Annotated in this window: 111 protein-coding genes and 2 tRNA genes (2 of these 113 cut by a window edge); 63 read left to right on the forward strand and 50 right to left on the reverse strand. The window is 63.9% G+C overall.

Annotated elements, in window-relative coordinates:
• The 3 genes from trmH to LY254_RS05310 form a co-directional block, all read left to right on the forward strand.
• Window positions 1–592 carry the 3' portion of a tRNA (guanosine(18)-2'-O)-methyltransferase TrmH gene (gene trmH, locus LY254_RS05300; RefSeq protein ID WP_247479404.1) on the forward strand. 104 nt of this gene lie to the left of the window's left edge, so only the last 592 of its 696 coding nucleotides appear in the window; the start codon falls outside the window, past its left edge; its stop codon occupies window positions 590–592.
• A gap of 64 nt (window positions 593–656) precedes the next feature.
• Complete coding sequence (locus LY254_RS05305; RefSeq protein ID WP_247479405.1) at window positions 657–896, forward strand: CopG family transcriptional regulator; 240 nt, start codon at window positions 657–659, stop codon at window positions 894–896.
• Window positions 896–1,330, forward strand: coding sequence for a TA system VapC family ribonuclease toxin (locus tag LY254_RS05310; RefSeq protein WP_247479406.1), 435 nt, complete (start codon window positions 896–898; stop codon window positions 1,328–1,330). Before LY254_RS05305 ends, LY254_RS05310 begins: the two co-directional genes overlap by 1 nt.
• A gap of 2 nt (window positions 1,331–1,332) precedes the next feature.
• Here LY254_RS05310 and LY254_RS05315 read toward each other — a convergent pair whose 3' ends face one another.
• Entirely contained in the window at window positions 1,333–2,202 is an 870-nt protein-coding gene (locus LY254_RS05315) for an ABC transporter permease (protein ID WP_247479407.1), read from the reverse strand.
• A gap of 147 nt (window positions 2,203–2,349) precedes the next feature.
• On the opposite strand from LY254_RS05315, the gene LY254_RS13030 reads away from it, so the two are divergent.
• The 6 genes from LY254_RS13030 (at window position 2,350) to LY254_RS05345 (ending at window position 9,627) form a co-directional block, all read left to right on the forward strand.
• On the forward strand, window positions 2,350–2,763 hold the full coding sequence (locus LY254_RS13030) for a type IV pilin protein (protein ID WP_305852550.1): 414 nt from the start codon (window positions 2,350–2,352) through the stop codon (window positions 2,761–2,763).
• Between the two features lie 117 nt (window positions 2,764–2,880).
• A complete protein-coding gene (locus tag LY254_RS05325; protein ID WP_247479408.1) occupies window positions 2,881–3,222 on the forward strand; it encodes a type IV pilin protein in 342 nt (113 codons plus the stop codon).
• A 67-nt stretch (window positions 3,223–3,289) separates the two neighbouring features.
• The gene (locus tag LY254_RS05330; RefSeq protein WP_247479410.1) at window positions 3,290–4,747 is read left to right on the forward strand and encodes a hypothetical protein; all 1,458 of its coding nucleotides are present in this window, start codon (window positions 3,290–3,292) and stop codon (window positions 4,745–4,747) included.
• Between the two features lie 25 nt (window positions 4,748–4,772).
• A complete protein-coding gene (locus LY254_RS05335; RefSeq protein ID WP_247479413.1) occupies window positions 4,773–5,492 on the forward strand; it encodes a peptidylprolyl isomerase in 720 nt (239 codons plus the stop codon).
• Window positions 5,493–5,512: 20 nt separating this feature from the next.
• Window positions 5,513–8,467 carry a peptidase domain-containing ABC transporter gene (locus LY254_RS05340; RefSeq protein WP_247479416.1) on the forward strand — a complete coding sequence of 985 codons (2,955 nt, stop codon included), beginning with the start codon at window positions 5,513–5,515 and terminating at the stop codon, window positions 8,465–8,467.
• The gene (locus LY254_RS05345) at window positions 8,464–9,627 is read left to right on the forward strand and encodes an HlyD family secretion protein (protein ID WP_247479419.1); all 1,164 of its coding nucleotides are present in this window, start codon (window positions 8,464–8,466) and stop codon (window positions 9,625–9,627) included. Before LY254_RS05340 ends, LY254_RS05345 begins: the two co-directional genes overlap by 4 nt.
• 3 nt (window positions 9,628–9,630) lie before the next feature.
• On the opposite strand, the gene LY254_RS05350 is transcribed toward LY254_RS05345, so the two are convergent.
• Entirely contained in the window at window positions 9,631–10,197 is a 567-nt protein-coding gene (locus tag LY254_RS05350) for a LuxR C-terminal-related transcriptional regulator (protein WP_247479421.1), read from the reverse strand.
• A 763-nt stretch (window positions 10,198–10,960) separates the two neighbouring features.
• Between LY254_RS05350 and LY254_RS05355 the strand changes: the two genes are divergently transcribed.
• The 5 genes from LY254_RS05355 to LY254_RS05380 all read left to right on the forward strand — a co-directional run bounded on the left by LY254_RS05355 (window position 10,961) and on the right by LY254_RS05380 (window position 27,646).
• Window positions 10,961–15,571: a hypothetical protein gene (locus LY254_RS05355; RefSeq protein ID WP_247479423.1), complete on the forward strand. Its 4,611-nt coding sequence runs from the start codon at window positions 10,961–10,963 to the stop codon at window positions 15,569–15,571.
• Window positions 15,572–15,985: 414 nt separating this feature from the next.
• Window positions 15,986–25,258: a cadherin-like domain-containing protein gene (locus LY254_RS05360; RefSeq protein ID WP_247479426.1), complete on the forward strand. Its 9,273-nt coding sequence runs from the start codon at window positions 15,986–15,988 to the stop codon at window positions 25,256–25,258.
• A gap of 206 nt (window positions 25,259–25,464) precedes the next feature.
• Window positions 25,465–25,911, forward strand: a complete 447-nt coding sequence (locus tag LY254_RS05365) for a hypothetical protein (protein WP_247479428.1) — start codon at window positions 25,465–25,467, stop codon at window positions 25,909–25,911.
• Window positions 25,908–26,423, forward strand: coding sequence for a Tfp pilus assembly protein FimT/FimU (locus LY254_RS05375; RefSeq protein ID WP_305852551.1), 516 nt, complete (start codon window positions 25,908–25,910; stop codon window positions 26,421–26,423). The genes LY254_RS05365 and LY254_RS05375 overlap by 4 nt, the downstream gene beginning before the upstream one ends.
• Entirely contained in the window at window positions 26,399–27,646 is a 1,248-nt protein-coding gene (locus tag LY254_RS05380; RefSeq protein ID WP_247479431.1) for a hypothetical protein, read from the forward strand. Before LY254_RS05375 ends, LY254_RS05380 begins: the two co-directional genes overlap by 25 nt.
• Window positions 27,647–27,649: 3 nt before the next feature.
• Here LY254_RS05380 and LY254_RS05385 read toward each other — a convergent pair whose 3' ends face one another.
• The 6 genes from LY254_RS05385 to lepA are packed head-to-tail and all read right to left on the reverse strand — an operon-like array spanning window position 27,650 to window position 31,829.
• Window positions 27,650–28,132, reverse strand: coding sequence for a prepilin-type cleavage/methylation domain-containing protein (locus tag LY254_RS05385; RefSeq protein WP_247479433.1), 483 nt, complete (start codon window positions 28,130–28,132; stop codon window positions 27,650–27,652).
• Window positions 28,133–28,166: 34 nt separating this feature from the next.
• Window positions 28,167–28,613: a GspH/FimT family pseudopilin gene (locus LY254_RS05390; RefSeq protein ID WP_247479435.1), complete on the reverse strand. Its 447-nt coding sequence runs from the start codon at window positions 28,611–28,613 to the stop codon at window positions 28,167–28,169.
• Complete coding sequence (locus LY254_RS05395; RefSeq protein WP_247479438.1) at window positions 28,613–29,002, reverse strand: hypothetical protein; 390 nt, start codon at window positions 29,000–29,002, stop codon at window positions 28,613–28,615. The genes LY254_RS05390 and LY254_RS05395 overlap by 1 nt, the downstream gene beginning before the upstream one ends.
• Window positions 29,003–29,398: a hypothetical protein gene (locus LY254_RS05400; protein ID WP_247479440.1), complete on the reverse strand. Its 396-nt coding sequence runs from the start codon at window positions 29,396–29,398 to the stop codon at window positions 29,003–29,005.
• A gap of 38 nt (window positions 29,399–29,436) precedes the next feature.
• Entirely contained in the window at window positions 29,437–30,021 is a 585-nt protein-coding gene (locus LY254_RS05405; protein WP_247479443.1) for an alpha/beta hydrolase, read from the reverse strand.
• Window positions 30,021–31,829 carry a translation elongation factor 4 gene (gene lepA / locus LY254_RS05410; protein ID WP_247479445.1) on the reverse strand — a complete coding sequence of 603 codons (1,809 nt, stop codon included), beginning with the start codon at window positions 31,827–31,829 and terminating at the stop codon, window positions 30,021–30,023. The genes LY254_RS05405 and lepA overlap by 1 nt, the downstream gene beginning before the upstream one ends.
• Before the next feature lie 87 nt (window positions 31,830–31,916).
• On the opposite strand from lepA, the gene LY254_RS05415 reads away from it, so the two are divergent.
• Window positions 31,917–32,195 carry a NifU family protein gene (locus LY254_RS05415; protein ID WP_010312903.1) on the forward strand — a complete coding sequence of 93 codons (279 nt, stop codon included), beginning with the start codon at window positions 31,917–31,919 and terminating at the stop codon, window positions 32,193–32,195.
• Window positions 32,196–32,238: 43 nt separating this feature from the next.
• Window positions 32,239–33,519 carry a serine--tRNA ligase gene (gene serS, locus LY254_RS05420; protein WP_247479447.1) on the forward strand — a complete coding sequence of 427 codons (1,281 nt, stop codon included), beginning with the start codon at window positions 32,239–32,241 and terminating at the stop codon, window positions 33,517–33,519.
• On the opposite strand, the gene mqo is transcribed toward serS, so the two are convergent.
• The gene (mqo, locus tag LY254_RS05425) at window positions 33,516–34,955 is read right to left on the reverse strand and encodes a malate dehydrogenase (quinone) (RefSeq protein WP_247479448.1); all 1,440 of its coding nucleotides are present in this window, start codon (window positions 34,953–34,955) and stop codon (window positions 33,516–33,518) included. The two genes, serS and mqo, sit on opposite strands and share 4 nt — an antisense overlap.
• Before the next feature lie 86 nt (window positions 34,956–35,041).
• On the opposite strand from mqo, the gene rseP reads away from it, so the two are divergent.
• The 3 genes from rseP (at window position 35,042) to LY254_RS05440 (ending at window position 38,766) form a co-directional block, all read left to right on the forward strand.
• Window positions 35,042–36,130 (forward strand): RIP metalloprotease RseP, encoded by a 1,089-nt coding sequence (rseP, locus tag LY254_RS05430; RefSeq protein ID WP_247479450.1) that lies wholly within the window; start codon window positions 35,042–35,044, stop codon window positions 36,128–36,130.
• A gap of 41 nt (window positions 36,131–36,171) precedes the next feature.
• Window positions 36,172–36,474: a 30S ribosomal protein S14 gene (gene rpsN, locus LY254_RS05435; protein WP_010312910.1), complete on the forward strand. Its 303-nt coding sequence runs from the start codon at window positions 36,172–36,174 to the stop codon at window positions 36,472–36,474.
• 159 nt (window positions 36,475–36,633) lie between these two features.
• Entirely contained in the window at window positions 36,634–38,766 is a 2,133-nt protein-coding gene (locus tag LY254_RS05440) for a polyribonucleotide nucleotidyltransferase (protein ID WP_247479452.1), read from the forward strand.
• Between the two features lie 37 nt (window positions 38,767–38,803).
• Here the strand turns inward: LY254_RS05440 and LY254_RS05445 are convergent, their stop codons facing one another.
• Window positions 38,804–39,724, reverse strand: coding sequence for a 3'(2'),5'-bisphosphate nucleotidase CysQ (locus tag LY254_RS05445; RefSeq protein WP_247479768.1), 921 nt, complete (start codon window positions 39,722–39,724; stop codon window positions 38,804–38,806).
• Window positions 39,725–39,746: 22 nt separating this feature from the next.
• Here LY254_RS05445 and rsmI point away from each other — a divergent pair, with 22 nt between their 5' ends.
• Together rsmI and LY254_RS05455 are read left to right on the forward strand one after the other, a co-directional pair.
• Window positions 39,747–40,604 carry a 16S rRNA (cytidine(1402)-2'-O)-methyltransferase gene (rsmI, locus tag LY254_RS05450; RefSeq protein WP_247479454.1) on the forward strand — a complete coding sequence of 286 codons (858 nt, stop codon included), beginning with the start codon at window positions 39,747–39,749 and terminating at the stop codon, window positions 40,602–40,604.
• Window positions 40,604–40,846: a hypothetical protein gene (locus LY254_RS05455; RefSeq protein ID WP_010312917.1), complete on the forward strand. Its 243-nt coding sequence runs from the start codon at window positions 40,604–40,606 to the stop codon at window positions 40,844–40,846. Before rsmI ends, LY254_RS05455 begins: the two co-directional genes overlap by 1 nt.
• On the opposite strand, the gene LY254_RS05460 is transcribed toward LY254_RS05455, so the two are convergent.
• Window positions 40,825–41,544, reverse strand: coding sequence for a hypothetical protein (locus LY254_RS05460; protein WP_247479769.1), 720 nt, complete (start codon window positions 41,542–41,544; stop codon window positions 40,825–40,827). The genes LY254_RS05455 and LY254_RS05460 overlap by 22 nt on opposite strands.
• Window positions 41,545–41,612: 68 nt before the next feature.
• Between LY254_RS05460 and LY254_RS05465 the strand changes: the two genes are divergently transcribed.
• Window positions 41,613–41,686: transfer RNA gene (locus LY254_RS05465), tRNA-Arg, on the forward strand.
• 1 nt (window position 41,687) lies between these two features.
• Here LY254_RS05465 and LY254_RS05470 read toward each other — a convergent pair.
• The 3 genes from LY254_RS05470 to LY254_RS05480 are packed head-to-tail and all read right to left on the reverse strand — an operon-like array spanning window position 41,688 to window position 43,291.
• A complete protein-coding gene (locus LY254_RS05470) occupies window positions 41,688–41,954 on the reverse strand; it encodes a hypothetical protein (protein ID WP_010312920.1) in 267 nt (88 codons plus the stop codon).
• A 42-nt stretch (window positions 41,955–41,996) separates the two neighbouring features.
• Window positions 41,997–42,236, reverse strand: coding sequence for a hypothetical protein (locus LY254_RS05475; protein ID WP_247479456.1), 240 nt, complete (start codon window positions 42,234–42,236; stop codon window positions 41,997–41,999).
• A 44-nt stretch (window positions 42,237–42,280) separates the two neighbouring features.
• Window positions 42,281–43,291 carry a DnaJ C-terminal domain-containing protein gene (locus LY254_RS05480; protein ID WP_029625987.1) on the reverse strand — a complete coding sequence of 337 codons (1,011 nt, stop codon included), beginning with the start codon at window positions 43,289–43,291 and terminating at the stop codon, window positions 42,281–42,283.
• 147 nt (window positions 43,292–43,438) lie between these two features.
• On the opposite strand from LY254_RS05480, the gene LY254_RS05485 reads away from it, so the two are divergent.
• Window positions 43,439–43,876, forward strand: coding sequence for a hypothetical protein (locus LY254_RS05485; RefSeq protein WP_247479458.1), 438 nt, complete (start codon window positions 43,439–43,441; stop codon window positions 43,874–43,876).
• On the opposite strand, the gene LY254_RS05490 is transcribed toward LY254_RS05485, so the two are convergent.
• Window positions 43,846–44,100, reverse strand: coding sequence for a Nif11-like leader peptide family RiPP precursor (locus LY254_RS05490; RefSeq protein WP_247479459.1), 255 nt, complete (start codon window positions 44,098–44,100; stop codon window positions 43,846–43,848). The genes LY254_RS05485 and LY254_RS05490 overlap by 31 nt on opposite strands.
• A 63-nt stretch (window positions 44,101–44,163) precedes the next feature.
• Here LY254_RS05490 and LY254_RS05495 point away from each other — a divergent pair, with 63 nt between their 5' ends.
• Window positions 44,164–44,364: a hypothetical protein gene (locus tag LY254_RS05495; protein WP_247479461.1), complete on the forward strand. Its 201-nt coding sequence runs from the start codon at window positions 44,164–44,166 to the stop codon at window positions 44,362–44,364.
• 145 nt (window positions 44,365–44,509) lie between these two features.
• Window positions 44,510–45,163 (forward strand): hypothetical protein, encoded by a 654-nt coding sequence (locus tag LY254_RS05500; RefSeq protein WP_247479464.1) that lies wholly within the window; start codon window positions 44,510–44,512, stop codon window positions 45,161–45,163.
• Window positions 45,164–45,239: 76 nt separating this feature from the next.
• Here LY254_RS05500 and LY254_RS05505 read toward each other — a convergent pair whose 3' ends face one another.
• Together LY254_RS05505 and LY254_RS05510 are read right to left on the reverse strand one after the other, a co-directional pair.
• On the reverse strand, window positions 45,240–45,830 hold the full coding sequence (locus LY254_RS05505; RefSeq protein WP_247479466.1) for a DUF3747 domain-containing protein: 591 nt from the start codon (window positions 45,828–45,830) through the stop codon (window positions 45,240–45,242).
• Between the two features lie 433 nt (window positions 45,831–46,263).
• Window positions 46,264–46,704 (reverse strand): VOC family protein, encoded by a 441-nt coding sequence (locus LY254_RS05510; protein ID WP_247479469.1) that lies wholly within the window; start codon window positions 46,702–46,704, stop codon window positions 46,264–46,266.
• 315 nt (window positions 46,705–47,019) lie between these two features.
• Here LY254_RS05510 and LY254_RS05515 point away from each other — a divergent pair, with 315 nt between their 5' ends.
• The 4 genes from LY254_RS05515 (at window position 47,020) to LY254_RS05535 (ending at window position 50,441) form a co-directional block, all read left to right on the forward strand.
• The gene (locus LY254_RS05515) at window positions 47,020–47,190 is read left to right on the forward strand and encodes a hypothetical protein (protein WP_247479471.1); all 171 of its coding nucleotides are present in this window, start codon (window positions 47,020–47,022) and stop codon (window positions 47,188–47,190) included.
• A 39-nt stretch (window positions 47,191–47,229) separates the two neighbouring features.
• Complete coding sequence (locus tag LY254_RS05520) at window positions 47,230–47,433, forward strand: hypothetical protein (protein ID WP_010312939.1); 204 nt, start codon at window positions 47,230–47,232, stop codon at window positions 47,431–47,433.
• 470 nt (window positions 47,434–47,903) lie between these two features.
• On the forward strand, window positions 47,904–49,082 hold the full coding sequence (locus tag LY254_RS05530) for a class I SAM-dependent RNA methyltransferase (protein ID WP_247479473.1): 1,179 nt from the start codon (window positions 47,904–47,906) through the stop codon (window positions 49,080–49,082).
• A 21-nt stretch (window positions 49,083–49,103) separates the two neighbouring features.
• On the forward strand, window positions 49,104–50,441 hold the full coding sequence (locus LY254_RS05535) for a cation:proton antiporter (RefSeq protein WP_247479475.1): 1,338 nt from the start codon (window positions 49,104–49,106) through the stop codon (window positions 50,439–50,441).
• Here LY254_RS05535 and LY254_RS05540 read toward each other — a convergent pair.
• Complete coding sequence (locus tag LY254_RS05540) at window positions 50,407–50,817, reverse strand: phage holin family protein (protein WP_247479477.1); 411 nt, start codon at window positions 50,815–50,817, stop codon at window positions 50,407–50,409. The two genes, LY254_RS05535 and LY254_RS05540, sit on opposite strands and share 35 nt — an antisense overlap.
• Window positions 50,814–51,314 carry a hypothetical protein gene (locus LY254_RS05545; protein WP_247479478.1) on the reverse strand — a complete coding sequence of 167 codons (501 nt, stop codon included), beginning with the start codon at window positions 51,312–51,314 and terminating at the stop codon, window positions 50,814–50,816. The genes LY254_RS05540 and LY254_RS05545 overlap by 4 nt, the downstream gene beginning before the upstream one ends.
• Before the next feature lie 91 nt (window positions 51,315–51,405).
• Here LY254_RS05545 and smc point away from each other — a divergent pair, with 91 nt between their 5' ends.
• Both smc and LY254_RS05555 read left to right on the forward strand, forming a co-directional pair.
• Window positions 51,406–55,011, forward strand: a complete 3,606-nt coding sequence (gene smc, locus LY254_RS05550) for a chromosome segregation protein SMC (RefSeq protein WP_247479480.1) — start codon at window positions 51,406–51,408, stop codon at window positions 55,009–55,011.
• 35 nt (window positions 55,012–55,046) lie between these two features.
• A complete protein-coding gene (locus LY254_RS05555) occupies window positions 55,047–55,973 on the forward strand; it encodes a PRC-barrel domain-containing protein (RefSeq protein ID WP_247479483.1) in 927 nt (308 codons plus the stop codon).
• A 9-nt stretch (window positions 55,974–55,982) separates the two neighbouring features.
• Here LY254_RS05555 and msrB read toward each other — a convergent pair whose 3' ends face one another.
• The 3 genes from msrB to LY254_RS05570 all read right to left on the reverse strand — a co-directional run bounded on the left by msrB (window position 55,983) and on the right by LY254_RS05570 (window position 57,798).
• On the reverse strand, window positions 55,983–56,384 hold the full coding sequence (gene msrB / locus LY254_RS05560) for a peptide-methionine (R)-S-oxide reductase MsrB (RefSeq protein ID WP_247479485.1): 402 nt from the start codon (window positions 56,382–56,384) through the stop codon (window positions 55,983–55,985).
• 29 nt (window positions 56,385–56,413) lie between these two features.
• Window positions 56,414–57,697, reverse strand: coding sequence for a glycosyl transferase (locus tag LY254_RS05565; protein WP_247479487.1), 1,284 nt, complete (start codon window positions 57,695–57,697; stop codon window positions 56,414–56,416).
• Window positions 57,698–57,716: 19 nt separating this feature from the next.
• Window positions 57,717–57,798: transfer RNA gene (locus LY254_RS05570), tRNA-Leu, on the reverse strand.
• A 212-nt stretch (window positions 57,799–58,010) separates the two neighbouring features.
• Between LY254_RS05570 and accC the strand changes: the two genes are divergently transcribed.
• On the forward strand, window positions 58,011–59,363 hold the full coding sequence (gene accC, locus LY254_RS05575) for an acetyl-CoA carboxylase biotin carboxylase subunit (RefSeq protein WP_010312998.1): 1,353 nt from the start codon (window positions 58,011–58,013) through the stop codon (window positions 59,361–59,363).
• Here accC and LY254_RS05580 read toward each other — a convergent pair.
• Entirely contained in the window at window positions 59,360–59,644 is a 285-nt protein-coding gene (locus LY254_RS05580) for a YggT family protein (RefSeq protein WP_050778398.1), read from the reverse strand. The two genes, accC and LY254_RS05580, sit on opposite strands and share 4 nt — an antisense overlap.
• 137 nt (window positions 59,645–59,781) lie before the next feature.
• On the opposite strand from LY254_RS05580, the gene psbX reads away from it, so the two are divergent.
• The 4 genes from psbX to LY254_RS05600 all read left to right on the forward strand — a co-directional run bounded on the left by psbX (window position 59,782) and on the right by LY254_RS05600 (window position 61,889).
• On the forward strand, window positions 59,782–59,904 hold the full coding sequence (gene psbX / locus LY254_RS05585; protein ID WP_010313012.1) for a photosystem II reaction center X protein: 123 nt from the start codon (window positions 59,782–59,784) through the stop codon (window positions 59,902–59,904).
• A 76-nt stretch (window positions 59,905–59,980) separates the two neighbouring features.
• Window positions 59,981–60,862 (forward strand): Ycf66 family protein, encoded by an 882-nt coding sequence (locus LY254_RS05590; protein ID WP_247479489.1) that lies wholly within the window; start codon window positions 59,981–59,983, stop codon window positions 60,860–60,862.
• A gap of 5 nt (window positions 60,863–60,867) precedes the next feature.
• A complete protein-coding gene (locus LY254_RS05595; RefSeq protein WP_247479491.1) occupies window positions 60,868–61,410 on the forward strand; it encodes a Tol biopolymer transporter periplasmic protein in 543 nt (180 codons plus the stop codon).
• The gene (locus LY254_RS05600) at window positions 61,407–61,889 is read left to right on the forward strand and encodes a hypothetical protein (RefSeq protein WP_247479492.1); all 483 of its coding nucleotides are present in this window, start codon (window positions 61,407–61,409) and stop codon (window positions 61,887–61,889) included. Before LY254_RS05595 ends, LY254_RS05600 begins: the two co-directional genes overlap by 4 nt.
• A gap of 7 nt (window positions 61,890–61,896) precedes the next feature.
• Here the strand turns inward: LY254_RS05600 and LY254_RS05605 are convergent, their stop codons facing one another.
• The 3 genes from LY254_RS05605 to LY254_RS05615 are packed head-to-tail and all read right to left on the reverse strand — an operon-like array spanning window position 61,897 to window position 64,479.
• Complete coding sequence (locus tag LY254_RS05605) at window positions 61,897–62,079, reverse strand: chlorophyll a/b-binding protein (protein ID WP_371820521.1); 183 nt, start codon at window positions 62,077–62,079, stop codon at window positions 61,897–61,899.
• Between the two features lie 7 nt (window positions 62,080–62,086).
• A complete protein-coding gene (locus LY254_RS05610) occupies window positions 62,087–64,078 on the reverse strand; it encodes an ABC transporter ATP-binding protein/permease (RefSeq protein ID WP_247479496.1) in 1,992 nt (663 codons plus the stop codon).
• Between the two features lie 38 nt (window positions 64,079–64,116).
• Window positions 64,117–64,479 carry a histidine triad nucleotide-binding protein gene (locus LY254_RS05615; protein ID WP_247479498.1) on the reverse strand — a complete coding sequence of 121 codons (363 nt, stop codon included), beginning with the start codon at window positions 64,477–64,479 and terminating at the stop codon, window positions 64,117–64,119.
• A gap of 50 nt (window positions 64,480–64,529) precedes the next feature.
• Between LY254_RS05615 and LY254_RS05620 the strand changes: the two genes are divergently transcribed.
• Window positions 64,530–66,059 carry a YifB family Mg chelatase-like AAA ATPase gene (locus LY254_RS05620; protein ID WP_247479500.1) on the forward strand — a complete coding sequence of 510 codons (1,530 nt, stop codon included), beginning with the start codon at window positions 64,530–64,532 and terminating at the stop codon, window positions 66,057–66,059.
• Here LY254_RS05620 and LY254_RS05625 read toward each other — a convergent pair.
• The 5 genes from LY254_RS05625 to def form a co-directional block, all read right to left on the reverse strand.
• Window positions 66,056–66,199 carry a hypothetical protein gene (locus tag LY254_RS05625; protein ID WP_010313022.1) on the reverse strand — a complete coding sequence of 48 codons (144 nt, stop codon included), beginning with the start codon at window positions 66,197–66,199 and terminating at the stop codon, window positions 66,056–66,058. The two genes, LY254_RS05620 and LY254_RS05625, sit on opposite strands and share 4 nt — an antisense overlap.
• Window positions 66,200–66,302: 103 nt before the next feature.
• On the reverse strand, window positions 66,303–66,473 hold the full coding sequence (gene rpsU, locus LY254_RS05630; RefSeq protein WP_010304532.1) for a 30S ribosomal protein S21: 171 nt from the start codon (window positions 66,471–66,473) through the stop codon (window positions 66,303–66,305).
• A 48-nt stretch (window positions 66,474–66,521) separates the two neighbouring features.
• Entirely contained in the window at window positions 66,522–67,088 is a 567-nt protein-coding gene (locus LY254_RS05635; RefSeq protein ID WP_247479502.1) for a DUF3747 domain-containing protein, read from the reverse strand.
• 110 nt (window positions 67,089–67,198) lie between these two features.
• Entirely contained in the window at window positions 67,199–67,396 is a 198-nt protein-coding gene (locus LY254_RS05640) for a hypothetical protein (RefSeq protein WP_010313026.1), read from the reverse strand.
• A gap of 9 nt (window positions 67,397–67,405) precedes the next feature.
• Window positions 67,406–68,008: a peptide deformylase gene (gene def, locus LY254_RS05645; RefSeq protein WP_010313028.1), complete on the reverse strand. Its 603-nt coding sequence runs from the start codon at window positions 68,006–68,008 to the stop codon at window positions 67,406–67,408.
• A 59-nt stretch (window positions 68,009–68,067) separates the two neighbouring features.
• On the opposite strand from def, the gene LY254_RS05650 reads away from it, so the two are divergent.
• A complete protein-coding gene (locus LY254_RS05650; protein WP_247479504.1) occupies window positions 68,068–69,972 on the forward strand; it encodes a prolyl oligopeptidase family serine peptidase in 1,905 nt (634 codons plus the stop codon).
• Window positions 69,972–71,357 carry a sodium:solute symporter gene (locus LY254_RS05655; protein WP_247479506.1) on the forward strand — a complete coding sequence of 462 codons (1,386 nt, stop codon included), beginning with the start codon at window positions 69,972–69,974 and terminating at the stop codon, window positions 71,355–71,357. Before LY254_RS05650 ends, LY254_RS05655 begins: the two co-directional genes overlap by 1 nt.
• Here LY254_RS05655 and LY254_RS05660 read toward each other — a convergent pair.
• Genes LY254_RS05660 through LY254_RS05670 form a run of 3 tightly spaced genes read right to left on the reverse strand, consistent with a single transcriptional unit; the run spans window position 71,327 to window position 73,672 of the window.
• Entirely contained in the window at window positions 71,327–72,004 is a 678-nt protein-coding gene (locus LY254_RS05660; protein WP_247479508.1) for a class II aldolase/adducin family protein, read from the reverse strand. The genes LY254_RS05655 and LY254_RS05660 overlap by 31 nt on opposite strands.
• Window positions 71,997–73,085, reverse strand: a complete 1,089-nt coding sequence (mtnA, locus tag LY254_RS05665; RefSeq protein ID WP_247479510.1) for an S-methyl-5-thioribose-1-phosphate isomerase — start codon at window positions 73,083–73,085, stop codon at window positions 71,997–71,999. The genes LY254_RS05660 and mtnA overlap by 8 nt, the downstream gene beginning before the upstream one ends.
• A 41-nt stretch (window positions 73,086–73,126) precedes the next feature.
• On the reverse strand, window positions 73,127–73,672 hold the full coding sequence (locus LY254_RS05670; RefSeq protein ID WP_247479512.1) for a DUF1543 domain-containing protein: 546 nt from the start codon (window positions 73,670–73,672) through the stop codon (window positions 73,127–73,129).
• Here LY254_RS05670 and LY254_RS05675 point away from each other — a divergent pair.
• Entirely contained in the window at window positions 73,671–74,363 is a 693-nt protein-coding gene (locus LY254_RS05675) for a trans-aconitate 2-methyltransferase (protein ID WP_247479514.1), read from the forward strand. The two genes, LY254_RS05670 and LY254_RS05675, sit on opposite strands and share 2 nt — an antisense overlap.
• Here the strand turns inward: LY254_RS05675 and LY254_RS05680 are convergent.
• The 5 genes from LY254_RS05680 to LY254_RS05700 are packed head-to-tail and all read right to left on the reverse strand — an operon-like array spanning window position 74,360 to window position 79,534.
• The gene (locus LY254_RS05680) at window positions 74,360–75,637 is read right to left on the reverse strand and encodes a SufS family cysteine desulfurase (RefSeq protein WP_247479516.1); all 1,278 of its coding nucleotides are present in this window, start codon (window positions 75,635–75,637) and stop codon (window positions 74,360–74,362) included. The two genes, LY254_RS05675 and LY254_RS05680, sit on opposite strands and share 4 nt — an antisense overlap.
• Window positions 75,634–76,872 (reverse strand): Fe-S cluster assembly protein SufD, encoded by a 1,239-nt coding sequence (gene sufD, locus LY254_RS05685; RefSeq protein WP_247479518.1) that lies wholly within the window; start codon window positions 76,870–76,872, stop codon window positions 75,634–75,636. The genes LY254_RS05680 and sufD overlap by 4 nt, the downstream gene beginning before the upstream one ends.
• On the reverse strand, window positions 76,872–77,669 hold the full coding sequence (gene sufC / locus LY254_RS05690; RefSeq protein ID WP_029625992.1) for a Fe-S cluster assembly ATPase SufC: 798 nt from the start codon (window positions 77,667–77,669) through the stop codon (window positions 76,872–76,874). Before sufC ends, sufD begins: the two co-directional genes overlap by 1 nt.
• 59 nt (window positions 77,670–77,728) lie before the next feature.
• Window positions 77,729–79,171 (reverse strand): Fe-S cluster assembly protein SufB, encoded by a 1,443-nt coding sequence (gene sufB, locus LY254_RS05695; RefSeq protein WP_010313045.1) that lies wholly within the window; start codon window positions 79,169–79,171, stop codon window positions 77,729–77,731.
• Window positions 79,172–79,180: 9 nt separating this feature from the next.
• Entirely contained in the window at window positions 79,181–79,534 is a 354-nt protein-coding gene (locus tag LY254_RS05700) for a ferredoxin-thioredoxin reductase catalytic domain-containing protein (protein ID WP_010313046.1), read from the reverse strand.
• Between the two features lie 243 nt (window positions 79,535–79,777).
• Between LY254_RS05700 and sufR the strand changes: the two genes are divergently transcribed.
• Both sufR and LY254_RS05710 read left to right on the forward strand, forming a co-directional pair.
• Window positions 79,778–80,413: an iron-sulfur cluster biosynthesis transcriptional regulator SufR gene (sufR, locus tag LY254_RS05705; RefSeq protein WP_247479519.1), complete on the forward strand. Its 636-nt coding sequence runs from the start codon at window positions 79,778–79,780 to the stop codon at window positions 80,411–80,413.
• Window positions 80,407–80,757, forward strand: a complete 351-nt coding sequence (locus LY254_RS05710) for a hypothetical protein (RefSeq protein WP_247479521.1) — start codon at window positions 80,407–80,409, stop codon at window positions 80,755–80,757. Before sufR ends, LY254_RS05710 begins: the two co-directional genes overlap by 7 nt.
• Here LY254_RS05710 and LY254_RS05715 read toward each other — a convergent pair.
• Window positions 80,738–81,607 carry a DMT family transporter gene (locus tag LY254_RS05715; RefSeq protein WP_247479523.1) on the reverse strand — a complete coding sequence of 290 codons (870 nt, stop codon included), beginning with the start codon at window positions 81,605–81,607 and terminating at the stop codon, window positions 80,738–80,740. The genes LY254_RS05710 and LY254_RS05715 overlap by 20 nt on opposite strands.
• A 53-nt stretch (window positions 81,608–81,660) precedes the next feature.
• Between LY254_RS05715 and LY254_RS05720 the strand changes: the two genes are divergently transcribed.
• The 5 genes from LY254_RS05720 to LY254_RS05740 all read left to right on the forward strand — a co-directional run bounded on the left by LY254_RS05720 (window position 81,661) and on the right by LY254_RS05740 (window position 85,997).
• Window positions 81,661–82,275: a phycobiliprotein lyase gene (locus tag LY254_RS05720; RefSeq protein ID WP_247479525.1), complete on the forward strand. Its 615-nt coding sequence runs from the start codon at window positions 81,661–81,663 to the stop codon at window positions 82,273–82,275.
• A 105-nt stretch (window positions 82,276–82,380) separates the two neighbouring features.
• Window positions 82,381–83,139, forward strand: coding sequence for a phycobilisome rod-core linker polypeptide (locus tag LY254_RS05725; protein ID WP_247479526.1), 759 nt, complete (start codon window positions 82,381–82,383; stop codon window positions 83,137–83,139).
• 153 nt (window positions 83,140–83,292) lie between these two features.
• Window positions 83,293–84,357: a DUF4912 domain-containing protein gene (locus tag LY254_RS05730; protein WP_247479528.1), complete on the forward strand. Its 1,065-nt coding sequence runs from the start codon at window positions 83,293–83,295 to the stop codon at window positions 84,355–84,357.
• 13 nt (window positions 84,358–84,370) lie between these two features.
• Entirely contained in the window at window positions 84,371–84,544 is a 174-nt protein-coding gene (locus LY254_RS05735) for a hypothetical protein (RefSeq protein WP_247479531.1), read from the forward strand.
• 43 nt (window positions 84,545–84,587) lie between these two features.
• Window positions 84,588–85,997, forward strand: coding sequence for a phosphatidylserine/phosphatidylglycerophosphate/cardiolipin synthase family protein (locus LY254_RS05740; protein WP_247479533.1), 1,410 nt, complete (start codon window positions 84,588–84,590; stop codon window positions 85,995–85,997).
• On the opposite strand, the gene LY254_RS05745 is transcribed toward LY254_RS05740, so the two are convergent.
• The 3 genes from LY254_RS05745 to LY254_RS05755 form a co-directional block, all read right to left on the reverse strand.
• On the reverse strand, window positions 85,994–86,809 hold the full coding sequence (locus LY254_RS05745) for a LysR substrate-binding domain-containing protein (protein ID WP_247479536.1): 816 nt from the start codon (window positions 86,807–86,809) through the stop codon (window positions 85,994–85,996). The two genes, LY254_RS05740 and LY254_RS05745, sit on opposite strands and share 4 nt — an antisense overlap.
• A 70-nt stretch (window positions 86,810–86,879) precedes the next feature.
• Window positions 86,880–87,749, reverse strand: a complete 870-nt coding sequence (locus LY254_RS05750) for a hypothetical protein (protein WP_247479538.1) — start codon at window positions 87,747–87,749, stop codon at window positions 86,880–86,882.
• 126 nt (window positions 87,750–87,875) lie between these two features.
• Window positions 87,876–88,049: a hypothetical protein gene (locus LY254_RS05755; protein ID WP_247479540.1), complete on the reverse strand. Its 174-nt coding sequence runs from the start codon at window positions 88,047–88,049 to the stop codon at window positions 87,876–87,878.
• 398 nt (window positions 88,050–88,447) lie between these two features.
• On the opposite strand from LY254_RS05755, the gene LY254_RS12970 reads away from it, so the two are divergent.
• The 3 genes from LY254_RS12970 (at window position 88,448) to LY254_RS05765 (ending at window position 90,753) form a co-directional block, all read left to right on the forward strand.
• Window positions 88,448–88,573 carry a hypothetical protein gene (locus LY254_RS12970; RefSeq protein WP_256463396.1) on the forward strand — a complete coding sequence of 42 codons (126 nt, stop codon included), beginning with the start codon at window positions 88,448–88,450 and terminating at the stop codon, window positions 88,571–88,573.
• 45 nt (window positions 88,574–88,618) lie between these two features.
• A complete protein-coding gene (locus LY254_RS05760; RefSeq protein WP_247479543.1) occupies window positions 88,619–89,047 on the forward strand; it encodes a hypothetical protein in 429 nt (142 codons plus the stop codon).
• 65 nt (window positions 89,048–89,112) lie between these two features.
• Window positions 89,113–90,753, forward strand: coding sequence for an alpha-D-glucose phosphate-specific phosphoglucomutase (locus LY254_RS05765; protein WP_247479544.1), 1,641 nt, complete (start codon window positions 89,113–89,115; stop codon window positions 90,751–90,753).
• A 6-nt stretch (window positions 90,754–90,759) separates the two neighbouring features.
• Here LY254_RS05765 and LY254_RS05770 read toward each other — a convergent pair whose 3' ends face one another.
• Window positions 90,760–94,023, reverse strand: a complete 3,264-nt coding sequence (locus LY254_RS05770) for an efflux RND transporter permease subunit (protein ID WP_247479546.1) — start codon at window positions 94,021–94,023, stop codon at window positions 90,760–90,762.
• Window positions 94,024–94,035: 12 nt separating this feature from the next.
• Window positions 94,036–95,160: an efflux RND transporter periplasmic adaptor subunit gene (locus LY254_RS05775; RefSeq protein WP_247479548.1), complete on the reverse strand. Its 1,125-nt coding sequence runs from the start codon at window positions 95,158–95,160 to the stop codon at window positions 94,036–94,038.
• An 86-nt stretch (window positions 95,161–95,246) separates the two neighbouring features.
• Between LY254_RS05775 and LY254_RS05780 the strand changes: the two genes are divergently transcribed.
• Complete coding sequence (locus LY254_RS05780; RefSeq protein ID WP_247479550.1) at window positions 95,247–97,430, forward strand: AAA family ATPase; 2,184 nt, start codon at window positions 95,247–95,249, stop codon at window positions 97,428–97,430.
• Window positions 97,431–97,489: 59 nt separating this feature from the next.
• On the opposite strand, the gene LY254_RS05785 is transcribed toward LY254_RS05780, so the two are convergent.
• Together LY254_RS05785 and LY254_RS05790 are read right to left on the reverse strand one after the other, a co-directional pair.
• Window positions 97,490–98,170, reverse strand: a complete 681-nt coding sequence (locus LY254_RS05785) for an alpha/beta hydrolase (protein ID WP_247479551.1) — start codon at window positions 98,168–98,170, stop codon at window positions 97,490–97,492.
• 99 nt (window positions 98,171–98,269) lie between these two features.
• Complete coding sequence (locus LY254_RS05790; RefSeq protein WP_247479553.1) at window positions 98,270–98,812, reverse strand: 4'-phosphopantetheinyl transferase superfamily protein; 543 nt, start codon at window positions 98,810–98,812, stop codon at window positions 98,270–98,272.
• Between the two features lie 130 nt (window positions 98,813–98,942).
• On the opposite strand from LY254_RS05790, the gene bcp reads away from it, so the two are divergent.
• Window positions 98,943–99,410, forward strand: coding sequence for a thioredoxin-dependent thiol peroxidase (bcp, locus tag LY254_RS05795; RefSeq protein ID WP_247479554.1), 468 nt, complete (start codon window positions 98,943–98,945; stop codon window positions 99,408–99,410).
• On the opposite strand, the gene LY254_RS05800 is transcribed toward bcp, so the two are convergent.
• On the reverse strand, window positions 99,403–100,059 hold the full coding sequence (locus LY254_RS05800; protein WP_247479556.1) for a type III pantothenate kinase: 657 nt from the start codon (window positions 100,057–100,059) through the stop codon (window positions 99,403–99,405). The genes bcp and LY254_RS05800 overlap by 8 nt on opposite strands.
• Entirely contained in the window at window positions 100,060–100,797 is a 738-nt protein-coding gene (locus LY254_RS05805) for a phosphoadenylyl-sulfate reductase (protein WP_247479558.1), read from the reverse strand. It abuts the gene before it with no gap.
• Window positions 100,798–100,864: 67 nt separating this feature from the next.
• Here LY254_RS05805 and LY254_RS05810 point away from each other — a divergent pair, with 67 nt between their 5' ends.
• The 8 genes from LY254_RS05810 to LY254_RS05845 all read left to right on the forward strand — a co-directional run bounded on the left by LY254_RS05810 (window position 100,865) and on the right by LY254_RS05845 (window position 108,816).
• Window positions 100,865–102,049 carry an NAD(P)/FAD-dependent oxidoreductase gene (locus LY254_RS05810; protein ID WP_247479560.1) on the forward strand — a complete coding sequence of 395 codons (1,185 nt, stop codon included), beginning with the start codon at window positions 100,865–100,867 and terminating at the stop codon, window positions 102,047–102,049.
• Entirely contained in the window at window positions 102,046–102,699 is a 654-nt protein-coding gene (locus tag LY254_RS05815) for an HAD-IA family hydrolase (protein WP_247479562.1), read from the forward strand. Before LY254_RS05810 ends, LY254_RS05815 begins: the two co-directional genes overlap by 4 nt.
• Before the next feature lie 14 nt (window positions 102,700–102,713).
• The gene (hflX, locus tag LY254_RS05820) at window positions 102,714–104,312 is read left to right on the forward strand and encodes a GTPase HflX (RefSeq protein ID WP_247479563.1); all 1,599 of its coding nucleotides are present in this window, start codon (window positions 102,714–102,716) and stop codon (window positions 104,310–104,312) included.
• Between the two features lie 58 nt (window positions 104,313–104,370).
• Window positions 104,371–105,006 carry a peroxiredoxin gene (locus LY254_RS05825; protein ID WP_010313112.1) on the forward strand — a complete coding sequence of 212 codons (636 nt, stop codon included), beginning with the start codon at window positions 104,371–104,373 and terminating at the stop codon, window positions 105,004–105,006.
• 69 nt (window positions 105,007–105,075) lie between these two features.
• Window positions 105,076–106,218 carry an anhydro-N-acetylmuramic acid kinase gene (locus tag LY254_RS05830; protein WP_247479565.1) on the forward strand — a complete coding sequence of 381 codons (1,143 nt, stop codon included), beginning with the start codon at window positions 105,076–105,078 and terminating at the stop codon, window positions 106,216–106,218.
• 74 nt (window positions 106,219–106,292) lie between these two features.
• On the forward strand, window positions 106,293–106,526 hold the full coding sequence (locus tag LY254_RS05835; protein WP_029625999.1) for a hypothetical protein: 234 nt from the start codon (window positions 106,293–106,295) through the stop codon (window positions 106,524–106,526).
• A 241-nt stretch (window positions 106,527–106,767) separates the two neighbouring features.
• Window positions 106,768–108,492: an ABC-F family ATP-binding cassette domain-containing protein gene (locus tag LY254_RS05840; RefSeq protein WP_247479567.1), complete on the forward strand. Its 1,725-nt coding sequence runs from the start codon at window positions 106,768–106,770 to the stop codon at window positions 108,490–108,492.
• 144 nt (window positions 108,493–108,636) lie between these two features.
• Complete coding sequence (locus LY254_RS05845) at window positions 108,637–108,816, forward strand: hypothetical protein (RefSeq protein ID WP_010313131.1); 180 nt, start codon at window positions 108,637–108,639, stop codon at window positions 108,814–108,816.
• A 4-nt stretch (window positions 108,817–108,820) separates the two neighbouring features.
• Here LY254_RS05845 and LY254_RS05850 read toward each other — a convergent pair whose 3' ends face one another.
• Window positions 108,821–109,939: a trypsin-like peptidase domain-containing protein gene (locus LY254_RS05850; RefSeq protein ID WP_247479569.1), complete on the reverse strand. Its 1,119-nt coding sequence runs from the start codon at window positions 109,937–109,939 to the stop codon at window positions 108,821–108,823.
• Window positions 109,940–110,042: 103 nt separating this feature from the next.
• Here LY254_RS05850 and LY254_RS05855 point away from each other — a divergent pair, with 103 nt between their 5' ends.
• From LY254_RS05855 to hrpB, 3 genes are all read left to right on the forward strand, one after another.
• Window positions 110,043–110,309 carry a DUF2973 domain-containing protein gene (locus tag LY254_RS05855; protein ID WP_029626000.1) on the forward strand — a complete coding sequence of 89 codons (267 nt, stop codon included), beginning with the start codon at window positions 110,043–110,045 and terminating at the stop codon, window positions 110,307–110,309.
• Between the two features lie 89 nt (window positions 110,310–110,398).
• On the forward strand, window positions 110,399–110,782 hold the full coding sequence (locus tag LY254_RS05860) for a hypothetical protein (protein WP_010313138.1): 384 nt from the start codon (window positions 110,399–110,401) through the stop codon (window positions 110,780–110,782).
• A 17-nt stretch (window positions 110,783–110,799) separates the two neighbouring features.
• A protein-coding gene (hrpB, locus tag LY254_RS05865; RefSeq protein WP_247479570.1) for an ATP-dependent helicase HrpB crosses the window boundary here: on the forward strand, window positions 110,800–112,517 show its 5' portion. Its footprint extends 805 nt past the window's final position; 1,718 of the gene's 2,523 nt are visible here — the first part of the coding sequence; it begins with the start codon at window positions 110,800–110,802; its stop codon lies off the right edge, out of view.

The raw sequence follows: 112,517 nt of genomic DNA on the forward strand, positions 1-112,517 counted from the left end.
CTCTGCGATCCTGCGCACCTGCGACGCCGTCGGCGCCCTGGAGGCCCATGTCGTCAGCCTGCCCGGACGGCCCCGCACCTTCAACAACACCGCCAAGGGCAGCCAGAAGTGGGTGCCGCTGCATCCGCACCCCAGCATCGAGGGCTGCCTGCAGGGGCTCAAGGACAAGGGTTTTCGGATCTACGGGACCCACCTGAGCGTCGATGCGGTGGATTACCGCGACTGCGATTTCACCGGCCCCAGCTGTTTTCTGATGGGGGCCGAGAAGTGGGGCATGAGCGAGGAGGCCCTGGCGCTGGTGGATCAGCCGCTCTTCATTCCCATGACCGGAATGGTCCAGAGCCTGAACGTCAGTGTCGCTGCGGCCACCCTCCTCTTTGAAGCGCTGCGCCAGCGGCAGCGGGCCGGCAAGGTTCCAAGCAATGGTGAGGGAATTCCCGGGGGCGAGAGCGAGTACCGCCGGATCCTGTTCGAGTGGGCCTACCCCCAGGTGGCCGACTGGTGCCGCCGCGAAGGGCGCCCCTATCCAGCCCTCACGGACGAGGGCGAGATCGCCGAGGACCTCCCCCGCACCCTGAAGCTGCGCTACTGAGCCAGCGGCGGGAACGCTCAGCGAAGTTCGCCATACAGTTGTGATGCTTGATGCAAAGCATCAGATGCGCACGACCCTGTCGCTCGATGACGACGTCCTCGCTGCCGCCAAGGTCCTGGCGCGGCAGCGCAAACAACCCATTGGCAGCGTCATCAGCGAACTGGCTCGCCAGGGATTGGCGCAAGCCAACCGGCAGAACCCAGAGCCCGCCCACATCAAGCGCAATGGGCTGATGCTGATTCCACGCCGCCTGGATGGATCACCGGTGGACCTTGAGCTGGTGAACAACCTGCGGGAGGACTGATGCGACACACCACAGCCCTCCTCGACGTCAATGTCTTAATCGCGCTACTGGATCCGCACCACGTTCACCACGAGCTCTGTCATGGCTGGTTCGCGGACCGTGGTGCCGCCCCATGGGCCAGCTGCGCGATGACGCAAAACGCTGTCCTGCGCATCCTTGGCAATCCGCGCTACCCCAACTCCCCCGGGCCGCCGCCAACCATTGCGCCGCACCTCGACAGCTTGGTGGAACACCCAGGGCATGAGTTCTGGGACAGCAATCCCAGCCTGCTGAGCCAAGGGTTCATCGCCCGTTCCGCCCTGATCGATTACGCCCAGATCACAGATCTCTATCTGCTGGCACTGGCCAGACACCACGGTGGAACGCTGGCGACCTTGGACCAGCGCATCAAGGTGGACGGCAGCCAAGAGGCACTGGAGCTCATCCGCCCGTAGCCCTACTGCTCAGAGCGCAGGTTGTTGGCGCTGCCGCTGAGCCAACTCTCCAGACCCTCCCCTAGGAAAGAGAGGCCGAGGACCAGGACGAACATCGCGACACCGGGGTAGAGGGCCGTCCACCAGACGCCAGTGGGCAGGGCGTTGAGGGCCTGCTGTAGATCACTGCCCCATTCCGGCACGGTCTCGGGGAGTCCCAGTCCTAGAAAGCCCAGGCCGCCCAGCACCAGCACGGCATCGGCCGCATTCAGGGTCAGCAGGACCGGGACGGAGGTGATGACGTTGCGGAAAAGATAGCGGCGCAAGATCCACCAGGGACTCGCTCCGAGGGAGCGGGCGGCCTCGACGTAGAGCTCGGCCTTGACCTGGGCGGTCTGGTTGCGCACCACCCGGTAGTACTGGGGGATGTAGACGACGCAGAGAGCCGCAGCGGCATTGGGCAGGCCCTTGCCCAGCAGGAAGGCCAGCACCACCGACAGCAAAAGGACCGGCAGCGTGTAGAGCGTGTCCATCAGCAGCACCAGGACCCGATCCAGCCAGCCGCCGAGGTAACCGCTGACCATCCCCAGGGGGACGCCGATCACCAGCGCCGAGACCAGAGCCACCACCACCACCTGCAGAGCCACGCCGCTGCCGGCCAGGGTGCGGCTACAGACATCGCGACCCAGGCGATCGGTGCCGCACCAGTGCTGCCAGGAGGGCGGGGCATAGATCGGGTTCTCCAGGCCGCCATTGACCTCCGGCAACACCCCCAGGTGAATCAGCACTGGGGTCAGCAGCGCCATCAGGACATAGACCAGGACAATCGCCACCCCCCAGCGGGCCATCCGCGCGGCGAGGCTCTGCGGGCGCCAGGCCAAAAGGGAGTGCATCAAGCGGGCTGAATCCTGAAGCCAGCCTGAAGGATCACCCGGGGCAGGGCTGTCAAGCAACAAAAACGGGAATACGTTGATATGAGACAACGTGCGAGGAGTCGTCCTCGTTGAGCTATGTCAAGTCTGACCAAGCGCCGGCTTCTGATGCTGGTGGCCAACAAACCCCGGCAACACTCCCTCCTTCAAAAGGGCTTCACCTTGGTGGAGCTGATGATCGTGGTTGTGATCGTTGGCATCTTGAGTGCGATCGCACTGCCAAACTTCCTAAACCAGCAGAACAAAGCGAAGGCAGCCTGCGCCAAAACCCAAGTCTCTGGATTTGCCAAAGAGCAACAAGTCCACTTCGCCGAGAAGAGCACTTTTGCCGAAAGCTTCCAAGCACTGGGGTATGCCAACGACTTTACTCCGTCTGACTGCAGTGGGAACTACACAATCAAGCTAGACAACACGAAGATCCAAGCAGATCCAAAAGACACAAACAATGGCTTGTGCGTGACCGCAACACTTGAAAATGGCTCATATCTCATGGGAGAGACCAAAGGAGCTTGCCCGCAATAAGCCAATAAGCAGCAATCAGCCCTATAAATTCGGGAGGGGCTAAATATGGTGCAACCAAGCACGCGAAGCCTCCAGACCTCTTCAACCTGCGAAGGAGGCTTCACCATGGTGGAGCTGATGATCACGATCGTGATCACCGGCATCTTGAGCGCAATAGCCCTTCCAGTGTTTCTCAATCAGCGGCATAAAGCGAGGGCGGCCTGTGCCCAGACCCAGGTCTCCGGAATAGCCAGAGAGCAGCAGATATTTCACATCCAGCACAATAAGTTCGCCTCGACCTTCCAGGAGCTCGGCACTGAAGCCCCAAATGAGTGCGGCGGCTACAGCAAAGTTCTACTCGGAACTGGCACCGTGAATGCCTTCCCCAAGGACCTTGCCAACGGCTACTGCGTGTGGGCAAGACTTGAAAGCGGAAGCTACACGCTGAACACCACCAAAGGCGGCTGCGGTGGTGGTTAGGTCCCGCGGATCTTTAAAACTTCAACAGAAACGTGACCAGGGCATCGTCTTGCCCCTGGTTTTAGTGGTGTCTCTCCTGATTAGCGCCGGCCTCATGGCCCTCGCCGCCCGCGCCTGGCTCGGCCTGAGTGGCTCCATTCGCCAAAGCCAAGCCAGACAAGCCCGTGAAATCGCCGAGGCCGGCGTGGCCAGGCTCGTAGAGAGCATGAACCGCGAGTTCGCCTATCTACTGATCAAGGACTGGGATCCGACGAACAACATCAACCAATGGGACAACACCGTTTTCACCTCCTCCATTTGCCCCGGCTCCAACAGCAACCCCGCTGAGTTAGTCAGAACGGCGGCCTTGAGCGATCCCCAGGGTCGCTACACGCTGGAGTCCTACAGCTTCAAAGGCAGCCCCTTCTATGGAGGCAAGGCCTCCATCCGAATGCGCGGCGAACGCCTGCACAGCAACGGACAAATCGGTGCGACCGCCGTGGTCGAGCAAACGATGGAGGTCAAGCCCAAGGACTGCACCAACTCCTTTGGAGAAGACACAGCCACCAGCGGCTTCCCAGGTCTACTGGCCTCCCACATTGATCTGGGCAACAACGAGATCAAGGGATCCCTCAGCGCCAACGTGCTCTGCCTGGCCTGCCCGCCTCAAACCAATTTCGAGAGCCTCAGCCAAGACGAGAAAGAGGGCCTGATTGGCGGCAATAGCAATGACGGCAAACGCCAGGTGGACGGAGAGGTCTTTATCGGTCCCATCGATCTCCCACCGGTCCCGCCCATGCCAGCCGGTCTCGCGAGCAAGCCACCAGCCCTGATCGATCAAGCCACGAGCATCACCGGTGGGGAGCTGCCGACGGATCCAGACCTTAAAAACAGCTGTCTCGTCAGCGAAAGCGGAGGCCACAAAACCACCTCCTGCCTGATCTCACGCATTGATCTGAGCGGCGGCGGCAACGGCAAAAGCAGCTCCACCCTCTCGATCGACACCACCAACGGCTCGGTTCGCCTCTACGTCACCTCAGCGGGATCACTCTCCAGCCCCAGCGTCGACTTCTCAGGACAGGCGGGGATCAAACACACCCAAATCGACCAGGACTCAGGAGCCGTTGTCCCTGGGCTTGCCGCCGACCTTGGCCTCTTCGGCAATCCCGTGGACGGAGATAGCAGCAATGACCAGCTGGTGAACCTGGCCGGCGGATCGCAGGTCACTGGGCTCTGGGCCTATTTCCCCGATGGAACCGTTGGCATCAAGGGGGGAAACAACAACGATCCGGAATACTGCGACGCGATCACTGGCGAATGCTTCGGAGGCGAAATCCTCGGCGCGGTCTGGGCCAAATCCTGGGGCGGAACCAAGGACCTCAAGGGAGCCGGCTCCAGCTCTGGGGTCGCCGAACTGGTGGTGCCCTCAGACATGGGCACGCAACTCTTCAACCGCTATGGCCCCAGCTATGCCCTGGGGATCCGCGATTACGTCGCCCTAGGGGTCACCCACTGGAGCAGCTTCACTCAGTCTCAGCGAGACTAGACTGAGACAAGAGCGGGATTGGCTCATGGTCGTCAGCACCTCAGGCCGGCACGACGTCAGTCCTCATCAGCTCGCCCGCTGGGGCCTTTGGCACCAGGTGCAGCGAGAGGAATGCATCGACCACCTCCTCGATGAGATCGAGCAACCCGACGCCAGCCAACTCAAGGTCCTGCAGGAGCAATGGCTCCAGGCCCATGAACTCCCCAACCAGCAGGCCCTACAAGGCTGGCTCCACCAACAGGATCTTGACCAAGCGGATTGGACGGAGTTGATCACCCGGCCCTGGCGCTGGCAGCAGTGGTGCCACGGGCATTTCAAAGACCAGCTCAGCACCTATTACCTGAAGCGCAAACCGCTGCTGGATCGGGTGAGCTATTCGCTACTGCGGGTGAAAGACAAGGCACTGGCGACAGAGCTTTACCTCCGCATTAAGGAAGGGGAAGCCACCTTTGAGCAGGTGGCCTCGGAGTATTCAGCCGGCCCGGAGCGCAACAGCGGCGGACAACTCGGCCCGGTCGCCATTCAGCAACCCCATCCGGTCCTCGCCCGGCTGCTGCAGGTCAGCAGCCCCGGCCAGCTCTGGCCCCCCAAGCAACTGGAGAACTGGTGGATTGTGGTGCGACTCAACCAGCTCCACACCACTGAGCTCGATGCCAATACCGCGCAACAACTCGCCCTGGAGTTAGGCGAACAGCATCTCGAGCAGATCTTGGAACTTTCTAAAACAACAACAACCAACGGCTAAAGCCTCCATACCTTGGAGGGATGGTCGACGCCCCTCCTCGACGGCTCTTTGAAGGCTGGGGCCCGCTCGCGAGCCTGCCGCCAGCGGTGCAGGAGCAACTGCAGTCCCAACTGCGCAGTATCAGCCTGCAGCCTGGAGAGCAGCTCTACGACTTCGAGCATCTTCCCCCTGGGGTTCTTTATCTCCAGCAGGGGCAGATGCGCCTCTTGGGGCTGGATCAGCGCAAAGAACCCTTCACCCTGGAGCGCTACAACAGCGGTGAACTCGCGGGCGCTGAGTTACTACTCCGGGGCATCCCGGGCCAAGCCATGGCGGCCTCCACCGCCCTCCAGGCCTCGCTGCTGCCAGCGGAGCTCTTCCTGCAGCTGATTCAGCAACATCCCCAGCTACTCAACGGCTTTCGTCAACTCAGGCCCGCTGAGCTCTACGCGGTCACGGCCTCTCGCAATGACCCGCGCCTACCGGCCGCACAGGAGCTGCTGCACTGGGCCCAACGGGAATGCAGCAAGAGCCCCCAAGTGGAGCTGCTGCCGCCAGGGGAGCAACAGCTCAGCGATGCCGCAGGCCGCTGGCTGGTGAGCAGCGGCAACGTCGAGGGCGAAACCCCCGGCACCCTGCTGCAGGGCTCCGCCAAGCTCACCGTGCTGGGCCGCCTGCCGGCGCGCCTGCTCCCGGTGCCCACCCACTGGCCGCCCCAGCGCCAACAGGAGATCAGCAGCCTGGTCCCGGAAGCCGCGCCAAGTCAGCCCGCCCCGAGCCTGCAGCTCCAGCGCGAGGCCCTCGAAGACTGGTACGGCCGTCTGCGCGATGACGGCACCTTCCCGCAGCACAACGGCACTGGCCCGGTCGAGGAGCCCCTGGCCTGCCTGCGCATGCTCTCGCGGCACTTCGATCTGCCCTTCCGCCGCGACGTGCTGCGGCGGGTCCTGAATGACCAGCTGCAGCGGGCAGGAAACGCTGGGCTGGGACTGCAGCAACTGGCGGCCATCTGCGATCTACTCGGGCTGCGCTGCACCCCTCTGCAACCGTCGGCCACGCAACTGCTGGAGCGCCTGCCGCTACCGGCCCTCTGCGTCCTCAATGGCCATCCCGTCGTCTTCTGGGAGCAGAAGAGCATCCAACTGCTGGTGGGCGATCCCCTGCGCGGTCAGCAGTGGGTCCCCTGCGAAGAGCTCCTGCGCCAAAGCCAGGGGGAAGCGCTTCCGCTGCTCTATTTGGAGGCCAACGCCAGCACCCCCAAGGCCCGCTTTGGTCTGAGCTGGTTTATCCCGGCCATCCGCAAGCACCGCAGCAGCCTGATCCAGGTGGTGGTAGCGAGCTTCTTTGTTCAGCTGCTGGGGCTTTTTAACCCGCTGCTAATTCAGCAGATCATCGACGCGGTGATCAGCCAGGGCAACTTCGCCAGCCTGAATGTTCTGGGCACCCTGCTGGTGGCCATGGCCCTGGCCCAGGCCTTGATGGGGGCCCTGCGCACCTACCTCTTCTCCGACACCACCAACCGGATCGACATCTCGCTTGGGGCGACGATTATTCACCACCTGCTGCGGCTACCGCTGGGCTATTTCGCCAAGCGCCCCGTCGGTGAAGTCAGCAGCCGGATCTCGGAGCTGGAGAAGATTCGCCGCTTCCTCACCGGCACCGCCCTAACGGTTCTGCTCGATGCGGTCTTCTCGGTGATCTACATCGGCGTGATGCTGCTCTATTCGGTGCAGTTGACCTTCTGGGCTCTCGCCGTCCTGCCCCTCTTTGTCGCCCTCACCATGGGTGTGGCGCCTGTGATTCGGCGGCAACTGCGCCAGCAGGCCGAGGCCAATGCTCGGGTGCAGAGCCATCTGGTGGAGACCCTCTCCGGCATGGAGACCGTCAAAGGCCAAGGCATGGAGCTGCCTAGCGAGTGGCGCTGGGAGCAGCTCTATGGCGGGCAGATCCAGGCGGGCTTCCGCAACACCGTCACCAGCACCGCGGCCGGCTCCGCCAGCCAGTTCCTCGAGCAGATCTCAGGCCTGCTGGTGATCTGGATGGGGGCCAGCCTGGTGCTCAAGGGGCAGCTGACCCTGGGGCAACTGATCGCCTTCCGCATCCTCTCGGGCTACGTCACCAGCCCCCTGCTGCGACTGGCCAGCCTCTGGCAGAACTTCCAGGAAACGGCTCTCTCACTGGAGCGGTTGTCCGACATCGTCGACCACCGCGAGGAGATCGAGATCGCCGGCGAAAACTTGCCGCCGCTTCCCCCGATCCAAGGCGCCATCACCTACGAGGGCGTCAACTTCCGCTTCGCCAGCAGCGGGCCCCTGCAACTGCTGAACGTCAGCTTTGAGATCAAAGCCGGGGAGTTTGTCGGCATCGTCGGCAGCAGTGGCTCGGGCAAGAGCACTCTGTTGAAACTGCTGACCCGGCTCTTTGATCCCCTCGAGGGAACCATCCGCGTCGACGGCTACGACATCTCCAAGGTGGACCTCTACTCCCTGCGCTCCCAGATCGGTGTGGTGCCGCAGGACAGCCTGCTCTTTGACGGCACCGTGCAGGCCAACATCGCTCTGACCCGGCCGGAGGCGAGCTTCGAGGAGATCTGTGGTGCCGCCCAGGTGGCCTGCGCCCACGACTTCATCCAGGCCCTGCCGGCCGGCTACAGCAGCTCAGTTGGGGAGCGGGGTGCGGCCCTCTCCGGCGGTCAGCGCCAACGGATGGCCATTGCCCGAATGGTGCTCAAACGCCCGCGGCTGCTGGTGATGGATGAGGCCACCAGCGCCCTGGATGTCGATACCGAACGTCAGGTCACACGCAACCTCGCGGAGGTCTACCGCGGCAGCACTGTGCTGTTCATCACCCATCGTCTCGGCAGCCTGCGCCATGCCGACCGGATCCTGGTGATGCACCAAGGGGCCCTGGTGGAGCAGGGCACCCACAGCGAGCTCATGGCGCTGGCGGGTCGCTACGCCACGTTGTACCAACAACAGGAGGCCGGACTGGAATGAGCGCCCCAGACGACCAATCCCTCGCCCCCCAATCAGGGGGGTCGATCACTCCGCTGGAGCACCAAGAGGTCCGCTACCGGGCTGCCCCCACCTGGGCCCGGGCCCTGCTCTGGGCGATGGTCGGCAGCGTGGGCTTCGGGATCGTCTACGCCTGCATCGCCCGGATCGATGAGGTCGTCACGGCCACGGGCGAATTGCAAGCTCTCGGCGCGGAACGGCCGATCAAAGCCCCTGCGCCTGGAGTCGTCAGCGCCATCCCGGTGAAGGAGGGCCAGATGGTGGAGAAGGACCAGGTGGTGCTTCAGTTCGATCCAGAGGTGAACGACCAGCGACTGCGCTCCCTAGAAGAGCAGGAACGGCTGGAGCAGCGCCGGCTGAGCGAGCAAAGCCTGGCCTTCAAAGCCCGCGAAGACAGCCTGGCCTCCAAGGTCACCAGCCTGAAGGCCACGGCCGCGACCGAGCGTGAGATCCTCAAACGCGTCGCCCCCCTGGCCGAGCAGGGCGGCATCCAAATCGTGCAGTTCCTGCAGCAGAAAAACCGCCTGCAGGAACTGCAGTCGGAGATCGCCCAAACCGAGGCCAATCGCCGCGAGGTGCAATCCGAAGCCCTCAAGGCCAAACAGGAAAGCCTCAAGGAACTGGCGAACATCGAGCGTCAACTCACCGAGACCCGCAAGGCCAGCGAGTACGAGTCCCTGCGCTCTCCCCTGAAGGGACGGGTCTTTGATCTAGTGCCCGCCAGCCCGGGCTACGCCGCCGCCAGCGGCGAGACCCTACTGAAGGTCGTCCCCGATGGAGCGGTGGAGGCCAAGGTCTTTTTGACCAACGCAGACGTGGGCTTCGTCAAACCCGACATGAACGCTCAAGTTCGGGTGGATGCCTACCCCTTCACGCAGTTCGGTGACATCCCAGGGGTACTCAAGTCCATTGGCCAGGAGGTCCTGCCCGCCGATGAGCAGCACCCGCAGCCGCGCTTCCCGGCCCTGGTGGTGCTGAAGCAGCAGTACCTCGAGCGCAATGGCAAGCGCTACAACGTCCGTCCTGGCCAGAGCGTCTCGGTGAACTTGATCGTGCGCGACAAACCCGTGATCAGCCTGCTGACCGATGCGGTGGAGAAGGCCTGGGATGCCCTGCGCGGGATCAAGTCCGATCAGAACTGAGTCCTAGGCCACCGCCAGGGCCAACTCCGTGCGGTTGCTGACATTCAGCTTTCGGAACAGCCGGTGGACGTGGCTCTCCACAGTGCGCTGCGAGAGACAGAGCAACTGGGCAATGGCCTTATTGCTCAGGCCCTCCTTGAGCAACTCAATCACCCGCTGCTCCGCCCTGCTGATGGTCGGCCCCACCGCCGCCACGGCCTTTTGCCGGCGCTGCTGGTGGCATTCCCTGAGCTCATGGGCCAAGAGCTGTAAGGGATGCAGGCGACGGGAGCTCCGTGCCGCAGAACCACGCAGCGAAACAGCTGGCAGCACGGACAGGCCCCGATGGGGCGGGCAAGCCTCTTCTTGGAGCACGTGCCAGAGCTCGATGGGATCGTGCGGCGGCTCCTGCTCCGGCAGCGGCAGCACCCGCAGCTTGGCCACCACCCGCGCCACTTGGCGGACGGCCTCATGCCAGCAGCCATAGGCCAGCACGTGCAGACCTTCTCGCATCAGCCGCTCTTGCACAGAGCGCCTGATCAACACATCGGGGTCGACCACAACCACCAGGTCGTGGTGAACAACCACCATGGTTCCGGGCATTCAGCTTGGAAGAAAGGACAGAGTTCCCAAGTCCTCGCGGCTACCCAAGGGCAACGCCCAAACCGCTGAGTTTCTTTATTCAACGAGGCAGGCAAAATCACTGTCAAGCCCTCTGACTAGGCACAAAGACTCAAATCCGAAGAAAACATTGAATATCCGCGGACGAGAGAAATAGGCGCAACGCAGGCAGAGACCAAAGAACAAATGATTTCCACAGCGAAAATGAAATATGGGCATAAGCATCTACAGAAAAGATGCATGCGTTAGTGCTAATACAGACGCAGAGATCCGCCCAAGGTCTCTATCTGGAGCAGTGCCCCAAGCACTGCTCTTTTTTTTGAACGCGGTCCCGGAAGCGAGGCAGGCCATCTGGACATACACCGTCCCAGCAAGGATCAGAGCAGAGGAAGAAAGGACCGCTAGCGCTGCACAACCCCGCCAGAGTATGCGCATAAATACTCAAAAACCGCCGAAATCTAAAGAAAGCCTTGCGGAATTCCAAAGAAAGGCTTAGAAACAAAAGAGGTCTTGGGCAGGCGTCTTACGCCTTGACCTGGTTCACTCAATGCAACTCAGCAAAAGTCTTGGGCTAGCACTATTGGTGCTATGACTTTTTCTGGCTTACAGCAGCGAAAGAGCCTTAACCAACCGTGATCCGCGAATGTCTCGGGCATCAGTCCGAGGCTAGAGGGGAATGCGCATTGGGAACTTGGGAGCACTAGGGGAGAACGATTCCTGCAACCAACGCAACATGACCGACTTCACTGGATCGGCCTACAGAGATCACTATCTACAGGGCGCTAGAGCATCGGCGCTCAGCGATAGGAATGTGGTCATCGAGGGAGAACTGCGAATCAGCACGGAAGCGATTGACCGTCTGAGGTCACGAGGGACCATTTATTGGCGTGATGCGCGAAGCATTGCTGTCGCCAAGGGCGTCGACAACTCGGTCATCACTCAATTCGGAGACCTTGCCGTCATCCATGCATATGCCCAGGCCCAGGAAAGCTATGCATACGGGCTATACAATTCAACGCTGAATCTGAGCGGTGAAACCAATAAACGCGTAGACATTAGCGCCAAGAGTCGAATTACAGGCACTCACGATCCCGCATGGGGTCTAAAGGATTCAACAGTCCAGACGAGTGAAGGGGACGATCGGATCTCGATTGTGGCCGATGCTGGAGCCATGAATTCAGGAAATTCGGAATATCGACAAACGCAGTCGATTAAGGCATTCGGCAGCGAAGGTGGGGAAATAAGGACTGGCGCCGGGAACGATCACGTCTCGATCACTGCGAAAACAAGCACCAATAATAGGTTTAATGTCTGGTCGGACCATGTCAATGGCTTTGATGATGCCGGGCAAGGGACGGGAAGACGCGACCTTCAGAAGGTTGATGATGCAAGCAATGGAGAAGCAATTGCGATCGGAGATTCGAATATCGACCTAGGATGTGGAGATGATTACATCGAGTTTATAGCCATAGGATTTAGTACATTCACAAGCAATAGGCTGGACTGGGCAGGGGCTAGACACCTTGACCAAGCCGCCCCAAGCTTCAATTCATCAATAGCCATCAGAGACAGTAACATTCTGCTTGGATCAGGCGATGATAGAGCAGAAATAACAGGCAATTTTGTCAATGCGGTATTCAGTGGCGGATCAGGTCTCGACAGCATCAAATTTATAAACCATCGATTCAGCGAATTTTCAGTCACAAAGGAGGGCTCCACTTACTATATCAACGGCAATGGCAACAGCGCCACTATTACAGGGATAGAGCAACTAATCTTCAACGACCAGATCCTCACCCTAAAAACTGATCCGGGTGTGACGATTACCGGAAGCGACTTCACGACAAGCGAAGATGATGGATTTGATCTTGATGGCCGGTGGACAGGCGATCTCAATACAGCCAGCTTTGAGTACAAACTCGACACAAGGCCCGAATATGATGTGGTCATTCACCTAGCCGTTAGCGATTCATCTGAGGCAGAACTAAGCACCTCCAGGCTAGTCTTCACAAGCGAAAACTGGGATACCGCTCAGACCGTCGTCGTGAAGGGCAAGGACGACTTTAAGAACGATGGGAGTATTTCCTATGACATCACGCAACGCATAGAGACACGCGACCTGGGCTACAACAGGCTACAACTTAAGAACATCAATCTTATCAATCTGGATGATGGTGAAGATAAGCCAGTAATCGGCATCCCACCCCATCACGACTGGATTGTTCGAGGCTCAAATGGCAACGACAGACTTTATGGGGGCTATGGGCAGCAAGAGCTAAGGGGTTACGCAGGGGACGACCGAATTTATGGCGAACAAGACGACGACTGGCTTGTCGGAGGAGCAGGGAACGATCTACTTGATGGCGGCCTTGATGAAGATACGGTCGAGTACTCAGGAAGGCAAGAAGACTACGAAGTCAGACTTGAAAAGAATGGAGACTATACAGTTCGAGATCTAAGAGGAGAGCAAGGCGAGGGACTCGACACGGTTAGGAATATTGAGAAGATCTTTTTTGCAGGATCAGGAAGAACTATTGATATCGCAGATGCAGAGAGAGCAAGTAGACGCCTAAGCGATGCCGAGGTCGCCGGTAACACCACACTCACCAAAGATTCATTTGGTGGCGCCTATGCAAAAAATGCAGACGGCACTCTTCATGAAATCACCTACAACGGAAGTCAGATGAAGGACGGCTTCTTTGCTGGATGGTCTATCCTCGGTGCAGAAGTAGTCAATGGAAACAATACAGTCGCATGGAAGCACTCCTCTGGCGATATCTCCATCTGGAACACTGATGCCAACTGGAATTACGCAAATTCTGCTTTCTATGGCTCAGCAAATAGCTCTAACGGCCTGAAGTGGGAACAGTCTTTTAATCAAGACTTCAACGGCGACTCCATCATCGGCACTTCCTACAAAGATGCCGAGGTCGCCGGTAACACCACACTCACCAAAGATTCATTTGGTGGCGCCTATGCAAAAAATGCAGACGGCACTCTTCATGAAATCACCTACAACGGAAGTCAGATGAAGGACGGCTTCTTTGCTGGATGGTCTATCCTCGGTGCAGAAGTAGTCAATGGAAACAATACAGTCGCATGGAAGCACTCCTCTGGCGATATCTCCATCTGGAACACTGATGCCAACTGGAATTACGCAAATTCTGCTTTCTATGGCTCAGCAAATAGCTCTAACGGCCTGAAGTGGGAACAGTCTTTTAATCAAGACTTCAACGGCGACTCCATCATCGGCACTTCCTACAAAGATGCCGAGGTCGCCGGTAACACCACACTCACCAAAGATTCATTTGGTGGCGCCTATGCAAAAAATGCAGACGGCACTCTTCATGAAATCACCTACAACGGAAGTCAGATGAAGGACGGCTTCTTTGCTGGATGGTCTATCCTCGGTGCAGAAGTAGTCAATGGAAACAATACAGTCGCATGGAAGCACTCCTCTGGCGATATCTCCATCTGGAACACTGATGCCAACTGGAATTACGCAAATTCTGCTTTCTATGGCTCAGCAAATAGCTCTAACGGCCTGAAGTGGGAACAGTCTTTTAATCAAGACTTCAACGGCGACTCCATCATCGGCACTTCCTACAAAGATGCCGAGGTCGCCGGTAACACCACACTCACCAAAGATTCATTTGGTGGCGCCTATGCAAAAAATGCAGACGGCACTCTTCATGAAATCACCTACAACGGAAGTCAGATGAAGGACGGCTTCTTTGCTGGATGGTCTATCCTCGGTGCAGAAGTAGTCAATGGAAACAATACAGTCGCATGGAAGCACTCCTCTGGCGATATCTCCATCTGGAACACTGATGCCAACTGGAATTACGCAAATTCTGCTTTCTATGGCTCAGCAAATAGCTCTAACGGCCTGAAGTGGGAACAGTCTTTTAATCAAGACTTCAACGGCGACTCCATCATCGGCACTTCCTACAAAGATGCCGAGGTCGCCGGTAACACCACACTCACCAAAGATTCATTTGGTGGCGCCTATGCAAAAAATGCAGACGGCACTCTTCATGAAATCACCTACAACGGAAGTCAGATGAAGGACGGCTTCTTTGCTGGATGGTCTATCCTCGGTGCAGAAGTAGTCAATGGAAACAATACAGTCGCATGGAAGCACTCCTCTGGCGATATCTCCATCTGGAACACTGATGCCAACTGGAATTACGCAAATTCTGCTTTCTATGGCTCAGCAAATAGCTCTAACGGCCTGAAGTGGGAACAGTCTTTTAATCAAGACTTCAACGGCGACTCCATCATCGGCACTTCCTACAAAGATGCCGAGGTCGCCGGTAACACCACACTCACCAAAGATTCATTTGGTGGCGCCTATGCAAAAAATGCAGACGGCACTCTTCATGAAATCACCTACAACGGAAGTCAGATGAAGGACGGCTTCTTTGCTGGATGGTCTATCCTCGGTGCAGAAGTAGTCAATGGAAACAATACAGTCGCATGGAAGCACTCCTCTGGCGATATCTCCATCTGGAACACTGATGCCAACTGGAATTACGCAAATTCTGCTTTCTATGGCTCAGCAAATAGCTCTAACGGCCTGAAGTGGGAACAGTCTTTTAATCAAGACTTCAACGGCGACTCCATCATCGGCACTTCCTACAAAGATGCCGAGGTCGCCGGTAACACCACACTCACCAAAGATTCATTTGGTGGCGCCTATGCAAAAAATGCAGACGGCACTCTTCATGAAATCACCTACAACGGAAGTCAGATGAAGGACGGCTTCTTTGCTGGATGGTCTATCCTCGGTGCAGAAGTAGTCAATGGAAACAATACAGTCGCATGGAAGCACTCCTCTGGCGATATCTCCATCTGGAACACTGATGCCAACTGGAATTACGCAAATTCTGCTTTCTATGGCTCAGCAAATAGCTCTAACGGCCTGAAGTGGGAACAGTCTTATAATCAAGACTTCAACGGCGACTCCATCATCGGCACTTCCTACAAAGATGCCGAGGTCGCCGGTAACACCACACTCACCAAAGATTCATTTGGTGGCGCCTATGCAAAAAATGCAGACGGCACTCTTCATGAAATCACCTACAACGGAAGTCAGATGAAGGACGGCTTCTTTGCTGACTGGCTAATCACCGGCGCAGAGAATATCGAGGGAAGAAATATGGCCGCCTGGACAACAACATCAGGCCTTATATCTATTTGGGAAACAGATGAAAACTGGAACTACACAGGAACCGCTTTCATAGGCTCAAGCAATTCTTTGGCTGGCGCCCAATGGGAGAATGATTTCAACCAGGACTTCAATGGAGACTTGATCATTGGAATCCTGAGACCGGTAGCATAACCATTGCTTTCAAAAGGCCCCTTGGCGATCGCCAAGGGGCCTTTTTTTGTGGCTAATCAATGTGTGCCATTCCGTCGCCTATTGGCAACCAAGAGGTCGATAAAAGGTTCAGTATTTTCACTGAAAAACAGCAATTTAAGGCCCCATTAGCTCGTCTATAGGAGTCATCTCAGTCAGATTGACTCCATCGACCTTGGGCAGGCGTTCTGAACGCCTTGGTCGATACCACCAGCTGCTTGGGGCGGCTGGTTCATGAACACCGATTCAGCAGCAGCTTCCTGCAGCGGTTGGTCGTTCAGCTGTGGTTATTGCACCCAATGGCGGCAACGCCATTTCTCGATTCGAGTCCTTGGGCGGTGGCGATAACCCAGTTCTTCTGACCCAAACCACGGGCGCACCAAGCCCACTTCCCCAATGGCTACCACTTCTGTCACCACCGCCGGTCTGAACCTGCTGTCTGGCGGTGGTTTTGAACTCAACTGGGTGATCCGCGGCACCGAATGGAGCAACGGATCCATCCCCAGTGGCTGGCAAGCAATCAGCACCCATGTCGCCAGCGGCTCCGGCTCCTCCGGCTCTGCAGCAAGCGACCTGGTAGCGATTCAACGCCAGGTGAACAGCCAGGCCGACCAGGCCTATGCCCTGCGCATGCAGTTCCCAGGCGCCCTTCCCAAGGGTGCTGAACTGCGCGTCGAGTGGGCTGGGGAAGAGGTCGCTCGCTTCGATAGCGCTTCGATTGGCAGCTACCAGAGCCACACCCTGATGCTTCCTGGCATCGATGGTGGAGCCCTGCTCAAGCTGATCACCAACCGAGGTGTGGCCTTTGGGTCGATTAACGGGTTGGGCCTCTGGGCTCAACCCGACGGGGCACGTCCCCTCTCACTGCCTGCCACAGCCAAGGTCGGGCAATCCCTCGTCGCCAACACCGACTCCATCGCTGATGTCGATGGCCTCGGGGACTTCAACTACCAGTGGCAGCGCAAAGACGACGCCACCCAGAAATGGGTGAATGTCGATGGCGGAACCCAGAAAACCCTCAAGCTGAACCAAGACCTCGTCGGCTCGCAGCTGCGCGTCGAAGTGGGCTACGTCGATGAGGACGGCTTCCAGGAAGTCCTGGTCAGTCAGGCCACAGAAGACATCCAACACGCCAACCGTGCTCCTAGCGCCGGCGGAATCAAACAGCTGGCTAGCGGCCAGGAAGATCAAAGCGTTCTGATCACCGCGGCTGACCTACTCGCCGGCAGCAGTGACCTCGATGGCGACAACCTGAGCCTGCGCCGGGTTCGACTGACCTCCGGTCAGGGCAGCCTCAGCCGCGTCGATGCCAGCACCTGGCGCTACACCCCCAGGGACAACTGGTTCGGCGAGGTCAACCTCAGTTATCAGATCAGCGATGGCAAGGCCATCGCGAAGGCCAGCGCCAGCTTGCTGATCGAGCCGGTGAACGATGCCCCGACGGCATCCACCGTGACCCTGAGTGCCATCGAAGAAGACAGCGTTGCGCTGATCAGCGAAGCCGATCTGCTGGTAACCGCCAACGACATCGATGGCGATGTGCTCTCGGTGGATGGCCTGGAAGTGCTCGAGGGTGACGGCAGCCTGAGCCAGAACGCCGACGGCAGCTGGAGCTTCACGCCAAACGGCAACTGGAATGGCGCGGTTCGCTTGGGCTACAGCGTCAGCGACGGCAATGGCGGCTCGGTTCAAGTGGCCGCCAAGCTCACGGTGGATCCGGTCAATGACGCACCGGAGCTGACCGGCGAGATGGCGGTACTGGCCGATGGCCGAGAAGACCGGGCGATGACGATCCATGCCGCCGATCTGCTGCAGGGCTTCACCGATCCCGATGGGGATCCCCTGCAGGTGACCAACCTGCGCGTCAGCGAAGGCGAAGGTTCACTTCAAGCCGGCGAAAGCGGCAGCTGGGTCTTCACCCCCGGCAAGGACTGGAGCGGAACCGTCACCCTGGACTATCAAGTCAGTGATGGCGAGCTGATTTGGAAGAACGCCGCGGTTGGCGGATCTCCGGAGCAATTCGACGGAACAGACTTTGAAAGTGCCCCTTGGAATTTCACTGGCCAGGGCGGGGTCTACCTGGAAGAAGTCGATGGCTGGACGCCACCAGAAGGCGAGCTGATCGAGGTCAAGAACAACGGAGATGGCAGCGGCCAAGCCGCCAATGGCGAGCAATTCATTGAGCTCAACCAAGACCCGTTCGGCTTCTTCCCCAATGCCAGCGGGGTCTTCAAGGACATCACCACCAACGCAGGCCAGGAGTATGAGCTGAGCCTGCAATACGCCGGACGCGCGGGATACGACGAGGACGTCAACCGCTTCGAGGTGCTGATTGATGGCGTCAGCCAGGGCACCTGGAGTCAAAGCAACACCACTGCCACGCCCGGTGACAGCAGCCTGGGCGGCGAGCACAACTGGGAAACCATCAACCTGAAGTTCACAGCCAGTGGCCCAGCCACACGCGTTGAACTGAAAGAGGCCGGCACCGATCTGCCCTTTGGCCGCGGGATGCGCATTGATGACATCCGGATCGCGAGCATCGGCACCAAGGTTCCAGCGGACACCGCTCAGCAGAGCTTTGTTGTCATTCCCGGCAACGACGTTCCTGAACTCACCGGCACCCCGGCCGTCCTTGAGGATGGCCAGGAAGATGTGGCCTACACGATTGCAGCTGCTGATCTGCTGCAGGGTTATACCGATGCCGATGGCGACAGCCTGAGTGTTGACGGCCTGAGCAGCTCGATTGGCTCACTGAGCAACAACAACGACGGCACCTGGACCCTTAGCACCCCTCAGGATTTCAACGGCCAAGTTGAGCTGAGCTATTCCGTCATCGACGGCGAAGGTGGTAGTGCTGACGGCAGCAAAACCTTCCAGCTCACACCGGTTAATGATGCGCCGGTGGTCTCTGGCCCGGTGGACTTAGCCTCCGTTGATGAGGACAACTCCTTCTCCTTCACCGCAGCTCAGCTCCTCGCTAACGCTTCCGATGTCGACGGCGACACCCTCTCCGTCATCAACCTGAGCGTTGATCCACAGCACGGCTCCATCACCGACAACGGCGACGGCTCCTTCACTTTCAATCCAACCAAAGACTTCAACGGAGATGTTCGCTTCTCCTTTGATGTCTCCGATGGACAGGGTTCCTCCGATCCCTGGAACGGCACCATCAGTGCCACCGCTGCTGGCGCCAACCTCACCGTTAACCCCGTCAACGACGCTCCCACCGTCTCTGGTGACGTCAGCCTCGGCTCCGTTGATGAGGACAACTCCTTCTCCTTCACTGCAGCGCAGCTCCTCGCTAACGCTTCCGACGTTGACGGCGACGCCCTCTCCGTCATCAACCTGAGCGTTGATTCATCCCAAGGCTCCATCACCGACAACGGTGACGGCTCCTTCACCTTCAATCCAACTAAAGACTTCAACGGAGATGTTCGTTTCTCCTTTGATGTCTCCGACGGACAGGGTTCCTCCGATCCCTGGAACGGCACCATCAGTGCAACCGCTGCTGGCGCCAACCTCACCGTTAACCCCGTCAACGACGCTCCCACCGTCTCTGGTGACGTCAACCTCGGCTCGGTCGATGAGGACAACTCCTTCTCCTTCACCGCAGCTCAGCTCCTCGCTAACGCCTCCGATGTCGACGGCGACGCCCTCTCCGTCATCAACCTGAGCGTTGATTCATCCCAAGGCTCCATCACCGACAACGGTGACGGCTCCTTCACCTTCAATCCAAACAAGGACTTCAACGGGCAGGTCGCCTTCTCCTACGAAGTCAGTGACGGAAAGACCGTGGTGAAGAACCCGGTTCCCACTCCTCCCATCGGCGAACCCACGCCTCCTGTCACCCCTCAGCCACCCAGCGGTGATCCCCAAGCCATCGTCACACCTGCATCGATGCAGATCGATGAAGCCGGGACGTTGCAGGCGCAGATCCAGGTCAACGGGATGGCGTCAGGCAGCACCGTCTTCTGGTCCCTGCGTGGTGAACACATCACCAGCAGCGATTTTGCGAACGGCCAGACCGAAGGAAGCGCAACTCTGAATGCAGATGGCTCCTTCAGCCTCAATCAAGCACTGAATGCCGACCGCTTCAGTGAAGGGATCGAGCGCTTCCAGATTCAGGTCTTCGCTGATGCCGAGCGCAGCTCACAACTGGGACAATCCAGCGAAATCGTGATTCTCGACAGCTCCTCCATGGAGCACCGAGCCATCAATGGTGCTGGGAACAACCTCGCCAATGCATTACTGAATAGTGCCAACAGCACCTTCCAGCGCATCGGTCCCGCTGACTTCGCCGATGGCGTGCATGCGATGCACCCAGACAGCGCCGTCACCAATGCCCGAACCGTGAGCAATGAGGTGATCGCCGGTGATGCCACCCAGGCCAATAGCCAAGGCATCTCCGCGATGCTCTACGCCTGGGGGCAATTCATCGACCACGACATCACCCAGATGGCGAACAGCGATGTTCGCGACCCCAACAACTCCATCAACATTCAGGTCCCGGATGGGGACGCCTTCCTCAGTGGGGAAATCCGCGTCACCCGACGTGGCATCGCCAGCGGCACTGGTGTCGAGGGGAAACCCGCAGAGGTTCTCAATGCGGTGACGGGTTGGCTGGATGCCTCAATGGTCTACGGCTCTGACCCTGCAACCGCTGCACGCCTGCGGGGCCAAAACGGCCTGATGCGCGTCAGCGAAGGAGACAACCTGCCGATCGCGAACTTCGGGCGCGGTCCTCAGTTCGATGCCGGCGACAACCGCGCCGCTGAGAACCCCAACCTCACAGCGCTCCAGACCCTCTTTATTCGAGAGCACAACCGCCTGGTTGGCAACCTCAGCCAGCAGCACCCCGAGTGGAGCAGCGATGAGCTCTATGAACATGCCCGAGCCATCGTTGGGGCTGAGATTGCACAGATCACTTACAACGAGTTCCTGCCCAAACTGATCGGCAGCAATGCAATCGCGAACTACCAGGGGCATGACGCCTCAGTGGATTCACGCCTGAGCGTCGAGTTCTCTGGCGCGGCCTATCGCTTTGGCCACTCCCTGGTCTCCTCTGAACTGCGGAGACTGGACAACGAGGGCAACACCATCGGTTCCGCTTTGAACCTGAAGGATGCCTTCTTCATGAATCCCCTGCTGTTCGTGCAAGACGGCGGGGCCGATGCGTTCATTCGAAACCTAGCCAGCGATCTCTCGAAAGAGCTCGACGTTCATATCGCTGATGACCTCCGCAACTTCCTGAGTGTTGGTCCAGGCATGCCCTCGATGGACCTGGCGGCGATCAACATCCAACGGGGCCGTGATCTTGGCCTGGGATCCCTCAATGAGACCCGCCAATCACTGGGGCTGAGCACCTACAGCAGCTTTGCTGAGATCACCTCGGACGCGGATGCAGCGGCCGCACTAGAGCGGGCCTACGGCAACGTCGATGAGGTGGAGCTCTGGGTTGGTGGCCTCGCCGAGGACCACATCAATGGAGGAATGGTCGGCGAGACCTTCCAACGGATCATTGCCGATCAATTCACAGCCCTGCGTGATGGAGATCGCCTCTGGTTTGAGAACGAGATGTTTGATTCAGAAACCCTGAATCAAATCAAGGGCACCAGCCTGGCGGATCTAATCCGCAACAACACCGATACCGCGATCATTCAGGACGACGTCTTTGCGGCCATCAATCGCGCTGAGCTGATCGCCCAGGTCGGGCCAGAAGCCCTGCAGCAACAGGGTGAAAACCAGGACTCACTGAGCAGTGAGTCTCAACAACAAACCGATTCAGGCCTGTTTGACATCTCCGATTCGGCGCAGGGCACTGGGGAAGTCGTGGCTGCAGTTGCAGCAGCGAAAGCTCACCTGACGGTGAATCCGGTCAATGACGCTCCCACTGTCTCCGGTGACGTCAGTCTCGGCTCTGTCGATGAGGACAACTCCTTCTCCTTCACCACGGCCGATCTTCTCAAGAACGCCTCTGATGTCGATGGCGATCAACTGAGCGTTGTTGATCTGAAGGTCACCTCAGCGAACGGATCTCTGGCAACGAATGCCGATGGATCCTTCACCTTCACGCCGGATGCCAACTTCAACGGAGAGGTCTCCTTCTCCTTTGGTGTCACCGATGGCCATGGCGCTGCTGATCCTTGGACCGGAGCCATCAGCTCCACTCCTGCTGGGGCCTCGCTGACCGTTAATCCAGTCAATGACGCACCTGAGGTTTCGGGGCCTGCAGACCTCGGTTCGGTTGATGAGGACAACGTCTTCACCTTCACCGCAGCCGATCTGCTGCAGAACGCCTTCGACGTCGATGGCGATCAACTCACCGTTGTTGATCTGAAGCTCACCTCCAACGACGGGACCCTGAGCACCAATCCCGACGGCTCCTTCTCCTTCACTCCCAACGCGAACTTCAACGGAGAGGTCTCCCTTTCCTTCGGTGTCAGTGATGGGCAAGGGTCCTCAGATCCCTGGACCGGAACACTCAGCTCCACTGCGGCTGAAGCTTTCTTCACCGTCAATCCCGTCAACGACGCCCCTGTCGCCTCTGACATCACCCTCGATGCCATCGATGAGGACAACAGTCTCGTCATCAAGGAATCGGAGCTGCTCAGCACCGCATCGGATGTCGATGGAGACACCCTCAGCATCAAGGACCTGAAGGTCGCCAGCGGCCAGGGCGATCTCGCTGATAACGGTGATGGCACTTTCACCTTCACTCCAGGGAAGAACTGGAACGGTCAGGTCGAACTCGCCTACAGCGTGGATGACGGCCAGGGCGCCTCCGCCAGCGTCAGGGCCAACCTCACCGTTAACCCGGTGAACGACGCCCCGCTGCTCACTGGCCTGATGGCCAAGCTGGGCCTGGGCAAAGAAGACCACAGCTTCACGATCAAAGCCTCCGACCTGCTGGCCGGATTCAGCGATCCCGACGGAGATGCCCTCTCCGTTGCCAACCTGCGCGTCGCAGACGGCCAGGGCACCCTCAGTGCTGGTGATGCCGGCACCTGGACCTTCATGCCGGATGCCAACTGGAACGGCACCGTCGCCCTCGACTACCAAGTCACCGACGGCCAACTGGTCTGGCAAAGCGAAAGCGACTCCCAAGGTGGATCCACCATTGAGCACGCCGACTTTGAAGGCAACGGCTGGTCCCTGACCGGCGATGGGGCGGCCTTCGTCAGGAGCGCTGATGGCTGGCAATCCCCCACCCAACAGATCGAACTCAAGAACAACCTCGACCAACAAGGCACTGCCGCCTCCGGTGAGCAGTTCATCGAGCTCAACGAGGATCCGATCGACTTCTTCCCCGACAGCCCCTCGATCTTCAAGGAGATCGAGACCGTTGCGGGCCAGAGCTACGACTTCTCCCTGCAATACGCCGGCCGACCCGGCTTCGATAAATCGGTCAACCGCTTTGAGGTGCTGATCGACGGCGTCAGCCAGGGCACCTGGAGCCAGAACAACAGCGGCAGCGATCACCTCTGGGAGACCCTGAATCTCTCCTTCGATGCCAGCTCCAGCAGCACCCGCATCGAGATCCGAGAAGCGGGTGACGATGAGGCCTTCGGGCGGGGCATGCGGATCGACGACATCCGCATCAGCACCCAGGGCTCCGGAGCAGCCAGCGACACGGTGCGTCAAACCTTCGAGATCGCTCCGGTCAACGACGCCCCTGAACTCACCGGCGCCAAAGCAGCCCTCGCCGATGGCACAGAAGATGTCGCCTACACCATCAACTCCGCTCATCTTCTGCAGGGTTACACCGACGTCGATGGCGACACCCTCTCCGTCACTGGCCTCACCACCTCTGTAGGCGATCTAACCAACAACAACGACGGCACCTGGACCCTCACGGCTCCCCAGGACTTCAACGGCAAGGTTGATCTCAGCTACTCCATCTCCGACGGCAATGGGGCATCCACCGCTGGAGCTCAGAGCTTCTCGCTGACTCCCGTCAACGACGCTCCGATCGTCTCCGGTGCAGTGAACCTGGGCGAGATGCTCGAGGACGGAACCTTCCTAATCACCTCTGAGCAACTTCTCGCCAACGCCAGCGATGTCGATGGCGACACCCTCTCGGTCGTCGCCCTCAAACTCGCCTCAGGCCAAGGCTCCATCACCGACAACGGTGATGGCAGCTGGACCTTCTCCCCAGATGTCAACTGGCACGGCGATGTCTCCTTCTCCTATGGCGTCAGCGATGGCCAGAGCACCACGCTGAGCAACCAGCGCGATGACCTCGTCATCCGCGGGAACAGCCTGTATCTCGCACTTAAAACAACAACAGAGAACGATTCAAGAGCCGAGGCAAGAGCCCTTGGCGGCACACTTGCGGCCATCAATAGCTCAGAGGAAAACGAATTTATTACCGATTCATTCTCGCAAGATTATTGGGCACTATACACAGGGAAATACAGAAATACGGACGGCAGCAAGTCATGGGACAACGGTTCTTCGATGACATTCGAGAACTTCCAGCCCACCTCCCACGGATGGGGACCTCACATCAAGATGATTCTCAAAGACACATTCGCCCCTTGGGAGATTGGATGGAAAAAAGGAGGATGGCATCCCGTTGATCAACCAGACGAGGCCAACCCTGAGAGCATCCGACATGCGAATGGGGCCCCGAGTGCATCTGCATACTTGGCCGAAATACCCTTCATGCAACGAGGCGACTCGGCCTACGTCGTCATCGCTGGCCCCACATGGGATCAAGCAGAAGCCAACGCCCAAAAACTCGGAGGCAATCTTGTCACCATCAACGATGCAGATGAGAACACGTGGCTAACAACTACCTTCACCAATAACTCACACAACGCCTACATCGGATATACAGATACAGGCAGCGAAGGCAACTGGTCATGGAGCTCAGGCGAATCATCAACGTTCACCAACTGGAATACCAACGAACCCAACAATGTGCTGTCTCAAGATGGCACTGATGAGGACTATGCACTAATTCACCTTTGGCAAGGAGGTCCACAAGGAACCTGGAATGACGGCCGAGAAATCGGCGTCAACTTCGGCATCGCCGAAATCAAACTCGGCTCCGACTTCGGGGTCAGTGGTTCCGCCAACCTCAGCGTCTCCTCCGTCAACGATGTCGCCACCGGCGAACCAATCATCGAAGTCATCGGTGATCCCGCCGATGAGATCAGTCCTGAACTCGCAGATCTGGGCTTCTCCCATGTCTCAAGCGAGAGCTCGGCTCTCGATCTCAGCGGCAGCAACCCCACGGGCCTGATTCCCGATGGCGAGATCCTGGCCGGCTCGGTCTGGGATGACAGCCTCATCGGCAGCGACGCCAATGACGTTCTGATTGGCTCCATCACCGGAGCCAACGACGAGCAGTGGGATGTCTTGACCGGCGGTGGTGGCGGCGACCTCTTTGTCCTGGGCAACAAGAACGGCAGCTTCTACAGCTCCGGTGGCATGGCCGACTACGCCCAGATCACCGACTTCGATCCCACCCAGGATCAACTCCAGCTCCATGGCGGATCGAACTACGCCATGGCCCAGGTCAACCACCCCGATGTCATCGGCACCGGCATCTTCAACGACCTCAACAGCGATGGCCTCGTTGGAGAGGGCGATGACCTGATCGCCGTGATCGCCAACCAGGACCAGCCGGTTGAGATCCAGCGCGACAACCTCAAGTTCGTCTGAGGGGCCCCATGACAAGCCCCTTTCCCTCCCTGCGCCCAGGGCGCAGGGAGGCCGACAACCGAACCCAATCGAACCCAGCCAACACGCCCGAGACCCAAGCGAGAGGCCTAAGATCGCTCGGGCGGATCCACCTCTTGTTTCCCTCGGCTGTTCACGCCAAACCCAAGCCCCCCAGAACGAGTTCTGGCTACAGCCTTCCTGAGGTGATGATCTCTTCCGTCCTGCTAGCGGCAGTCGTCGCGAGCTCGGTGCGCCTCACCAGCAGCTCCATCCTTGGGATGAACCGCTCCAAGCTGCGCAATCAAATCAGCACGGCCATGAGTGAGCGTGTTGAAACGCTGCGTCTTGAGGCCTTTCGTTTCCTCTGCGAGCAGGGTTGCTCGAACAGCGAGCTGACCCAAGAAATCCGCTACGACCTCGCGGCGCTCAAACCGCGCTGCACCGCCCAGGACCTCGGCGGCAGCTTCCTGGCTCACCTTCAGACGTTGAAGCCATCACCCACGGAAGGCTTCACGGTGGGCGAGACAGACGCCCCCGTGATCCCTAGCTTCAGTGCTAGCGGCAATCAACTGCGCATCAGCCTGGATGCCCCATCGATTCCGATGCGCATGAGCACCACCTTGGTGCCCATGGCCCAAGGCTGGTGCCCATGAGGCCAGCAACCGCCCAGACCGGATTCACCCTCACGGAGTTATTGGTCGTGGTGGCCATCGCCGGGATCCTGGCGGGAATCGCCGTACCAACCTTCAACCGCAACTGGGACGACGAGCGGCTCAATAGCGCCAGCAAAGAACTCAGCGCCTGGCTCAATGACATCCGCCGGCGGGCCATGCAAAAGGGCAACCCCTGCACCGTTTCGGTGGATCTTGCCAACGCCAGCTTTCAAGCTGATGGAAGCAACCGTTGCGGTGCCTTTGCAGCGTTGAAGCTGCGGGAGGTTGTCCCCTCCGGCGCACGCCTGCAACTCAGCACTGAGTCCAGTAACACACCGACCACGCTGGTCTTCACACCCCGTGGGACCACCACCACCTCGGCCAACTTCAAGCTGAGCTTGAGCAACGGAAAGGTCCAACTGGGGCGCTGCATTCGCCTTTTGGCACCACTGGGGCTGATCCGCAGCGGCAAACTGCGAGATAACGCATGCGTCTTCAGCACCGCCTACTGAAGCGCCCCAGGCGCCGGCAGCACGAGGCTGGTTTCAGCCTGGCGGAACTGCTGATCGCAGCAAGCCTGGGGGTTGGTGTCGCGATCCTGGCGGGGGACGCCATGCTCTCCCACATCCGCTCCGGCGAACGGCTGGAAGCGCTCGAGCGGCAACGCAGTGAATGGTCTCGGACCAGCAATTTCATTGAGGCCGAAGTTGCTCTGAGCGATCGCATCGTCAGTGACGAGGAGCTGGTCTCCAAGGAGCTCTGCAGCACAGCCAGTGAGAGCGACTCGAGCTTCCTCTTTGCCCTCGATCTGCGCCGGGACCTGCCCCTGGCGATCTACTTCAGCCGACCCAACCCCAACACAACCGAATGGGTCGGGGACCGCACCCTCTGGCGTTGCGGACCAACCATCAACGCCGACGGCAGCTTCGGTGACCTGCTCAGCGGAAGCAGCAGTTCAGTGAGCGAGCAAATCCTGGTGGATGGTCTGACCGATGCCTGTTCGCTAAAGGTGGCCACTGATCAGCCCGCAGTGGCGAAATCCCTGAAATTTGAGCTCTGCATCCAGGGCCTCTCGAGGCGGCAATACAAACAATCTGCGCACACCTACTCCAGGGTGAGTCCGGTTTTTTCCTTCCCCTCCATCACCAGCCTCTGCAGCAGCGAGAACCTGCGTATCGAAGGCTTCTACAGGCTCGGCGGCGGCACCAGCGGTGCTGACACCCTGGAGGTTCCGACTGGTGCGGTTCCCTCCAACACCGATGTGCTGATCTGCGGCTACGGCGGTGGTGACACCATCATTGGCTCGACCGCCAACGACGTCCTCGAGGCCGGTGAAATCGGACCTGGGGCCACCGTGATTGGGCAATCCGGAAACGATCGCTTACGGGGCAGCCCTGCAGGTGATGCGCTCTATGGCAACGCGGGTGACGACGTGCTCATCGGCCTCTCGGGCAATGACACCCTCGATGGCGGCACGGGCGAAAACCGATACCTGCCCGGCACAGGGAACGACACCGTCCGCGGAGGCCCCGACTTGGATGTGGTGTTTATCGACAAGAGCAAGGCCGATGTCTCAGGCCTCAGCTTCTGCAACCGCAGCTTCTGCTCGCTCAGCTTCAGCGATGGTGGCGCCAGCAACCGAACCACCATGCGCGATGTGGAGGTGCTGATCTTCCGCGATGGTCGCGTGGATCTCCCCGGCGGAAGTATCAACCTGCCCGGGCCCGTCGGCTGAGGGTCAGGGGAGCTCAAGCAGCGTCTCCTGACCCATCACCCGGAGAGCCACCGCCCCCAAGGCACTGTCTAGGCGAGCCCTGAACACCTCGGCATCTCCCGCCGGCAGCTGATCCAGCACCACCCGGTTCTGGGCAGAACCCGCGGCCAAGCGTCCATCGATGCCGTAGGCCGGGCCGCAGCGCATCACCACCTGCCCCTGCCAGATCTCGCTGGGCGGGTCTCCCATGCTGTATGTGATCACACCGGCGGTTGTCGTCAACTGGAGCACCGGCTCTCGCCCGGCCAAAGAGCAGAGGCTGCGCTGGGGGTCGGGCTCCGCTGAGACCGCGCTGGCCTCTAAGGCATCGCTTTCGATCAAGGACAACAGGCGCCGCTGTTCACTGCGCTGGCGCAGCTGCTGGCCAAAGCGCTGTGTGCGCTGACCATCAGCCATCAGTGCCTGCAGAGCTGCTGCACTGAAGATCAAGCCCAAGCTCAAGGCCAACAAGAGCTCCAGCAACGAAAAGCCCGCTTGCCCCCTAACTGGCTTCACAGCGACCCGATCGCATCTGGCCCAAGCGGGTGATACCCAACGGCAGGCTCATCACCAAACAGCGCTGGCCTGTGTGGGCACCTGCGCTGAGGACCGCCGTTCCCCCATCGAGCACCAGACCGTTGGCCGTGAAACGGAGCAGCTCAGGAAAGTTGTGGGCAATCCTCACGCCCTGGGGCAGCTCCAGCGGCACCGTCATGCAGGGCGGCAAGGTCCCCGTCTGGGGTGGTTGCCAGCCCGCCGCGCTCAAGTGCAGACCGCAGGGTTCCCCGCGGCGTTGGGCCTCTCGCCGTGCCCGCTGGAGCCCTTGATCGAGCAACCGCGTGGCGTGCTCCAAGCGTTGATCAGCCAGGGCCTGCGATCCCCGAGTCAGACCAACGCTGCCCATCAGGCCCAGCAGAGACAGCCCCAGCAGCAACTCCGTCAGCGTCATCAGGCCAGCTCCTCCTGCGTGCAGAGTCCCAGCCCTGCGGCGGTCACCAGTCGTTCGCGCAACACCGTCGACCCATCAGCGCTGCTCCAACGCACCCAGAGCCCCGGTTCAAAGGTGCTCAGTTCCAGCACACGACGAAGGCCAGGAGCCGTGGGCTGCTCCTTGGCGACCGCTTCAAGAAAGCGCTGGTCTCCATCACTGCAGGAGCGAGGCGGCAAGGAGCGCCAGTGCTTGATCAAGCGCAAACGATCACGCTCAATCTCCTGGATCAACGTCGCCCGCTGGGCGTTGCTCTGCTGCTGGCTTGCGCCGCGGCCCCAGAGCTGCAGACCCGCCGCCAAGGCACCACTCCAAATCACGCAGGAGAGCATCACTTCAAGCAGCGGCATCTACTTGCGCTCCTTCAATCCCGAGGGGCCCCAAAGGAAACGGCGCTGCAGACCTCCGTCCTGACGCTGCAGCCAAAACTCACCGCCGCCCGCAGCCGACGGTTGCCAATCCTTCAGCACAGCCGAGGTGGGGGGAGGCGAAGAGCCACACCCAGCTGTGCTCCAGCTGCTGGACGGATGCTCACGCAGACAGTTCCAGGGCCCCTGCAATCGCTGAGCCCACTGCTGAGCAGCCGAGGCCAGCTCATCGACGGCCTGAATCTGCTGAAGCTCCAACTGCAACTGCTGGCGCGACCCAAGCGCCATCGCCAATGCTGAACTCGCCGAGAGCAAAACAGCCAGGGCGCCAATCAACGCCAGGGGCAGGGCAAAGCCCTGGTCTTGGCTTGTCCTCACGGGATCACCTCAAACCAACGGTCTGAGGATTCCCCGATTCAGCCGTTCATCGCCGCGGCCTGGAGGCAGGCCGGCAGGAAGATCCACCAGCTCAGCACCGAGCGGCACTGCTCCGGCTTCTCACAGGGCAGCGACGAGCAGCGCACGATCGGCGGGCCGCTGAGGTTGAAGGCCATCGGCACCGGCAGTTGCTTCAGGATCCCCATCGCCGAGATCGTGCCGGACTTGGCGTTCTCGAGGATCGCGTAGCGCAGGCCTTCGATCCCGACCGTGCCGCTGGCCTTCAGGGGTTTGTAGGCCTGGGTCTGCTGGATCAAAAAGGCCTCGCCGGCCTTGGAATTGAGGAAGCGCGAAAGAGCCAGGTAGTCCACGCTGTAGGGCTTGGCCAGGGCCACCCGCAGATCCTTCTCCGGCCAGCCGGAGTGGATCACCAGCTTCATCAGCCGTTGGTCACTGAAGGTGCCCTCATTGATGAACTGCTCGAGCGCCGCGTAGGGAATGCTCCAGACATCGGCTCCCGTCGTGAGCTGTAGGGCGGGATACGGCTCCTGAGGAGCCGCCATCGCTGGAGCCACAGCCGCCGGTGCAGCCAGCAGGGCCGCCAGTGCCAACACGCGCCGCATCACTGGTTGAGCTTCAGCACGGCCATGAAGGCCTCCTGGGGCACCTCGACCTTGCCCATCGCCTTCATCCGCTTCTTGCCCTTGGCCTGCTTCTGCAGCAGTTTCTTCTTACGGGAGATGTCACCGCCGTAGCACTTGGCGAGCACGTCCTTGCGCATCGCACTGATGCTCTCCGAGGCGATCACGCGGCTGCCAATGGAGGCCTGGATCGGGATTTTGAACTGCTGGCGGGGGATCAACTCCTTGAGCTTCTCCACCAGGCCCTTGCCGACGTTGTAGGCCTTATCCCGGTGCACGATCGTCGTCAGGGGGTCGGCCCGCTCGGCATTGATCAGGACATCCAGGCGCACCAGATCGTTCTTGCGGTAGCCAATCAGGGAGTACTCCATCGAGGCGTAGCCCTTGGTGCGCGACTTCATCTGATCGAAGAAGTCCGTCACTACCTCCGCCAGGGGCATCTCGTAGTGCAGGGTCACCCGCTCTGTGGTGATGAACTTCATGTCGATGAACTCACCGCGGCGCTCCTGGCAGAGCTCCATCAAGGTGCCGTTGTAGGTATTCGGCGTGTAGATCTCGAGCTTCACGTAGGGCTCTTCGATCGATTCGCGCTTCTGGGGATCCGGGAGCGTCGCGGGGTTGTCGACCATCAAGGTCTGCCCATCGAGCATGTTCACCTGATAGATCACCGATGGGGCGGTGACGATCAGATCGAGGTTGTACTCGCGCTCCAGACGCTCCTGGACGATCTCCATGTGCAGGAGACCCAGGAAGCCGCAGCGGAAGCCAAAGCCCATCGCGCTGCTGGTCTCGGGCTCGTACTTCAGGGCCGCATCACTCAGCTGCAGCTTGTCCAGGGCCTCGCGCAGATCCGGGTACTGGTCGGCGTCCGTCGGGAACAGGCCGCAGAACACCATTGGCTTGGCCTCGGTGTAACCCGGCAGCGGCGCCTCGGCGGGGTTGTTCACCAGGGTGATCGTGTCGCCCACGCGGGCATCGGCCACGGCCTTGATCGAGGCCGCCAGGTAACCCACCTCACCGGCCTGCAGGCTGTCGACCTTGCGCTGGTCGGGGGCCATCACCCCCACCTCATCGAGTTCGTAGGTCTTCTTGCTGGCCATCAGCAGCACCTTGTCCTTGGTACTGATCGAGCCGGAGATCACCCGGAAGTAGACGATCACCCCGCGGTAGGGGTCGTAATAGGAGTCGAAGATCAGCGCCCGCAGGGGCTCCTTCACCCGATCCGGCGGCGGCGGAACGCGGTCCACAACGGCCTGCAGGATCTCGGGAACCCCCAGGCCACTCTTGGCCGAGCAGGGGATCGCCCCGGTGCAGTCCAGGCCGATGATCGCTTCGATCTCTTCGCCGATCCGCTCAGGATCCGCACCAGGCAGATCGATCTTGTTGAGGACCGGGATGATCTCCAGGTCGTTCTCCAGGGCCAGATAGACGTTGGCCAAGGTCTGCGCCTCGACGCCCTGGCTGGCGTCAACCACCAGCAACGCCCCCTCGCAGGCCTGCAGGGAGCGGCTCACCTCATAGGAGAAGTCAACGTGACCGGGGGTGTCGATCAGGTTGAGGATGTAGGTCTCGCCGTCGGCCGCCTTGTACTCCATGCGCGCGGCCTGGAGCTTGATCGTGATCCCGCGCTCGCGCTCCAGTTCCATGTTGTCCAGGAACTGCTCCTGCATGTCCCGGACAGCCACCGTGCCGGTGTCCTGCAGCAGTCGATCGGCCAGGGTCGACTTGCCGTGGTCGATATGGGCAATGATGCAGAAATTGCGGATCCGTGAAGCGGGGACGTCGGTCATGCGCTGGTGGAAGTCCCGGCTCGGACGGCCCTGATCCTAGGCAGCGGTCCCGCGTTCCTAAGCTCGGCGCAACTCCGTCTCAGCGCGATGAGCACCGAAACCCCAGCCGCAGCAGCCACCGAAAACGCCGATCCCCGCGCCCTCACGATCGAGAACGTGGAGCGCACCCTCGATGAGCTGCGTCCTTACCTGATGGCCGACGGCGGCAACGTGGAAGTGGTGGAAATCGACGGTCCGATCGTCAAGGTGCGTCTGCAGGGCGCCTGCGGCTCCTGCCCCAGCAGCACCATGACCCTGAAGATGGGCATCGAGCGCAAGCTGCGCGAGGCCATCCCCGAAGTCAGCGAAGTCGTTCAGGTGCTCTGAGGCCCGGCCCCTAGGCTCAAGCCCACCTCTGAACCCTGGGCCCGTGCTGGATCAGCGCCTGCTGCGCGACAACCCTGAGCTCATCACCGAGCAGCTGGGACGCCGCGGCATGAAGCTCGATCTCACGGGCCTGCAGCTGATGGCGCGCCAGGAGCGCGACCTCGAAGAAAAACGCAGCAACCTCCAGGCCGAAGGGAACCGCATCGGCAAGGAGGTGGGCCTGAAGATCAAGGGCGGCGCCGCACCGGGCAGCCCCGAGGTGCAGGCCCTGCGCGATGAGGGCAACCGGATCAAGCAACAGGTCGCGGTCCTCGAGGAGGAAGAGAAGACTCTCGAGGCCAAGCTGCGCGAGGAGCTGCTGACGCTGCCCAACCTGCCCTCGGCCGAGGCCCCCGACGGCAAGGACGAGAACGACAACGTCGAGATCAAGACCTGGGGCAGCCCCCGGGCTCAGGAGGACTGGCTCGAGGAGCACTGGCAGATCGCCGAGCGCCTGGGCCTGTTTGAGACCGAGCGCTCCGTGCGCATCGCCCAGAGCCGCTTTGTGACCCTGATGGGTCTGGGTGCCCGGCTCGAGCGCTCCCTGATCAACTTCATGCTGGACCTGCACGGCGGCAAGGGCTACCGGGAGGTCCTGCCGCCGATCCTGGTCAACAGCGCCAGCCTCACCGGCTCAGGCCAGCTACCGAAGTTCGCCGAGGAGAGCTTCCGCTGCGCCGAGGACGACCTCTGGCTCACCCCCACCGCCGAGGTGCCCGTCACCTCCCTGCACCGCGGTGAGGTCATTCCCGCCGATCAGCTGCCGCTGAAGTACGTCGCCTACACCCCCTGCTTCCGCCGCGAGGCCGGCAGCTATGGCCGGGACACCCGCGGCCTGATTCGCCTGCACCAGTTCAACAAGGTGGAGCTCTACTGGTTCTGCCACCCGGAGCACTCCGCGGACGCCCACCAACAGATCACCGCGGATGCCGAGGCGGTGCTCGAAGCCCTAGAGCTGCCCTACCGCAAGATCGAGCTCTGCACCGGAGACATGGGCTTCTCCGCCACCCGCACCTACGACCTCGAGGTCTGGCTGCCGGGGGCCGGCGCCTACCGCGAGATCTCCAGCTGCTCGGTCTGCGGCGACTTCCAGGCCCGCCGCTCCGCCATTCGTTGCAAGGAGGGCAAAACCACCCAACTGCTGCACACCCTCAACGGCAGTGGCCTGGCCGTCGGCCGCACCATGGCCGCCCTGCTGGAGAACGGTCAGCAGATCGATGGCTCGATCAAGCTCCCCGCCGCCCTGGTGCCCTACTTCGGCTCGGAAACCATTCCCGCGGCCTAGGCGCTCAGGCCCAGCAGCCCATTGCTGCGCTCACGGATCTGGGCCAGGCGCTCGGCGCTGGCCCCCAGCTCCTCACCCCAGGAGGGGATCAGCGCCTTGAGCTTCTGCTGCCAGTCCTCGCTGGCGAAGCGCTCGCCCATGCAGCGCTGCAGCACCTCCAGCATCGTGTCGACCGCCGTCGAGGCCCCGGGGGAAGCGCCCAATAGGGCCGCCAGGGAGCCATCGGCGCTACTCACCACCTCGGTGCCCATCTGCAGGCTGCCGCGGCCATTCACCTGCTTGATGATCTGCACCCGCTGGCCCGCCACCGCCAGCTCCCAGTCATTGGCGTTGACCTGCGGCAGGAAGTCCCGCAGGCTGTCGATCCGCTGCTTCGGGCGCTGGATCACCTGGCCCACCAGATAGCGCACCAGATCAAAGTTCTTGGCCCCCACCTGCAGGGTCGGCAGCAGGTTGTAGGGCTTGATCGAGCGGCCCAGATCCATCAGGGAGCCCTGCTTCAAAAAGCGGGTGCTGAAGCCCGCATAGGGACCAAAGAGCAGCGCCCGCTTGCCCTCGATCCAACGGGTGTCCAGGTGCGGCACCGACATCGGCGGAGCCCCCACGGCGGCCTTGCCATAGACCTTGGCGTTGTGGCCCTCAATCACCGCCGGGTTGCGGCAGACCAGCCACTGGCCGCTGACCGGGAAGGCGCCATAGACCCGGGCCTCAGGAATCCCGGAGCGCTGCAGCAGCGGCAGGCTGCCGCCTCCGGCCCCCAGAAAGACAAACGGTGCCTCCAGCTCGCCTGCGCTGGTCTGCACGCGCCAACCGGCCCCGCCCCGCTCAAGCCCCAGCACCTGCTGCCCCAGGCGCAGGTCCACACCCTTCAGCAGCGCCCGGGTCAGGGAGCCGAAGTTCACATCCGTGCCGCGGGTCACCCGGGTGGCGGCCAGGGGTTGATCCAGGCGGCGGCCGGCCATCACCAAGGGCATCCATTCCCTCAATTGCTCAGGGTCGCTGCTCCAGGCCATGTCGGCGAACTGGGGCGAGCCCTGCAGGGCCTCAAAACGGCGGCGCAGGTAATCGACATTGGCCTGCCCCCAGACAAAGCTCAGGTGCGGCACGGCGCGAATGAACCCCGCGGGATCGCTGAGCTGCTGGCCCTCCACCAGGGAACTCCAGAACTCCAGGCTGCGTTCAAAGGAGGCATTGATCGCTAGAGCCTTGCCGGTGGGGACCGAGCCGTCAGCCGCCTCTGGGGTGTAGTTGAGCTCGCAGTTGGCGGCGTGGCCGGTGCCGGCGTTATTCATCGGCCCGCTGCTCTCGCGTCCCAGCTGCGGGAGCCGCTCCAGCACCACCACCTTCAGGCTGGGATCGAGCTGCCGAAGCAGGTTCGCCAGGGTGGCGCCCATGATTCCGGCGCCCACCAGGAGGGCATCACAGCGTTCACTCATGGAGCCGGAGTCGGGCGGGGCGCACTAACAACCAACGCTATGGCCGTGCCTTCCCCCCACAATGGACGGACTTTGGATCTGCAGAGATGGGCGTCCTGACGGCTCTGGCGATCCTGGCCGGCCTGATCGTGGTGCATGAGGCGGGGCACTTCTTTGCCGCCACCTGGCAGGGGATCCGCGTCAGCGGCTTCTCCGTCGGCTTTGGCCCGGTGCTGCTGCAGAAGCAGCGGCGGGGGGTGCAGTTCGCCCTGCGGGCCATTCCCCTGGGGGGCTTTGTCTCCTTCCCCGATGACGACGAAGACAGCAGCATCCCCTCGGATGACCCCGATCTGCTGACCAACCGCCCCCTGCCCCAGCGGGCCCTGGTGATCGCCGCTGGCGTGATCGCCAACCTGCTCTTGGCCTGGGCGGTGCTGATGGCCCAGGGGGCCTTTGTGGGCATCCCCGCTGGCTTCAGCGCCACCCCTGGCGTGCTGGTCTCGGGCGTGCAACAGGGCCAGGCCGCTGCCGCCTCGGGCCTGAAGGCCGGCGATCGGATCCTGGCGGTGGACGGCCGCGACCTGGGCGGCGGCCAGAGCGCCGTCAGCCAACTGGTCGAACTGGTCAAGGGCGCCCCCGATCAAACCCTGCGCCTGCAGGCTGAGCGCCAGGGCCAAGCCCTGGAACTGCAGCTGACCCCCGCTGATTTGAGCGGCATCGGCCGCATCGGCGCCCAACTGCAACCCAGTGGCACCGAGGCCTTCCGCCGCCCCCGCAGCCCGATCGAGGTCATCCAGCAGGCCAACCACGATGTCGCCCTGCTCACCAAGCGGACGGTGGATGGCTTCATCACCCTCGTGACCCACTTTGGTGAGACCGCAGGGCAGGTCTCCGGTCCGGTGAAGATCGTCGAGATGGGCGCCTCCCTGGCCAAACAGGGCGGCAGCAGCCTCTTCCTCTACACCGCCTTGATCTCGATCAACCTGGCGGTGCTCAATGCCCTGCCGCTGCCGATGCTCGATGGCGGGCAGTTCGTCCTGCTGCTGCTGGAGGGTCTGCGCCGCAAGCCCCTGCCCGAGAAGTTCCAGATGGCCTTCATGCAGTCGGGCTTTGTCCTGCTGGTGGGCCTCAGCGTGGTGCTGATCGTCAAGGACACCAGCCAGCTGGCGGCGGTCCAACAGCTGCTGGGACGCTAAGAGGTAGGCTTTCTGGTCACTGCTTACGAGATCCAGGCCGCATGGCGAAGAAGTCGATGATTGCGCGCGACGTCAAGCGCCAAAAGCTTGTTGATCGCTACGCCGCCAAGCGCGCAGCTCTGATGGCCGCCTTCGAAGCCGCTGGCGATCCGATGGAGCGCCTGGAGATCCACCGCAAGATCCAGAACCTGCCCCGCAACAGCGCTCGCGTCCGTCTGCGCAACCGCTGCTGGGCCACCGGCAAGCCCCGTGGTGTGTACCGCGACTTCGGCCTGTGCCGTAACCAGCTGCGTGAGCGCGCCCACAAAGGCGAACTGCCCGGCGTGGTCAAGTCCTCCTGGTGAGTCTCTCGATCGCCTGATCAACCGTCAGGGCGCCGAAAGGCGCCTTTTTTGTTGCTTGCCTGCGTTGTGGCATTCCGGAAGAGATTGCGCCTGTTTTTCGCAAGCCTTTGGGCTCAGATGCAAGAATTGCTCTTGACAACAAACAAGACATAAGCCCACGTGCAAGGTCACACTCAGTCGGTCTCCTTCGATGGTCGGGAGATCCGACTGACCACAGGTCGGTTCGCCCCGCAGGCCGGGGGTTCCGTCATGGTCGAATGCGGAGATACCTCTGTTCTCGTCACTGCCACCCGCTCCGGCGGCCGTGAGGGCATCGATTTTCTGCCGCTGATTTGCGATTACGAGGAGCGTCTCTACGCCGCTGGTCGTATCCCCGGCAGCTTCATGCGCCGCGAGAGCCGTCCCCCCGAGCGCGCCACCCTGATCGCGCGTCTCATTGACCGCCCGATGCGCCCGCTGTTCCCCAGCTGGCTGCGGGATGACCTGCAGGTCGTCGCCACCTGCATGTCCCTGGATGAGCGGGTTCCGCCCGATGTCCTGGCGGTGACCGGCGCCTCCCTGGCCACCCTGCTGGCCAAGATCCCCTTCAACGGCCCGATGGCGGCTGTGCGGGTCGGCCTGCTGGGCGATGACTTCATCCTGAACCCCAGCTACCGCGAGATCGAGCGCTCTGAGCTGGATCTGGTGGTCGCCGGCACCCCCCAGGGCGTGATCATGGTCGAGGCGGGCGCCAACCAGCTGCCCGAGCAGGACGTGATCGAGGCGATCGACTTCGGCTACGAGGCCGTCTGCGAACTGATCAAGGTCCAGCAGACCCTGCTCAAGGAGCTCGGCATCGAGCAGGTCATCCCCGAGGCCCAGAGCGTCGACGCCACCCTGCCCACCTTCCTGGAGAAGGAATGCAGCAAGGGCATCGGCGATGTCCTCAAGCAGTTCAGCCTGACCAAGGCCGAGCGCGACGAGCAGCTCGACGCGATCAAGGCCCAGGCGGCCGAGAAGATCAGCGGCCTCAAGGACGACGACGCCGTGAAGGTGGCCGTCAGCAGCAACGGCAAGGCCCTGGGCAACAACTACAAGGCGCTCACCAAGAAGCTGATGCGCGCCCAGATCGTCAACGACGGCAAGCGCGTCGACGGCCGCAACCTCGATGAGGTGCGTCCGATCAGCGCCGCCGCCGGTGTACTGCCCAAGCGCGTGCACGGCTCCGGTCTGTTCCAGCGCGGCATGACCCAGGTGCTCTCCTGCGCCACCCTCGGCACCCCGAGCGACGCCCAGGAGATGGATGACCTGAACCCGTCCAACGAGAAGACCTACCTCCACCACTACAACTTCCCCCCCTATTCCGTCGGCGAGACCCGCCCGATGCGCAGCCCCGGCCGCCGCGAAATCGGCCACGGCGCCCTGGCGGAGCGGGCCCTGATCCCCGTCCTCCCCAGCAAGGAGAGTTTCCCCTACGTGCTTCGCGTGGTGTCGGAATGCCTGAGCTCCAACGGCTCCACCTCCATGGGTTCGGTCTGCGGCAGCACCCTGGCCCTGATGGATGCCGGCGTGCCCCTGAAGGCCCCCGTGAGCGGTGCCGCCATGGGCCTGATCAAGGAGGGCTCTGAGGTCCGGATCCTCACCGACATCCAAGGCATCGAGGACTTCCTCGGCGACATGGACTTCAAGGTGGCCGGCACCGAGAAGGGCATCACCGCCCTGCAGATGGACATGAAGATCACCGGCCTGGAGGTGAAGACCGTGGCTGAGGCGATCAACCAGGCCCGTCCGGCCCGTCTGCACATCCTCGAGAAGATGCTCGCGGCGATCGACAAGCCCCGCGATGTCCTGAGCCCCCACGCCCCTCGCCTGCTCAGCTTCCGGATCGACCCCGAGCTGATCGGCACCGTGATCGGCCCCGGCGGCCGCACGATCAAGGGCATCACCGAGCGCACCAACACCAAGATCGACATCGAGGACGGCGGCATCGTCACGATCGCCAGCCACGACGGTGCAGCCGCTGAGGAAGCGCAGCGCATCATCGAGGGCCTCACCCGTCGCGTCTCTGAAGGCGAGGTCTTCAGCGGTGCCGTCACCCGCGTGATCCCGATCGGCGCCTTCGTCGAGATCCTTCCTGGCAAGGAGGGCATGATCCACATCTCCCAACTCAGCGAAGCCCGCGTTGAGAAGGTCGAAGACGTGGTGAAGGTGGGTGACCACGTCACCGTCCGCGTCCGCGAGATCGACAACCGCGGCCGGATCAACCTCACCCTGCGCGGGGTTCCCCAGCAGGACGAGCCCGCCCAGGCCTGATCGAACGAAGCCCCCTCAAGGGGGCTTTTTTTTTGGCCTAAACCGCGAAGCCCGGATCAATGCGGTCCATCGCCGCGGCGGCCTTCTCGCAGAGCTCCTGGTGGCTGACGCCATGGCTAGCGATCAGGCAGCCGGCTTGGCGCACATCGCCGGTGTTGTAGCGGAGCGGTGCACCGTCAGCGTGAGTGAAGGCGCCACCGGCCGCCTTGAGCACGGCCTCGGGAGCCGCCATGTCCCAGTCCTTCGGGGCGCTCTTGCCCGAGAGCGAGATGTAGACGTCGGTCTCACCCCGCAGGATCGTGGCCACCTTGCCGCCGACGCTGCCGATGGCCTTGGTGTCGCCCAGGGCCAGGGCCTCCAGGAGCTGCTCGAGCCGTTGGTCCCGGTGGTTGCGGCTGGCCACCAGCACCATCTCGGAGAGGGCCTGGCGTGAACTGAGCTGGGCGGGCTGCTGCTCACCGGCGCGGTTCTCCCGCCAGGCGCGGCCCTCGGGCACCAGGCCGAACCAGAGGTCCTCCAGCAGCGGCTGAAGCACCACCCCCAAGACGGCCTCACCGCGATGGACCAGCGCCAGGTGCACGGCGTACTCGCCGGTTCCCTGCAGAAAATCCTTGGTGCCATCGAGGGGATCCAGGATCCAAAGCCACTCGGCATCCAGGGGTTCCCCGGCGGTCAGTTGCTCCTTGGCGGTCTCCTCGCTCAGCAGGGTCCAACCCGCATCCGGATAGGCCTGGGCCAGGCCATCGAGCAGCCACTGGTTGACCGCCAGATCGGCAGCGCTGACCGGGCCCTCGCCCCCTTCATCGACGCTCAGGGCCTTGGGGAAGCCATAGGGGGGCTGCTCGCCGCGGCCATAGGCCAGCAGGATGTCGGCGGCACCCCAGCAGAGCCGGCGCAGATCCGCCAAGAGCTGCTTCTCCTCGATGCCAGGGGGAAAGCAGGCGGCGGCGGGCATCATGGAAGGGCAAAGGAGCATTGTGATGCAGGGCGCTGAACCCGCTGCAGGCGTGCTCTATCTGGTGGGCACCCCGATCGGGAACACCGGCGATCTCTCGCCCCGGGCCAAGACCGTGCTGGCCGGGGCCGATCGGATTGCCTGCGAAGACACCCGCCGCAGCGGCCTGCTGCTGCACAACCTGGGCATCAAGAACCGGTTGGTGAGCTTCCACGAGCACAACCAGGCCACCCGAATCCCGGAGCTGCTCGAGGCCCTGGAGAACGGGGAAGCGATCGCGGTGATCAGCGACGCCGGGCTCCCGGGCATCTCCGACCCCGGCGAGGAGCTGGTGAGCGCCGCCCGCGGCCAGGGGCGAACGGTGATCTGTGTGCCCGGGCCCTGCGCCGCCACCACGGCTCTCGTGAGCAGTGGTCTCCCCTGCGGGCGGTTCTGCTTCGAGGGCTTCCTCCCCCCCAAGGCCAGCGCGCGCCGCTCCCGCCTCCAGGCCTTGGCCCAAGAGGAGCGAACCCTGGTCTTCTACGAGGCACCCCACCGCCTGCTGGCTGTGCTGGAGGACCTACTGGAACTCCTGGGGGACCGGCCAATCGCCGTCACCCGGGAGCTGACCAAGCGCCATGAGCAGCAGGTCGGCCCCAACCTGAGCGCGGCCCTCGACCACTTCCGCCAGCACCCGCCCCAGGGGGAATTCACCCTGGTGCTCGGCGGCGCCGAGACCACAGCCAGCGAGCGTCCCAGCGATGAGACGTTGCGTGAGCAGTTGCAGGCCCTGGTCAGCGGCGGGCTCAGCCGCAACGATGCCGCTCGCCAACTGGCCCGCAGCACGGGCATCGCCAAACGCGAGCTCTACGCTTTGCTGCATCAAGACGACGACACCCCCTGATGCTGCTGCGCCTGCGCCTGCTTCTGGCCAGCCTCGGCGGTGGGGTGCTGCTGCTGCTGATCCTCTGTCTGGGGGCCCAGAACCTGGATCAACGCACCCGCCTGAACCTGGGATTTGGCCGCACGGCGGAACTACCCACGGGCTTTCTCCTGGGGGTCTCCCTGGTGATCGGGGTGATCAGCGGCGGCGCAGCAACGGCCCTGCTGCTGCCGGGCAGTGATCAGGCTTCCGGCAGGGAGTAGAGCAGGCCGCCTTCCACCACCAGGCGGGTGATGCCCTGGGCCACCAAATAGGAGGAGCGCCGCTGCAGCACATCGCTGTCGGGCACCTTGATCACCCGCTGGCTGCGGCCGCACTGGCGCTTGGCCTGGCGGGGATTGGTGAACAGCATCAGGGCCTGACGCGCCTGCTCCGCTTCCGGCAGGGAACCCAGCTCAGGGAATTCGTTGAGGGGCTTGGCCTGCAGCTCCACCACCTTGTCCACCAGCATGTAGACGCTGCTGGGCAGCAGTCCAGGAAGCAGGGGGATCGGATCGATCAGCTCCGCCGCTGGAACGCCGCCGAGGGATGCCACATCAAGGACGTCATCGCCGTCCTCGAAGGTCTCCTCATCGCCGTCCTCGCCGAAGTCATCGGCGTCATCGATCGCCAAGACGCCCGTATCCGCATCGTCGTCTGAGGACTCTTCCGGTTCGCTGGTCGTGGACTCGGGCTCAGGAGCTGGAGCTTCAACAACGGCTGCGGGCTTGGCAGACGAGCGGCTGCGGGATTGCTTCTTGAGCTCAGCGAGCTCCTCGGCATCGATCCCAGCCTTCAGCACCCGGCTGACGGTGTTGGGGCTGCAGCCGTAGCTCGCCGCCAGGGCCTGGGCGGTTTCGCCCTGGCGGTAGCGAGCAACCAGCTCCTCTTTTTGGCCTTCAGTCAGCCGTGGAGCGGGCATGTGGACATCGTTCTCCAGCACACCACCATAGAAGCCTTGGCTCAGCTGGCACAATGCGTCAGATCCAAGCTCCCTTAGCTCAGCTGGATAGAGCAGCTGCCTTCTAAGCAGCCGGTCGTTGGTTCGAATCCAACAGGGGGCGTTTAGAGCTCGTACTCCTCTTCAAAACGCGCCATCAGGCCGTTGTAGAGCGCGAGGGTGCCCTCGGTTTCCTCGCAGAAGCCCTTGACCCGGTAGGCCTCGATCAGGTGGGAGAGCGAGGCGTGCACCTGGGCGAAGGCCTGGGCGAATTCGTTCTGAATATCTTCATCGCGGATATCTCGGATCTTGGCGGTCATCAACTCAACCTTCCTCTGAGCGACGACCATCGCGGCCTCCATCTCTTTGTTGAGTTTCCGGCGCTTCGCCATCAATCCCGCTCTGGTTGAGCCCCACATCTACACCAGGGGGCGCTAGCGGTAGGGGATGCAATCGAATCCGCGAGAGGTCTTGCCATCACTGGGTGCTCCCGCCACCCAACGGTGTCCCGTTGCAATGCAGGCCTTCAGGGTCGGCATCGGGACCTTGGTCACGGCCACGTCCTTGGGGCCGACCTTGTGGGGCTCAAAGGTGGAGCGCACCAACCAGGCCTCGTAGGCCATCGCCGCCGGCGCAGAGGCCCAGAGCAGACAGCCCAGCAGGAGACGCTTCACGGCGATGCAAGTGCTCGGCGCACCCTGCCATAGACGCCCCTGGGTTACAAACGAGCGGCGCTGATCCAATCGGCTCGGGGGTCACTGCTGCGCGCTGCCCGCAGCTGCTCCAGCAACTGCCGCTCCTGGTCGCTGTAGCGCGCCGGTTGCTTCAGGCTGAGGCTCAGCAGCAGGTCACCGCGACCTCCCTTGACCGGCCAGCCCTTGCCCTTGAGCCGCAGGCTCCGGCCGACGGCCATCGCCGGGGGCACCGTCACCGTCGCTTCTCCATCCGGCGTGGCCACGCGCACCTCACCGCCCAGGGCCAGCTCATCGAGGCTCAGGGGAAGATCCGCCTTGAGCTGGTCTCCGTCGAGGGTCCAGACCGGATGGTCCTGAACCTGAAGGGTGAGGTAAAGGTCGCCGCGGCGGCCAGTTCCAGGCTGAAGGTTGCCCTTGCCCTTGAGGCGCAGGCGACTGCCGGGCTTCACACCGGCGGGAATGCGCACCTGAACGCGCTCGTCATTAACCGCCAGGGTGCGCTCGCAGCCGCGGAAGGCCTCCGAGAAGGTCAGGTTGATGCTGGCCTCGGCATCGAGGTTCACCGGCGCCGCCTGACGGCCCGGGGCACCGGCAAAGCCGCCGCTGCCAAAGCCGCCGGGGAAGCCTGAGCCAAACCCGCCAAAGCCGCCAGGGGCGCCACCAAAACCACCACCCTGGAATCCGCCAGCCCCACCGCCGGGCCCGCCAAAGCGGCCCAGCAGGTCATTGACGAAGTCATCGAAATTGCCGTAGCGGCCGAAATCGACATCGACACCGCCTGGGCCTGGGCCAGCGCCGGCTTGACTCCAGTACTGCCCGAATTGCTCGTAGCGGCGACGCTTATCGGGGTCAGAGAGCACCTCATAGGCCTCACTGACTTCCTTGAATTTCGCCTCGGCGCCCTTATCCCCGGGATTCACATCCGGGTGGTACTGGCGCGCCAACTTGCGAAAGGCCTTCTTGATCGCGTCCGCATCAGCGCCACGCTCAACGCCCAGAACCTTGAAATAGTCGCGGTAACCGTTGGCGCTCATCGCAGCAGCTGGGAAGGACCGATCAACGGCACCCTCAGTGTCCCAGCAGCGGGGTGGATTGAGCGAGGGGGAAAACAGGCGGAAGGCCGAACGCGTGACCACCTCCGCCATCGCCCTTAGGGTGCGGCCACCTGTTGTTCAAGCACCATGGCTGGCCCCCGCAGCGTCCAAGTCCTGGGACGCCTGGCCCTGAGCCTGGGGCTGCTGCTCAGCACACCGGCACTACGACCTGCGGCCCAGGCCGCCGAAGAGCAGCCCGCGGCCGCTCGCCCCTCCACGGCTCGGCAACAACAGTTGGCCAAACACCTCAAGGCCCAGGGGTTTGTGGTCTATGGAGCCTGGTGGTGCCCCCACTGCAACACCCAAAAAGAACTCTTCGGCGTGGAGGCCATCGAACTCCTGCCCTACGTGGAGTGCGACAAAGAAGAGGAGGGCCGCAAGCGCTGCATGGCCGCCAAGGTCCGCGCCTATCCGACCTGGGACTACCAGGGCGAGCGGCGTGAAGGGGTGATGTCCCTGGAGGAACTGGAGGTCTGGAGCAGCTTCTCGGGCGCTCAGTCCGAGTCGGCCACCCCAAAACAGTGAATCAGGGCATCACCCCAGGTGTTCACCCGTTGAAGCTGAGCGTCATCGGCTTTGGATAGCGCCTCGCCATGGGCTCTGAGCACCGCCGGTTTGCTCAGGCTGAAGCCATGGCTCTGGGCGATCGAGAGGATGTCATCCACACCCGTCGCGGCGTGGATGCGGTCGCGAATGGCCTGGTTGTTCCCCACCTTGGACAGGAACGCTTTGAGATCAGCGGCAGACACGCAGCGCAGCGCGAGATTCCTCTCCATGCTGAGTACGACGCCCTGATTTGGCTGCATCGGCCCATGAAATTGCACGTCGCCAATGCGGTCGCGGTCTCCCTGCTCTCGACGGCCGTCTTGGTGCTGGCCTTCAAGGACAACCAGTGCACGACTCCCGCCCCAGCCACAGCTCCTCAAGCGGCGACGAGTCCCGCACCACGGCCAGCCGTCAACGCCCCAGCCCCCCAGAGACCCCGCGCTCAGCGGGAGCTGGGGAAGTTTTAAAGCGCCTATTTCTTTAGCCGTCGCAAATTGAGACCAACGTCACCTCAGACCGTGGCGTCCCTCAACAACTTCAACCCCCAACCGGGCGAGCTTGTGATCAGCGGGGAACACATCCCCCTCTCCTCACTCCTCACACGCTCCTCCCATGACCTCCCTCTCCTTCTTCCGTCAAGGCTTCACTGGCATCACCGCCGCTGCACTTGCCGGCTCCTCCCTCCTGGCCATCACCACCAACGCTCAAGCCGCTTCCCTCGATTACGACTGCTTCTCTCGGCAAACCGGTGAGCTGCTCGTCAAGTCCGCCATCGACATGACCAGCCTTGATCTCGCCTGCCTCGCCAGTGCAGAGGCCATGGTCCAAGGACAACACAACCCCAACCTCAACGTCGTCTACACCACCCAACCCGCTCCCGTTCAGTCCTCCTCCTCGGGAGAAGCCTTCCTCGGTGGCGTCGTCGGCGGCATCCTCGGTGGCGTCATTGAAGGCTCCATGAACCGTGACCGCTCCTACGACCACGGCTACGACCATGGCCATGGCGGTCGTCCAGGCGGCGGCAAAAAAGGCGGACGCATCCACATCCCCCAAGGGCCCAAGAGCACCGTCTACCGCAAACAACCCGGTATCCCTGGCCTTCCTGCCCTTGGCAAAAAGTCGGACACCCTTTCCGCCAATCGCTTCTCCGGTCTTTCGAACATCCCCAACCGGAGCATCAAAGGCCTTGGTAATAGCAACCTGCTCAAGGTCAACCGCACGGCTCCTCTGCAGCGCATCCAACCCCTCGGTGGCCTCGGCCTCTAAAACCCACCCACCCACTCCAAAGCCCCCAGCCGCTACGCGGACTGGGGGCTTTCTCTTACGGCCTTAACTCCGGCGCTCAGTTCACCCCGGCGCGAGCAACAGCCTGATCAGCGCTCTGCCGGTACAGATACAGATGACCCAAACCGCGGTTCCCGTACTGACGACGGCGCAGTTCCCAGCCCGGCTCAAAGCTCAGCTTCAGGAAACCAGCTCCATCGCCGCCGGCACGCGCCACCACATAGCTCGCCGCCCCCTCGCGGCCACTGCTTGAGATCGCCATCAGCTTGACATCGCCCTCTTCCTTCACAACGCTCAATCTGTAGCTCGTGCCCTTGTCCTCATTGCCAATCCGCACCGAGTAGCCGTTGCTGTCGACATAGCGGCTGCAGATCCCGCTGAAATCAAATTCGCTCAGCAGCGGATTCACAACCGTCGGGCTTCCTGCATGCTCCTTAAAGCAAGGACGCTTCTGCGACACCTGCTCGTAGATGTTCAGCTGTGAGCGCGCACTGCTGCCGATGGGTGCTGCGACCATCACAAAGTTCTGCTCGATCACCGGCTGCGCCGTAAACACCGAGGCCTCCGCCGCAGGTGCCAGGGCACCCGTGGCGCTCAATCCCATCACAACAGCGGCGGCGGCGCGGGCGGGAAAGCGAGTGCTGAACATCGATCTCTGGAGGTTGCGGGAGGGTGATCTCCTCGATGCATTTACCTTTCCAGAAACAAAATTCCCCCGCCGGATCCAGCTCAACCATCCCTGTGACCTTGCTCACAGCCGGCAATAACAAAGCCGGCACCCAAGGGCACCGGCTTCGAGCAATGGATTCGGTCGGAGCTTCTGAAGGAGGCACACCTGGGGCCAAGGATCCAGGTGTCAAGCGGTGGGTCTCCTGGGGCACCTCAGGCGGTGCAGATGGAGTGCCGTCAAAACTGACGGCCCGCTCACAAGCGGTAGAAGACTGTTGGAGCAGGGACCTTCGGTCAGCTCGCTCCTGAGGACTGGTTCGGTGGAGTGTCGGTCACATCCGCCTCCGAGATCGATGGGCCCAGCATCGGACCGCCCCAGGCTCTGGGCAATCCGAGTTAATGCCCATTGCCCCTCAGCGCAGGTCCTGGTCGCCGACCTGGGACTGATCCCTGCAGCCCAACACCGCTTCGCTGTGGGTGTAGTGCTTGAACTCCAGCCAGTTGGCACTGGGATCCTGAACAAACAGGGTGTGATGCTCCAGCGGACCACCGGAGTAGCGGCACTTGGGGGGCACAGAGAAGAGGCAGCCCCTGCGCTCCAGCTGCAGCCTCAGCTGCTCCCAACGGGTGAAGGTCTCAAAGACCAGCCCGAAATGTCGGGGATAGATCCCAGGCTGCCCCGGCTCCAGAAGCTGGGGCGTGTTTTGCAAGACCAACTGGTGGCCCTGGAAATCAAGAATCGAGGCCTGCTCACTCCTGCGCCCGGGCTGGCAGTCCAAGGCCTGGACGTACCAGTCATGACTGCGTTGCAGGTCAATCGCTGGAATCGAGAGATGAAAGCAAGGCCGAACCACGGCGTGCCCCTAAGCCAGGACGGGCCTGGAGAAACGGCCGTTGCAGGCTTTCCAGAACTGGGACTGGGGACTCAGCACCGCCCCATGCAGGCTGCAGAACCCATGGCAGCTCGGATCACCCTTGACGAAGGGGCAACCAGAACAGTGCAGCTGCAATTGGCAACGCAGAGACGCCAACTGCAACTCTCCCCTGGAGCCATGGGCTGGCACAGCGTGGGGGGAATGAAACACGGACTGGATCCCTTGAAGCGCGTGCCCCCGGTCTAGGAACGCTGCTCCAATTCGGCCAACCCAAAGGAGCGAACGCAAACACCGGTGGCAGCAGCCAGCCGCGATGGCTACGACAGAACCAGTCGAAGCGATGCGGTGGAAGACGGACTCCTTGGACTCGCAGGGCTCGTGATACTCCTGGCCCTGGCCGGTTTTGGCCTGCAGGAACTGGCGGTTGAACTGAGAAATGCCCAGGATCACCCCACCACAGAGTGAAGCCGCAGCCGCCTGGGGCGATCAGGCGCTAGAGGTGGGATGGATGCCGCCCAATCCATGGCCCTTCAACGACTGCGCTCGATCAAAAAGCGCCTGATGCAATCAATGGACCGCCTCACCCAAGGGGGATCCAAACGGGCCTACACCAAAAAAGTCCTCAGCCAGAAAAGCCAGGAGGCCTACGAAGTCGTCTGTGGGGTGGCCGGCTGCGTTCTCAAAAAGAAAGACGTCTCCAAGTCCTGAGTAGACGTACCCATGGCAACCCCTACCGGGAGCGCTTCGATGGGCTCGGCAAATGGGAACCTCAACCGCGGCTGGGAATCCGCGGTTTTTTTTATGGCCAGCGAGCTGAAGCACCGCATGAAGAAGGGGCCTCCCAGCCCCCATGGATCATTTGGTTGATAAGGCTGATCTGACCCCATCTCCCTTAATTAGGGTCAGGCAGCCACAGGGGCGGTCTGACGGGAGAAACGAACGATGTTGTTCGCTGTTACGGGTTCGCTCTTACCGAGCAGGCTTCAGTCACCCTCCTCATGCCCCGTCGAAACCATTGCAGCCCCTTGAAGTGGAGCTGAGCGGAATCGAACCGCTGTCCGAAACACTGGTGTGAGCCACCTAGTCCGGTCGAGACCGGACCCCCTCATTCTGCAGGGTCAACGCACAATGGGAGAGGCCTCCATCGAGGAGGACAACCGCCCCAGTCGATTGAGGTCATGACAGAGGCCTGGCAGCGGCAACCGGTCAAACGCCTCGCCAAGAGCGGCTTGATCCGAGGGATCGCGGTGCTCCCCCAGGGCCTTGAAGAAATTGGCGCCGAAGAGCTGATCAAGCTCGGCGCCAAGCAGGTACAACCCCTGCGGCGCGCCGCGGCCTTTGAGGCGGACATGGCCTGCCTCTATCGGCTCCATCTTCAATGCCGCTATCCCTTCCGCTTCCTCCGGGAGATCGCGCGGTTCCCCTGCCATGACCGCGAGTCGCTCTACGACGGCATTCAGAACGCCCTGGACTGGGAGCGCTGGCTGCACCCTTCGATGAGCTTCCGCGTGGATGTCAGCGGCAGCAATCCCGGTCTGAGCCACAGCCACTACACGGCGCTGCAGGTCAAGAACGCCGTCGTCGACCTGCAGCGTGACATCTGGGGCGAACGCTCCTCCGTGGATCTCGAGGAGCCCGACCTCTCCCTCCACGTCCACCTCAACCGCCACGAGGCGCGGCTCAGCCTCGATGGCTCTGGCGGCAGCCTCCATCGCCGCGGCTACCGCAGCGCCATGGGCCTCGCCCCCCTCAAGGAAAACCTGGCCGCCGGCCTGATCCGGCTGACGGGCTGGGATGGATCCATCCCCTTGGTCGATCCCCTCTGTGGATCGGGGACACTGCTGATCGAAGCCGCCAGCTGGGCCCTCTCCCAGGCCCCAGGCCTGCATCGCCCCTTTGCCCTCGAGGGCTGGGCGGACTTTGACGCCGAGCTCTGGGACGAGGAGCAGCGCCGGGCCCAATCGCGGGAGCAACCGCTGAGCACGCTGCCGCTGCTGCTGGGCTGCGAACAGAACGCCAGCGTGGCGGAGCAAGCCAGACACAACGCCCAGGCCGCAGGACTCGCTGAAGCCATCACCCTCCAAACCGGCGATTTCCGCACGCTCGCCCTGCCCAGCGGCCCGGGGGTCCTCGTCTGCAATCCGCCCTATGGCGAGCGCATTGGCGAGCGCGATGAACTCGAGCAGCTCTATGCCGATCTGGGGGCCATGGTGAAAGAGCGCTGCAGTGGCTGGAGCCTTTGGCTCCTCAGCGGCAACCCGGAGCTGACCGGCGCCCTACGCATGAAAGCCAGCCGGCGCATTCCGATCAGCAACGGAGGCATTGATTGCCGCTGGCTCCACTACGAAATCCGTTAAAGCCAGCCCTAGGCTCCTGCCATGAGTCACTGGATCACACCCCTCCTCGCCAGCAGCCAGGGGTTAATGACGATCCCCCTCGAGATTCAACTGCTCTTCATCGGAGCGGTCTATCTGGGCACGCTGATCATCAGCCGCTTCTCGATTCGAATTGGGATTCCCGCTGTTCTTGGGGTTCTCTTCTTAGGCCTGCTAATCAATCTTCAGGTTCTCGATATTCATCCATCCGAGGTCGAACGGCTTCAGACCTTCTCGCTGGCCCTACTGCTGTTTTATGCCGGACTGAAAACCGACACCCAGGCCATTCGTGGCTTCCTCAAATACGGCCTCGTCCTGGCCATTGCCGGGGTCGCCGTCTCCACCCTGGTCCTGGGTGCTGCGATCGTCTGGCTGACCTCCCAAAGCGGGGCGGCCATCACCCCGGGGCTCAGCAATGCCATCCCCCTGGGAGCAGCCCTTCTCGTGGCCGCCTGCCTGGGTTCCACCGACGCCGGAGCCACCCTCGGGGTCCTGCGTCAGGTCAAACGGCATGTGCCGAAAAATGTTCAAGATCTGCTCGAATTTGAGTCTTCCGTCAACGACCCATCGGCGCTGATTTTGTTCAGCATCGCCGCCAGTCTCTTCAGCGTTGGAGCGCAAGGACAAGCACTCCCGGAGGTTGTCATTAGCGGCTTCTCAAGCCTGTTGCAAAAAATCGGTTCCGGAGTCCTGGTGGGCCTGGGATTTGGTTATGTCGCCCGCATGATGATCAACCGCCTGGTGGTCGACCGGGAGCAACTGCTCATCGTGGCGATCTCCATCGCCTTTATGGATTACGGCTGCACACAAATTCTGGGCGGATCGGGCTTTGTCGCGGTTTATATAACCGGTCTATTGATGACCAATGAGCACTACCAACGCCCCGAGATCAACCACCAAACGATTCAAGAAGTGCTGCTGCCGTTCAACACCATGACGGAGATCAGCATCTTTTTCATCTTTGGTCTGCTGGTGAATCCAACCCACCTGCTGCCAGCCCTACCGGCCGGTCTGGCCACCGCCGCGGTCCTGATGCTCGTCGCCCGTCCCCTGAGCGTCCTGATCTTTCAGCGGCTCTCGCCCTTCAGCCTGAAGGAGTCCTTATTGATCGCCTGGTGCGGCCTACGCGGAGCGGTCCCCCTGGCTCTCTCCTTCAACGTCATGGGCGCCATCCCGTTATTGCGGGGAGTGCCCAGCGACGCAGCCGCCAGCGTCCTGGCCCAGAACTGCCAGGGGATCGTTTTCATCACGGTGATCCTCAACCTCAGCCTGCAGGGACTCTCCCTGCCGGGCCTCTGCCGCTGGCTCAGCGACCAACCAACGCCCGAGTCGTCTTCGTGAGACCCGCCAAGGTTTCGGGCAGGTAGGGGCCCTTGGTCATCAGGCCACCGATCCGCAGGAACACAGCACTCAGCAGCAGGTTCACCGCCATCAAGCCCAGGGCGGAGTGGATCCAGCTCCAGCCCCAGTTCTGATGCAGCCAGAAGAGCAGCGCCACATCGGCCGCCAACCAGGCCATCAACAGCGCCGAGAGGCCCGCCATCAGCAGCACGACCCCGCCAATCAAACGGCGCTTCTCGCGGTCGGCCTCCTTCAGGGCGATCCGGACATGCAGGTCCATCACCGAGGCCACCAACCCCGTGATCCGGGAGGCCGCCTTCAAGGGGACACCACGCCGCGGGGCGTCCTGCGAAGAAGAGGAGTCGGAGCTGGTCATGACGAACGGCGGCCGGAGAGCAACAGACCGAGCAGCAGCCCCACTCCAGCAGCCAATCCCAAAGCCATCAAGGGGCGCTCCCGCACCGGTTTTTCGATGCGAGGCCGCAAGTTGGCATTGAGGTCATCGAGCAGATGCTCCAGCTGCTCCTCCAGCGGCCGCAGGGAATCCGCCCACTGCTGGGCCTGGTCCTCGCCCACCGTCAGCAGATCCAGCAACTGCTCCTTGACTCCCTCACTGGTGCGGCCGGTCTGCCGGGCAATCACCTCCACCACGGTGTCCAGGCTGCCCCGCGTGGCCTCCAGGGTGTGACGGGCGACGTCTGGCCACTCCCGCTGGATCGTCGGCAGAAACTGCTCGAAGCGCTCTCGAAACAAGCTCGCCACCGGCGAGAGGGGCTCGGTCTCAGGCGCCTCCTCCGGCTCGATCTTGGCCCGCCAGGGCTGCTCCTGCACGGGCTCCTGGGGGACACCGTTGCTGGTCGTGCCTGAGTCCATGGAGCCGTGGGACAGCCACCACACCGTAGTGACCATGCCTTGAAATCGACAGAGGGTCGGCTACCTTTCTGGTGCTCGACGCTCGGGCCTGTTGGTTCACATCAATCAGGTAGAGCTGACCCACTTCAAGTCCTTTGGCGGATCGATGTCGATCCCACTGGACGAGGGGTTCACGGTGGTCACCGGCCCGAACGGCTCGGGCAAAAGCAACATCCTCGATGGGGTCCTCTTCTGCCTGGGCCTCGCCAGCAGCCGCGGCATGCGGGCGGAGCGACTGCCCGACCTGGTCAACAGCTCCAAGCTCAAGCAGGGCAAAGCGGCCGAAACGGTCGTCTCCGTTCGTTTCGACCTGAGCGACTGGCAGCCCGATGAGGCCGAACAGGGTCTCGAGGCACCCGAAGAGGGCCCCTGGATCAAACCCGGGCAAACCGAGTGGACCGTCACCCGCCGGCTGCGCATTGCCCCCGGCGGCACCTACGCCAGCACCTACAGCGCCGACGGCATCCCCTGCAATCTCCAGCAGCTGCAAACCCAGCTGCGGCGGCTGCGGGTGGACCCGGAAGGCAGCAACGTCGTCATGCAGGGCGACGTCACCCGCATCGTCTCGATGAGTTCCCGCGACCGCCGGGGAATCATCGATGAGCTCGCCGGGGTGGCCCTCTTCGACTCCCGCATCGAGCAGACCCGCTCCAAACTCTCGGACGTGCAGGACCGGGAAGAGCGCTGCGCCATCGTCCAGCAGGAACTGCTGGTCTCCCGGCAAAAGCTCGAGCGGGACTGCGCCAAAGCCCGCACCTACCAGGAGCTGCGGGAGCGCTTCCAGCGGGGCCGGCTGCAGGAGCAGGTGCTCGGGTTCGAGCAGGCCGAGGCCCAGTTCAAACAACTGCAGAGCCGCCAGGAGGCGCTCAAGCGCCAGCAAGAGAACGAGCGCCAGAGCGTCAGCGAAGGTCGAAGCACCCTCGAGACCGCCTCCAAAGCCCTCGACGCCCTGCAGGCCGAGGTCAAAGCCCTTGGGGAAGATCAGCTCCTGGCGGTGCAGTCCGAGCTCGCCGGCCTGGAGGCCAGCGCCAGGGAACTCAGCCGCCAGGCGGAGAAACACCAACAGGGCGCCGAGGAACTCCAGCGTCAGCGCATGGAGCTCGGCCGCCAGCAAGCCGACCTCAAGCAGCAGCAAAGCCAGCTCAACAGCGCGGACGATCAGGCCAGCCTGGAGGAGGCCGAAGCGGGTTGCCGCACTGCCGAAGCCGCCGTCGAACTCTCCCGCCGTCGCCTGGGGGAAGTGGCCGGCCGCAGCGGCAGCTGGCTGGAAGAGCAAAAGCAGCGCAGCCGCCAACGCCAGGAGCTCCAGGCCAAGCTCTCCCCGCTGCAGGCCGAACAGCAGCAGCTCGTCGAGCGCCTGCGCCAAGAGCAGGAACGCCTGGGAGAACTGCAGGAGCAACTGCAACAGGACGCCGCCAGCAGCGATGGGGTTTCCAGCTCCCTCACCGCCCTGGAGGACGAGTGGCATCAACTGCTCGACGAGCTCAAGGCCCAGCAGACCCGCGCCCAGGAGCTCGCCGAAGCCCTCGCGCTGCAGCAGCGCACCCGCCAACGGCTCGAGCAGGAGCAGGTCAGCCTGGAGCGAGACATCGCCCGGATGGAGTCCCGGCGGGAAACCATCCAGGAAAGCCGCGGCACCGGAGCCCTGCGCCTGCTTCTCGAGGCTGGACTGGAGGGCATCCACGGCCCCGTCGCCCAACTCGCCGAGGTGGAGGAAGCCCATCGCCTCGCCCTGGAGGTGGCCGCCGGCGCCCGCCTTGGCCAGGTGGTGGTCGATGACGACCGCATTGCCGCCCGGGCGATCGATCTACTCAAGAGCCGCCGGGCGGGTCGCCTGACCTTCCTGCCCCTCAACAAGATCCGTGGCGGGGGCGGGGCCATGCGCAACGGCGCCGCCTTTGAGCGCGGTGGCGCAGCCGTGGGCGGCGACGGTCTGGTGGGGCGGGCCGTGGAGCTCGTGCGCTTTGAGCCCGTCTATGGCGAGGTCTTCCGCTACGTCTTCGGCGACACCCTGGTCTTCCGGGATCTCGCCAGCGCCCGCCGCGAACTGGGCCGCTGCCGCGCCGTCACCCTCGATGGCGAACTGCTCGAGAAGAGCGGGGCCATGACCGGGGGGAGCCTGCAACAGCGGGGCAATCAACTCAGCTTCGGTGCCGCCAGCGACGCCGACGAAGCCGAACCCCTGCGCCGGCGTCTGCTGGAGCTCGGGGAAACCCTGCTGGCCAGCAAGCGCAAGGAATCCGAGCTCGGACGGGCCCTCGAAGAACTGCGGCCGCAGCTCAGCCGGCTGGAGCAACGCAAGGCCGCCCTGGACGCCGAGCGCACGGCCGCCCAACGGGCCAGCGGCCCGCTGCAGGAGCGCCGCAATCAGCTCAGCGCGCGGATCCAGCAGATCGAGACCGACCTGGGCGGCGGGCAGCAGCGCCTGCAGGCCATCGCCACGGAACTCACCCCGCTGCAGCAAGCCCTGCAGCAGTTAGAGGCCAGTGAAGCCAGCGCCCAAGCCAGCGGCGACAGCGAGCGCTGGCAGGGCCTGCAGCAGGAACTCGAGGCCGCCGATGCCGCCCTGACCCAGGCCAGACAGGAACGCGACAACCTGCTGGCCGCGCGCCGGGAGAGGGGACTGGCCGCCGAGCGGGTCAGCAGCCAACTCCAAGCCCTGGGCGGGGAAGAGCAGCGGCTCGCCCAGGCCGTCAATGCCCTGATCGCTGAGCGCACCCAGTGGAAGGAGCAGCAGCAGGCCGATCAACAGAAGCGCAGCGCCCTCGAGGCCAAGCAGCAGGAGCTGCAAACCCGCTTTGGTGAGCGGCGCCGCGCCCGCGATGAAGCCGAGGCCCAACTCGCCAAGCAGCGCCAGGCCCTGCAACAACAGGAATGGGAACTGCAGCGCCTGGGCGAGGAACTCCTGGCCCTGGCCGAGGAGGAGCGCAGCAGCGGCGGCCGGCTGGAGCAGCTGCAACGGGAGCTCCCCGATCCCCTGCCTGAGATCCCCGAGGAGGTGCGCAAGAACGGCCTCGAGGCGCTTCAGGCCGAGCTCAAGAGCCTGCAGCAGCGCATGGAGGCCCTCGAGCCGGTCAACATGCTTGCCCTGCAGGAGCTCGAAGAACTCGAGACGCGGCTGGCGGACCTGCAGGAGCGACTCGACGTCCTCTGCAAAGAACGCGAGGAGCTACTGCTGCGCATCGAAACCGTGGCCACCCTGCGCCAGGAGGCCTTCATGGAGGCCTTCAACGCCGTCGATGAGCACTTCCGCGACATCTTTGCCGGCCTCTCCGACGGCGAGGGCTTCCTGCAGCTGGAAAACCAGGAGGCTCCCCTCGAGGGCGGCCTCAACCTGGTGGCCCACCCCAAGGGCAAGGCCGTGCGCCGCCTGGCCTCCATGAGCGGCGGCGAGAAGTCCCTGACGGCCCTGAGCTTCCTCTTTGCCCTGCAGCGCTTCCGCCCGTCGCCCTTCTACGCCCTTGATGAGGTCGACAGCTTCCTCGATGGCGTGAACGTCGAGCGGCTCGCCGCCCTGATCGCCCAGCAGGCCGATGCCGCCCAGTTCCTGGTGGTCAGCCACCGCCGTCCGATGATTGGTGCCGCCACCCGCACCATCGGTGTGACCCAAGCCCGCGGGGCCCACACCCAGGTGGTGGGATTACCCCCGGCGGCCTAACCAAGCTCCGACAGGTTTTCGGTCACAATGCGCCCATGACAAGCACTCCACCCGGAAGCGACCCAGCGGCCACCCCCAGCGACCGCCTCTGGCTGCGCTCGGAGCTCATGGGCACCCAGGTGATCACCCGGGACACCGGCCGGCGTCTGGGTGTGGTGGGTGAAGTTGTAGTGGATATCGACCGCCGCGAGGTGGTCTCCCTGGGCCTGCGGGACAACCCGCTCACGCGTTTTCTGCCGGGCCTTCCCCGTTGGATGCCCCTGGAGAGCATCCGCCAAGTGGGCGATGTGATCCTGGTGGATTCGGCTGACTCCCTCTCTGAGAACTTCGATCCGGACCGTTATTCCCGGGTGATCAACTGCCAGGTGATCACCGAATCCGGGGAGCAGCTGGGCCGCGTGCTGGGCTTCAGCTTTGACATCGAGACCGGCGAACTCACCACCCTGGTGCTCGGAGCCGTTGGTGTCCCGCTGCTCGGCGAGGGGGTGCTCAGCACCTGGGAGCTGACCGTTGAAGAGATCGTCAGCAGCGGTCCCGATCGGATCATTGTTTATGAGGGCGCCGAGGAAAAGCTCAAGCAGCTCGGCACCGGCCTGCTCGAGAAGCTCGGCGTCGGTGGCCCCAGCTGGGAGCAGGAGGAACGCGAGCGCTATCGCCTGAACATGGTTCCCGTCGAGAACCAACTGGCCGCGGGGCAACCCACCGCCCAGGAGGAGCAGCGCCGCATCGAGCCGGCCACCAACCGCCGCTTCGAACCGGAAGAGGACTACGACTACGTCGAGGTGGAGCAGCGCCGCGAACGCGAGCCCCTGCGCCAGCGCCGCTATCTCGATGAGGAGCCCGCACCGCGCCGCTATGTGCGCGATGAGTCGCCCCTGGACGTCGAGCCCTATGAGCCCTTCGACGAGCGGGCACCCCTGCCGCGGCGGCGGGAGCCCTCCGGCGGCGGCGATCCCTGGTGAGGGAAGGGCCTAGCCCTTCTCCTCCTCAAAATTCAGGGACGCGGAATTGACGCAGTAGCGCAGCCCAGTGGGGGTGGGGCCGTCATTGAAGACGTGACCCAGGTGGGCATCGCAGTTGGCGCACTTGATCTCGGTACGGACCATGCCGTGGCTGGTGTCCGAGTGGGTGCTGATGGCGCCCTCCTTGGCCCCATCCCAGAAGCTCGGCCAGCCGGTGCCGGAGTTGAACTTGGTCTCAGAGCTGAACAGCTCACTGCCGCAGCAGACGCAGCGGTACATCCCCTTGGCCTTGTTGTCCCAGTAGATCCCGGTGAAGGCCCGCTCGGTCCCGCCCATGCGGGCCACCTGGAACTGCTCAGGGGTGAGCTTCTCGCGCCATTGCTCGTTGTCGTGCTGGGCGGCGTCAGCCATCGCTTGGAAGCCTGGGAAACCCGCTCAAACTAGGCAGCGCCAGCAGAAGGCGGCGGCAGCAATTCCCGCACCATCCCAGCCAGAGCCGCCACGGCCCCGGGCTGCCCCCGCAGGCTGCGCAGGTCCTCCCGCATCCCCTCCAGGCGCTGCGGATGGGCCAACCAATCGGCGGCCTCAGCGGCGATCTCCTGGGGTGTGATCGCCCCGACCCGCTCGGGCACCACCTGGCGGCCTGCGGAGATATTGGGCCAGGCCAAGAAGCCGTGGTTGCGCATCCGCCAGGCCGTCAAGGCCGCCCCCAGCAGCCAACGCAGGAAGGGCAGGCGGGCCAGGATTCCAATGCCCCCATCCCAGGCCTGCATCACATGCAAGTGCTGGGTCGGCACCAGCACGATCATCGGCACCCCCAGGGCACCCAACTCCGCGGTGTTCGCCCCGACGGTGGTCAAGGCCAGTTGGCATTGACTCAGCACCCCGTGGGCTGGCTGCTCCTCCACCAAGCAAATCCGCGAGCCAGCGGGGGTCACCAAGTCAGAGCCCTCCAGCACCGGCTCACCCGAGCCGTAGTGCTGCGCGATCGGATTCGCCGCACTGCCGTAGGCCAGCAGCTCCTCAACACTGGTGGTCGGAGCCACCGGCAGCAGAAAGCGGATACCCGGCCGCTGGGCCGCCAGACGATCAGCGGCCTCCAGCAAAAACGGCACGCCCACCTGCAACTTGGCGCGTTTGGAACCGGGCATCAACGCCACCCATTCCCCCTGGGGCAAGGGGCGCTCGGAGCGCGCGGCCTCCGAGAGATCCGCCATCAGGTCACCGACCACCTGGCAGCGGGGTTGCCAACGCCGCGCCAGGCGATCCGCCGCCGCCGGCCCCATGGCCGCAATCCGGTCGTTCCAGCGGGGCCAGCGCGCCACCCATTCGGCATAGGTGATGTGGCGATAGCCCAGGCGCGCTGAGAGCAGCACGGTCCAGAACTGATCGCCCCCAAGGAACACCACAACGCCACGACGGGGCCAATGGCCCAAGCGCTGGGGCCTGAGCAACAGGCTCCAGAAGCGCTTGGCCGGACTGATCCGCTCAAACAAGCCCATCCGATCGGCCACCTGGTGCTCAATGCCCGTGGCATTGGGGCAGGGCACCAAGACCAACTGCAGGGCCATCGGCGCCCCAGGCGTCAGGGGCCGCAGGGGCAACTCACGGTGCAACCGCTGGGCCAGGGGCCGCACCCAGGTGGCCAGCTCACCAGGTCCATTGCAGACCAGGACGATGCAGGCATCGCCGTGTGGATTGGGCTCAGCGGCGGCAGGCTTCACGCTGCGGAGCTCTGAACGATGCGGATGGCGAGACTTGAACTCGCAAGACCGAAGTCACACGCCCCTCAAACGTGCGTGTCTACCAATTCCACCACATCCGCGTGGTAGTGAGCGTCCAAGCCAAAACGAAGTCCTGGTCTGGAATCTCGGGGGGAGTCCACCACCGAAAAACGGTGGCGTGAGGGGTGCAGCACTGATGCACTGCCCAGGCAATATACCCATCGCCTGACCCCGCCCAGCAAGGGGATGGGCCCAGTCATCACTGATACAGTCCACCCGGCCCGCCCTGCCGGATTCGCCGGACTGCCACTGGATGCCCATCGGCAAACTGCTGATCGCCAACCGCGGCGAAATTGCTCTTCGGATCCTGCGCAGCTGCCGGGAATTAGGAATCCCCACCGTCGCCGTCTACAGCACGGTCGACCGCAACGCCCTGCACGTCCAGCTCGCTGATGAAGCGGTCTGCATCGGCGATGCACCCAGCAGCAAGAGCTACCTCAATATCCCCAACATCCTGGCGGCCGCCACCTCCCGGGGTGCCGATGCGATCCACCCCGGATACGGCTTCCTGGCGGAAAATGACAAGTTCGCCGAGATCTGCGCTGACCACGGCCTGACCTTTGTCGGACCCTCGCCGGACTCCATCCGCTCGATGGGCGACAAGTCCACGGCCAAGGCCACCATGCAGAAGGTGGGCGTTCCCACCATCCCCGGCAGTGAAGGGCTGCTGGAGAACGTGGATGAAGCCAGGACCCTGGCGGAATCCATGGGCTATCCCGTGATGATCAAAGCCACCGCAGGTGGCGGTGGCCGCGGGATGCGCCTGGTCCCCTCAGCGGACCAACTCGACAACCTCTTCAAGGCCGCCCAGGGCGAAGCGGAAGCCGCCTTTGGCAACCCCGGCCTCTACATGGAGAAATTCATCGACCGGCCCCGGCACGTCGAAGTGCAGGTGCTGGCCGACCGCCACGGCAATGTCGTCCACGTCGGGGAGCGGGACTGCTCAATTCAGCGGCGCCACCAAAAACTGCTGGAAGAGGCCCCCAGCGTCGCCATCAATGCTGAGCTGCGTCGCCGCATGGGAGACGCCGCGGTCGCGGCAGCCCGCACCATCGGTTACGAGGGCGCCGGCACCGTGGAGTTCCTGGTGGATCGCACCGGCAACTTCTATTTCATGGAGATGAATACCCGGATCCAGGTGGAGCATCCCGTCACCGAGATGGTGAGCGGGGTCGACCTGATTGCCGAGCAGCTGCGGATCGCCGGCGGCGAGCCCATCTCCTTTAGCCAAGAGGAGATCAAACTCACGGGCCATGCGATCGAGGTCCGCATCAACGCCGAGGACCCGCGCCAGAACTTCCGGCCCGCCCCCGGCAAGATCACCGGCTGGCTTCCCCCCGGCGGCCCAGGCGTCCGTTTCGATAGCCACGTCTACACGGGCTATGAGATCCCACCCTTCTATGACTCCCTGATCGGCAAGCTGATCGTCTGGGGTAAGGATCGCGACCACGCCCTCAAGCGGCTCAAGCGCGCCCTGGCGGAATGCGCCGTCACCGGCATTCCCACCACGATCGAATTCCACCTGCAATTGCTGGAGCGCCCGGAATTCATCTCCGGCGACGTCCACACCAAGTTCGTGGAGCAGGAGATGCTGCCGAACGGCTAGGCCGGCAGCACGCTCAGGCGCATCACCATCTGGGTCAAGAGGCCCTGCTGACCCACCAGCAGCTCGCGGATCAGGCTGACTAGTCCGACCCAGATCACCGGGGTGACATCGACGCCGCCAATCGGCGCAATCAGCTTGCGGCTCAGCGCCAAAACCGGCTCAGTCGGGACGGCCACGATCCGCAAGACACCCTGGCTGAGATCGACCTGGGGATACCAGGTCAGGACGATCCGGAACAGGAACAGCAGGGTCCAAGCCGACAGCAACAGGCCCAGGCCCATGGTGAAGGGGGGCAGCACCAGACGGAGCAGTTCCAGGCTGGAGCCATCGGGTCCCGTCACAAAGCTCTAAGCAGCTGCTCCGCAATCGTAGGAAGTTGCCATCACTGCCTAGGATTGCCCGCGGATTCGGCACTGTCATGACCCCTTCCCTCGCCAATTTTCTGAGCAGCCTTGTCTGGGGCGCCGTGATCGTGGTCATCCCTGTGGCAGCCGCCGTGATCCTGATCAGCCAGAACGACCGCGTTGATCGCAAGCTCTGATCCCTCTGCGGGACTGCTGCGGCAGCTGCTGGCCTCGACGCCGGGCCTACAGTGACCTGAAAGGGCAAATCGATCTGTGGTTAACGCCAGCCTGAATTGGGCCAGCATTGTCGGGATCGTGCTGGCCGTCGGCGGGGCTCTCCTCTACTTCATGAGGAGCTTCAAGCCGGCTCTGGCCCGCGACTATGACGTGTTTTTTGCCGCCGTTGGGCTTCTCTGCGGCGGCATTCTCTTTTTTCAAGGCTGGCGCCTTGATCCGATCCTCCAGTTCGGTCAGTTCCTGCTGGCCGCTACCACCGTCTTCTTCGGCTACGAGAGCGTGCGGCTGCGTGGCGTGACGACGGAGCAGGCCCGCCGCTCGTCCTACTTCGACGACGACGAGGAACCCGCGCCCCGGCCCCGCATGGGTGGTGGTCGCGATTTCCGTGATGACGCCGATCGTTTCGACGATCCTCAGCCGCTTCGGCGTCGGATTCGCTCCCGCGACGACAGCTACGGCGAGCGTGAAGAAGACGACTTCTACCGCCCCCGTCGTCCAGCCCGAGCAGCCATCCCCGAGCGGGCCGCCTCCCGCGATGACTGGCAGGGTCAGGACCGATCGGCACGCCCAGCGCGCGAACCCGAACAGTCCAGCCGCTTCCGCGCCGGTGGAGCCCAAGCTGGCTCAGCAGAATTCGGCAGCCGCCGCCAAGGCCGCGAGGAGATGCGCCGCGGCAGCCGCCCCAACAGCCGGCCCGAGGAGATGCCCCGCTCCAGCCGGCGCGGCAGCCCCATGGGCTCCCCAGCTCCTGAAGGCAGCCGCAGCCCCAGCAATCCCGGCGTTCCCCAGGGCGCTCCCTATCAGGCCACCACAGCAAAACCTGACGCGGACGCCGGTGTGAGTGACGCTGAGTTCCGTCCCGTTCGCCCCGCCGCTGGCGGTGCCCCTCGCGACAACAGCTCCCGTTTCGACGACTGAGGCCCTTGCCCGCCAAAGCGTTGGTGCTGGCTGGCTTGCTGCTGCTGGCCATCGGCGGCTGCGGCCTGCGCCGCCAGAGCGCTAGCCCCCTGGGGCTCAACGGCGCTGAGAACCGCGAACAACCAGCGCTGAGCGGCGATGGTCGCCTTCTGGCCTCCCTGGTGGAGCGCGGCGGGCGCACCACCGTCCTGCTGCAGGAACGGCGGAGCGGCAAAGTTCTGCCCCTGCGCCACCTAAAGCGGCATCAACCCCACAGCTCCCCCTCCCTGAGTTGGAACGGCCGTTACCTCGCCCTGCTGATCCAGCGGGGGGCGCGCCGGGAGGCGGTGATTGAAGATCGGGCCAGCGGAGCACTGCAGCCCCTCTTCCTGCCGGGCAACGCCGAACCCAGGCGGCTCAGCCTGGCCCCCGATGCCCGCCAACTGGCGGTGGAGCTCACCTCCCAGGGCAGCACCCGACTGCAGATCTACGACCTCAGCGGACTGCTGGAGCCGGACCTCGCCCCAGGGCAGCGCGAGAGCGGCGGCGGGCCAGGAGTCGAGCCTTGATCCGTCTTCTGCTCAGTGCTGGCGCGACGCTGCTGCTGCTCAGCGGCTGTGCTGGCGGACGTCTGCGCCCCCTGCCGGGACTGAACCAGCAGCTCAACCAACTGGGGCAGGGCCGGAGCCCCTCGCTGGCCGGGGGATGGCTAGCCCTGATCGCCGCCCGCGGCAATGGGCGCGTGCAGGTGCAGCTGATCGACGTCAACCGCCGCAACCCGGTCCCCTTACCGGGGCTGAATCGCCCCGATGCTCTACCGATCAGCGTTGCGGTCGATCAAAACGCTGAACGACTAGCGGTCGTGCGCCAACGGGAGGACCGCACGGAATTGGTGCTCTACAAGCGCAGCCTCCAGGCCATGCAGCTCCTGCCGATGGAGCCCGCCGGGGTTCCGCGCCAGGTCAGTTTCAGTGCCGATGGGCGCGTGCTGGCGGTGGAGGTCAGCCGCGGCGGGCTCTGGCAGATCGATCTCCTGGAGATTCCCTGAGGGAACCTCAGCCCACAAAACCAGCCCAGCGCAGGAAGGTCTCCCCACTGAGCGCCTCGACCACGAGGATCGCCACGAAACCAACCATCGCGAAGCGACCGTTCACCCGCTCGGCGTAGCCACTCCAACCAAAGGCAGGAGCGTCGTTGGTGGTGGCGCTGGTCGCAGGGACCTCGGGCGTCTCGGACATCGTCGGATCAGGCTCCTTGGCTGAAGTCATAGCTGGTGGCGGGAATCAGCTTCCATCCCCCCTGGCCATCGAGCTCGAGCACCAGGTCGTGGAAGCTCTTGAGGCTAGGGCGGTGACCCACGCTCACGAAGGCCATCTCCCGTTGGGAGAGCAGCTCATAGAGGTGCTTCTCGGTGGCCACGTCCAAGGCGCTGGTGGCCTCATCCAGCACGACAAAGCGCGGGGAATTCAGCAGCAAGCGGGCGAACGCCAGGCGCTGCTGCTCACCCAGGGACAGCAGCCGCGGCCAGTCCTGCTTGATGTCGAAATCCGGGTAGCGCTGCACCAAGGCCGACAGCCGCACCTCATTGAGGACACTGCGGAGGTGCTCATCGCTGAAGCGCTGGGGCTCCTGGGGATAGCAGAGCTGCTCCCGCAGGCTGCCCAAAATCATGTAGGGCTTCTGGGGGATGAACAGCAACTCCTGGTGGGGCGGGCGCTGGACCTCACCGCGGGCAGCGGGCCAAAGGCCACTGACCAGGCGCAGGAACGAGGTCTTGCCGCAACCGCTGGGGCCCACGACAAGCACCCGCTGCCCCGGCCCCACCTCCAAGCTGAGGTCCTCAATCAGACGCCGATCGCTGTTGGGGGGCACCAGATCCACGTGGCGCACCAACAGGGAACCCGAAGCTCCAGTACTGGATTGCTCCTCGCTCAAGCGCTGCTGCTGAGCGTTGACCTCACTGATGGCCTCGACCTTGCCCTGGAACCCCTCAAGTCGGCTGATGGACGCCGAGAAGGCCGCCAGGCGATCGATGTTGTTCACGATGAAACTCACCGAGAACAACACCTGGGAGAAAGCAATGCCGGACTGGGCAAAGACGCCGAAATCCACCTCCTTGGCGAAGTAAATCGGAGCGATCACCAGCCAGGGTAAAAAGCGCGAGAAGTAGTCATAGGAGCGCTGAATCACGCTGATCAGCGCCTCCCAAACAATGAGCTTGTTGTAGTTCTGGATCGCGCCACCCAGGCGGCGCTCCGCCTCCCGTGATTCCTGCTGTTCGCCGCGGTAGAACGCGATCGATTCGGCGTTGTCCCGAATGTGGACCAGGCCGTAGCGGAAGTCCGCCTCCAGCCTCAACTGGTCGTAATTCAGGGCCACCAACTTGCGGCTGGCGAAGATGATCACGGCGGTGCCGCCCAGGGAATAAATCAGCAGCCACAGGGCCAGGGTGGAGCTGATCGTCCAGAGCACAACGATGAAGCTCAGGAAGGTCAAGACAGCGGAGACCACCTCAACGCTGACGCTTAGGCTGGTGCCGGTGAAACTCGCAGTGTCCTGGGAAATCCGTTGGTCCGGGTTATCAATCTCTTCAGCCGCCTCATCATTGGGATTGAGGACGTAGTAAGCCCGATTGGTCAGATAGCGGCGCAACAGGCGACCACTGAGCCACTCCCGCCAGAGCAAACCCAAGCGGGGGATCAGGTAGCTCTGCAGAGCCCGAATCGGCAGGGCCAGCACCAGGCAAAAGGCATAGATCGCGACGATCTGCCAAAACTCCTCGACCTTGTAGGTGACGAGTGCGTTTTCAACGTTGCGGGCGACGTAGCTAATGCCGACGTTGATGCCGTTGATCACCAGAATCAGCAGGGTGATCACCCCCAGCAGCACCCAGGGGAGCCAGCGCCCCTGACGCAACTTGCTGCGCAGGGAGACAAAACTGCCGATCCCTGCGGCAAACAGCACCATCAAGATGGGGCCGGCGGGACTCGCCCAGAGGGCGGCGATCTGCTGGGGAACCCCCGGCAGGAAGCGGGCCTGGAACTCAGGGATCAGCGCACCGCTGAGGGCCAGCACCCCGCTGAGCAGCAGCAGGGTGCTACCGGCCACCACCGCGAGCAGCGCAACGATCAGCAGCAGAAACTGCCAACCGCTGGTCTCCTCGACGGGAAGGAAATAGGGCTGCGCCAGCCGCTGCAGCTTGATGAGCTGACGGCGGAAGGCCTGCAGGGGATTCATGACGGCGTTCAGATGCCGTCATTCTCGCCGCTGGGAACTCAGCCTGGAGGCCAAGCCAAGGGACGGCCACCAATCAGGTGCACATGCAGGTGAAAGACGGTCTGGCCGGCCTCCTCACCGCTATTGATCACCGTTCGAAAACAGCTCAATCCCTCCTGCTTCGCCACCTTGGCGGCCACCAGCAGCAGATGGCCCAGCAACTGCTCCTGGCTGGCCTCGGCCTCCGCCAGGTTGACGATGTGCTCGCGGGGGATCACCAGGACGTGCACCGGTGCCTGCGGAGCCACATCGCGGAAGGCCAGGCACTGCTCATCGGCATAGACCTGATCACAAGGGATCTCCCCCCGCAGGATGCGGCCAAAAATCGTGTCGTTGCTGGCGAGGTCAGCGGCGTCGGCCATGGGCTGGTGAAACAGCGGTGGAACGTCTATAGAGCGCTGTCCATGAGCCGATGCTGGCACGATCAAGCACCGCCGCGTTAGCGGGAATCGAGGCCTATCCCGTCCAGGTCGAGGTGGATCTCGCCCCGGGACTCCCGGCCCTGGTGATCGTCGGTCTGGCCGATGCAGCCGTTCAGGAATCCAGGGAGCGGGTGCGCTCGGCCCTGCGCAACAGCGGCCTACGGCTGCCCCTCTCGCGGGTCATCGTCAGCCTGGCGCCGGCCGACCGGCGCAAACAGGGCCCCAGCTTTGATCTCCCCATCGCCCTCGCCCTGGCCTGTGCCAGCGGGCAGCTCGAGCCCGCTCGACTGGAGGGGATCTGGTGTTGCGGGGAGCTGGGTCTCGATGGCCAGTTACGACCGATCCGCGGCGCCCTCTCCATCGCCCTGGCCGCCCAGCGGGCGGGGGCCCGGGCCCTGCTGGTCCCCCAGGCCAACGGCCCTGAGGCTCGCTTGATCAGCGGCCTGGAGGTGCGCCCAGTCAGCAGCCTGTGCGAAGCGCTCGAGGCACTGCAGCCGGACTACACCCCCAGCCCGCTGCAGCCCTCAAGCGACACACCACAGCCCACGCCGATTCCCGTGGACCTGCAGGAGATCCAAGGCCAGGCCCACGGCCGGCGGGCCCTGGAGATCGCCGCGGCCGGGGGCCATCACCTCCTGCTGGTCGGCCCGCCCGGTTGCGGCAAAACCCTGCTGGCCCAGAGCCTGGCCGGACTGCTGCCGCCCCTCAGCCCACCGGAGCAGCTGGAGATCACCCAGCTCTATTCGGTTGCAGGTGAACTGGAGCAGCTGGGCGGATTGATCCGCACACGGCCCTTCCGCAGCCCGCACCACAGCTGCTCCAGCGCGGCACTCCTGGGCGGCGGCAGTTGCCCAAGGCCGGGGGAATTGGCCCTGGCCCACCGGGGCGTGCTCTTTCTCGATGAGCTGGGGGAGTTCCGCCGCGATGTGCTCAATCAACTGCGGCAACCGCTCGAGCAGGGAACCCTCCGGCTCAGCCGGGCCAAGCAGCAGCTCCACTACCCCTGCTGCATCAGCCTGGTGGCCGCCACCAACCCCTGTCCCTGCGGCTGGTACGGCGACCCGGAGCACGACTGCAGCTGCACCACATCCGAGCGCCAGCGCTACTGGGGCCGCCTCTCGGGCCCGTTACTCGATCGCATCGACCTCCAGGTCGTGATGCAACGGGTGCCCGCGCAGGTCCTGCGGCAGGGCTACAGCGCCTCAAGCGCGCGGAGGCCGCCGGAATCGACAGCCTGCGCCTCCCAGCGCATCCAGCAGGCGCGCCTGCGCATGAAGCAGCGCAATCCAGGTGCAGGGAGCAACCACAGGCTCAGCGCCCGCGACCTGCGCGATACGGGCGCGTTCAGCCAGGACACGCTGGCCCTTTGGGAGCAGGTCATGGCCGCTCGGGCGCTCTCAGCCCGCAGCGGTCAGCGGCTACTGAGCGTGGCCCGAACGATCGCAGATCTCAACGGCGACGATCAGGTCGGGCCCCAAGCCGTGGCCGAGGCCCTGACCTACCGCAGCTTTACGGCCTAGTGCTTGTGGGGCGGGGTATCGCGATAGGGCTGAACGCCCACGTTGGGGGGCAGGTGCTGCCGCTCCTCGAGGGGATTGCCGAAGGCATTACCCACGCTCTTGCCAAACCAGCGGTTGATGGCACTGATTAACTGCTTCACAGCGCACCTCGACGGAGACCTTCTCCATCATTGGTAGCCATGAAAAAGCGGGAATCGGTGTTTCTACCGATTCCCGCAGGGACGCTTGGGCTGAAGCCGAGGCTCAGCGGCGGCGGCGGCGCTGTTGGGCTTTGCGCTTGTACTTCTCGACGGGGGTCTCGTGGTGACGCAGGCGCTTGAGATCGGCGAAGATCCCGGCCTTGGAGACCTGGCGCTTGAAGCGGCGCAGCGCCGACTCAATGCCCTCGTTCTCGCCGACGGTGACCTGGGTCATAAAACCGATCTAGGAATTTTGCAGTTTGAAGATGGTAGCAAGTGCTCTTCACCAGAGCCCTGGAACAGGAGCCTCAGGCGCTGGTTGATCACCGGTGGTCGCGGGCTGCTCCGCCACCGGCCAGCTGTCCCGGTAGATGTACACGTGCCCCAGGTTGCGTCCACCGAACTGGCGCCGCATCAACTTCCAGCCCGGCTCGGGCTGGAGCAGCAGGTAGTCGGTGTTTTGGCTGTGGCCGCCGCTGCGGGCAATCACCATCTCCGGCCCTGCACTCGGCTTGGAGGGGAACGCCATCAGCACGTTGTCCCCCTTCTCGCGCACAACACTGATGCGGTAGGTGCTGGCGAGGTCCTCCTCCCCAACCCGCAGGGAATAGCCATTGCCGTCGATGTAACGGCTGCAGATCCCCGTAAAGTCAAAACTGGAGAGCAGGGGATCGACCTTGACCGGCCCTTCCTCGGCCAGGGCAAAGCAGGGCCGGGTGTCCTTGCGCTGTTCGTAGATGTTCAGCTGAGCCCGCTCGCCGGTGCCGATCGGAGCCGCGACGATGACGAACTTGGTCTGGTCCACCTCCACAGCGTCAAACAACGCTTTGGCCTGCACGCCGCCAGCCATCAGGCCGGCAAGCGGAAGCAGGGCAGCCAGGGATCGGACCAGAGAAAACACAGAGTCGCTTGGGTTGGCAGGGGCTGATCGTAAAAGTGATCGCCAGCGGCGCCAGTCCCTCAGGCCGGCTTATTGATCCGGATCGCCACCAGGAGGCTGATCAGCGTTCCCGGCAGGGCCAGGCCCAAGATCGTGCCGGTGGTCTTGACCCCCAGCTCAGGGTCGCCGTAGGCCAACTCGAAGACCGAGCCAGTGGCTGCAATACCCAGCACGCAAGCCAGGGCGAGAAACAGTCCCGCCAGGGGTTTCATCGGCATCTCGAAGGCTCAGGCGATGGTGTGAACGTCGGAGCGATTAAAGCCCTTTTCATTAAGGCCCTCGACGAGCTTCTCCTCGTCGGTGACCCGATCGACGAAGAGCACCCCGTTGAGGTGATCCATCTCGTGCTGGATGCAGCGGGCCATCAGGCCATCGGCCTTCATCCGCTTGGGACGGCCAAAGGCATCGCGGTAGCTGACGTCCACCACGCTGGGGCGCACCACATCCAGATAGACCCCGGGGATGCTCAAGCAACCCTCCTCATAGGTGCAGAGCCCGCCGCCGACGGAGGTGATCTCCGGGTTGATCAAGACCAAAGGAGGGCTGCTGGGATCCTCCAACTCCAGGTCAATCACCAACAACTGCTGATTCACGCCGATCTGGGGAGCGGCCAGACCGATGCCTTTGGCGGCGTACATGCTGACGAGCATGTCGGTCGCCAGCTTGCGCACCGCGTCATCCACCTTGCCGATGCGTCGCGCCGGCTCGCGCAGGACCTCATCACCCAGTTTGTGGATGTCGTAGGGAGGGTTCTCGATGGGCTCCTTAGACACCTGCAGGCGTCCCGAGAGCTCAGCCGAGCGCGCCAACTTGGCGAAGCTATTGGCCAAGACCTGTCCTCAACGGCGTTGCGAACAGCGATTCTAGGAGGCCTAATCGGCCTATTCCGTTGAGCCTGTCCCCACCAGCCACGCTCACTCCCCTCTCCGCCGAGGTGGTGCTGGGGAAAACCCCAAGCCTGAAAGAGCCCGTGCTGCTGGATGGGGCGCTCTATTGGCTCGAGCAGCGTCCCCACGAACAGGGGCGCACCACCTTGATGGGGCGCGCAGCCCAGGGGCAGGAGCCCCGCGAATGCACCCCGGGGGATTGGAACCTGCGCTGCCGCGTCCATGAGTACGGCGGCGGCCCCTGCGCCATCGGCCGGCGCGCCAATGGAGAGGCCGTGGCCGTGTTCGTCCATGACGCCGACCGCTGCCTCTGGCGCCTCGATCTCGATCAACCGGGGGCCGAACCGCAGCGACTGCTCACGCCCCAGGGCAAGCGTTTTGAGGGGGCCCTCGGTGGCGGCCTGATCGACCGGCAGCGGGACCGCTGGATTGGCGTTCTGGAGCGCGACGGCCAAGACCACCTGGTGGCCCTGCCCCTGGCCGGCGGGGAGCTGGTCGAGCTCCATCAGGCCGCGGACTTCTGCGGTTATCCCGCCCTGAGCCCCAACGGAGCGCGGCTGGTCTGGGTGGAGTGGCAGCAGCCGGCCATGCCCTGGGACTGCAGCAGCCTCTGGCTGGCGGATGTCGAGGCCTCCGGCCAGCTGGGCCCCGGCCGGCGCGTTGCAGGCAGCGCTCCCGAGGATCCCAGGGCCATCTCGGTCTTTCAGCCGATCTGGGCCGGACGCGACCTGGTGGTGGCTAATGACCGCAGCGGCTTCTGGAACCTCGAGCGCTGGTCAGCAGCCGAGCAGGACGCGCTGGAGACGCCCCGTTGGCAGCCCCTGCAGAACGAGCAGGCCGAATTCGCCATGCCCCAGTGGGTCTTTGGCATGAGCACCCATGCCTGGGATGGTGAGCGCCTGCTGGCCCTCGCCTGCCGGCAGGGCCGCTGGGAGCTCGGAGAGCTCAAGGACCAAAGCTGGCGGCCGCTCGAGCAACCCTGCAGCGATCTGGCCGGGCTCTGCGCCCAGGCGGGCCAACTGGCCTGCATCGCCAGCAGCCCCACCCTGCCCTCGGGCTTGCTGGAGTTCGACCTGAAGACCGGGAGCTGGCGGCATCAACCAGCGGCCCCCTGCCCGATTGCACAGGAGGCCATCAGCCAGCCCCAAGAGCTGTGGTTTGACGGCCACGGCGGCCAGGCCACCCAGGCCTGGTACTACCCGCCAACCGGCGGTGGCCACAGCGAAGCGCCCCTGCTGGTGAAGAGCCACAGCGGCCCGACCGCCATGGCCCGCACGGGCCTGAACCTGGCCATTCAGTTCTGGACCAGCCGCGGTTGGGGCGTGGTGGATGTGAACTACGGCGGTTCCACCGGCTTTGGCCGGGCCTACCGCGAACGACTCAACGGCCAGTGGGGCGTCGTGGATGTGGCGGACTGCGCCGCTGCGGCCCAGGCCCTGATCGAGCAGGGGCAGGCCCACCCCAAACGGGTGGCGATCGAAGGGGGCAGCGCCGGGGGGTTCACCACCCTGGCGGCCCTCTGTTTCAGCGACTGCTTCTCTGCCGGTGCCAGCCGCTACGGCGTGGCCGACCTGAGTGCCCTGGCGGAGGACACCCACCGCTTTGAGGCCCGCTACCTCGATGGCCTGGTGGGCCCGTGGCCCGAGCAACGCGCGCTCTACGCCGCCCGCTCACCGTTGAACCATGCCGAACGCATGAGCTGCCCGGTGATCTTCTTCCAGGGCCTCGAGGACGTGGTGGTCCCCCCGGAGCAAACCGAGCGGATGGCCGAGGCCCTGCGCAACAAGGGCATCCCGGTGGAGGTGCGCCTGTTCCCAGAAGAGGGCCACGGCTTCCGCAAGGGCAGCACCCAAATTGAGGTCCTGGAGGCGACGGAGGCCTTCTTCCGCGCGCACTTCGCCCTGTAATGGCTGAGCTTCTGCCGGGACTCTGGAGCGCTGACCTCGTCGATGGGATCAGCTGGCTCGTCCTGGCGGGGGGTGTTCTGGCGGGAATCCTGGCGACGGGCCGAGCCATTGGCCGGCGGCTACAGCTGCAGCTCTGGGGCATTCCCGAGGCCCTGGTCGCGGGCGTCTTGGGTCTACTGGTCGCCCCCAAGGGGCCCTTCCCGCTGCTGCCCGAGCACCTGATGGAGCTCTGGGCCCAACTGCCCCTGGTGCTGCTCACCTTGGTCTTCGGCTCCTTGATGCTGGGCAAGCCGCTGCCCAAGCTCTCAGGGGTGCTGAAGCCCGTGGGCGGCCATGTCTCCCTGGCGCTGGTGCTGGCCTTCGGCCAGTACGTGGTGGCCGGGCTGGCGGTGCTGCTGGTGCTGCAGCCCCTGCTGGGCTTCAGCCCGGTGATGGCCTGCCTGATCGAGGTGGCCTTTGAGGGGGGGCACGGCTCCGCTGCGGCCATGGGGGCGAGCTATGCGGCCCTGGGGTTTGAGAGCGGCCAGGACCTGGGTCTGGCCCTGGCCACCGTTGGCCTGCTGTCCTCGACCCTGGTGGGGGGCCTGGTGGTGGTGCTCGGTCGGGCACGGGGATGGCTGGTGGCGGACCTGGCGCCGGAAGCAATCCATGTCGCTCCAGCGGTGGCGAGCGGGGCCGAGGGCCCGAGCAATCTCTGGGCGGCTTGGCTCTGCAACCTGGGCCTGGTGGGCATCGCCGTGGCCATCGGCTGGCTGCTGCAACTGCTGCTGCGGCTCGTGACCGGTTGGATCGGGGGCGGCGTTGCCACGGTGGGCCAGGCCCTGCCGGTGTTCCCGCTGGCGATCCTGGGATCTCTGCTGGTGCGTTGGCTGCTTGAGCGCAGCGAATGCAGCCAGTGGGCCTCCGCCCCGATCCAGAGCGAAGTGAGCACCCTGGCGGCCGATCTCTTGATCGCCTCAGCCACCGCGGGGTTGAACCTGCAGTTACTCCAGGCCAACTGGCTACCGATCACCCTGCTGGCGGGAGCTGGCTTGAGCTGGAATCTGCTGATCTGCCTCTGGCTCGCGCCGAAGCTGCTGCCGAAGGACTGGTTTGAGCGGGCCCTGGTGGAATTTGGCCAGGCCACCGGCGTCGCCGCCTCAGGCCTGCTGCTGCTGCGGATGGCGGATCCGGAGAATCACAGCGATGCCCTGCCGGCCTTTTCGCTCAAGCAACTGCTGCTGCAGCCCCTGCTCTCCGGTGGGGTGATCACGGTGGTGGCCCCCCTGGCCGTGGCCGGCTGGGGACTACCGGCCTGGACCCTGGTCTGCGCAGCGGTGATGCTGCTGGCCGGGGCCGCGGGGCTCTGGATCGCTCAGCTGCCCGAGCTCGAGGAGGCCCGGTAGAGCAGGGTGCGGAACTGGTGGCGCACCTGCTCCATCTGCTCGCCACTCAGCAGGGGTGGTTCGCCGAGGGCCAGGGCCTGCAGGTAGATCCGCGCCAGGGTCTCCACCTCCACCGCCAGGGCCAGGGCCTTGTCGAGGGTGGGGCCCACCGCCACCTGACCGTGCTGGGCCATCAGGCAAGCCAGCCGTCCCTCGAGGGCCTGAACGACCCCATCGGAGAGCTCCTGGGTGCCAAAGGTGGCGTAGGGGGCGCAGCGGATGTCATGGCCACCGGCCACCGCCGTCATGTAGTGGAAGGGGGGGATGTCACGGCCATGGCAGGCCAGGGCAGTGGCGTGGATCGAATGGCAGTGCAGCACCGCCTGCACCTCCGGCCGGCTCGCCAGGACATCGGCGTGCAGCCGCCACTCCGAGGAGGGCCGCCGTTGAGGGCGGCCATCGGCCGGGATGAACAGGGGCTCCCCCTTGAGATCCAGCGCCACCAGGTCACTGGGCTGCATCTGCTCATAGGGCAGGGAGCTGGGGGTAATCAGCATCCCGCCGGCGATGCGCACCGAGAGGTTGCCGGAGGTGCCCTGGTTGATGCCGCTGGCCTGCATGCGCCGGGCGCAGTCGACCAGTTGCTCGCGCAGATCCAGATCAGACATCGCCGTAGAGCTCCTGGAGGCCGGCGGCGCTGGCGGCGACCACACCCCGCTCGGTGATCAGCGCCGTGACCAGACGCGCTGGGGTGACATCAAAGGCGGGGTTAAAGCCCGGGCTGCCATCAGGGCTGAGCTGAACCGTGGTGATCGCCCCCTCGGGGCTGCGGCCCTGAATGTGGGTGACTTCCTCGGGGCTGCGGGCCTCGATTGGGATCTCGGCGACGCCGTCATCGATGGACCAGTCGATCGTCGAGGCCGGCAGGGCCACATAGAAGGGGATGTTGTTGTCCCGCGCCGCCAGGGCCTTGAGGTAGGTGCCGATCTTGTTGCAGACGTCGCCGCGGCGGGTAGTGCGGTCAGTGCCGACGATCACGGCATCCACCTGGCCGTGCTGCATCAGGTGGCCGCCGGCGTTGTCGACGATGACGGTGTGGGGCACCCCTTCGCGGCCAAGCTCATAGGCCGTGAGCGAGGCGCCCTGGTTGCGGGGGCGGGTCTCATCCACCCAGACATGAATGTCCAGGCCAGCGCGGTGGGCCTTGTAGATCGGCGCCAGGGCCGTGCCCCAATCCACCGTGGCCAACCAACCGGCATTGCAGTGGGTCAGCACATTGAGGGTCTGACCGGGCCGAGCGGCCGCCAGCTCCTGGAAGAGCTCCAGGCCGTGCTCGCCGATGGCCTCGCACATGGCGACGTCCTCATCGGCGATGGCGCCGGCCTCAACCTGGGCCGCCTGGGCCCGCTCAGCTGGGGGCAGCGGCGCCACCCGATCACGAACACGCTCCAGCGCCCAGCGCAGGTTGACCGCCGTCGGGCGGGTGGCATTAAGCTGATCAAAGGCCGCCGCCAGGGAGTCATCGCTGGGGTCGACCTGCAGGGCGAGCATCAGGCCATAGGCCCCGGTGACACCGATCAGGGGGGCGCCGCGCACAACCATCGTGCGGATGGCCTCGGCCGCTTCATCGCAGCTGCGCAGCGTGCGGGTGGTGAACTGATGCGGCAGCTGGATCTGATCGATGACCCCGATCGAGCGGCCACCCGGCTCCAGCCAGATGGTGCGCCAGGCCTGGCCGTCGATCTTCATGGGTACCGATTGACTGCACCGATCATCCCCTGCGGCCCCGCTCAGATCGGGCGATAGCCCTGCCAATCGGGCACCTGGAGCTGGCTGGTCCCCTCGGGATCGGGGGAGAGCTGGACATGCCAACGCTCACCACCGAGCAACTCCAGCTGCTCGAGGGCCAGGCAGTCGTCCACAGCGCAGAGGTCGTCCTTGTGCTGCTGCAGCGCGCCGTGGAGCCACTGGCGTTTCGCCGCGGCCTTGGCCGCCTGGGAGCTGCGGGCCACCACCAGGCCGAACTGGTGCAATTCCGCCAGGGAGTCCGGGCGGTAGGCGCCCAGGTTGACGAACCAGAGCCGCTCGGGCCGGGGCGCGGCGGGCTCGCGCCCGAGGCTCACTGCCCAGCCATCGATCGCCCGCACCGCCATGTAGGCATCCAGGTGCAGACCCTCACGCCTCCCGAACCACTGCCGCTTGAGCTCCGGGATCGTGTCCTCGATGCAGTGGCCCGCGACAAAGCGGACGTCATGCAACTCGATCAGGCTGCTGGCGGTGCGTCCACCCAGGACCGCCAGAAATAGGGTTGGGGCGCTGGGGGATGGCGGCGTCATGGACCTGTTTCAGCGGCAGTGGGCCACCTACCGGGCTGTGTTGGATCACGACCTGATGGAGCACCAGGCCATGAGCCTGGCCTGCGGGCAGGTGCTGCGGCAGGTCTGTGCAACGGCCAAGGCCCCCAGCCTGGTGGATTTGGGCTGCGGCGATCTTGGCTTGCTGGCACCGCTGCTGCTGACGTTGCCCCTGGGGCACTACACGGGGCTGGACCTCTGCGCCGAGGTGCTGCCCCTGGCGCAAGCCGCCTTAAGCCAGGCCCCCTTCCCCCGCTCCTGGATGGCGGAGGATCTGCTGAGCTGGGCCAACGCGCCGCAGGCCGAGGCGGTAGAGGTAATCCACAGCAGCTATGCGGTGCATCACCTCCAGCAGGACCAGGACAAGGCCAACTGGCTCAGGGGATGCCGCAGACGCATCACCCCAGGCGGCCGCTTGATCTGGGTTGATGTCTTCCGCGAAGCCGGGGAAAGCCGAGAGGCCTATCTGGCCCGCTACGGGGGGCGGGTGGAGGGCTGGAACGCCCTTCGCCCCGACCAACGCCAGGCGGTGCTCGCCCACATCCAGCGCTTTGATTACCCCGCCGAGCGCGGCGTCATTGAAGGGATCGCCCAGGAGGCGGGCTGGAGCTGGCAGTGGACCTGGGAGGGACACCACGCGGCCGAGGCCATGGCAGTGCTCAGCCCCGCCTAGCTGTGCTCGCGCAGGAAGCTGATGGTTCCCTGCAGTTCCTCCGCGAAGCGATCGATCTCCTCGATCGTCGTGGTGAAGCTCAGGCTGGCCCGGGCTGAGGCACTAAGGCCGTAGTGGCGATGCAGGGGCTGGGTGCAGTGGTGGCCGCTGCGGATGCAGATGCCAGCGGAGTCCAGCAGGGCAGCGATGTCGTTGGCGTGGACACCCTCGACATGGAAGGCCGCCAGGGCCGCCCGATCCGGCTGCTGCTCCGGCGTGGGGCCAAGAACCGTCAGGCCATCGATGGCCTGCAGACGCCCAAACAGATGGGCCGTGAGCTGCTGCTCCCAGGCATGGATGCGATCGAGACCCAGGGCCTGGAGGTAGTCCAGGGCCGCGCCCATACCGATCGCCTCACCGATGGCGGGGGTGCCGGCCTCAAATTTGTGGGGTAGCCCAGCCCAGCTGCTGTGGTCCAGGTAGACGTCCTGGATCATCTCGCCGCCGCCGAGGAAAGGAGGCATGGCCTCCAGCAGGGCCTCCCTGCCCCAGAGGAATCCCATCCCCGTGGGACCGCAGAGCTTGTGGGAGCTGCCCACCAAAAAGTCGGCGTCCAGCTCCTTGACGTTGACCGGCAGGTGGGGAAGGCTCTGGCAGGCATCCACCAGCACCAGGGCACCGGCGGCATGGGCCAGGGCCGCCACCTGGCTGATCGGATTGAGGCAGCCCAGGGTGTTGCTGACCTGCACCAGGCTCACCAGCCGCGTGCGGTCGGTGATCTTGCTGCGCAGGTCCTCTAGGTCGAGCTCACCGCTCTCGCTCAGGCCGGCATGGCGCAGCACGCAGCCGGTGCGATCCGCCAGCAGTTGCCAGGGCACCAGGTTGCTGTGGTGCTCCATCACCGTCAGCAGCACCTCATCGCCCGGGCGCAGGTTGGCTTCACCCCAACTGCGGGCCACCAGGTTGATCGCCTCACTGGCGTTGCGGGTGAAGACGATTTCGTTGGGACTGGAGGCGCCGATGAAGGCCGCAGCCTTGGCCCGAGCCCCCTCAAAGCCCTCGGTGGCGCGGGCGCTGAGCTGGTGTGCGCCCCGGTGAACGTTGGCGTTGTCGTGGTCGTAGTAGTGCCGCAGGGCATCCAGGACCTGATGGGGCTTCTGGCTGGTGGCGGCGTGATCGAGATAGATCAACGGCTGCCCCAAGCAGGCCGTCTGGGCCAGCAGGGGGAAGTCCTGCCGCGTCTGGGCGGCCAAATCAACAGCAGGAACGCTCATCAGGCTGGAGGAGCTGCTCATGCCGATTCCAGCTCCAGCTGTTCCAGGGGGCACCACTGGCGCGCGGGCTCCGGCAGGGCGCGCAGGACCTCTTCGCAGAAGGCGCGCTTCAGCAGGCCGGCGGCCTGCTCCGCGCCAATACCGCGGCTCTGGAGATAGAAGAGCTCATCGGTTTGCAGGCTGCTGACCGTGGCGCCATGGGCGCACTTGACGTCATCGGCGACGATCTCAAGCTCGGGTTTGGTATCGATCCGGGCCCGATCCGAGAGCAGCAGGTTGCGGCTCAACTGCGCCGCGTTGGTCTGCTGGGCTTCCCGGGGCACACGCACAGCGCCGTTAAAGACGCTGCGGCCCTGGCCGGCGGCCACCGCCTTGTGGACCTGATCGAGCTCCCCTTCGGGGCCAGAGAACTGGACAAAGCTGTGGGTGTCAGCGATCTGCTGACCGCCCACCAACTGCAGACCGCGCAGGAGCGAGTGGGCCTGACCCTGGACCTGCACCAACCGCGGCTCGTGCCGGGCTAGTCCCCAACCCGCAGCGACGTTGCTGAGGGCAGCCTGGCTTTCCGGCTCTTGCTCAACGGCGATGTGACTGAACAGGGCGGCATCGCTTTGGCCAAAGGCCACCAGGCCATGGCGCAGCTGGGCGCTGCGGGCCAGGTGGGCCTCGATCACCAGGCTGACCAGACCCGCGGCCCGGGCCTCGATCAGCTGAGAGAGATCCAGCTGGGCTTTCTCCTCCAGCACCAGCAGGATCCGCAGGGGAAGCATGCCCCCGGCGCTAGCGCTGACCAGCTCCAGGGCCGCCGAGGCTCGGCTCTTGACCCGAAGGGCCAGGACCTGCGTGGCGCTGGCCTGATTGAGTTCCACCGGCCAGTGCTGCTGACAGCCCGTGGCCGCCAGGGTGTGGCCCAACCCTTGGGCCAGTTCCGCCTCGCTGAGGACCTCAAGCCCTGCGGGCAGGGTCACCCCCGCCAGGGGATCGCTTTGGCCATCGAGCTGCAAGCGCAGCACGGACCCGCCGGCCTCGAGAGTGGGCTGGGCAGGCTGAGCCGCCGCCAAGGGAAGCGCCTGCAGCAGGCTCAGGTCAGTGAAGCGCCAATCCTCACTGCGCGAGGAGGGAACGCCCTGCTGGGCCAGGGCAGCGCGACCGCGCTGCTGCACAGCCGCCAGGGCACCCGAGGCGGCAGGGAGCTGGGAGAGCCATTGCTCCAGCCAAGCTGCCCGTTGGGTGGGGGCGCTGAGGCTGGCGGTCATCAGGCCACCTCCGCGGCGGCCAAGGCGGCCAGTTCCTGGTCCACCCAGTCGTAGCCGCGCTCTTCAAGCTCCAGGGCCAGTTCTTTGCCGCCGGTGCGCAGCATCCGCCCGGCCGCCATCACGTGGACATAGTCCGGGGTGATGGCGTCGAGCAAGCGCTGGTAGTGGGTGATCAGCAGGGTCGCGTTGTCGGGACTCGCCAACTGATTGACGCCGCCAGCCACGATCCGCAGGGCGTCGATGTCCAGGCCGGAATCGGTCTCATCGAGGATCGCCACCAGGGGATCCAGCAGGGCCATCTGGAGGATCTCGTTGCGCTTTTTCTCGCCGCCGCTGAAGCCTTCGTTCACCGAGCGATCAAGGAAGGCGGGATCCATCTGGACCACCTGCAGCCGCTCGCGAACGAGGTCTTCAAACGCGAAGGTGTCGAGCTCCTCCTCACCCTTCTGGGCGCGGCGCGCGTTGGTGGCCACCCGCAGGAACTCCAGGTTGCTCACCCCCGGAATTTCCACCGGGTACTGGAAGCCCAGGAACACACCCGTGCGGGCCCGTTGCTCGGGATCCAGTTCCAGCAGGTTCTCGCCGCGGTAGGTCACGCTGCCGCCGGTGACGGTGTAGGCGGGATGACCAGCCAGGACCTTGGAGAGGGTGCTCTTACCGCTGCCATTGCGGCCCATCACCGCATGGATCTCGCCGGCACGGATGGTCAGGTTGACGCCCTTGAGGATCTCCTTGTCCTCGACTCGAGCGTGGAGATCCCGGATCTCAAGCAGCACTGGAGCGTCAGGGCGAATCACGGGGAAGGGAGACGAAAGGGAAACAAAAGGCCCGCATCGGGCCGGGGTCAGCGGTGGGCTTAACCGACTGAGCCCTCAAGCTTCAGGGCCAGCAACTTGTCCGCCTCGGCGGCGAACTCCATCGGCAGCTGGTTGAAGACATCGCGGCAGAAGCCGCTGACCATCATCGAGACGGCCTCTTCAAAACCGATGCCGCGGCTCTGCAGATAGAAGAGCTGATCTTCTGAGATACGGCAGGTGCTGGCCTCGTGCTCAACAGCGGCCTGGGGCTGCTGGGAGCGGATATAGGGATAGGTGTTGGCGGCGGCTTGATCGCCAATCAACATCGAGTCGCACTGGCTGTAGTTCTTGGCGCCGGTGGCTTTCGGTCCGATCTGGACCAGACCGCGGTAGCTGTTGGACGAGCGCCCAGCGCTGATGCCCTTGCTGACGATCGTCGAGCGGGTGCGCGGGCCCACGTGGATCATCTTTGTGCCGGTGTCGGCCTGCTGCATGTTGTTGGTCAGGGCCACCGAGTAGAACTCGCCCACCGAATCGGCGCCCTGGAGCACGCAACTGGGGTACTTCCAGGTGATCGCTGAACCGGTTTCCACCTGGGTCCAGCTGATCTTGCTGCGGGCACCACGGCACTGACCGCGCTTGGTCACGAAGTTGTAGATGCCGCCCACACCGTTCTCATCACCGGCGTACCAGTTCTGAACGGTCGAGTACTTGATCGAGGCGTCATCAAGCACCACCAGTTCCACCACTGCCGCATGCAGTTGGTTGGTGTCGAACATCGGGGCGGTGCAACCCTCGAGGTAGCTCACGGAGGCACCCTCTTCCGCAACGATCAAGGTGCGCTCGAACTGCCCGGTGTCTCCCGAGTTAATCCGGAAATAGGTCGACAGCTCCATCGGGCATTCGACGCCCTTGGGAATGAAGACGAAGGAGCCGTCACTGAAGACAGCTGAATTCAGCGCCGCGAAATAGTTGTCGTTGCTCGGGACCACCGTCCCCAGATAGCGCTCGATGAGCTCGGGGTATTCCTTGACGGCCTCGCTGATCGAGCAGAAGACGACACCGTGCTCAGCCAGCTTTTCCTTGTAGGTCGTGGCGATCGAGACACTGTCGAAGACGGCGTCAACAGCGACGTTGGACAGCCGTTTTTGCTCGCTTAGGGGGATTCCAAGCTTGTCAAAGGTTTCCAGCAGCTTCGGATCCACCTCATCGAGGCTGGTCTTCTTCTCTTGCTGCTTGGGGGCGGCGTAATAAACGACGTCTTGGTAGTCGATGGGCGGGTAGCCCAAAGCGGCCCAGTCCGGTTCCTCCATCTGGAGCCACTGGCGATAGGCCCGCAGGCGGAAGTCCAACAGGAAAGACGGCTCGTCCTTCTTGCTGGAAATCAGACGCACCACGTCCTCGCTGAGGCCCTTGGCGATCTTCTCGGTTTCGATGTCAGTGACGAAGCCGTACTTGTACGGCTGGCTGACTAAATCACCAACGGCCTGAGCGTTACTCATGGGTGAGCCTCAACCGCCCGTATGGGCTTTGACGTCTTCCATCGAGATGGTCTGGTTCTCACCGCGGAAGGGATTGTCCTCGGTCAAAAACAGCATGCAGTGGCATTCCTTGCGCTCACGCATCGGCACGCAAGGGCAGTTCCAGAAGGCCTGCGCCACCTCGGCCTCCTTGTCTTCGTAGTGGCGGCAGGGGCACAGAGCGCCGCCCAGCTCGTCCTTGTGACGGGCCAGACCCTCGAGCACGACAGCCGTCACGCTGGGATCGCTGCAGAAATAGGTCCCCGTGCGCTGGGCGTAGGTCTCCGCAAACTTGCGGATCACCTCAAGGCTGTCGCTGGCTGACGGGGAGGGGGCTGCAGACATGAGCGCAGAGACAAAGCTGGAACGGACGTGCCGGGCGAGGACTGGCGCCCAGCGGGGCTGACAGCTCGTCCATCAACAACTTACGAAACACAAGGGTTTCGTAAGTGAACGATAGAGGCCTGAACCGTCAGCAGTGAGTGGTCATTGTTGCGCGTTGCCGGTGCCAATCGGGGGGAGGGCCTTCTCGGCTCACTCGTCAGCGCCCGTTTAGCCGTGGCATGGTGTGGAAGATCGCTTTCCAACATGAGCGTCTCCGCCCAGTCACCGACACGCGAAGCCGCTCTCAGCCTGATGTTGCGGCAGGGGGAGCTCACGGCTGCCCAGCTCGCCGAGGCGCTTCAGGTGTCGGTCCAAGTCATGCGGCGCCATCTGCGCTCCTTAGAAGACGAGGGTTTGGTGGAAGCCAGTCCCGCCAGCGAGGGCCAAGGTCGGCCCAGCAACCGCTGGCGCCTGACTAGCCATGGACGCGGACACTTCCCCAACGGCAGCGAACATTTCGCCCTGGGCCTCCTGAGCTCGATGACCGCCAACCTGCCCAGCGGAATGGTCGAGGAGCTGCTCGAGCGGCAGGCCAGCGACAAGGCCGAGGACTACCGCAGACACATCGGCGCCGGCACGGTCCTGGAACGGCTGGAGCGCTTGGTGGAGCTGCGGCGGCGAGAGGGTTACGTCGCCGAGTTCCACGCCGAACCAGGCCAGGACAGCTGGGTACTGAGCGAGTTCCACTGCTCGGTTCAGTCCATCGCCCAGCAATTCCCCTGCGTCTGCGATCAGGAACTGGAGCTGATCAGACAGACCTTCCCCGATTGCAAGGTCGATCGGGTCCACTGGCTGCTCGAGGGCAACCAGGCCTGCGGATTCCGCCTGACGCCGTGCTGAGCGAAGGGGACCTCAGCGAACTCGAGAGCACGCTGCTCCCGGCCTTCGAGCGCCATCACCTGCGCCTGCTGGCCCATAGCCTGCGCTGCCTGCAACAGGCGGCCGCCCAAGGGGAAGACCTACCGGAGGGGGCCCGTCTGAGCGCCTGGGCCGAGCAGCAACCCAACCTGGCGGTGGACCCGACCTTTATTCCGGTTCTGGTGGAGCAATTGGGCAAGGCCTCAGCCCAGCTGGCCAGCATCGGCAACGACCTCGGAAAACCCGCGCTGCAGCTGGAGATCGCCGACCTGGTGCGCTGGGGACAACGGCAGGCCGATGCGCGGCTTAAGCCACCACACAACTGACCCCAGCCAGGCCCATCAGGGCCGCCAGGGCCCCTCGCCAGCAGGGGCGGTCCCCCTCCAGGGAGGCCAAGGGGAGCGCCATCACCGGAGCGGTCGCCAGGAGTGACACCGCCAACGCCCCCGGCAACTGCTGCAGGGCGGTTTGCTGCAGGGCAATCCCGGCGCTGGTCCCCAGCAAGGTAGCGAGGATCCCCAGGGGCCAACGCCGCCGCTGCGGGAGCGGCCCCTGACGTCGCTGCAGCAGAGACGGCAGCAGCGGCAGCAGGACGAGAGTTGCGGCCAAGAGGCGCAGCGCGGCCGCCTGCAGCGGATCGATCGCACCGGAGCGCAGGGCCGCCCTGGCCAAGACGGCTCCGCCACTGCCGAAGGCTAAGGCCCCCAGGGCCAGCGCAACCCCCAGGCCCCAGGCCCGCGAGCGAGGAGCCCCGGCATCATGGCCTGCCACCAGAGCCAGGGCCGCTGTGATCAGGGCAATCCCCAGCCATTGCAGAAGGCTGGGGCTCTCGGCCAGAGCCGCCATGCCCAAGAGCGCCGTCACCGCGGGACCGCCCGCATCAAGGGTCAGAGTGCGCCGGGTTCCGATGCGGCGCAGGGCGGCAAAGAAGAGGCTGTCGCCAATGGCAATGCCGAGAACCCCACTGGCGACCAGCAGCCAGAAGGCCCAGGGATCGCTCCATAGGAAGCCAACGCCGGACGCGCCCAAAAGCGGCAGCAGCAACAGCAGCGCCAGAGCGTTTTTAAGCAGATTGAGCTGGCTGGCGCTGAGGGCCGTTGGCAAGCGCCGCCAAAGACTGCTGGCAAGGGTCCAACACAGGGCTCCCGCCAAGGCCGCCAGGACTCCGCTGAGCACAGCTGCAGGAGACGACTACGGCTTGCGATCATCGCTGCATCTGCTGCAGCGCCGTGACCCTTGCGATTGAGGATGCCCTCAGCTTTTTCCAGCTGAGCTGCGGCCGCTGGCGCTCCCAGCGCAGCGTCCATCACCTGCTGCACCGCCGCGCCGAAGCCGGAGGCTCGCTGATCGTGGTGGAGGAACTGGAGCGCACGGACCAGCGCCTGGCCGAGATCGCCGCACTCCACGGCCAGGATCCGGCTGGCCTGGTGGGGGGCTGCTGGGTGCGCTGGAGCGCCTCGATGGCCTGGGACAAAGCCGGCGAGGACCACACCGGCGAAAGCGTGATCGGCCTGATCCCAACCGACGAGCGCGGCCGCTCTGGACTGCTGTTGCGGGATCTGGGCTACGCGGAGAAAGCCCCCGCCAGCTCTCTGTTCTCGATGGATGAGCGGGACGGCCTGCTGCTGAGCACGGAGTACGAAACGATGAACGTCTGGGAGCGGTTTGCCTTCGCCGGCCCCAACGTCCGCGTGCGCAGCAGCACGGTCGAGGGGCTCTCCAACAACGCCTCGTTCTGCATCGAAACCCGCTGCGAGGTCAGCGGCAGTGAGCAACCCAGCGCCAAGCCCCAAAGCGCCGAAAGCACCAGTGCGGAGCCGGCCTTGTCGCTGCTGGGCTGGTGAAACGAATCGGTGTGGAACGTTACGGACTGTGAGCCCTGAAAGGGACGGCGGAGTTGAGCCCGGAACACACTTCTACGATCGTCCCCGACGGATGCCGAAGTTCGAGTGGCCCTTCCTCTTCTGAAGTACGCGCCCACCACGCAGAACTCGCGTGTTGAAGGCCTGCGTGTGGGCTCGGATGAGGATCCGAAAGCCGTATCCATGGACAAGGCCATGGACCGCGAAGACCAGAACTTCGTGATCGAAGCGGCTTACCGCCAAATCTTCTTCCACGCCTTCAAGGTGGACCGTGACCTCACCCTGGAAAGCCAGGTGCGGAACGGCCAGATCACGGTGCGCGATTTCATCCGCTCGCTGTGCCTCTCGGACACCTTCAACCGCAGCTTCTACACGCTGAACAGCAACTACAAGGTGGCTCGCCACCTCGTCGAAAAGCTGCTGGGTCGCCAAACCCACGGCAAGGCTGAAGAGATCGCCTGGTCCGCTGTGCTGATGACCCGCGGCGTCAAGGGCATGGTTGACGACATCCTCGACAGTGAGGAGTACCTGAACGCCTTCGGTTACGACACCGTTCCCTACCACCGCAACCGCGTGGTCGGCAGCCGTGACCTGGGCGAGACCCCCTTCAACATCACCAGCCCCCGATACGACGCCTACTACCGCGGCATCCTCGGGTTCCCCCAGATCGTTTACACCGGCACCGCCCGCAAGCTGCCCGAGCGCTCCCTGCAGCGCCGCGGTGGTTTCCCGCAGGACTACATGCCCTGGGTGCGCACTCTGCCTGCCCTGCGCGGTGCCAACGCCAGCGGCAGTGCCGATATCGATTACCTCTCGAAAGTCCCCTACCGCAGCCTCGGCCGCTGATCTACGGGCCAGGACTTCTAAAGCGGCGGATGAACCGCCGCTTTTTTTGTGTTTCCACACCGGAGGCAGTCACGGGATCCTGACCACGACTGCCGATTGCACAAGGGATCGGGGAAAGTAAGTCCATTGATCCCGAAAGGAATCGGAAGCACTGTGACCCAAGCCCTGACCTCATTGGCCCGCATGACCTTGCGCCAGCTGCGCCAGGTGGCCAGTGAACTGGGCGTGACGCTCTACAGCCGCAAAACCAAGGCTGAACTGGTCGATGCCATCGGCGAGCGCCAGGCCGACATCAGCAGCGTCGAGCAAGAACACAGCCCTCCGCCGAAAACCATCGACAGCACGCGCGTCGTCTTTCTACCGCGTGATCCCCAGTGGGCCTATGTCTTCTGGGAAATCTCTGAAAGCGATCGCCAGCAGGCCTTCAAGGATGGAGCCAGCCAGCTCTGCCTGCGGGTCGCCGATGTCACTGGGGTGAGCGATGGAGGCGTGCACCCGCACACCCTGCAGGAAGTGCCCGTCGATAGCCACGCCACCGAGTGGTACCTGCCCGTGCCGCTCAGTGATCGCGACTACCGGGTCGAACTTGGCTACCGGGTCAACGCTGGTGGCTGGATCTCCCTGGCCTATTCGTCGATCGCGCGGGTGCCTGCGCTCCACCCCAGCGAACAAATCCTGGATCAGTTCGTTCCCTTCTCGCTCGAGGCCCCGCTGGGCCAGGTGGATGCCGCTGGGATCGCCAGCCAACCCGCCACCACTCCAGACAACGGTCTGCACGAGCGCCTCTATCAAACCGCCACCAGCTTTGGACGGACGATGGGACGGGGCTCGGAGGCCTTCCATGAACTCGAGGGCGCCAGTGGCTCTGGCCTCAACGCGTCCGGTGCCGGCCTCTGGGCCAGCGGCCGCAATGAATCCGGCAGTGGCGTGGTCGGTCAACGCAAGCGCGCCTTCTGGTTGGTCGCCGATGCTGAGCTGATCGTCTACGGAGCCACCGATCCCTCCGCCCGCCTGAGCATTGGCGGCGAGGAGGTTCCCCTCTCCAGCGACGGCACCTTCCGGGTTCAGGTCCCCTTCCGCGATGGCGAGCAGGTCTATGCCATCGAGGCGATTGCGGCCGATGGCGAGCAGAAGCGCAATATCACCTTGAATTTCGATCGCAGCACACCCGAGGACAACAGCAACCCCAGCGACCAAGCTGTGGCCGAGTGGTTCTGAGCACAGGTCCGCAATGAAAGCCGTCGTTGCCTTCACCCCGATGGCGGGAGCCGTGCTGTTCCCCATCGCCGTTCCCCTGCTGATGGTCAAGGTGGGTATTGGCGCCGGGGTCCTGGCGGCGGTGCTGATCAGCAGCCTCTGGTTTGGCTCGATGCTGCTGACCTCAGAAATGCCCGAGCACGGCTGAGGCACCAAGGGAACACTGGCTCCAGATCCCTCTTGAGACGTTGATGCTGCAGCGGCCCGCTTTCAGCAGCCTGCTAACCCTGGCCTGCCTGCTGCAGGGCTGCGGCAGCGCCGGGCAACTGATCGGCGCCGAGCAGGCGCCAGCCCTGGTGCAGCACCCACAGATCAGGGCAGCCTTCAACCACCGGGAGGACCGCGGCTACATCAGCCCGATCAGCCGCCAGTGGCGAGCGGGTGAGGACCTCGAGGCGCTACTGATCGAAGCGATCCGCTCTGCAGAGTCCGAGGTTCTGATGGCCGTTCAGGAGCTCTCCCTCCCGGCCATCGCCCAGGCCCTGGTCGAGCAACACCGACGGGGCATCCCGGTAAAGGTGGCTCTGGAGAACCTCTACAGCCAACCCTGGAGCAGCCAGCACGAAGCCGAGCTCAGCCCCCATCAGCGGCAACGCCACCGGCAGCTGCGCGCCTTAGCAGACCAAAACGGCGACGGACAACTCTCGGAGACCGAGCGGCAGCAGGGCGATGCCGTGGCCATCCTGCAGCGCGCGGGCGTCCCCCTGCTGGATGACACCGCCGATGGCAGCAAGGGCAGCGGCCTGATGCACAGCAAGTACCTGGTGGTCGATGGGCAGACCGTGGTGACGGGGTCGGCCAACTTCACCGCCTCAGGCCTCCATGGGGACCCGGGCGCGCCCCGAACCCGCGGGAACGCCAACCACCTGCTGCAGATCGAGAGCCCAGCTTTGGCCGCACTCTTCCGCGAGGACTTTGAGCGGATGTGGGGAGACGGGCCCGGCGGGCAACCCGATAGCCGCTTTGGCCTGAGGAAAGGTCAGCACGCGCCTCAGCGCATCCGTGTGGGAAGCAGCGAGGTGGAGGTGCTGTTTGCGCCCCATCGCCGCAGTGATCCCAACAACGGGCTGGCCTTGATCGCTTCCGTCCTCGCGGAGGCACGGGAGAGCATCGATCTAGCCCTGTTTGTCTTCTCCGCGCAGTCACTCACCGACCAAATGGCCGAGCGACTGGCGCAGCAGGTGCGGCTGCGGCTTGTTGCGGATCCGGGCTTTGCCAGCCGTCCCTTCTCTGAAGTCCTTGATCTCCTGGGGGTCGCCATGGCTGATCGCGACTGCAAGATCGAGACGAACAATCAACCGCTCGAGCGGGCAGCCGAAGGCATCGGCACACCGCAGCTAGCCCGCGGCGACAAACTGCACCACAAGTTCGCTGTCATCGACGGCAAGACCGTCATCACTGGCAGCTTCAACTGGTCGCCGTCTGCCGCCCATCAAAACGACGAGGTACTCCTCGTAATCCGCTCCCCGCAGGTCGCCGCCCACTTCACCCGTGAAATGGATCGCCTCTGGCGCACTGCCGATCTAGGCATCACAGAACGACTGCGGCGCAAACTCGAACGCAACCGCCAGCGCTGCGGCAGTGGCGTGGAGCGGATTTAGGCCGGCAGGATCTCGAGCTCGGGGTAAGCCGAACGCATCGACTCCAGGCGCGCGCGCAAGTGCTCGAGCAACGTGAGAAATCGCGGATGATTTGCAAAGCGACGCGGCACCACAACGCTGTCGCCAACCGTCAGTGGAATCTCAATCGGCAAGATCACTTTTGGAGTGCGGTACAGACCAAGAGAAAAGGCATGGGCGTAGCCGACCGTGACTTCATCGGCGGTTCGGCCTTCCCAGGCCTCATAGGAATAACGGCGGACCGACGAGGGGGAGTTCCACAATCCCAATCCCTCGAACGCTTCCTGAGACTTCGGAAACGCTCCGTCGGGCAACGCCAAGCAGGGAAATTTCCGGACATCCTCCAGGGTGATGGCTGAGCCCAGGCGGGTCAGCGGGTGACCGGGGGAGACCACCAAATGGGTCGGCAAACGATCGAGATGAATAACAGCGAATTGATCATCATCGTCGCCTGGTACATCAGGAAAGCCGGCAATCCAAACATCCAGAACACCACGCATCAACAGACTCAAAGGAGTGGTGACATCAAGACAATCAAAGGCGCCACAGAGCCACCCCTTGGGGGGGGCATCGAGCAATAACGGGCCGGAATAATATTGCGCGTCGATTCGCAGGGGGAGGTCCCTTTTCCAGCGGCAATCTTGGTGAACTTGCCGCTCTAAATCGAGCAGCGTGCAATCCCCCTCCAGCTCCCATTCGCCCTCGGCTTTTCTGGCCTCCAAGCCAAAGGCCGCCGCGGCACGCCGCGCCTTTCTGGACACCGAGGCTTGATCCAAGTTGAGCCGTTGGGCCACCCGATCACCGGTGCGCAACCAGATCAGGTAATCCAGGCAATCCAGTTCATCGAGTCCAATCATTGGCCGCTCAACAACTGACCAGCTCAGGGCGAGACGCCGACAGGGACTGAGCACGCGCACGCAGCTGAGCCACGAGCTGCACAAAGGCGTCGCTGTCCGCGAAACGGCGCTTCACCACCAGGGAATCCCCCAAGGTCAGCCCTGTGGAGAGAGGCAAGGCAACCTTGGCCCCAGCAAAACAGGCCACGGTGTGGGGACTGCCGTAGCTGATGGTGAGTTGATCCTCGGTGCGCCCCTCCCAACGGCGCGGGTCATGGCGCGTCGTTCCCACTGGAGTGCGCGCCAAACCCAAACCCTTCAGGTGCTGCTGCATCTTCGGGAACGCACCATCGGGCAGGGAAAGGACCGGGAATCCCCGCAAATCCTCCAGGGTCAAATCACCTGACGACTCCAGCAGAGGGTGCGCATGATCCACCAAGAAATAGGCGGGGTAACGGCTGAGGGGGATCACCGCAAACCTGTCGTCCTCCTCCGGCAGATCGGGATGGCAACCGATCCAGACGTCCAAGATCGACTGGCTGAGCAACACCATCGGATAGGGAATCCCCATGAAGTCCGATCGACCGCAGACCCAAGGAGCAGAGATCACCTCGAGATAGGGAGCACCAGCCCCGTAGATCCCGTCAATGCGCAGGGCATCCTTCCGTTGCCAGCGAGCGAGCTGATGCACCCCCCTCTCGGCATTCAGGAGCGAGAGATCCCCATCCAGGCTCCACTCCCCCTCGAGCTTGCGGGCATCCAGGCCAAGGGATTCGGCGACAGCTTTCGCGTTACGGGAAATGGTGGATTGACTGCAGGAGAGGCGAAGCGTGGCCTCCTGACCTGAGCGCAGCCAAATCAAGTAATCCAGGCAGGACAGACCAAACGGGTCAAACATGAGTTGAAGCCCAGGGCTCGACTGGCTGCCTCAAGTCAGTTCCCCAAGTTCATCGTTGGAAAACCTAGAGATCGCCTGGCCCCTGTTAGTACAGGTAGATACAAAACGATGGCGGACCCAAGGCTGCTAGCCCCGCCGCCAGCGCCAAAGCCCCCAGAGGAGCAGGACCAGCAGCATCCAGGGCAGCAGGGCACGGAGCAACAGCGCTGCCAGCAGCAAGGCCACCGCAGAGACAGCAACGCACTTGGTTAAAGCCTTGGCCTCATCGGTCATGAAGCGCCAGCGCGGCAGAAGAGGCATCGCTCCCACGGCAATGGAGCCTCCCTTTTAGCCAGGGGCCATGAAGAAGGGCGGCCTGTTGGCCGCCCTTGGCACCCGAGCGCCCGAACAGGGGCGTTCTGTTGGTGTCTGCTGCTGTTCTAGGAGTGCTCGCAGAGCAACACCATGAGTAAAAAAACCGGTCTCTTCAGCGTCCTGAGCCATAAAAAAGACGCTGGCCCCCCAGCGCCTTCAGTTCCCCATCCCCATCGGAGATGCACACACGTTATGGAGCAGATCTGCGCTGCGCTATCGGTATAAACACCGGCTTTCAACAGTCCTAGGAACACAGTCTCTTCCAACTGTTGAAACCAAAGCAGAGCTTTTGAGCCCTGCCACGCAGAGCCGCGTTACTTGAGGGTGACCCCGCTGCTCTAGCCATGCGGATCCAACGCAAAGGGCACTATCTGCTGTTGTTCTGGCAGAGCAAGCAGGACGGATGGATCAACACCCTGATGATTGATCTGCTGCATCCCGCGCGCAGCAAAAAGATGGTTCTGGGCTAGGCGCCGCGATTTCGATCCAAGATGGATGCCAGTGAGCCCGGCCCCATGGTGTCCCTGCGTCAGCTGCTGCCCCTGCCCCTTGCCGCTGCTGCAGTTCTGAGCGGCGGAGCGGGGCTGGCGGCTGACCCCTACGTTCCCTTCCCCAGTGAAGAGAGCCTGAAGGAGTTGCAGCTGATCACCATCAGCTGCGCCCGCGACAACAGCGCCGCCAGCTGTTCACGGTCCCGAGAGCTCGCCGATCCACTGATGGATCACCCCCGACTTCCCGCCAGCTGCAAGGACCTGCTCTGGAGCATCATTGAGAAAGCCAAACCCGCCGCAAGCAACAGCTATCAACGGCGGGAAGCCTTAAGCGATCCAGCCCAGCGCCTGCTTTTGGTCTGCCGCAGCCTGGAGTTGGCCAAGCCCGAAGCCAACCAGCCCCAAGCCCCTGACAGCCAGAAGAAGAGCGGCTTTGGCTTTGGCGGGAGCTAGTTGCGCCGCATCACCTCTGGAATCAAGAACATCGGTCTAACTTGGTGCCCCCTCGGCTCTCACCGATGACCAGCGGCGTGCGGCAGATCGCTCTCGAGACCCCCTTCTCCGATCAAAAACCAGGCACGTCGGGGCTACGCAAGAGCAGCCGTCAGTTCGCAACGCCCCACTACCTCGAGAGCTTCATCGAGGCGATCCTGCGCACGGTTCCCGGGATTCAAGGCGGCACCCTGGTGGTCGGTGGCGATGGCCGCTTCGGCAACCGTGAAGCCATCGGTGTGATCACCCGCATGGCCGCCGCCCACGGTGTGGGCCGCATCATCACCACCAGCGGCGGAATCCTCTCCACCCCGGCCGCCTCCAACCTGATCCGCCAGCACCAGGCCACGGCCGGCATCATCCTTTCGGCCAGCCACAACCCCGGTGGTCCCGACGGTGATTTCGGAGTCAAGGTCAATGGCGCCAATGGCGGTCCGGCCCCCGAATCCCTCACGGACGCGATCTACGCCTGCACCCAGACCCTGGATGGCTACCGCATCCTCGAGTCCGCGCCGGTCGACCTTGATGCCGTCGGCCAGCAGACGGTGGGAGATCTCCGCCTGGAGGTGATTGATGGGGTTGATGACTACATCGCCCTGATGCAGAAGCTGTTCGACTTCGATCAGATCAAGGCGCTGATTCAAGACGACTTCCCGATCGCCTTCGACGCGATGCACGCCGTCACGGGCCCCTACGCCACCCGACTGCTCGAGGGCCTGCTGGGGGCACCGGCAGGAACAGTCCGCAACGGCAAGCCCCTGGAGGATTTCGGTGGTGGGCACCCCGACCCGAACCTCACCTACGCCCACGATCTAGCCGAGCTCCTGATGGAGAGCGATGCCTATCGCTTTGGTGCGGCCTGCGATGGCGATGGCGACCGGAACATGATCCTGGGCAACCGCTGCTTCGTAAACCCCAGCGACAGCCTGGCGGTGCTGACCGCCAATGCCACGCTGGCGCCGGGCTATGCCCAAGGGCTCTCGGGCGTCGCCCGCTCCATGCCCACCAGCGCCGCCGTGGACGTCGTCGCCAAGGAGCTCGGCATCGCCTGCTTCGAGACACCCACCGGCTGGAAGTTCTTCGGCAACCTGCTGGATGCCGACCGCATCACCCTCTGCGGTGAGGAGAGCTTCGGCACCGGCAGCAACCACATCCGAGAAAAGGACGGACTCTGGGCCGTTCTCTTCTGGCTGCAAATCCTGGCCAGCAAGCGCTGCTCGGTGGCCGAGATCATGGATGCCCACTGGAAGCGCTTCGGCCGGCACTACTACTCGCGCCATGACTACGAAGCGATCGCGAGCGAGAAGGCCCATGGCCTCTATGACCGCCTCAAGGGCATGCTGCCCTCACTGGTGGGCCAGGACTTCGCCGGCCGCCGCATCAGTACGGCCGATGACTTCAGCTACAGCGATCCGGTGGATGGCTCCCTGACCAGCGGCCAGGGCCTGAGGATCCTGCTGGATGACGGCAGCCGCGTTGTCTTCCGCCTCTCTGGAACCGGCACCCAAGGCGCCACCCTGCGGCTCTACCTCGAGAGCTATGTGCCCAGCAGCGGTGATCTGAGCCAGGATCCCCAGGCCGCCTTGGCCGACCTGATCACTGCAGCCGATGCCCTGGCTGAAATCAAGGCCCGCACGGGCATGGACCGCCCGACCGTGATCACCTGATCAGCCCTAACCCCGCGCCGTTGGAGCGCCAAACCAGCGCTCCTCCAAGTGTTTGATGGCGACATAGAACGGCGGAACCACCCCAAGCGACAGCACCGTGGCGACCAATAGGCCACCAAAGATCACGGTGCCGAGGGACTGCTGGCTGTTGGCTCCCGCCGTGGTGGCCACCACCAACGGGAAGAATCCCGCCAATGAGGCGATGGCCGTCATCAAGATCGGCCGCATCCTCGACTCAGCTGCGGCAATGGCAGCCTCGCCGTAGGACATCCCCGATTCCAGATGCTGCTCGGCGACCTCGACGATCAGGATGCCGTTTTTCGCGGCCAAACCAATCAAGGTCACCAAGCCCACCTGGGCATAGATATTGAGATCAATCGAGCGCAGGGAGAGGAAGGCCAAGGCGCCGAGCATCGCCAAGGGCACCGTCATCAGGATGATCACCGGGGTGACGTAGCTCTCGTACTGGGCGGAGAGCACGAGATAGACAAACAACACCCCCAGGCCAAAGACCAACACGCTGGCGCTGCCGGCTGAGAGCTGTAGAGCGGCAATCCCCGTAAAGGCATAGCCGATGTTGTTGAAATCAAGGGCCTTGAATTGTTGTTGGATCGCACTGAGCGCCTGACCAGAACTCTTACCCAAGGCCTGAACACCCTGAATCAAGACCGTTCGGTAGAGGTTGTAGTGGCTGATGACCGGCGGTGCACTGGAGAGTTCAGACGAGGCGAACTCCGAGACCTGCACCAACTTGTTGTCGCGGTTGCGCACGTAGTAACTCAGGATGTTCTCCAAACCCTGGCGACCAGCGGGCTCGGCCTGGACATAGATGTTGCGCACCTGACCGCTCTCGTAGGTGAGACCGGAGTAGTTACCACCCGCCAAAATGGCGATCGTCTGCATGGCCTGCTGAAAGTCGACATTCAGCGCACCCAGAATCGATCGATCGATCTTCAGTCCAAAGGCTGGAGCGCTTGGAACAAACTGGGTATAGAGGTTGGAATAGGCGCCGCTGGCCTGACCCTGGCTGACCAGTTGCTCTGCCAGTTGATCCAACTGGGTGAAGGTATAGGCACCATTACTGAGGTCATTGAACTGGAAATAAAAGCCCCCTTGCGCCGAAAACCCTGGGATAGCTGGGGGTTGAGAAGCCGCCGCCAGGCCACTGCTGAAGCGGGACAACTTGGCATTCAGGCGATCAACAATCGCCGGGGCTTTGTTTTCGGAGCCTGAGCGCTCATCCAGGGGCTTCAGCCCAAAGAAAAACAGACCTTGATCAGGGCTGTTGCCGTTAAACCCAGCACCACTGATCACACTGCCTGCTGTGATGTTCTTCTCCTGCTTGAGCACCTCGGCGATCTGCATGCCCACCTGTTGGGTCTGAGAGAGGGACGCTCCGTTCTGAAGTTGGTAGATCCCCAGGCCATAGCCCTGGTCCTCCTCAGGGATGAAGGCCGTGGGTAGGGCATTGAAGGCAATGGCGGTGGTCACAATCCCAGCCCCCAAACCCATCAAGATCCAACGCCGGCGATCGATCAGCCAGTGGAGGAGACGCCCATAGCCCTGCTCCAAGCGAGCAAAAAAGGCATTGAAGCGATCAAAGATGAGAGCCAGCCGACTGCCGGCAAAGCCAAACCCCGCAATCCCCACGACATAGGCCAGGGGACCAAAGGAGGCGGCACTGAATTTTCCAAAACCCAGCCCAATCACCAGACCAGCCACGGTCCAACGCCAGCCTTCTGGGCGCGGAGGCTTCTCAGTCTTCAAGATCAGCCCCGCCATCATCGGGGAGAAGGTCAGAGCGTTAAACGTCGAGATTGCGATCGAGAACGCAATCGTCAGGGCGAACTGGCGGTAGATGATGCCGATCCCACCGGGATAAAATGCCACCGGCACAAACACCGCCATCAGCACCAGCGAGGAAGCAATGATGGCTCCGATCAATTCGCCCATGCATTCGAGGGCGGCCTGACGCGGTTTCATTCCCTGCTCAAGGTTTTTGGCCACCGCTTCAATCACGACAATGGCGTCATCCACCACCAGGCCCGTGGCCAAGACCAAGCCCAGCAAGGTGAGTTGATTGATCGAAAAACCAAAGGCCTTCATGAAGGCAAAGGTGCCCACCAAGGAGATCGGAATCGCCAGGCTCGGAACCACCGTGGCGCGCCAGTCCTGCAGGAACAGAAAGAGGATCACCAGCACCAACACAATCGCTAGGCCCAGGGCGTCGGTGACCCCTCCAACAGCGGACTCAATGAACTGCCCGACGTTGTAGATCTGCTGCACAGTCACCCCCGGAGGAACCTGAGCGCGGAACTGATCCATCAGGTTCACCACCGCCTCGCTCACCTGCAGGGCGTTGCTCTCGGGGGTCTGATAAACGCCGACGGTGATCGCCGGGTAGCCATTGATATCACTCCCTTCCGTCGCAAAGGTGTTGAAGCCATAGGTGGCTTCTCCCACGTCCTGCAAGCGCAGCAGATTGCCCTGGGGAGAGCGACCAACGATCAACTGGTTGAGCTGATCAACCGAGACCAAGTTGCCATTGTTCTCCACCAAGATCGGATAGGTGAAGAGCTGATTCCCCCCCGCCGGTGGACCACCGACCAGGCCACCAATGGCGACGGAGTTCTGACTGCGAACAGCCGACACCACCTGATCAGCGGTCAGCTGGTTGGCCGTGAGCTTGTTCGGATCGACGAACAGCCAAAAGGCCGGGTTACTCCCGCCAAACAAGGTCGCTTGGGCAACCCCTGGAATGCGCTCTAGCTGGTAGTAGAGCTGCTCATAGATCAGGCCATTGAGATAGGCGCGATCGAACTGCCCCTCCGAGGAGGAGACCTGATAAGCCAACAGGATCGAGGGGGTCGTTTGGATCACCGAGACCCCCGTGTTGCTCACCTGTGATGGCAGTTGGGGCATCGCCAAGGACACCCGGTTCTGCACATTGACCTGGTCAATGTTGATGTCAGTTCCCTCGTCAAAGAAGACATTGACCGTGCTGGCACCGGTGTTGGTCGTCAGCGAGGAGATGTAGGCCGCTCCCGGCACGCCGTTGATCTGCTGCTCGAGGACGTTGGTGACCGCCTGCTCCGTCACCAGGGAGTTCGCCCCGCTGTAGTTCGCCGTGACCTGGATCTGCGGTGGGGCGATGTTGGGAAGGTTCTCGATTGGCAGGGTGGGAATCGCAATCAGTCCCACCAACACAATCAAGATGCTGCACACCGTGGTGAGCACCGGGCGCTTGATAAACCGATCTGAGAGCGACATCGCAGCTGCTCCCTAGGGCTTGCTGGCCGGAGCGATGGTCACGGGCAAACCCGTTCGCAGCAGAGCCGTATTGCTGACCACCACCTGATCCCCAGCCTTCAAGCCCGAACGCACGGGGTAGCGGTTGTGCTGGAGATCGCCCAGTTGAACCGACGTCTGCACCACGATTGGCGTCGAGCCAGGCATTGAGGCCAGCCGCTTTTTCTGTTTTTCGGGGACGGTCTTGGAGGCTTTGATCTTGGGCAGGGCCTCCGAGAGACGAACGATCCGGTAAACGAAAGGCTGCTGGGCTTGCATCAGCACCGCCGACACCGGCACCGAGAGGGACTGCTGGCTTCCGGTGATGATCCGGTTCAAGACGTACTGGCCCGTCTTGAGTTTGCCGGTGAGGTTGGGGAACGCCGCCTTCACCAACACCGTGTTGGGCGAAGAGCTATTTCCGCTGACGCCGAAATAGGGAGAGATAAAGACCACCTTGCCGCTCCCCTCCACCGGTGGATTGCCCTGGGTGCGCAGAAGAACCTCCTGATTCAGTGCGACGCGCGAGGCTTCCGTCGCAGGGACATCCATCAACGTCCAGAGGGTGGAGTTATCAACAATCCCGGTAATCGCCTGCCCCTTGCGGACGTAATCGCCGAGCTTCACCGTGTCGAGATCGCCAATCTCTCCATCGATGGGAGAGGTGACGTACTTGTATCCCAGAGTGGCGGCATCGGAGCGCACCCGCTCGGCACTTTGAATCGCCTGGGTGACGTAAGCATCCCGCTGTTTGGTGGAAACAGCGCCCTGTTCATTCAAAAAGACGTAGCGCTCGGCATTAAGGCGGTCCTTGCGCGCCTCGGCCTTGGCCGAATCCAGTGCCGCGGTCTGCTGCACGTTGTCGAGCACCAAAATCGGCTCGCCCGCTTTCACCTTCTGCCCCTGCTTCACCAGGATCTTCACGACCCGGCCATCGGCCTCGGGCCTGAGCGAGACATCGGTGGTCGAGCTCAAGCGACTGATGACATCAATCGATGGATTGAACTCAGCCGAACCAATCGTTTGGACCTGAACAGCCGTCGGTTGGCGCTGGGGTTGCTTGGGCCCACAGCCCACCAACAACAGCAACAACGGCAGGGGAGCCAGCAGGCGCCGCACGACAGTGACTCAGGAATCCGCAACCTAGGGATGCTGAAGGGTTCTGTCCCGCAGATGATGGAGATCGACACCTCATTCGGCGCGGCTTGAGCGATCTCTTCAGCCATCACGGTGAGCAGCTGCGCCAGCACCATGCCCCCCTGGCTGACCGCCTTAGGCCCAGGAGCCTCGACGACTTTCAAGGCCAGGAGGAGATCCTCGGACCCGGTCGATTGCTGCGGCGTGCCATCAACGCCGACCGCGTCGGCAACCTGATTTTTTACGGCCCACCGGGCGTCGGCAAAACCACCCTGGCCCGGATCATTGCGGCCACCACCCGGGCCCACTTCAGCAGCCTCAATGCCGTCCTCGCCGGCGTGAAGGACCTGCGCCACGAGGTCGATGAAGCCAAGCGCCGGCTCGATCAGCACGGCCTGCGCAGCCTGCTCTTCATCGATGAGGTGCACCGCTTCAACAGCGCGCAGCAGGATGCTCTGCTGCCCTGGGTGGAAAACGGCACGGTCACCCTGATCGGAGCCACCACCGAAAACCCGTTCTTTGAGGTCAACAAAGCCCTGGTCAGTCGCTCACGGCTGTTTCGGCTTCAGCCCCTCGAGAACCGGCACCTGCATCAACTGCTCGAGCGGGCCCTGCGCGATCAGGAACGGGGCTATGGAGAGCGGCCCGTCCAGATCAGTCCTGAGGCCGCAGCACATCTCGTCGAGGTGGCCGGCGGCGACGCCCGCAGCCTGCTCAATGCGCTGGAGCTGGCGGTGGAGACGACGGAGCCCGATGGCGAGGGACAGATCGTCATCACCCTGGCCATCGCCGAAGAATCCATTCAGCAGCGGGCCGTTCTCTACGACAAACAAGGGGACGCCCACTTCGACACCATCAGCGCCTTCATCAAGTCCCTGCGCGGCAGCGACCCCGATGCCGCTCTCTTTTGGCTGGCGAAGATGATCGAAGCCGGGGAGAACCCCCGTTTCATTTTCCGGCGCATGCTGATCTCCGCCGGGGAAGACATCGGCCTGGCGGACCCCCAAGCCGTCGTGGTCGTTGAGGCCTGCGCCGCGGCCTTCGAGCGGGTGGGTTTACCGGAAGGCCTCTATCCCTTGGCCCAGGCGGCGCTCTATCTGGCCTCCACCGAAAAAAGCAACAGCCTGCTCGGCTTCTTTGACGCCCTCAAGAACGTCAAAGCCAGCAACCGCCAGGCGGTGCCGGCCCATCTGCGCGACGCCAACCGCGACGGCAAGGCCTTCGGCGATGGCGTCGGCTACCGCTACCCCCATGCCTACGCCGAGCACTGGGTCGCCCAGCAATACCTACCCAGCGATCTCCAGGGGCAGGTCTTCTGGCAGCCGGGAACCCTGGGTTGGGAAGGGGAGCGCCGCCAACGGCTGCAGCAGCGACGTGCCGCCCAGCTCGCCGCGGCCGTTGAGCATCAGCAGGAGCTGGGCGAGATGCTCAGCAGCGGTCCGGATGACCCCGAGCTCGAGCGCTGGATTCAACGGCAGTCCGGCAGCGAAGGGGAACGCCTCGATCGCCTCCGCCAGGAGCTCTGGGCTGATGCCCCTTGGCAACGGCATGACCGGGTACTCCTGCTCGAGGCCCGCTCCCTGCTCTGGGCCCTCGATCCCCTGCAGTGCTGCCCCGAAGGCGGTGTAGTGATCCACGCCGCCAGCAGCGCCGATCAAACGCGACTGGGCACACAACTGGAGGTCCTCGACAGCCTGGAGCGCCCCCAACTGATCCCAGACCTCAGCGCACTCGAGGGAAGCGGCCAACGCTTCGAATGGATTGCCAGCCGGCATCCGCTCAAACACAGCAGCCCCGAGGAACTCGAGGCTGCAGTTGCCGACTTCACGGCACTCGCTGCACCGAAGGCCCGCCTGCGCCTGCTCTTCAGCCAGCCCCAGCTGGGTCCCGCGGGAGGACTGAAGCACGCGGGCACGCCCGCCGATGCGTTGGCCGTCCTGCTGGAGAGAGTGATGGCGATCGAGCAGACCATCCTCAGGCCCCAACCCGAGCCCAACGCGCTCGAGGCCGCCCTGATCCAGCAGGGCTGGACCCTGGAGTGGAGAGCGTGGGAGGAACGGCTGGCACTACCGATTAACGAGGGATTGCTCGCCCGTTGGTTTGCAGCGGATGCCCCCTACCGCCAGCAGCTCAGCCAAACGCTCAGCCCAGCTGAGATCGATCGCCTCAATGCCGAGCTCCAGCAACGCCTGAAGGGGACGCTGCCGCAGTTGCTGGAGCATCGACTCCTCAGCGCTCGCCGTTCGGACTAAGACGACAAAAAAGCCCCGGCATTGCCGGGGCTTTGGGATGGATCAACCGATCCGCTGGATCACCAGAGACCGCGAACGGGCTGCTTGACCGGCTCGGGAGCTTCGGCGGTGTAAGCCGCGATGCAAGCCGGGGTGTTCATGTACCAGCTGAGCAGCGAGGTGGCCTGCTGGCTGTTCTCGATGCTGTTGACATCACAGACCTTCATCGAGCCCTGGAGGCGCTGGTCGGTGGGGAGCTGCTTCATCATCCCGTAGCTCGACAGCTTGCCGTCGGCAGAGTCGAGAATGATGGCGCTACGCACGGCCTGCAGGCTGTTCTGCTGGCTGTAGAAGGGGGTGTAGTTGTTCTCCTGAATGCTCTCTTTCAGGAACTGCTCACCCTTGGGGGAATACAGGAAGCGAGCCACAGCGGCCACATCCACGGAGTATTCCTGCTGAAGACCAGCCTGGAGCTGATCTTTGGACCAACCGGACAGGTCGGAGAGGTTGCGAGGAACGGGGTTGTCGATCACCTCGTTACCGCCCAGGGGCAGCAGGGTGTTGGAGCGAACGAAACCGTTGCTCACCGTCCGGGCGGTCTGGGTGGGAAGACCGGAAGGCTGGATGAAGGTCGGAGCGCCGAAGCCGACGCCGGACTGATCGGAGTTGATGGTGGTGGGGCCGTTCTGAGGGATGGCCTGCGCAGACAGGCCTGCCATCAGGAAACCAACGCCAGCCAAGGGAAGGAGTGCCTTGCGCATGGGTTTGCAGAGGAAGACATCCCCGGTATGGCGAGTCCCGTGGGACGCGACACGGCAACTCTGGTTTGTTTTAAGAATCGGCTGCGTAAAAAAACAAACTCAGCCGCCCTCAGCCCACTGGGTATCGCCCACGCCATCCCCCACCAGCGCGCAGAGCCAGCCGCCGGACTCCAGGCAAAGCGAGGGGGGCTTGAGGCCCCGTTGCAGGTGGATTAACTCCTGTTTGGTGTGATCCCAATACCAATGGCGCAACTCCTCCGCGATGGAGGACGCCATCCACTTAATCGCCGCCTCCTTGCGCACCCAACTGCACAACACCTGCAGGCGACGCGCCTCCGCCGGCAGCGCCAGCAACGCCTGGTTCTCCTCAGGCGGGAAAAAACGCTGGGCCAACAGGTCCGCCTGCAGCACGCGATCGCGGCGCTCCAGGTCCACCCCCACCGCCGAGGGGGACCAAGCCAGCAGCAGTTGCTCACCGCTATGGCTCAAGCTCACAAATCCCCAGCCCGCCTCCAGCCGCGGCGCCTCGCCAGGGGGGCTGTAGAGGGGAATGGACTCTGCAGAGACCGCAAACAAAGCTGCCAGGCGGGCGCGGAGCTGCTGGCGGCTGGAGCGATATCGGGGCTGGAGCGCAGCGGGCAAGGCCGCACACCACAGCTGCTCCTGGGGGGACAGGCCTGCAGCAGAGGGCTGCGCCAGTGGGCTGAGCCAGAGCTGGGGCGCCTGCGCTGGCAGTCCTTCTAGGCTCCCGCCAGTTGAACCCTCACCCCCCATGGCCCTGCAGGTCGGAGACGTCGCACCGGAATTCAGCCTGCCTGATCAAAGCGGCAACAGCGTCAGCCTCAGCAGCTTCCGGGGGCAGCGGGTGGTGATCTACTTCTATCCCAAGGACGACACTCCGGGCTGCACCAAGGAAGCCTGCAACTTCCGCGATCAGTGGGCCAGCTTTGAGAAACACGGCATCGCGGTGCTGGGGATCAGCAAGGACGGCGCCACCAGCCACAGCAAATTCATCAGCAAGTACGACCTGCCCTTCACCCTGCTCAGTGACGCTGAGCCCTGCCCCGTAGCCGCCAGCTACGACAGCTACGGCCTCAAGAAATTCATGGGCCGCGAGTACATGGGCATGATGCGCCACACCTTTGTGGTGGATGCCGAAGGAAAGATCGAGAAGGCTTACCTCAAGGTGAAGGCGGCCTCGATGGCCGACGACATCCTTCAGGACCTCGGCATCAACTGAGCTGATCCAGGGCCTCCAGACACAGCTGCGGGGCCACAACCAACGGACTCGGGTTCAACCAGGGGGCCAGGCGCTGGGCGTCGCCGCCGGTCAGCCAAAGCGTGCAGCCGTGCTCCAGCTGCTCCATCGCCTGATTGACCGCACCGACCATCGCCTGCAGACAGCCCACCTCCATGGCAGCGGCGGTCTCCCTCGGCCAGGGCGGCAGGTTCTCGGCGTCGGGCTGGGTCAGCGGCAACTGCGCGGTTCCCTGATGCAGGCTGCGCAGCTGCAGCGCTAGGCCCGCGCTCAAACGGCCGCCAGCAAAGCGTCCCTTCTCATCCACCAGGGTGAGGCTCAAGCTGGTGCCGGCATCGGCCACCAGCACCGCTCCCTGCTGCTGCCGCCACGCCCACCAGCCCGCCAGGGCGCGATCAATGCCAAGCCAGGCGGGGGCTTCGGCCAGGGGAACCTGCTCCAGCCGCATGCGCTGCGCCTCTGGCAAGGCCAAGGCAGCAGGGAGAGCACCCACCGCGGCCCAAGCCCGCAATGGCGGCGCCGACCAAGCCGGGTCTGGATCCGGGGGCGGACTATCCCAGCAGCGCAGGCCCGAGGGCGAGCGCTCCGCCCAGTGCCATCGGCTGTTGCCCACCAGCAACAGCTCGGCCATTTAGATGCCCTCGCCGGCCATCCCGGGCAGGTGAATGCCGCATTCCTGCTTCAGACCGCCAAAGCGGGTGGCCCGTCCGCTGGTGCTGCCGTCATCGGGGGCACTGGAGTGCCAGTCGCCGACCGTCGAGTAGCCCTTATCGAACAGAGGGTGCTGGGGCAGGCCGTTCTCCTGCATGTAATAGAAGACGTCGCGGTTGTTCCAATCCAGCAAGGGGCGCAGGGCCCAGCGGCCACGGACCAGCTGGACGGGCTCCATCGCTTTGCGGTGGTCGGTCTGGCCGCCGCGGACACCACTGGCCCAGCAGGTGACCTTGAGGTCGTTGAGCGCCCGGTCCAGGGGCTCGACCTTGCGAATGCGGTGATAGGTCTCCAGGTCTTCCACCTGACCGGTTTCCCAAAGGCGGCCATGGAGAGCCTCCATGCGCGCTGGACTGACGCCGGACTGGGCCACATGCAGCTTCAGGCCCAGATGCTCCACCAGCATCTGGGAGTACTGATAGGTCTCCGGGGGCAGATACCCCGTGTCCACCCAGATCACCGGAACCGGGCGCTCCAACTGACTGACCAGGTGGAGCGAGACCGCAGCCTGAATGCCAAAGCTGGTGGTCAGGGCGAAGCCATCACCAAAGGTCTCCAACCCCCAACGCATGCGCTCAAGCGCACTCAACGCCCGCAGCTGCTCACAGGCCTGCTGGGTGTCGAAGCTGGGCGCGGAAGGGTTGGCAGACGTGGTCATCGCACCATCTTCCAATGTGGGGGGAGATGGTTAGGGTTCGCCCTGGTCTTCTTCCCCACCGTCTGCCGTGCCCCCATCCGAGGTTGAGCCCGCAGCTGTTGTGGTGATCGGCGGTGGTTTCGGCGGACTCAACACCGCTCTGCAACTGGCGGCCTCCGGTGAGCACCCCTCGGTGCTGCTGCTGGAGCCCCGGGAGCACTTTCTGTTCTTACCCCTGCTCTACGAGCTGCTCAGTGGGGAGCTGAAGCGCTGGGAAATTGCCCCCCGCTACCGGGAACTTCTGGCGGGCTCCGGTGTGGTCTGGATCCAAGAGCGGGCGAACCGCATCGACCGCAGCCGCCGCACCATCACCACCGATCGCGGGCGCGAGCTGCCCTACAGCCACGCCGTCATTGCCAGTGGGGGACAACTGGAGACCTATGGGATCCCGGGAGTGCGCGAGCACTCCATTGGATTTCGTGAGCTGGAGGACGTCGAGCAGATCCAGGGCTGGATCGCGCGACTCAAAACCAAGCAGTCGCCGCTGCAGCGGATCGGGATCGTCGGCGCTGGGGCCAGCGGCGTTGAGCTGGCCTGCAAACTCGCGGATTTGCTGGAGGGCAGCGCCATCCTCGAGCTGGTGGAGCAAGGTCCAGAGCTGCTGCCCATCGCCAAGGCCTTCAACCGGGAGCAGGCCGGCAAGGCACTGCAACAACGGGACATCCGGCTGCGCCTGAATACCCGAGTGGCCAGCGTCGATGCCACCGGCCTGCAGCTGCAGCGGCTGGGGGATGGGACCAACAGCACCGAAGCCCTGCGCTGCGATGGGGTGATCTGGACCGCGGGCCTGGCCGCCAGCGTTCCGGAACTGCAGCCCCCGTTGCCGCTGGACCCGAGGGGCAGGCTGAAGTGCTCCCCCTCCCTTCAGGTGGAGGGCAGCGAAGACCTCTTTGTCCTGGGGGATGCCGCGGCCTGCCCGGACTCCTGCGGTGCGCTCTATCCCGCCAACGCCCAGGTGGCCTACCAACAGGCCAGCTGCATCGCCCGCAACCTGCAACGGCTTCGGCTTGGCGCCTCCCTGGAGGACTTCGTCTGGAACGACCTAGGGGAAATGATGGGCCTGGGGGTCGGCCAAGCCAGCCTGACCGGCATGGGAGTGACCCTGGCCGGCCCCGCCGCCTTTCAGCTGCGGCGGCTGGCCTACCTGGCGCGCATGCCCGGACTCCCCCAACAGCTCAAGGTGGCCGGCGGCTGGCTGGCGAACTGGCTATGAGCGCACCCAGCGGCCTGTTGCTCGATGCCATGGGCACCCTGATTGGCCTGCGCCAGTCGGTCGGTGAGAGCTATGCAGCCGTGGCTGAGACGTTCGGCCTGACGATCGCCCCGGAGGCCATCAATGGCGTCTTTGCAGGTCTCTTTCGCCAGGCACCTGAGCTGGCCTTCCCTGGGCTCAGCGGTGAGGCACTGCTCGAGGCGGAAGAGCGCTGGTGGACCACCCTGGTCGCCCGGGTCTTCGCAGCCTGCGGCCACGAGTGTCCGCTGCCCGAAGGCTTTGGGACAACCCTGTTCCAGCACTTCGCCAAGGCTGACCCCTGGCTGGTCTACCCCGATGTGCGCGAGAACCTGCAGCGCTGGCAGCAGCGGGGGCTGAAGTTGGCGGTAGTCAGCAACTTCGATCAGCGCCTCCTGCCACTGCTCGAGGCCCTGGAGCTCAGTCCTCTGTTGGATGCCGTCGTCGTCTCCTCCGTGGTCGGAGCCGCCAAACCCAGTCCCCTGCCGCTGCAGGCTGCCCTGCAGCAACTGGAGCTCCCAGCCGAGCAGGTCTGGCACATCGGCGATAGCCCCGAGGACCAGGCCAGCGCCGCGGCCGCGGGGATCCGCTGCCTACTGATCAAGCGCGCGAAACCGAACGGCACCCCTTGAAGCAATCCGCGCTCATGGGCCGCACCGCCGGCTTGCGGCCCGCCCAGACCAGACGCCTCGAGCGGCTCAGCCACCGGCGTCATCCCGAGAGTGCCGGGGTGGACTGGATCAGTCTTCAGCGCCTGGCGGCCGAAAGCGCCGAGCTGGACCTGCCGCTGAGCCTGGTGCTGGATGAGCGGGGGCTCTGCCGCTTGCTCTGGGTGGGCCCCCTAGAGCAATCGGGCCGGCTGCTCGAGCGCCTGCCTGGCGGCCCCCGCAGGCAAGGCAATGCCCTGCGCCTGATCACCTGCGTGGGGCGGGCCAAACACCTTGAGCCCCAGGGCCATGAGGCCGTCGTCGGGCTCGATCTGCAGCCGGGGTTCTGGCTGCGTTTCGGCAACAGTCCCCAGGCCGGCGGCCGCTGGCCGGCCGCCGCCTTCAGCCCCAGCTCAGATCCCCACTGCCCCTGGCAGCCCCTGGAGCAGGACGACCTTGCGGTGCTCTGTGAGCTGGCACCGCCCGAGCCCCAACAGGCCCCGCCGGCCCGGGCGCTGGCGGGCCAAGAGCAGGTGCTGCTGCTGGTGCTCAGCCCCAGCGATCCGGAGGATGCCCGACGTGAAATCGCCGAGCTCGAGGGACTGGTGCGCAGTGCCGGCGCCAAGCCCCTGGGGCTGGTGGTGCAGCGCCAGTCCAACCGCAACGGCCAGAACCTCTGGGGCGAAGGCAAGGTGCAGGAGGCGGCGCTGGAGGCCCGGCGTCTCGGCGCATCGCTGGTGGTGACCGATCGCGAACTCACCCCGGCCCAGGCCAGGACCCTGGAGGCCCGGCTCGAGCTGCCCGTCAGTGACCGCAGCGAGCTGATCCTCGACATCTTTGCCCAGAGGGCCGCCAGTTCCGCCGGCCGGCTGCAGGTGGAGCTGGCGCAGCTGCGTTACCGCCTGCCGCGGCTCGCGGGCCGGGGCCTCTCGCTCTCGCGGCAGGGGGGCGGGATCGGCACTCGAGGCCCAGGGGAAACGCAACTGGAAAAAGACCGCAGGGCCATCGCCCGCCGGATCGACAAGCTGCAGCGGGATGTGCAGAAGCTGCGGGAACACCGGGCTCGGCTGCGCAGCAACCGCCGCACCCAGCGCCGCCTCGCCCTGGTGGGATACACGAACGCCGGCAAAAGCTCCCTGTTGAACGCCCTCAGCAAAGCGCCGCAGCAGGAGGCGGTGCTGGCGGAAAACAAACTCTTCGCCACCCTCGATCCCACCACCCGCCGGATCGTGCAGCCCAACCCGGATGGGGGAGCCCCGGCGCACCTGCTCCTGACCGACACGGTGGGCTTTATCCGGGACCTACCGCCGCCGCTGGTGGAAGCCTTCCGCTCCACCCTCGAAGAAACCCTGGATGCCGATCAACTGCTGCTGGTGGTGGACCTCTCCGACCCCGGCTGGTGCGAGCAGCTCAGCACCGTCCACGCCATCCTCGATCAACTCGGCAGCGATGTCCCGCGGCAACTGATCGCCAATCAAATCGACCGCTGCCCCAAGGCCGCGATCGATCAGGCCAAAGCGCTGGACCCCCAGGTGCTGTTCGTCTCGGCCACCGGCGGGCTTGGGCTCGAGCACCTCAAGCGCAGCCTTTTCGCCTGAGGTCCGTCAGGCCCCGCTGCAGATATGCCACCATTTTTGCCTCCAACCGGCCACGGCCATGCCTCTGCAGCTCGGCGACACCGTTCCCGATTTCACCCAGGACTCCCAACTGGGTCCGATCAACCTCTACGACTTCGCTGGTGACAGCTGGGTTGTGCTGTTCTCCCACCCCGCGGACTACACCCCCGTCTGCACCACCGAGCTGGGCGAGGTATCCCGGCTGCGGTCCGAGTGGGACAAGCGCAACGTCAAGACGATCGCCCTGAGCGTCGATTCCGCCGAGAGCCACAAGGGCTGGATCTGCGACATCAACGAGGTTCAGAAGACCACAGTTGACTATCCGATCCTGGCCGACGAAGACAAGAAGGTGAGCGATCTCTACGGGATGATCCATCCCAATTCGCTCAACAACCTGACGGTGCGCTCGGTGTTCATCATCGACCCCAACAAGAAGCTGCGCCTGCAGATCACCTACCCCGCCAGCACCGGCCGGAACTTCAACGAGATCCTGCGGGTGATCGACTCCCTGCAACTGACCGACCACCACCAGGTGGCCACCCCGGTCAACTGGACCGACGGTCAGGACTGCGTCGTGGTTCCCTCGATCCCCACCGACGAAGCCCGCAGCAAGTTCCCGAAGGGCGTGACCGAGATCAAGCCCTACCTGCGCATGACTCCGCAACCCAACAAGTGACAGTGAGTCGCTGAACCCTCGTCAGGGTCCTCGGCCCCCGGGAGAATTCCCGGGGGCTTTTGTCTGCGCATGCGGGTCTTGGGACTGATGAGCGGCACCAGCGCCGATGGCGTTGATGCGGTGCTCGCCAGCTTCAGCGGCCCGATCAGGCGGCCCCGCTGGCAGATCCACAGCCGTGCCTCCCTGCCCTACCCCGAAGCCCTGCGCGCTCAGATCGTGGCGGTCGGCCAAGGGCAACCCACCAGCGCCGCGGAGCTGCTCGAGCTCGGTGAAGCGCTGACGGAGGTGCAGGCCCAGGCCGCCCTGGCCTGCGACCCCGAGGGCAGCGCCCAGAGGGTGGGCTGCCATGGCCAGACCCTCTGGCACCGCCCCCCCAGCGGCGAGCGCACCGGCAACAGCTGGCAACTGCTGCACGCGCAACGCCTGGCCTGGCGGCTGAGGACTCCGGTGGTGTTTGACTTCCGCGCCGCCGACCTGGCCCTGGGCGGCCAGGGCGCACCGCTCGTGCCGGCGGCCGATGCCGCCTTGCTTCCCCCGATCGGCGGCTGGCGTGCCCTGCTGAACCTCGGGGGCATCGCCAACCTGACCCTGCTGCCGCCCCGCTCCGGCCCCGACCGCCAAGCAGCGGTGCTGGGTTGGGACTGCGGCCCCGCCAACAGCCTCTTGGACCTGGCGGTTCAACACTTCAGCCAGGGCGAGCGGAGCTTTGATGCCGGCGGTGCCTGGGCGGCGGAAGGCCAGGCCGATGAAGCCCTCATCAGCCGCTGGCTGCAGGAACCTTATTTCCAAAGCCAACCGCCCAAATCAACGGGCCGCGAGCTCTTTGGCGCAGCCGACCTCCAGCGGCGCCTGGAGCAGCTCAATCCGCTCCAGCCCGCTGACGCCCTGGCCACCTTGACGGCCTTCACGGCGGCGGTGGTCGCGCAGGACTTGCGGCAGGCCCCTCCGGCCCTGGAGCTGCTGGTCGCGGGGGGCGGGGCACGCAACGCCACCTTGATGCGGGAACTGCGCCGCCGCTGCCGCGGCCTTTGCCTGCGGCCCCTCGCTGAGCTGGGCATTGCCGACAGCGACCGGGAGGCCCTGGCCTTTGCCCTGCTGGCCTGGTGGCACGGCCTGGGAGCCAGTGGCTCGCTGACGTCGGTGACCGGGGCCTCGCAGCCCTCCGTTCTCGGGCTCTGCGCCGAGCCACCGGGACTCAGGCACCACCCCTGAGATCAACTTCCGTCGCGAAGGATCGGCAAGAGCCGATGCGATTTATAGGGTGAGAGGGTCCGGCCGCAGAATCCATGAGTTCCGGCAATGCCCCCGCGCTCTATGAGCGCATCCGCAGCGATCAAGACCTCACCCAGGAGCTCTTCCGGCAAGCCCTGCAGGATCCCTCAGGCACCCTCAGCCGCATCTGTGAACTGGGGCAAAGCTGGGGACTCCCGGTGAGCCGCGACGACGTCAAAGCCCACTTGGCCAGCGTCGAAGACCCCGACACCAAGCAATGGCTGCTCAAGGCCCGCGGCGGACTCTGAACGGTTGCGCTGGGGCCGGCGGTCTTCCCCCATCCAACTGAAGAACAGCCAGTAGCTCACGATCGCGAGGCCGGCGGCCACCACCAGGGCCGCCACCTGCTCGAGTCGCTTCACCATGGCGGTCGATGCAGTCAGGAACCTCCAGTCTGCAGGGCTGATCGGCCTGTAATCAGCCGGAGGGAGATGATGTCGGTACGACCCAGGGCGTGAGCCCGAACCGGCGCCCTCTACCAATACCGCCTTGCTTCGCCTCGAACGCGTCTCCAAGATCTATCCCACGGGCGAGGTGCTCCGGAATGTCACCTGGGAGGTGAAAACCGGGGACCGCATTGGCCTGGTCGGCGTGAATGGCGCCGGCAAATCCACCCAGATGCGGATCATCTCTGGGCTGGAGGAGCCCAGCAGCGGACAGGTGGTGAAGCAGGGGGAACCCCGCATCGTCTACCTGCAGCAGGAATTCGACGTTGACCCGTCGCGGACGGTTCGGCAGGAGTTGTTCCAGGCCTTCGGCGAAGCCGCCCAGGTGCTCAACCGCCAGCGTCAGGTGGAAGAGGAGATGGGCTCTGAGCAGGCCGCCAACGACCCCGACCACCTCGATGCCCTGATCCATGAACTGGGCCGGCTGCAAAGCCGCTTTGAGGGACTGCACGGCTACGAGCTCGACGCCCGAATCGACAAGCTGCTGCCGACCATCGGTTTCAGCCCCGAGGGGGCCGAGCAGCTCGTGGGGGATTACTCCGGGGGCTGGCAGATGCGCATCGCCCTGGGCAAGGTGCTGCTCCAGGAGCCCGATCTGCTGCTGCTGGACGAACCAACCAACCACCTGGATGTCGAGACCATCCAGTGGCTTGAGGACTATCTGATCGGCCAAACCTGCCCGCTGGTGGTGATCAGCCACGACCGAGCCTTCCTCGATCGGGTCTGCAACCAAATCGTCGAGACCGAACGCGGCGTCTCACGCAGCTACCTAGGGAACTACAGCAACCACCTCGAGCAAAAGACCCTCGAGCGCGAAGCCGGGCAAGCCGCCTTTGAGCGGCAACAGAAGGAACTCGCCACCCAGCAGGCCTACATCGATCGATTCCGCGCCAGCGCCACGCGATCCACCCAGGCCAAGAGCCGCGAAAAGTTGCTGGACAAGGTGGAGCGGATTGAGGCACCGACTGAGAGCGTCAGCGGTCCTCGCTTCCAGTTCCCGCCCGCTCCGCGCAGCGGCCGTCTGATCGCCGAGATCAAGGACCTGAGCCACAGCTATGGCGAGCAGATCCTCTTTCTAGGGGCCAATCTCGAGATTGAACGGGGGGACCGGATTGCCTTTGTCGGACCCAATGGGGCCGGCAAGTCGACGCTGCTGCGACTGGTGATGGGCATCGAGACGCCCGACGAGGGCTCAGCCGGGCTTGGCGAGCACAACGTGATCGCCAGCTACTTCGAGCAGAACCAAGCCGAGGCGCTCGACCTGAGCAAAACGGTGATCGACACGATGTTCGAAGCCGTTCCGGACTGGACCCAAACCCAGGTGCGCTCCCTGCTGGGCAGCTTCTGCTTCAGCAATGACGCGGTCTTCAAGGAGGTGGGCAAGCTCAGCGGAGGCGAGAAGGCCCGGCTGGCCCTGGCGTTGATGTTGCTGAGCCCCTGCAATCTGCTGGTGCTGGATGAGCCGACGAACCACCTGGATATCCCGGCCAAGGAGATGCTGGAGGGCGCTCTTCGCGACTACGAAGGGGCCGCTCTGGTGGTCAGCCACGACCGCTATTTCATCTCCCGCGTGGCCAACAAGATTGTCGAGATCCGCGACGGCGAATTAGTGGTCTACCGCGGTGATTATGCCTACTACCGCGAGAAGAAAGCCGAGGAATCTGCAGCCGCCCAGGCCGCCCTCGAGGCCGCCGAACAGGAGGCCAAGCGCAAGGCCAAACGCGACAAGCAAAAAGCGAAGGAAGCCGCCCGCAAATCCGCTGCCTGACAGGAAAACCGCCTCAAGTTCACAGGGCAGAGCGAAGAAATACCTAACGCATAAACTTCACAAAGCACTAGGCAAGATGACTCATTTTTCTAGGGGTTATTGAACACTTGTGCATAGGCTGTTAAGGCCCATCGAGAGCCGGCCATGGATCCCCTGTTCAACGCAACTCCATCGGCTTTCCCCCGGGCCCACGCCACCCCCGGCATCCCCGCCCGAAGCGAGGGGGATCCGGTGAGCAGCTACTTCGAATGCATCACGGCCTGCTCCGTGGATGACGGCGAATGCGTGACCCAATGCGTTGAGGTGCTGCGCGAGCAGCAATGACGCCCTAGCGCTGCATCAAGGTCGAGAGCTCGACGGGGGTCACGCGGACCTCCAGACGCTGGCCATCTCGCTCCAGCTCCAGCAGCAGCGGCCGGCCCACGCCATGGCGACTGACCACCTGGATCAGGGCCGCCGGATCAGCCACGGGTTGCCCCGCCGCGGCCACCACCACATCACCAGCGCGGACCCCAGCGCGAGCCGCTGGCCCGCCGGGCATCACGCTGCGGACCCTTGCCCCAGAGACATTGCGCACGGGCTCTAGGGCAACGCCCACCATCGCGTGGCTGACCTTGCCGCTGGTCACCAGCTGCTGGGCCACCGATCGGGCCTGATTGACAGGGATGGCGAAGCCAAGGCCCGCCCCAGGGCCGGAGCGCACCAAGGTGTTGATGCCAATGACCTCCCCGTCGGCGTTGAGCAAGGGCCCACCGGAATTCCCGGGATTAATGGCGGCGTCGGTCTGAATCAGCTGCAACCGCTTATCGGTGATCCCCAGCGCCGCGGCGTTGCGGTTCAGGTTGCTGACGATCCCCAAGGTCACGGTTTGATCCAGGCCGAAGGGATTGCCCACCGCGATCACCCATTCGCCCACCTGCAGGGCATCGGAATCGCCCAGGGCGGCCACAGGCCAAGGACCTGGCCCGCTCAAGCGGACCACCGCGAGGTCCGTGACGCTGTCACTGCCGACAACCTTGCCCTCCACCCGGCGACCGTCGGGCAGACCGACCATCACCCGCGTCGTGCCCTCGACGACGTGGGCATTGGTCAGCAGCAAGCCCGAGGGGTCGTAGATCACCCCACTCCCCTGGCCGCGCTCAGTCCGCTGGGAGGGAGGAATCCGGGTCGCTCCGCCCCCGGGCGGCAGCCCGAAAAACTGCCGCAGCCTCGGGTCGTTAAACGGGAAGGGCGTGACCAGGGATCCCCCTGGAACCACGACGGTGCGCTCCGTATCGATCGTCACGACCGCAGGGCCGGTGCGCTTCACCGCCTCGGCCACAAAGGATTGGCGGGTCAGGGCCGGCGCCGGCGCGCTCTGGGCCGCCACCGGTGGCAGAGCCACGAGGACAGGGCCAGCACCTGCCGCCAGCAAAAGGCCGGCCATCCGTGCTGCTGCGCCAGCCATGGAACCAAGAGCAAATCTGCGAAACCGTAAGCAGAACGCTCCAGGGCACGCAAGCACCGGGGGGCGCGCGATGATGGGGCAGTCGGCCTTCCAGAGCTCTGCCATGCTCGCCACCACACCCGATCTCGGTCTGGTCGCCAGCAAGCTGCTGCCGCTGGTCTACGGCGCCTGCTTCATCGGACTGCTCTGGCAGGCCTTTCGGATCATGGCCCGCGGCTACTCAGCCGTGCCCCGTCCCGGTGACCGGGACCGCACGCCCCAGGGGGATCGAACAGGGCGGCTGACGATTCACCCCGAGCTCTTGGATCAGGACGGACAGCTCACCCAAGACGACCTACTCACGGTGCGTTTTGGCGAAGACGACGAGTAACCCGCCTGACTGAACGACCCCAGAGCAACCCGCTTGGACCCTCCAGCTGGTACAACCAGTGGGTGCTTGTGAACATTGGCGGAGGCTGAGTGGAGCAAAGAACCCGGATCGTGGCTGCTGTGCTCAAGGCCATCAAGCTGCCCCCGCGCTTCCAGCTCAAGTTGGTGAAAGAGGATCCCGTTCGCCTGGAACTGATCCTGACTCCCGCCTACGGCAAGGAGCCCATCCTGGTGGGCCTCGTTGAATCCCAGGATCTGGTGACCCGCCGCGACCGCGAAGGCCGCATCCCTAGGGATCTCCAGGGCACCTGGGACTGGACCGTGCGCCACGGCAACGTCAACACCGGCGGCTGGAACCCCTATCTCAAAGAAGCCCTGCAGACGATGTTTGAAACCGGTCTGCCGGCCATCGTCTACGAAGAGCTGACCGGTGAGCTGTACCACCCGGTCGATGGCGCGCGCCACGTGCGCTGACGCCCGGATCACCCACCGTGCCGCTTCCGATTGAGCCGCTGCTGCCCGAGCTGGTGCAGCGGCTTCCAGCGGGCGGAACCTTGCTGCTGCAGGCTCCACCGGGGGCCGGAAAAACCACAGGCGTGCCCCTGGCCCTGCTTGAGGCCCTGCCCCCGGAGAGCGGGCGGGTCTTGATGCTGGAGCCGCGCCGGCTCGCTGCCAAAGCCGCGGCCCAGCGTCTGGCCAGCAGTCTTGGCGAGGACGTTGGCCAACGGATTGGCTATCGCGTCCGCCTGGAGAGCCGGGTCTCAGCCGCCACCCGGGTGGAGGTGCTGACCGACGGCCTGTTCCTGCGGCAGCTGCAGTCCGACCCCAGCCTGGAGGGGGTGGCCTGCGTGATCTTCGACGAATTTCACGAGCGCCGCAGCGAGGCGGACCTGGCCTTGGCGCTGCTGCGGGAGGCCAGGGCGGTGATCGCACCGGAGGTGCGACTGCTGGTGATGTCAGCGACGCTCAACCTCCAGCCCCTGCGTGAACAGCTGCCCGAGGCCGCGCTGCTCACCAGCGAAGGACGAAGCTTCCCCGTCGCGGTGCAGCACCAACCGGCTCGAGAGCGTGAGACCCTCTCCGCCCAGGTGGTCCGGGCCCTGGAGAGCCAATGGCTGGACCAACGGCAGGACCACGAGACCGCCCTGGTGTTCCTCCCTGGACAACGCCAGATTCAGCAGTGCCAGGAGGCGATCGCGCGGACCAACTGGTCCCAGGACCTGGAGATCTGCCCCCTGCACGGCAACTTGCCCCTGGGGGAGCAGAGCCGCGCGATCCAAGCCAGCCGCAGCCCCGCGGGGAAGGTGGTGCTGGCAACAGCCATTGCCGAAAGCTCCCTGACGATCGCCGGGGTCGCCCTGGTGATCGATAGCGGCCTCAGCCGCCGCAGCCGCTTCGACCCCGCCAGCGGCATGGAGAGCCTGGTCACGCTCCCGACGAGCCAGGCCAGTGCGGAGCAACGGGCTGGCCGCGCCGGACGCCTCGGTCCAGGGCGCGCGATCCGCCTCTGGAGCCCCGCGGAGCAGCAGCGGCGCCCAGCCTTCGATCCCCCGGCCCTGCTGGAGGCCGACCCCGCCCCCCTGGTGCTGCAACTGGCCCAGTGGGGCGCGGGTCTGGGGGAGGAGTTGCCCTGGCTGGAGCCACCGCCACGGCCCCATCTGCTGGAGGGGCAGGAGCTGCTCCAACAACTGGGCGCCCTCAATGACACCGGGCAACTCAACAGCCATGGGCGCCAACTCAGCCAGCTGGGAGTGCATCCCCGCCTGGGCCAGGTGCTGCTGCAGGCCCAGGAGCTCGGCGTACCAAGCCTGGGCTGCGCCCTGGCCGCCCTGCTGAGCGAGCGGGACCCCCTACGGCTGGATGAGGCCGGCTGTGATCTGCTGCGCCGGCTGGATTGGCTGCGGCAGGACGGGCGAGACCATCGCCGGCGCTCGATTCAGCAGCTGCAGGCGCAGCTGGAGCGCCAGCTCCAGGGCATCGCCGGTCAAGAACGCCACCGCCCCCAACCGACCCTGAACAGTGGCGAGGAGGCATCGTTCTGCGCCGAGCTGATTGCCCAGGCCTACCCCGAGCGGGTCAGCCTCCAGCGCCCAGGCGCCCCCGGTCGCTACCAGCTGCGCTCCGGCCGTGGCGCCGAACTGCATCCCGGCGACCCCCTCTGGGGCAGCGAGGCCCTGGCCATTGCCCATGCCGATGGGGGAGGCAGTGA

The organism is Synechococcus sp. NB0720_010, from assembly GCF_023078835.1.
GTDB lineage: Bacteria > Cyanobacteriota > Cyanobacteriia > PCC-6307 > Cyanobiaceae > Vulcanococcus.

Bases quoted from the DNA above. Each gene is read 5' to 3' on its own strand.
- LY254_RS05305 (WP_247479405.1), top strand. From the start codon at position 657: ATGCGCACGACCCTGTCGCTCGATGACGACGTCCTCGCTGCCGCCAAG.
- LY254_RS05310 (WP_247479406.1), top strand. From the start codon at position 896: ATGCGACACACCACAGCCCTCCTCGACGTCAATGTCTTAATCGCGCTA.
- LY254_RS05315 (WP_247479407.1), bottom strand. From the start codon at position 2,202: ATGCACTCCCTTTTGGCCTGGCGCCCGCAGAGCCTCGCCGCGCGGATG.
- LY254_RS13030 (WP_305852550.1), top strand. From the start codon at position 2,350: ATGCTGGTGGCCAACAAACCCCGGCAACACTCCCTCCTTCAAAAGGGC.
- LY254_RS05325 (WP_247479408.1), top strand. From the start codon at position 2,881: ATGATCACGATCGTGATCACCGGCATCTTGAGCGCAATAGCCCTTCCA.
- LY254_RS05335 (WP_247479413.1), top strand. From the start codon at position 4,773: ATGGTCGTCAGCACCTCAGGCCGGCACGACGTCAGTCCTCATCAGCTC.
- LY254_RS05340 (WP_247479416.1), top strand. From the start codon at position 5,513: ATGGTCGACGCCCCTCCTCGACGGCTCTTTGAAGGCTGGGGCCCGCTC.
- LY254_RS05345 (WP_247479419.1), top strand. From the start codon at position 8,464: ATGAGCGCCCCAGACGACCAATCCCTCGCCCCCCAATCAGGGGGGTCG.
- LY254_RS05350 (WP_247479421.1), bottom strand. From the start codon at position 10,197: ATGGTGGTTGTTCACCACGACCTGGTGGTTGTGGTCGACCCCGATGTG.
- LY254_RS05355 (WP_247479423.1), top strand. From the start codon at position 10,961: ATGACCGACTTCACTGGATCGGCCTACAGAGATCACTATCTACAGGGC.
- LY254_RS05360 (WP_247479426.1), top strand. From the start codon at position 15,986: ATGGCTACCACTTCTGTCACCACCGCCGGTCTGAACCTGCTGTCTGGC.
- LY254_RS05365 (WP_247479428.1), top strand. From the start codon at position 25,465: ATGATCTCTTCCGTCCTGCTAGCGGCAGTCGTCGCGAGCTCGGTGCGC.
- LY254_RS05375 (WP_305852551.1), top strand. From the start codon at position 25,908: ATGAGGCCAGCAACCGCCCAGACCGGATTCACCCTCACGGAGTTATTG.
- LY254_RS05380 (WP_247479431.1), top strand. From the start codon at position 26,399: ATGCGTCTTCAGCACCGCCTACTGAAGCGCCCCAGGCGCCGGCAGCAC.
- LY254_RS05390 (WP_247479435.1), bottom strand. From the start codon at position 28,613: ATGACGCTGACGGAGTTGCTGCTGGGGCTGTCTCTGCTGGGCCTGATG.
- LY254_RS05395 (WP_247479438.1), bottom strand. From the start codon at position 29,002: ATGCCGCTGCTTGAAGTGATGCTCTCCTGCGTGATTTGGAGTGGTGCC.
- LY254_RS05405 (WP_247479443.1), bottom strand. From the start codon at position 30,021: ATGCGGCGCGTGTTGGCACTGGCGGCCCTGCTGGCTGCACCGGCGGCT.
- lepA (WP_247479445.1), bottom strand. From the start codon at position 31,829: ATGACCGACGTCCCCGCTTCACGGATCCGCAATTTCTGCATCATTGCC.
- LY254_RS05415 (WP_010312903.1), top strand. From the start codon at position 31,917: ATGAGCACCGAAACCCCAGCCGCAGCAGCCACCGAAAACGCCGATCCC.
- mqo (WP_247479448.1), bottom strand. From the start codon at position 34,955: ATGAGTGAACGCTGTGATGCCCTCCTGGTGGGCGCCGGAATCATGGGC.
- rseP (WP_247479450.1), top strand. From the start codon at position 35,042: ATGGGCGTCCTGACGGCTCTGGCGATCCTGGCCGGCCTGATCGTGGTG.
- rpsN (WP_010312910.1), top strand. From the start codon at position 36,172: ATGGCGAAGAAGTCGATGATTGCGCGCGACGTCAAGCGCCAAAAGCTT.
- LY254_RS05445 (WP_247479768.1), bottom strand. From the start codon at position 39,724: ATGATGCCCGCCGCCGCCTGCTTTCCCCCTGGCATCGAGGAGAAGCAG.
- rsmI (WP_247479454.1), top strand. From the start codon at position 39,747: ATGCAGGGCGCTGAACCCGCTGCAGGCGTGCTCTATCTGGTGGGCACC.
- LY254_RS05455 (WP_010312917.1), top strand. From the start codon at position 40,604: ATGCTGCTGCGCCTGCGCCTGCTTCTGGCCAGCCTCGGCGGTGGGGTG.
- LY254_RS05460 (WP_247479769.1), bottom strand. From the start codon at position 41,544: ATGCCCGCTCCACGGCTGACTGAAGGCCAAAAAGAGGAGCTGGTTGCT.
- LY254_RS05470 (WP_010312920.1), bottom strand. From the start codon at position 41,954: ATGGCGAAGCGCCGGAAACTCAACAAAGAGATGGAGGCCGCGATGGTC.
- LY254_RS05480 (WP_029625987.1), bottom strand. From the start codon at position 43,291: ATGAGCGCCAACGGTTACCGCGACTATTTCAAGGTTCTGGGCGTTGAG.
- LY254_RS05485 (WP_247479458.1), top strand. From the start codon at position 43,439: ATGGCTGGCCCCCGCAGCGTCCAAGTCCTGGGACGCCTGGCCCTGAGC.
- LY254_RS05495 (WP_247479461.1), top strand. From the start codon at position 44,164: ATGAAATTGCACGTCGCCAATGCGGTCGCGGTCTCCCTGCTCTCGACG.
- LY254_RS05500 (WP_247479464.1), top strand. From the start codon at position 44,510: ATGACCTCCCTCTCCTTCTTCCGTCAAGGCTTCACTGGCATCACCGCC.
- LY254_RS05505 (WP_247479466.1), bottom strand. From the start codon at position 45,830: ATGTTCAGCACTCGCTTTCCCGCCCGCGCCGCCGCCGCTGTTGTGATG.
- LY254_RS05520 (WP_010312939.1), top strand. From the start codon at position 47,230: ATGGATGCCGCCCAATCCATGGCCCTTCAACGACTGCGCTCGATCAAA.
- LY254_RS05530 (WP_247479473.1), top strand. From the start codon at position 47,904: ATGACAGAGGCCTGGCAGCGGCAACCGGTCAAACGCCTCGCCAAGAGC.
- LY254_RS05535 (WP_247479475.1), top strand. From the start codon at position 49,104: ATGAGTCACTGGATCACACCCCTCCTCGCCAGCAGCCAGGGGTTAATG.
- LY254_RS05540 (WP_247479477.1), bottom strand. From the start codon at position 50,817: ATGACCAGCTCCGACTCCTCTTCTTCGCAGGACGCCCCGCGGCGTGGT.
- LY254_RS05545 (WP_247479478.1), bottom strand. From the start codon at position 51,314: ATGGACTCAGGCACGACCAGCAACGGTGTCCCCCAGGAGCCCGTGCAG.
- LY254_RS05555 (WP_247479483.1), top strand. From the start codon at position 55,047: ATGACAAGCACTCCACCCGGAAGCGACCCAGCGGCCACCCCCAGCGAC.
- msrB (WP_247479485.1), bottom strand. From the start codon at position 56,384: ATGGCTGACGCCGCCCAGCACGACAACGAGCAATGGCGCGAGAAGCTC.
- accC (WP_010312998.1), top strand. From the start codon at position 58,011: ATGCCCATCGGCAAACTGCTGATCGCCAACCGCGGCGAAATTGCTCTT.
- LY254_RS05580 (WP_050778398.1), bottom strand. From the start codon at position 59,644: ATGGGCCTGGGCCTGTTGCTGTCGGCTTGGACCCTGCTGTTCCTGTTC.
- psbX (WP_010313012.1), top strand. From the start codon at position 59,782: ATGACCCCTTCCCTCGCCAATTTTCTGAGCAGCCTTGTCTGGGGCGCC.
- LY254_RS05605 (WP_371820521.1), bottom strand. From the start codon at position 62,079: ATGTCCGAGACGCCCGAGGTCCCTGCGACCAGCGCCACCACCAACGAC.
- LY254_RS05610 (WP_247479496.1), bottom strand. From the start codon at position 64,078: ATGAATCCCCTGCAGGCCTTCCGCCGTCAGCTCATCAAGCTGCAGCGG.
- LY254_RS05615 (WP_247479498.1), bottom strand. From the start codon at position 64,479: ATGGCCGACGCCGCTGACCTCGCCAGCAACGACACGATTTTTGGCCGC.
- LY254_RS05620 (WP_247479500.1), top strand. From the start codon at position 64,530: ATGCTGGCACGATCAAGCACCGCCGCGTTAGCGGGAATCGAGGCCTAT.
- rpsU (WP_010304532.1), bottom strand. From the start codon at position 66,473: ATGACCCAGGTCACCGTCGGCGAGAACGAGGGCATTGAGTCGGCGCTG.
- LY254_RS05635 (WP_247479502.1), bottom strand. From the start codon at position 67,088: ATGGCTGGCGGCGTGCAGGCCAAAGCGTTGTTTGACGCTGTGGAGGTG.
- LY254_RS05640 (WP_010313026.1), bottom strand. From the start codon at position 67,396: ATGCCGATGAAACCCCTGGCGGGACTGTTTCTCGCCCTGGCTTGCGTG.
- LY254_RS05655 (WP_247479506.1), top strand. From the start codon at position 69,972: ATGGCTGAGCTTCTGCCGGGACTCTGGAGCGCTGACCTCGTCGATGGG.
- LY254_RS05660 (WP_247479508.1), bottom strand. From the start codon at position 72,004: ATGTCTGATCTGGATCTGCGCGAGCAACTGGTCGACTGCGCCCGGCGC.
- mtnA (WP_247479510.1), bottom strand. From the start codon at position 73,085: ATGAAGATCGACGGCCAGGCCTGGCGCACCATCTGGCTGGAGCCGGGT.
- LY254_RS05675 (WP_247479514.1), top strand. From the start codon at position 73,671: ATGGACCTGTTTCAGCGGCAGTGGGCCACCTACCGGGCTGTGTTGGAT.
- LY254_RS05670 (WP_247479512.1), bottom strand. From the start codon at position 73,672: ATGACGCCGCCATCCCCCAGCGCCCCAACCCTATTTCTGGCGGTCCTG.
- LY254_RS05680 (WP_247479516.1), bottom strand. From the start codon at position 75,637: ATGAGCAGCTCCTCCAGCCTGATGAGCGTTCCTGCTGTTGATTTGGCC.
- sufD (WP_247479518.1), bottom strand. From the start codon at position 76,872: ATGACCGCCAGCCTCAGCGCCCCCACCCAACGGGCAGCTTGGCTGGAG.
- sufB (WP_010313045.1), bottom strand. From the start codon at position 79,171: ATGAGTAACGCTCAGGCCGTTGGTGATTTAGTCAGCCAGCCGTACAAG.
- LY254_RS05700 (WP_010313046.1), bottom strand. From the start codon at position 79,534: ATGTCTGCAGCCCCCTCCCCGTCAGCCAGCGACAGCCTTGAGGTGATC.
- sufR (WP_247479519.1), top strand. From the start codon at position 79,778: ATGAGCGTCTCCGCCCAGTCACCGACACGCGAAGCCGCTCTCAGCCTG.
- LY254_RS05735 (WP_247479531.1), top strand. From the start codon at position 84,371: ATGAAAGCCGTCGTTGCCTTCACCCCGATGGCGGGAGCCGTGCTGTTC.
- LY254_RS05740 (WP_247479533.1), top strand. From the start codon at position 84,588: ATGCTGCAGCGGCCCGCTTTCAGCAGCCTGCTAACCCTGGCCTGCCTG.
- LY254_RS05750 (WP_247479538.1), bottom strand. From the start codon at position 87,749: ATGTTTGACCCGTTTGGTCTGTCCTGCCTGGATTACTTGATTTGGCTG.
- LY254_RS05755 (WP_247479540.1), bottom strand. From the start codon at position 88,049: ATGCCTCTTCTGCCGCGCTGGCGCTTCATGACCGATGAGGCCAAGGCT.
- LY254_RS12970 (WP_256463396.1), top strand. From the start codon at position 88,448: ATGCGGATCCAACGCAAAGGGCACTATCTGCTGTTGTTCTGGCAGAGC.
- LY254_RS05760 (WP_247479543.1), top strand. From the start codon at position 88,619: ATGGTGTCCCTGCGTCAGCTGCTGCCCCTGCCCCTTGCCGCTGCTGCA.
- LY254_RS05765 (WP_247479544.1), top strand. From the start codon at position 89,113: ATGACCAGCGGCGTGCGGCAGATCGCTCTCGAGACCCCCTTCTCCGAT.
- LY254_RS05770 (WP_247479546.1), bottom strand. From the start codon at position 94,023: ATGTCGCTCTCAGATCGGTTTATCAAGCGCCCGGTGCTCACCACGGTG.
- LY254_RS05785 (WP_247479551.1), bottom strand. From the start codon at position 98,170: ATGCGCAAGGCACTCCTTCCCTTGGCTGGCGTTGGTTTCCTGATGGCA.
- bcp (WP_247479554.1), top strand. From the start codon at position 98,943: ATGGCCCTGCAGGTCGGAGACGTCGCACCGGAATTCAGCCTGCCTGAT.
- LY254_RS05800 (WP_247479556.1), bottom strand. From the start codon at position 100,059: ATGGCCGAGCTGTTGCTGGTGGGCAACAGCCGATGGCACTGGGCGGAG.
- LY254_RS05805 (WP_247479558.1), bottom strand. From the start codon at position 100,797: ATGACCACGTCTGCCAACCCTTCCGCGCCCAGCTTCGACACCCAGCAG.
- LY254_RS05815 (WP_247479562.1), top strand. From the start codon at position 102,046: ATGAGCGCACCCAGCGGCCTGTTGCTCGATGCCATGGGCACCCTGATT.
- hflX (WP_247479563.1), top strand. From the start codon at position 102,714: ATGGGCCGCACCGCCGGCTTGCGGCCCGCCCAGACCAGACGCCTCGAG.
- LY254_RS05825 (WP_010313112.1), top strand. From the start codon at position 104,371: ATGCCTCTGCAGCTCGGCGACACCGTTCCCGATTTCACCCAGGACTCC.
- LY254_RS05830 (WP_247479565.1), top strand. From the start codon at position 105,076: ATGCGGGTCTTGGGACTGATGAGCGGCACCAGCGCCGATGGCGTTGAT.
- LY254_RS05835 (WP_029625999.1), top strand. From the start codon at position 106,293: ATGAGTTCCGGCAATGCCCCCGCGCTCTATGAGCGCATCCGCAGCGAT.
- LY254_RS05845 (WP_010313131.1), top strand. From the start codon at position 108,637: ATGGATCCCCTGTTCAACGCAACTCCATCGGCTTTCCCCCGGGCCCAC.
- LY254_RS05850 (WP_247479569.1), bottom strand. From the start codon at position 109,939: ATGGCTGGCGCAGCAGCACGGATGGCCGGCCTTTTGCTGGCGGCAGGT.
- LY254_RS05855 (WP_029626000.1), top strand. From the start codon at position 110,043: ATGCTCGCCACCACACCCGATCTCGGTCTGGTCGCCAGCAAGCTGCTG.